The organism is Curtobacterium sp. ODYSSEY 48 V2 (genome assembly GCF_023712625.1).
In the GTDB taxonomy this organism is placed as follows: Bacteria; Actinomycetota; Actinomycetes; order Actinomycetales; family Microbacteriaceae; genus Curtobacterium.
Window position 1 is genome coordinate 1 of record NZ_JAMAXX010000008.1, and the last position, 113,221, is coordinate 113,221.

Consider the following 113,221-nt stretch of genomic DNA (forward strand, 5'->3'; position numbering starts at 1 on the left):
GGGGCCCCGGGGCGGGGGGGGGGGGGGCGGCCCGCCCCCGCGCCTCCCGTCCGTCAGGAGACCGCCATCAGTCCGCAGCGGCCGCCTGCACCTGCCGCTGCACCCGACCGAGCATGCCGACCATGCCCCGGATCCGCAGCGGGCTGACCGCCTCGGTGAGTCCGAGCGTCAGCGGGTAGTCCACCGGGACCGCCAGGACCTCGGGTACGGACAACCCGGACAGCCCCTGCGCCAGGATCGACGCGAAGCCACGGGTGGTCGGTGCCTCGCGCGGCGCCGTCGCGTGCATCCGGACCACGTCCGGCGCATCGCCCTCCGCACCCACCGTGACGGTGATGAAGACAGGGGACTGGCACTCCTCGACACGCTCGAGCTCGTCCTCGTGCCCCTGCAGCCGCTCGGGCAGCGCAGGCAGCTCGTCGGAGAACTCGAGGAGCAGCTGGAGGCGGTCCTGCTGCGAGAGTTCGAGGAAGTCGTCGCGGATCTCGGCGAGGGGGCGGGGGAGTTCGGTGCTCATCGGGTGGGAACGGTACCCGGCTCGGTGCCCGTGGCGATCGGGACGCGCACGGCGCTGCCCCACTCGGTCCACGAACCGTCGTAGTTGCGGACGTTGTCGTAGCCGAGCAGGTGCTGCAGCACGAACCAGGTGTGGCTCGAGCGCTCGCCGATGCGGCAGTAGGCGATGACCTCGTCGGCGCCCCCGATGCCGGCGCCGTCGCGGTAGACGGCGTCCAGTTCCTGCCGGCTCTTGAACGTGCCGTCGGGAGCGGCCGCGGTGGCCCAGGGGATGTTCACGGCGGTCGGGACGTGTCCGGCGCGCAGGGCGCCCTCCTCCGGGTAGTCCGGGGCCGTGGTGCGCTCGCCGGAGTACTCGGGGGCGCTGCGCACGTCGATGAGCGGCTTGCCGAGGTGCTCGAGCACGTCCTCCTTGAAGGCGCGGACCTGTTCGTCGCGGCGCTCCACGACGGGGTACTCGACCGGGGTGACCTCGGTACGGTCGGTCGTGACCGCGCGGTCCTCGGCGATCCACTTCGCCCGGCCACCGTCGAGCAGCCGGACGTCCTCGTGGCCGAACAGCGTGAACACCCAGAGGGCGTACGCGGCCCACCAGTTGTTCTTGTCGCCGTAGATCACGACGGTGGTGTCGCGGCCGATGCCCTTGCCGCCGACGAGCCGGGCGAAGGCCTCGCCGTCGATGTAGTCGCGCTGGACGGGGTCGTTGAGGTCGGTGTGCCAGTCGATCTTCACCGCGCCGGGGACGTGGCCCGTCTCGTAGAGCAGGACGTCCTCGTCGGACTCGACGACCACGAGGTCGGGGGACCCGGCACCGGCGTCGAGCTGCTCCTGGAGCCACTCGGTCGACACCAGGCGCTCGGGGTGGGCGTAGGCGGCGAACTTCTCGGACGGGTCGACCGGTGCGGTCATCGGGGGTACCTCCAGGCTGCGGGACGAGCGGGGCGGGCGAGGCATAGGATCGGTCCTCGGTGCCCGCGGGCAACGGTACGCGGACGTACCGACCGCCACCTGCAACGTGACACCGCACGACATGCTTCCCGGAGGGGCCACACTTGCCTGCACACCTCGTCGACCGTGATCCGCAGGTGACGCCGCAGCAGATGGCCGCCGCGCTCGTCCCGCCGCCGCAGTTCGCCGACGCGTCGTTCGCCAGCTACCGGCCGGACCCCGAGTACCCGTCGCAGGCGGCGGTGCGCGACGCGGTCGAGGCCTTCGTCGCGACGCGGCCGGAGCCAGCGCGGCGCGGACTGTTCGGCCGCCGCCGCGAGCCGGTCCAGCCGGCGCGCTCCGGCGTGTACCTCGACGGCGGGTTCGGTGTCGGCAAGACGCACCTGCTCGCCGCGGCCTACCACGCGGAGCCGTCGCGGAAGACGTTCGGTACGTTCATCGAGTACACCGCGCTCGTCGGCGCGCTCGGGTTCCAGGGCACGGTCGACCTGCTCCGTGGGACGTCCCTGGTGTGCATCGACGAGTTCGAGCTCGACGACCCGGGCGACACGATGGTGATGACCCGACTCATCAAGGAGCTGTCCGAGTCGGGCACGCGTTTCGCGGCGACGTCGAACACCCCGCCCGGTGCGCTGGGCGAGGGCCGGTTCGCCGCGCAGGACTTCCTGCGCGAGATCCAGGCGATGTCCGACCGGTTCGAGACGATGCGGATCGACGGGCTCGACTACCGCCGTCGGGCCGTGGACGAGTCGGCGCGGGTGGTCGGGGACGTCGTCGGTGCACTGCCCGGTGGTGCGACGACGCTCGACGACTTCCGGGCGGTCGTGGACCACCTGGCGACCGTGCACCCGTCGAAGTACGTCGCGCTGGTGGACGGGCTCGACGCCGTCGGGCTCACCGACGTGCAGGCGTTCACCGACCAGACCGACGCACTGCGCTGGGTGGCGCTCGTCGACCGCCTCTACGACGCGCAGGTGCGCATCGTCGCGTCCGGTACGCCGCTCGACCAGGTGTACCCGCAGGCGATGCTCGACGGCGGCTACCGCAAGAAGTACCTGCGGGCCGCGTCGCGCGTGGTCGCGCTGTCCCGCGCGGCCGACTGAGCCACCGTCGGACGGGAGGCCCGTGGCGACACCGCCACGGGCCTCCCGTCCGACGCGCGCGTCCGTCCGGCCCTCGCGGCGTCCCGTCAGCGGTGTCGGACCCGTCATCCGGTGTCCGGAAACACACCGTTCACACGGGAGCCCCACGCGTTACACCCGCGAAACACATCGTGCTCCCTCGCGAAACGTCGCCTCGCCAGACTCGTCAGCACCCGAGGGCGGTCCCGAGAGCCGCACTGCAATCGCGAGAGGTGAACAGATGCTTGATCAGGGCAACACGGCATTCGTGTTGATCATGGCGGCGCTGGTGTTGTTCATGACACCCGGCCTGGCCTTCTTCTACGGCGGCCTGGTGAAGGCCAAGTCCGTCATCAGCATGATGATGATGTCCTTCGGAGCGATCGCCCTGGTCGGCGTCCTCTGGGTGCTCTACGGCTACGCGATCGCCTTCGCGAACCACGGCGAGGGCACGAACGTCGCAGGCATCGTCGGGTTCTTCAGCATCGACTGGAACCAGATCGGCCTCGGCCAGGCGTTCGAGGAGGCCAAGGCCTCGACGATCAACGCCGCGTACCCGTCGATGGCGTTCGTGGGCTTCCAGGCCACCTTCGCGATCATCACCGTCGCCCTGATCTCCGGCGCGATCGCCGACCGCGCGAAGTTCGGCGCGTGGATGATCTTCGCCGGCGTCTGGGTCACCGTCGTCTACTTCCCAGTCGCCTCCTGGGTCTTCAACCTCACCTCGGGCATGTTCGCCACGTGGGGCGTCATCGACTTCGCCGGTGGCACCGCGGTGCACATCAACGCCGGCGCCGCAGGTCTCGCCCTGGCGCTCGTGCTCGGCAAGCGCGTCGGCTTCGCCAAGGGCGCGCACAAGCCGCACAACCCGCCCTTCGTGCTCCTCGGTGCGGCCATCCTCTGGTTCGGCTGGTTCGGCTTCAACGCCGGCTCGGAGGGCGCCGCTGACGGCATCGCCGCCCTCGCCTGGGTGAACACGCTCGCCGCTCCGGCCGCCGCGATCCTCGGGTGGCTCCTCATCGAGAAGCTCAAGGACGGCAAGGCCACCTCCGTCGGTGCTGCCTCGGGTGCCGTCGCCGGTCTCGTCGCGATCACCCCGGCCTGCGCCGCGCTCACCCCGGGCTGGGGCATCCTGCTCGGCTTCCTCGCCGGTGTGGTCTGCTGCTTCGCGATCGACCTCAAGTACAAGCTCGGCTTCGACGACTCGCTCGACGTCGTGGGCGTCCACCTCGTCGGCGGCATCTTCGGTACGCTCTACCTCGGCTTCTTCGCCGACGACACCGGTCTCATCTACTCGGGCTCCTTCGAGCAGCTCGGCAAGCAGGCCGTCGCCGCCGCAGCCGTCCTGGTCTACTCGTTCGTCCTGGCCTTCGTGATCGGCTTCGCCATCGAGAAGACGATCGGCTTCCGCGTGAAGACCGAGGACGAGGTCGCCGGCATCGACACCGCGGTCCACGGTGAAGAGGGCTACGTCCTCTACGAAGAGCGCGACGAGACCCCGGTCTCGGTCCGCTAGACACCGCACCACCCGCACGACGACGGGCCCCGCGCACACAGCAGGCGCGGGGCCCGTCGTCGTGTGCGGTGCCGGTCACAGTGGTCGCGACCACGGCGGGTGGTGCCTGCCACGGACGGGAGGCGCGGTGCGGGGCGGACCCACCGCGCCTCCCGTCCGGTGGTCGCGACCACGGCGCGTGGTGCGCCGCGCTGTCAGGTCACCAGGCGTAGTCCTCCGGCGAGGTGTCGTGGCCCGGGAAGATCTCGTCGAGCCGGTCGAGGGCGCGCTGTTCGAGTCGGATGTCGACGGCGCGCACCGCGGACTCCCACTGCTCCATCGTGCGCGGGCCGGTGATCGGCGCCGTCACACCGGGCTGGTGCAGCAGCCACGCCAGGGCCAGCTCGCCCGGGGTGTGACCGAGCTCCTTCGCGAGCGACTCGTACGCGGTGAGCTGGTCGCGGTGGCCCTCGACGTACTCCGCGCTGCGGCCGGACAGGCGTCGGGAGCCGTTCTCGGTCTTCTCGATGACCCCGCCGAGCAGTCCGCCCTGCAACGGCGACCACGGGATGACCCCGATGCCGTACTCACGGGCGGCGGGCAGGACCTCGCGCTCGACGTCGCGCACGACGAGGTTGTAGATCGACTGCTCGCTCACCAGGCCGAGGCTGCCCCGGCGTACGGCTGCCTCCTGCGCCTGCGCGATGTGCCACCCGGCGAAGTTCGACGATCCGACGTAGAGCACCTTGCCCTGCTGCACGGCGACGTCGATCGCCTGCCAGATCTCGTCCCACGGGGTCGCCCGGTCGACGTGGTGGAACTGGTACAGGTCGACGTGGTCGGTCTGCAGCCGACGGAGGCTCGCGTCGAGCGACTGCCGGATGTTCAGCGCGCTCAGCTTGCCGCCGTTCGGCCAGTCGGTCATCTCGCCGTAGACCTTCGTCGCGAGGACGGTCTTCTCGCGTCGACCGCCGCCCTTCGCGAACCAGCGGCCGATGATCTCCTCGGTGGCACCCTTGCCCACCGAGCCGCCGTAGCCGTTGGCGGTGTCGAAGAAGTTCACGCCGAGCTCGTGCGCCCGGTCCATGATCGCGTGCGAGTCGTCCTCGCTGGTCTCCGGTCCGAAGTTCATCGTGCCGAGCACCGCTCGTGACACCGACAGCCCTGTCCGTCCGAGGTGTGTGTAGTCCATGCCTCCGGTCTACGCGGGTGCGGGTGTGCGAACCAGGCCCTGCGGGTGCCGGTCATGCGCCCGGCGTAGAACGGGACGAGCCGTCCTCCACGGAGCGCGGCCGATGCACCCCACACGGAAGGACGCACCATGCCCGCGAAGGACGAGATCCCCAGCACCCTGCAGCGGTCGCCGGAGCACGCGCAGGACATCTTCGCCGAGACGCTCGACTCGGCGAACGAGACGTACGGTCCGGGAGAGCGCGCACACCGCACCGCCTACGCCGCCGTCAAGCACGAGTACGAGAAGGTCGGCGACCACTGGGAGGAGAAGGACTCCTCCGGCCCGTCGGACTCCGGCGCGGCGGGCACGCGCGGCTCCGGGGAGACCCAGGGCGGCGTCGACGCGAACGCCTCGAAGGCGCACCTGATGGAGGTCGCGAAGCGCCTCGACGTCAGCGGCCGCTCGACGATGGACAAGGACGAACTCGTCCAGGCGATCAAGCGGGCGAACGACCGAGCGACGGCAGCGGCGCGGCGGTGACCGGACCGGCGACGGTCGCGTGGGGGTGACCGCGCCGGCGACGGCCGCGGTTGCGCGGCGTCCGGACCGGCTGTCGACTCGTTCGTGCATGCTCCGCCCGGCATGCGCCGTGGACCGAGGGGAGTAGCGTGCCGCGGGTGAACACGCCAGCACTCCGTGGCAGCCGGATCCTCGGCTTCGGCCACCACCAACCCGACCGGGTCCTCACCAACGACGAACTGTCGACGATGGTCGACACGAACGACGAGTGGATCACCACCCGCACCGGCATCAGGACCCGCCGGATCGCGGGCCCCGACGACAGCGTCGTGTCGATGGCGATCGAGGCCGGCCGGATGGCCGTCGCCGACGCCGGTCTCGAGCCCTCCGACATCGGGCTCGTGATCGTCGCCTCGACCACGCACCGCGAGCGGTCGCCGTACACGGCCGGACGGGTCGCCGCGGCGCTCGGGATGGCGAACGGTCCGGCACCCATCGACATCAACACGGCGTGCAGCGGCTTCGAGTACGCGATGGCCCTCGCCGACCAGTCGATCCGCGTCGGCGCCTCGGACACCGCCCTCGTGATCGGCTCCGAGACCCTGTCCAGCATCGCCGACTGGACGGACCGCTCGACATGCGTGCTCGTCGGCGACGGTGCCGGAGCCGTGGTGATCGGTGCTGCCGACACCGCGGAGATCGGACCCGTGTCGTGGGGGAGCGTGCCGCACCTCAACGAGGCCGTGCTGGTCACGCGCGACCCCGAGTACTTCACGCAGCAGGGTCGGTCGATCTACCGCTGGGCGATCACGGAGGCCGAGGGACACGCCCGCGCGGTCGTCGACGCAGCCGGAGTGACGCTCGACGACATCGGCGTCCTCGCCTTCCACCAGGCGAACCTGCGCATCATCGAGCCCCTGGCCGAGGCACTCGGCGGCGGGGACAAGTACGTCGTGCGGGACGTGGTCGAGTCGGGGAACACCTCGGCCGCGAGCGTGCCGCTCGGGCTGTCGAAGGCGTGGCACCGCGGGGAGCTGCCGGAGGACACCCTGGCGCTGCTGTTCGGCTTCGGCGGGGGCTTCGCGCACGCCGGGCAGGTGGTGCGGACGCCGAAGCGGCGCTCGTGACCCGGTGACGCGCTGACCGAGGCGGCCCGTCGACGGGCGCCATCAGTCGACGGTCGCCGGACGTCGGGCATCGGCAGTTGTTGACGGAGCCTGTCGACGGCGCTGACCGTCGACGGACGCGGACCGCGCACGGACGGGAGGCGCGGTGCACGCTGGCACCGCGCCTCCCGTCCGTCAGCCGCGCGCCGTCAGCCGTGCGACGTCAGCCGCGCCCGTCGGGTACCTCGCGGTCGTGCTGGGGGTCACGGTGCGGCGTGTCCGCCCAGAGGTCCTCGTCGTCTCGCTCCTTCCGGCGCCACGGCAGCGCTCGACGTTCCTTCTCGTCCGTTCGTCCGTCGCCGGCCGCTCGGTCCTTCGCCCCACGGCCGCGCTCCTTCGTCAGCTTCGTCGGCTTCGTCTCGAGGACGACGGGGAAGTGCCGCGGTGGCAGTCCGAAGCCCTCGCGGGACGCCTGGACGACCTTCTTGCCGAGTGCGTGGTTGCCCAGGCCGCCGACGGCCGCGCCGATGCCGAACGGCAGCGCACGGCCGAGGACCGAGGCGCCCTGCCGCGCTGCGAAGCGCTTGATGAACTGGTCGCGGACCTTGCCACCGATGCCGCTCACCACCTGCTTCGGCAGGGAGGCGGTCACCATCTCGCCCCAGAACGCCGAGCGTGCCTGGCCCCCGGTGGCCTGACCGGCGAGCTGCTTGACGAGTTGCGTCCCCGGAGCGCCGAGGATGAGGGCCATCACGAGGGTGCGCGAGCGTTCCGGGTCCTCGAGGGCGATGCCGTGCACCTCGGTCACCGACTGCGCGAAGAGTGCCGTGGCCTCGAGGAAGCCGACCGTCTCGGCACCGCTGAGGCCGAGCGCCGCTGCCATGCCGACCCCGGGGATCACCGCACTCGCTCCCACGGCAGCACCACCCGTGGTCACCGCTGTGAGGTACTGCCGCTCGAGGATCTGGATGACCTCGGCGGGGCTCGCATCCGGGTGGCGACGCCGCACGGCGTTCACGTGCGCGACCACCACGGGACGCTGCACGGCGATGACGCGGTCGAGCATCTTGGTCCACCCCGTGGGGTTCTCGGGTGCGGGGGTGCGGTCGTCGCGGGTGTCGGACTGGACCGGGGCGGGCGGCATCGGCACGATCGCCCCGTCGTTGTGCTGTCGGGCCATGACGCAGAACGTACGCCGACGCGGTGGGAGCTCCGCACTCGCAGGACGCCGCGCGCGCCGGCTCGGTGGTCGTGCAGGTCGTCGTCACCGGCACGGCACACCCGCTCGGAGGAGCTTCGCGCGCAAGCGCTCGGGTTCCATCAGGTCGGCCCAGACGACCCGGACGACCGTGCGGACCTCGGGGAACGACCGGATGAAGTCCTCGCGCTGCTTCTCCTGCCAGTGTGCGGCGGCGGCGTCCGCACCGTCGCCGTACTTCGCCCGCCCGTCGACCTCGACGACGACGCCCTGGTCCGGGAACCAGAAGTCGACGACTGCCGTCCGGTCTCCCGCGCGGCTGAAGACGTGCTGCTGGACGGGCTCCGGCGTCCCGAGCAGTCGGAAGCGCACCCGGCACACCGACTCCGCCGGAGAGTCGGACAGCGCCGACCCCATCCCGAGCGCCGTCGCCGCCTTGTCACGTGCAACGGTGACCGTGTCGGCCGCCTCCGCCAGCATCTCCGGGAGCACACGGCGATCGTGCAACGCCGCGTCGACGGCCGGGAGCACTGCGCCGAGCGGTTCGGTCACGGCCATGTCCACCAGGACGTCGACGAGCGGTTCGACCGTGAGCCCTCCGAACCTGGAGGGGGTGTATGGCGGCGTCCCCTCCCATCGGCCGCGGGGCGCACGCGCGACGGTTGGCCGGACTCGCTGGTACGTCGTCGTCTCCACGCGAGAACGCCGCGGATCCCGCAGTTCCACGCGGTCCGGTGGGGCACCGACGAGGGGGAGCCCGTACGCGAGTGCAGCGCTGCGATGTGCCAGCAGTCTCGGGGGCTGGATGCGGTGTGCGGTGGCGCGCACCAGCAAGAGGTGGTGTTCCTCTGGCAGGAGGTCGGTGATCGCTGCTGGATCGACCAGGACACCGGGCCGGATAGGCCGGAGCTCGCCGCGCTGTGCTCGACGTTGCAGTGCGCGGCGCTCTGCGGAGGGGAAGCGACTCGTCCGGATCAGCGGGACGGCGAGGACTCGTTCGTGCATGTCCGTAAGCGTCGCGCCGTGGACCGGCGAGACCGGCGGGGGAGAGCTGAACTGGGGATGGTGAGCCGGACCTCCCGGCTGTGGAGGAGTGACGGTGGCGAGGAGTGCGACAACGTTGATGTCGTACGACAGCGGATCTGTCGTGTCAGCCGCGAGGGGCCGCGGTCTCGCGAGAAGTACGACGAATCCGTTGTCGTACGACAGCGGGTGAGTCGTACGACAGCGCCAGCCAGCGAGCCCCGCTCCCCGCGCCCGCAGCGTGCGCCAGGGCCGCCGCGCTACCGCCGCGCGAGCTGCGCACGCAGCGGCAGGTCCTGGTCCTCGAGGATGAACTGGGCGCCGACGGCCGTGCGCGCGTGCACGACGACCGGCGCGAGCAGGTTCACCGTCGTGCCGGACGCCCCCGGGTTGGCGACCACGAGCAGCATCGCGTCGGCGGGGTCGGTCAGGCCGATCAGGGCCGCCTGCTCGTCGGTGAGCTCGGGCGCGTAGTCGGGCAGGTGCACCGCGGCGTCGAGCAGGAACAGCCGGGCGTCGTCGCCGTGCAGGGCGAAGAGCCCCTCGACACCCTCGACGGGCTCCAGGGTGAACACGGGTGCCGGCGACAGCCCGAACGGGGGCGTGGGGAAGGTCAGGTCGATGTTCATCGGAGGTAGTCCATCAGGGTCGGCTGCAGGACCTTCGCGGTGACGGCGAGGGCTGCCTGGTAGGTGGTCTGCTGCACCTGCAGGTCGAGGACCGCACCGGCGAGGTCGAGGTCCTCGATGCCGGCGCGACGGGTCTCCAGCGCGACGGACGAGGTCTTCAGCGCGTCCTGCGCCCCCAGTGCCGCCGCGTGCCGCACACCCACGTCGGCCTGCGCCGCACGGAGGGTGCCGAACGCCGCGTCGACGTCGTTGAGCTTCGGGTTCACGTTCACACCGTTCTGCAGGTCGGCGACGATGCCGTCGATCACCGCGAAGGCCGACGTCGCGCCGGAGCCGAACGCCGCGGCCCCCGGGGTGTCGACCCGCACGGTCTGGGCGTCGCCGACGCGTCGGGACACCGCGGTGGTCGCAGCGGCGAAGCCGTCGGCGCTCGTGTAGGCGGTCGCCTCGGTCGAGGAGCCGGCGAAGACCGACCGCGTGCCGTAGGTCGTGTTGGCGGCGGACTCGAGGTCGGCCTTGAGCGCCCGGAACTGCGTGATGAACGCGTCGCGGGCGGTGTCGTCCATCACACCGGAGTTCGCGGCCTGCACGGTCAGGTCCCGCACCGTCGTCAGCACCGCGTGGGCGCCGGACAGGGCACTGTCGGTCGTCGCGAGCCAGCCCACCGCGTCGTTCGCGTTGCGCGTGTACTGCGCGGCGGCGGCCTGCTCCTTCCGCACCTGCATCGACGAGCCGGTGCCGACCGGGTCGTCCGACGGCTTCGCGATCGCCTGCAGCGTGGTGGCGCGCTGCGTGGCGTCGGCGACGCGGGCGGCGTTCGCCTGCAGCCGCTCCGTCGCGGCCGTGATCGACATCTGGGTGGTCACACGGGTGATCACGGTCAGCCCCTCCCGACGAGTCCGACGCGGTTGATGAGCGTGTCGAGCATCTCGTCGACCGCGGTGAGGACGCGCGCTGCGCCCTGGTAGGCGTGCTGGTAGCTGAGCAGGTTGACGTTCTCCTCGTCGAGGTCCACGCCGGCGCCGGACTGCTGCTGCGTGCGCGCGCTGGTGAGGGCGAGTCCGGTGAGCGTCGCCTCCGACGAGGCCGTCCGGGAGGCGCTGCCCACCCCCGCCACGAAGCTCGCCCAGGTGCGGTCCGCACCCCCGGCGACCGTACCGAGTCGCGAGAGCGTGTCGGCGAACGAGTCGTCGAGTTGCCCCGCCGCGTTCCGCGTCGCCAGCCCGTCGCCGTCGGTCGGGACGACCGAGAGGCCCTGCGCGGCCCGGGTGCCCGCGGCGAGGGCGAAGAACGGCGCTCCGGTGGCACCCGAGGGCGTGGTGCCCTTCGCGTGCTCGGTGTTCACGGTCTCGGCGAGTCGGGTCGCGACCCGGTCGTACGCGGCTGACGCCTCGGCGATGGCGCCGCCCGTGCCGCCGGCAGCGGGGGCGAGGAGTGCGAGCGCGCCACCGATCGAGCCGCCGTCGAGCGTCACCGAGCCGGCACTGCCCGAGGTCCAGCGGAGGGACACGGCAGCGCCGTCGCCCAGACGCGCGCCGCCCTCGAGCGCGACGGTGCGGACGGTGTCGCCCTGCACGAGCGGGTTGCCGCCGAGGAGGACGTCGACGGTGCCGTCGGAGTTCGTCCGGACCGTGCCACCGGCGAGTCCCGCGATCTGCTGCGTGAGCCGGTCGCGCTGGTCCTGCAGTTCGTTCGCGCTGCCACCGGCGGCGCGGGCCGACCGGATCTGCACGTTCAGCCCGGCGACCTGCTCCGCCGCGGCGTTGAGCTGGTCGACCTGGGTCGCGGCCGTCGAACGGACCGTCGCCCACTGCGTGTCGAGCGCCCTCGAGCCGGTGGCGAGGGCGGTCGCGACGGTGGTCGCGGCGGCGATCACGGACGAGGCGGCGCCCGCGTCGTCGGGGTGCGCGGCGAGGTCGCCCCACGCGGACCAGAAGACGTCGAGCTGTGCCGACAGACCGTTCTTCCCGGGCTCGTGCAGGCCGTCCTCGATCGCCGAGAGCCCGGTCGCGCGGGTCTGTGCCCAGGCCGACGAGCCGGTCGCCGCGCGGAGGCCGGCGTCGAGCGTCAGGGAGCCGAGGCGTGCGATGCCGTCGACGGAGACGCCCTGCCCGGCGAGGGCAGCGGTGCCGTGCACGAAACCGGTCTGCACGGCGGGGACCGACGACTGCGTGACGCGCTGGCGCGTGTACCCGGCGGTGCCGGCGTTGGCGATGTTCTGCCCGGTGACGTCGATGCCGGCGCGTGCCGCGGTGAGGCCGGAGTAGGCGGTCGCGAGGGATCCGAAGGTGCTCACCACGGTGCTACAGGGTCCCCTCGAACAGGCGTGCGCCGTCGGGACGGGAGCCGGAGCTGCCCGAGGCGTCGTAGGTGGACGCGTCGCCGACCGAGCCGGCGAGGGTCTCCTCGGTGGCCTGGGCAGCCGTCCGGAGGAAGCGGTCGTTCTCGTCGCGGAGCGCGCCGATGTGCGTCGTCAGCTCGACCATCGCGGCGAGGTGCGTCGCGAGGATCTCGCCCCAGGGTCCGTTCGGCGCGGCGGCGACCACGTCGCGCAGGGGAGCGTCGGGGTCGACACCCCACTCCTCGGCGACGGCGGCACTCGACGCGGCGCGCTCGAGCCCGGTGCTGCGGAGCCGTTCGAGGACCTGCTCGACCTCGCGGCTGGCGTGCGACACCCAGCGGGAGCGCCCGGCGGCGAGTAGGAGCTGCTCCTCCTCGAGCTTGAACGTGAGCAGTTCGAGCAGTTCGCGCTCGCGCCAGAGGACGGCGGACAGGTCGTTCACGCTCATGGCTCCTCCCGGTTCGGGATCGGTGTCGGCGACCAGCGGGTCGTGCCGGTCCGCCTTCCGGTGGACAGCGGGGACTATCGACGCCGAGCGGTCCGTCGTAAGCGGACCGCGGCGGTGGACGCGGGCACGAGACGGGCCGGCGCTGCTCGGCGGAGCGGTGCCGCGCCTCCCGGCCGTGCGCTCCCGGGGGACGCACCGTCACCCAGACCGGGGGACAGAACCGGCGGTTCGTGCCGGTTTGTCCGCCGAAGTGCGGACCGCTGGAACCCCGCGTCCCCCCGCACTGGGGACGTTCACAGCCTGCACCGGTGACTTCCCAGCCGATACATTCGAACCGCACCGCGGGGGACACTCCCGCACCGCGTCGCAGGGGCGCGGGTGCACCGCCCGGAGGGAACCGGGTGGTTCTTCGTCGACCGCACCGGCCTCCCGAGGGCCGGTGTCCGTCGCGCCCACGGACGGGTCAGTCAGCACGTCGACCAGGGGAAGCCAATGGACCGGAACGCACGCAACGCGATGATCGTGGAGCACCTGCCGCTCGTCGGCTACATCGTGTCGGACGTCCGTGCGCGGGCCACCCACCTCGACCGTGACGACCTGGCTGCCGTGGGCTCGCTCGCACTCGTCGCCGCCGCCGAGGCCTTCGACCCGGAGCTCGGCGTGCCCTTCGGCGCCTACGCCCGCACCCGGATCACCGGTGCGCTCGCGGACGACATGCGCTCGTCCGACTGGGCGTCGCGCGGCACCCGGAAGCGCATCCGCGAGACCCTCGCGACGCAGGAGGCCCTGTCCGCCCGACTCGGTCGCTCGGTCGGCGTGCAGGAGATCGCCGACGCGATGGGCGTCGACCGCCAGACCGCCGCCGACGCCATGTCCGACGCCGCACGGACGGTCGGCACGATCGACGAGACCGTGCACGACGTCATCGCGTCCGAGGACCCGCTGCCCGGTGAGGACCTGCTCGAGGCCGAGAAGCGCCGCTACCTGCGCGCCGCCGTCGCCGCGCTGCCCGACCGGATGCGCCACGTCGTCGAGAACGTCTACTTCGGCGACCGCTCGGTCACCGAGGTCGCGGCCGAGCTCGGGATCACGCACTCCGCGGTGTCGCAGCAGCGGTCCGAGGCGATGCGGCTCCTGCGCGACGGCCTCGCCGAGCACTACGGCGACGGCACCGCGGTCGAGCCGGTGTCGCGCACGACCGCCGCGCGGCGCAGTGCGTACCTGGCGCGGGTCGCCGCGAACGCCGCCGCCGGCGTCGCCCGGGCGGTGCAGGACGCGTCGGCGCCGACGGTCGTCGCAGCCAGCTGATCTTCGGCGAGGAGATTTCCTCGCCGACACCTAACGACCTCGGCGAACCTGCCGAGAGTCACGGATGTCAGCCCATGGACGGGCAGACACCACCACCCAAGGATTCACGGAGGAAACCACCATGGGTATGTCCATCAACACCAACCTCTCGGCACTCAACACGTACCGGAACCTCAACTCGACGCAGAACGACCTGTCGAAGTCCCTCGAGAAGCTCTCGACGGGTCTCCGCATCAACCGTGCTGCCGACGACGCTGCCGGTCTGACGATCTCCGAGGGACTCAAGTCGCAGGTCGGTGGCCTCACGGTCGCCGCCCGCAACGCGCTGGACGGCATCTCCGTCGTGCAGACCGCTGAAGGTGGCCTCACCGAGACCCACTCGATCCTCCAGCGCATGCGCGACCTCGCTGTCCAGGCGGGTAACGACTCGAACAACGAGACGTCGCGTACGGCGATCTCGACCGAGGTCGGCGAGCTCCAGAAGGAGCTCACCCGTATCTCGGAGTCGACCAACTTCAACGGCCTCAACCTGCTCGACGGTTCGAACGCCACCATGAAGTTCCAGGTCGGTGCGAACGGTGACGCCAGCAGCCAGATCACGGTCGACCTCTCCGGTGCGAACGTGGCGGACGTCGCGAAGTCACTGTCGGTCCTCAACGGCCAGGAGTTCACCCCGGCCGACGTTTCGACCCTGACTGGTGGCACTTTCACGTCCACCAAGGGTGACAGCGTGACGACGGTCACGACGGGCACCCTGACGCCGGCGAAGGCTGCCGACGGTAAGTACGCGGACACCACCGAGTACGCGGCAGCCCTGAACGCCGACGACAAGTTCGCGGCCTCCTTCACCGCGGTCGCTGACAAGGACGGCAAGAAGCTGACCGTCGTTGCGAAGGACGGTGGCACCGTTTCGGCGGGCGCCGCCACGACCCTCGGTGCCGGTACGGCGTCGAAGGCCGGTATCGCGTTCAGCTCCGCTGGCGAGGCGCAGCTCGCCATCAAGGCAATCGACACGCAGATCGCCGCTGTGTCGTCCGCTCGCTCGAGCCTCGGTGCGGTCCAGAACCGCTTCGACCACGCCATCAACGTGACGAACGTGGCCAAGGAGAACCTGACCGCTGCTGGTTCGCGCATCACCGACGTCGACATGGCGCAGGAGATGGTCAAGTACACCCGCGACAACATCCTGAGCCAGGCCGGCACCTCGATGCTCGCGCAGGCGAACCAGAGCACCCAGGGCGTGCTCTCGCTCCTCCGCTAGCACCACCGACGCCGTCGTCCGGAGGAGTTCGAGTCCTCCGGACGGCGGCGTCACCACACCCACGACCACCCCCGACGACAGGGAGCCCCGCGATGTCGACGTCGTCCGTCTCGGGCAACAGTCTCGCGATCGACGGTCTGGTCAGCGGTCTCAAGACCTCCGACCTGATCAACTCACTGATGACCATCGAGCAGGTCCCACAGACCCTGCTCAAGAACAAGCTCACCGACACCAACTCGTTCGTGTCGTCGCTGCAGACGATCAACTCGCTCGTGCAGACGCTCGCGACGAAGGCCGGCGACGCCGCCAAGGCCACGTCGCTCGACGTGTACGCCGCGAAGAGCTCGTCCACCGGGGTCACCGTCGCGACCGACGCCACGGCCTCGGCCGGCTCCGTCAGCTTCCAGGTCGGGTCGACCGCGGCGGCACACGTCGGCGTCACCGCCGCGATGTCGACCTGGGCGTCCGCAGCCGAGCCGCTCACGCTCGTCGGTGCCGACGGGAAGAAGACCACCGTCACACCGGCCTCGGGGTCGCTCGACGACGCGGTCACCGCGATCAACAAGGCCGGCGCCGGCGTGACCGCGACGAAGGTCGCGGCCGGGACCGACACCGACGGCACGAAGCTCTACCGCCTGCAGCTCAGCGCGACGAAGACCGGCGCAGCGGCCTCATTCGCGTTGTACCGCGGCTCGTCCGACGACGTGACGGCCGGTACCGCGACGAACGTCTTCACCCAGCCGGGGGCCGCCGTCGTCACCCAGGGCAAGGACGCCAGCGTGACCCTGTGGGCGGGGACCGCCGCCGCGCAGACGGTCACGAGCGCCACGAACACGTTCGACGACCTGCTGCCGGGGCTCGACGTCACGGTCACGCAGACCACCACCGACCCGGTGACCGTCACGGTCGCGCAGGACACCACGAAGGCCCAGGCCGTCGCGTCCGGACTCGTCGACGCACTCAACGCCATCACCTCGTACTACGCCACGAACACGGCGGTGACGAGCACCACGAGTCCGACCACCGGCACCACGTCGACGAAGGCCGGGGTCCTGACCGGGGACGGCACGACCCGCGACGCGGTACAGCGCCTCACCACGACGATGTCGACGCCGGTCAACGGGAAGTCGCCGTCGTCCATCGGCATCGTCATCCAGAAGGACGGCACCTTCAGCTTCGACGCCGCGGTCTTCCAGAAGGCCCTGGCGGACGACCCGCAGGGCACCCAGGCCATGCTGTCCGGCGTCGCGACGAACGTCGGCGCCGCGGCGACGGCCGCGTCGGACAAGTACACGGGGTCGATCACGACCTCGATCACCGGGCAGCAGTCGGTCGCGAAGGACCTGACGACGCAGATCGACAACTGGTCGGACCGGCTCACCGCACGACGGGCCACGCTGCAGGCGCAGTACTCCGCCCTCGAGACCAGCCTCAGCAAGCTCCAGTCCCAGTCGGCGTGGCTCTCCAGCCAGCTGGCATCGACGTCGAAGTGACGGGAACGACCATGAACGCCTTCGACCTGCAGTCCGCCGCCTTCCGTCAGGCCGCACAGCCCCGCACGGTGACCGACCAGCGCCGAGCGCAGTACACGAACGAGGCCGTGCTCTCGGCGACGCCAGCACAGCTCGTCACGATGCTCTACGACCGGCTGCTCCTCGACCTGCACCGCGCCGAGGCCGCGCAGACGACGTCCGACTGGGAGGCCGCGCGCGAGCAGCTGCTGCACGCCCAGGCCATCGTCGGCGAGCTGTCGTCCACGCTCCGTATCGACGTGTGGGACGGCGGCGAGGGGCTCCTCGCGATCTACAACTACGCGTCGACGTCGTTGATCACCGCGAACGTGCACCGCGACGTGCAGGCGACGCGCGACTGCATCCGGATCCTGGAGCCGCTGCGCCAGTCGTGGCACGAGGCCGCCGCGGCGCTGCCGACGACCCAGGCGCCGCAGGTCGGCACCGGGGGAGCGCTCGGTGTCGCCTGACCCGCACCCCACTCCCGCCGCGGAGACCGCCGACGGTGCGTGGGCCGCGGTGCTCGACGCCCTCGAGCACGAGCTGACCACGATCGACGCGACCACGGACGGCACCGCAGCGATCGTCCTCGACGCGACCCCGTGGGTCGTACCGACCACGCTCGGACCGGTGCCGCGCGCGCTGGTGGGTCGTGCCTCCCGGCTGCTGGCCGCGCAGCGCGACCGGATGTCGACGCTCGAGACCGAGCGACGGCAGACCCTGGAGCACCTCGGCGCGCTCCGTCAGGTCGCGGCGACGGACGAGCCGCGCGGCTCCGTGTACCTGGACGCCTCCGCCTGAGGCGCGCCTGCTCGAGCGAGCACGACGACAGATGCGTCGTCGCACGACAGCGGTTCCGTCGTGTCGGTCGTGGGCCGTCGCGCACCTCCGGCCGGGACGACAGATGCGTCGTCGGACGACAGCGGCTTCGTCGCACCACAGCGGAGCACGCGACGAGTGTTCAACGAGCCCCGCCGCCGCAGCCAGGCCCCGCCCCCCGTTCGGGGCGAGCCCTAACGTCCCCAGCGCCGCCGCCGACAGCGCCCTCCGAGCACGGATCGCTCACTCGTTCGGCCACGGATCGGCCACCGCCAATCGGCGACGTCGCACGACGCCGCACACCGAGGGGACGGGCCACCCGTGTTCGATTCCGTGACGAGCGTCGCGCTGCAGAGCGCGCTCGACGGGCTGTCGCTGCGACAGCGCACCATCGCGAACAACGTCGCGAACATCAACACGCCGAACTACCACGCCGAGAAGGTGCGCTTCGAGGACGCCCTCGCGCAGTCGATCGTGCACGGTGACGGGCACGCGACCGCGACCACCGCGCGCAGCCTCGAGCCGACGAACGAGATCGGCAACAACGTCAACCTCGACCAGGAGACCCTGTCGAACGTCGACACGGTCCTGCGCTACCAGTTCGCCACCCAGGCGGTCGGCGGCGAGGCGACGGCCCTCCGCGCCGCGATGCGGACGAACTCGTGACGACCTTCGACGCGATCGGCATCGCGAGCACCGGCATGACCGTGCACCGGAAGTGGCTCGACGCGATCTCGGACAACATCGCCAACGTCAACACGGTCCGCTCGATGGACGACTCCGCGTTCCAGGCCCGCTACGTCGAGGTCCAGGAGGGCGCCGGCACGTCGGGCGCCTACGTCAAGGGCGCAGCGTTCGGCAGCGCCGCCGGACGCGTGACCTACGACCCGGACAACCCGCTCGCGAACGCGGAGGGCTACGTCCGCATGCCGGACATCGACCTCGGCACGCAGATGGCGGACCTCATCATGGCCCAGCGCGGGTACCAGGCGAACGCCGCCGTGGTCGACCGTGCCAAGACCGCCTACGAGGCGGCACTGCAGATCGGGAAGAACTGATGCCCATCGACGCACTGAACGGTGTGACCACCAACGCGATGACCCGTGCGTTCGCCGGCGCCGCGGACGCTGCGACCGGTGCCGGAGCGCTCGGCGGTGCCGCGGGCGCCGGCGCGGTCCAGCCGGCCTCCGGCGGCGACGGCTTCGCCGCGAGCCTCGGCAACGCGGTCGACGGGCTCCAGCAGCTGCAGAGCGACTCGAAGACCCTGGCGCTCAAGGCCGTCACGGGCAACCTCGACGACATCCACGACGCCACCATCGCGTCCACCCGTGCCCAGGTCACCCTCGAGCTCGTCGCAGCCGTCCGCAACAAGGGCGTCGACGCGTTCAACGAGATCATGCGGATGCAGGCCTGATGCCCGCCGCGATGCAGAACACGTGGGGGCGGCTCGTCGCCTACGTGAAGGGCTTCTCCGCCGCGCAGCGCACCATCGCGCTGATCGGCGTCGCCGCACTCGTGCTCGGCGGGATCGCCCTCGCCAGCTGGCTCGGCAAGGCGTCCTACGCGCCGCTCTTCACCGGACTGGCCGCAGCCGACGCGAGCTCGATCACCGACCAGCTGACGACCGACGGCGTGCCGTACCAGCTGACCGACGGCGGCGCGACGATCCTCGTGCCGCAGGACAAGGTGTACTCGGAGCGGCTCAAGGCGGCGTCGAACAACCTGCCGTCGTCGAACGAGGGCGGATACTCGCTGCTCGACAAGATGGGCGTGACGAGCTCGGAGTTCCAGCAGGACGTCACCTACAAGCGGGCGATCGAGGGCGAGCTGGCGAAGACGATCTCGTCGATGGACGGCGTGAAGGCCGCCACCGTGCAGCTCGCCATCCCCGAGAAGACCGTCTTCGTGTCCGAGGAGAAGGACCCGACGGCGTCGGTGTTCGTCGCGACCGAGAACGGCGCGCAGCTCACCACGGACCAGGTGCAGTCGATCGTGCACCTGACGAGCGCCGCGGTCGAGGGGATGCAGCCCACCGACGTCTCCGTCGTGGACCAGAAGGGCCAGACCCTCTCCGCGGTCGGTACCGGAGCGACCGGCAGTGGCGCCGACCAGGCGGCCGACTACGACGCGGCCACCCGGAAGAAGATCCAGGACCTGCTCGACACCACGCTCGGACCGGGCAACGCGAGCGTCGTGGTCTCGGCGACGATGAACCAGCAGTCGGGCACCCGGACGTCGGAGAGCTTCGCCCAGCCGAAGGGCGGCGCGGTCGCCCTCAACGAGTCCAGCTCGACGGAGGAGTACGGCTCCGGGTCCGGTGCGGGCGCCGGTGCGACCGGCGTCCTCGGTCCGGACAACATCGCGGTGCCGAACGGGACCGCCGGCGGCACCACCACGAACGGCACGGCCGCCGGTGACGACGGCTACAAGAACGAGTCGGCGACGAAGAACAACGCCGTCGACAAGACCACCGAGACGACGCAGATCCCCGCCGGTGGTGTCGAGCGGCAGACCATCTCGGTCGCCCTGAACTCGCGCGCCGACTCGGTGCAGAACGCGAACCTGCAGAGCATCAACGACCTGGTGTCCGCCGCCGCCGGAGCCGACAACGCCCGGGGCGACCAGGTCCGCGTCGCGATGATGGACTTCGACGACTCCGCGGCGAAGGACGCCGCCAAGGCCCTCGAGGAGCAGCAGCAGGCCGAGCAGCAGCAGGCCATGTGGTCGGCCATCCGCACCGCCGGCATCGTCGTCGCCGTCCTCGCCGCCGCGATCGTGCTCGCGATCGTGCTGGCCCGCCGTGCCCGCCGTCAGTCGCGCGAGGCCGTCGACGTCGGTGAGCTCGACGCCTTCGCCGGTGAGACGTTCGAACTGCCCCTCGGTACCGACGACCTGGCGATCCCGGCCGTCGAGCCGCAGACGGTCGCGCTGCAGACGCTGCCCCACGACGACGCCCCGACCGAGGTGCTGACGACGGACGAGATCAGCGCCGAGCGTCGCCGGCAGGAGATCTCCGCGCTGGCCGAGCGCGACCCGAAGCGCACCGCCGACCTGCTCCGCGGGCTCCTCGACGACCGGTCGCCGGTGTGAGCGCGCTCGTCCCGGTCCCCGCCGGCGGGGGCACCACCGACCGCGCCCTGACCGGCGCGCAGAAGGTCGCGCTCATCCTCATGCAGATGGAGACCGAGCGCGCGGCCGAGGTGATGAAGCAGTTCACCGAGCTCGAGGCCGAGGAGATCAGCGCCGAGATCGTCCGGATGCGCCGCGTGGACGACTCCGTCGTGGACCGCACGATGAGCGAGTTCCACCGCATCACGCAGCGCGGCCGCGTGCAGAAGCGCGGCGGCAAGGACGCCGCGCTCGGGCTGCTCGAGGCGTCGTTCGGGTCCGAACGCGCCGCGGGCGTGATGGACCGGCTGGCCTCGAACCTCGCCGGGCAGTCGTTCGAGTTCCTCGACGACGCCGAACCCGGCCAGGTCGTCAGCCTGCTCGAGGGCGAGCTGCCCCAGACCATCGCCCTCGTGCTCGCGCACCTGCAGCCCGGGCAGGCGAGCGCGGTGCTCGCCGGGGTCGACGACCGTGTCCGCACCGACGTCGCCCAGGCCTTCGCGACGATGGGCACGGCGACCCCCGAGGCCGTCGGGATCGTCGCCGGCGTCCTCCGCCAGCGCGCCGGTGCCGTGGTCTCGCCGCGCGAGAGCGTCGAGGTCGTCGGCGGCATCGCGCCCCTGGTCGAGATCATCAACCGCTCGGACGTCGCCACCGAGAAGGCCGTGCTCGACGGCCTCGAGGCGCGCGACCCGGAGCTCGCGGAGGACATCCGCTCGCGGATGCTCACGTTCGAGGACATCGTCAAGCTCGAGTCGCGCGACATCCAGCAGGTGCTCCGCGGCATCGACTCGAAGCTCCTCGCGACCGCCATGAAGGGTGCGCCGACGCCGGTCGTCGAGACGATCCGCGCGAACGTGTCCGAGCGCAACCGCGAGCTGCTGGACGACGAGCTGCAGGCCATGGGCCCCGTGCGCGTCTCGCAGGTCGAGGAGGCGCGCGCCGAGGTGGTCCGCTCCGTCCGCGAGCTGGAGGCCGAGGGCACGATCACCGTCCACCGCGCCGAGGAGGACGAGCTCGTTGACTGACACCACCGTGCAGCGCGTCGCGTTCCCCGTGCTCGGGAGCGCGACGACCCGCGACCTCGCAGCGGCCGCCGACGTGCGCGGCCACGCCGCGGGCTACGCCGCGGGCCTCCGTGCCGCCCAGGCCGAGACCGCTGCGCTGCACGCCCGGCTCGAGGCCGAGCACGCAACGCGACTCGCGGCGCTCCAGGCCGAGACCGTCCGCCGTGTCCAGGTGCTCGACGCGGCCACGAACGCGATGCTCTCCCAGGTCGTGCCGGTGCTGGCCGACGCCGAGGAGTCCCTGGTCGACGCTGCGCTCGACCTGGCCGAGGCCGTCGTCGGACACGTGGTGCGTTCCGGGCGCCAGGACGACGCGACCGGCGAGGGCGACGGCCAGGAGGCACGCCCCACCACCGGTGCGGAGGCGACCGTCCGTCGGGCGCTCGCCTCGGTCGACGCCACCGTCGCGGTGGCCGTCCGGCTCAGCCCCGCCGACGCAGCCCGCGTCGCCGACCTCGCGCTGCCGGTCCCGGTCGTGCCGGACGTGGCGCTGCTCGACGGCGACGCCGTCGTGGACCTGCCGGACGGGCTGCTCGACCTCCGCATCGGCGCAGCGCTCGACCGTGCGCGCGCGGCGCTGGGCCGCTCCGCCGACCGGCCGGAGGCGTCCCGGTGACCGCGACCCTCCTCCGTCCCCGTGGGCTCGACGAGGCGATCGCCCTCGCCGCGCCGCAGCGCGTGGGCCTCGTCACGAGCGCGGTGGGCCTCGGGCTGACCGTCGCCGGGGTCGAGGCCCGGATCGGCGACGTCCTGACCGTCGGCACCGAGGGCAGTCCGCAGACCCCCGTCGAGGTCGTCGCCACCGATCCCACGGGTGTGCGCTGCATGCCGCTCGGACGCCTCGTCGCGGTGACCGCGGGCACCCCCGTCCGCCCGACCGGTCGTCCCGTGCTGGTGCCGACCGGTGCAGGGCTGTTCGGCCGGGTGCTCGACGGGCTCGGGCGGCCGATCGACGACCGTGGTCCGCTCGACACCGACGGCTGGGTGCCGCTCGACCACGCGACGCCGAACGCCATGGCGCGAACGCGGATCGACGCGCCGATGCAGCTCGGCGTCCGCGTGCTCGACACCCTGACGACCGTGGGTCGTGGACAGCGCATGGGCCTGTTCGCCGGCTCCGGCGTCGGCAAGTCCTCGCTGCTGTCGATGATCGCGCGCGGGAGCGACGCAGCCGTCAACGTCATCGCCCTGGTGGGGGAGCGCGGCCGCGAAGTTCGGGAGTTCCTCGAGGACGACCTCGGGCCCGAGGGCCTCGCCCGCTCGATCGTCGTGGTCTCGACGTCCGACGAGCCGGCCCTGATGCGCCTGCGCGCGGCGTTCGTCGCCACCCGGATCGCGGAGTCGTTCCGCGACGCCGGGCAGGACGTCGTGCTCATGATGGACTCGCTCACCCGCGTCGCGATGGCGCAGCGCGAGATCGGACTGTCCGTGGGCGAACCGCCCGCGACCCGGGGCTACCCGCCGTCGACCTTCTCGGTGCTCGCCGGGCTCCTCGAGCGCGCGGGCACCGACCGGGTCGGCAGCATCACCGGGCTCTACACCGTGCTCGTGGACGGCGACGACCACAACGAGCCGATCGCGGACAGCGCCAGGAGCATCCTCGACGGGCACGTCGTGCTCGACCGGAAGCTCGCCGTGACCGGGCACTTCCCCTCCGTCGACGCGCTCGGCTCGGTGTCCCGCGTCGCCTCGAAGGTCACCGAGCCGTGGCAGCGTGCTGCGGCCACCGCGCTCCGGAAGGTGATGGCGGCCCGCCGGAACGCGCAGGACCTGCTCGACGTCGGCGCCTACCAGCCCGGCACGAACCCGCTCGTCGACGCAGCGGTCACCCACCAGGACGCGATCGACGCGTTCCTCCGACAGGGGATGGACGACCGCGCCGACGCCGGGACGTCCTGGCGAGCCCTCGACGCCCTCGTCGCCCGACTGGGGGTGTCCGCCTGATGGCCCGACGCTTCCCCCTCGCCGGCCTGCTGCGTCTGCGGCACGCCGAGCAGGACCGCGCCGCCGCCGCCCTGGCCGCCGCGAACGACCGTGTCCGCGACGCCGCCGACGCCCGCATCGCCGCGCGGCGGAACCTGGCGGACCGCGAGCAGGAGCAGCTCGTTACGGACGCCGCGACGCTGAGCGCGCTCGCGGCCGCGCGGGCCTCGACCCGCGGGATGCTCGAGGAGCTCGACGCCGTCGCACGCACCCGTCGTGCCGATGCCGATGCCGCCCGGACCGCGTACTCCGCCGCCCGCCGTGCCGCGCTCGGCCTCGAGAAGCTCGAGGGCCACCACGACCACGAGCAGGCCGCCGCCGACCTGCGCGCCGAGCAGGACGCCCTCGACGAGATCGCGGCACGACGCCGCACGGAAGGTGGTGTCCGATGAGCGTCGACGCCGTGCTCTCCCGGATCGCCGAGATCCGCACCCAGATCGACGCCCTGCGCGGCGGTACCACCGCCTCCGCGGGCGGCTCCGCCTCGAACGAGGCCACGACCCGCGCGTTCGCCGACGCCCTGGCGACCGCGACCGGGACGTCGACGAGCGCCGGCGCCGCCGGCACCGCTGCTGCCGACGGGGCGTCCCGCACGCCGGCCACCTCGGTCGACGCGGGCCGCGGCACCCTGGCGACCGGCAGCGGCGCCACGGGGTCCGACGTGGTCGAGGACGCGAAGAAGTACCTCGGCGTGCCCTACGTGTTCGGCGGGACGACCCGGTCCGGCATGGACTGCTCCGGGCTCGTGCAGACGGTGTTCAAGGACCTCGGGGTGACCATGCCGCGCGTGGTGCCCGACCAGGCGGACATGGGGGTGCCCGTCGGGTCGCTCAAGGACGCGAAGCCGGGCGACCTCATCATCCCGAAGGGCGAGCAGCACATCGTGATCTACGTCGGTGACGGCAAGGTGCTGCACGCACCCCGACCCGGCAAGGACGTCCGGATCGTGGACAACTGGTACAAGGACTCCGACATCGCGACGATCCGCCGCATCGTGCCGAGCGAGGCCGCGGCTCCTGCGGCGACCCGCTCGGTCTCCGCAGCGGGTGCGGCGCAGTCGGTCACCGACCTGCAGACCGCGGCACTCCTGTCGGCGATGCGGGGGAGTGCTGCATGAGCACCGCGAGCACGACGACCCTCTCCCCGGCCCCCGCCGCACCGGGGAGCGCTGCGACCGCCGGGTCGACGACCTCGGCGCTGCCGTTCGGCGCCGCCCTCGCCGCGGTGCTCGCGCCGGCCGCGTCGAGCACGGCGTTCGGTGTGTCGGTGGGGACCGCGGGCGTCACCGGTGCGCCGTCCGGGACGGCCGCCGCCTCGGGTGCCCCCGCCACGGGCGCTCCGGCCTCGACCGCCGCTGCCCCGAACACCGCGGACACGACCACCGCGGACACGACGGCCGCTGTCCCCGCCACCGACCCGACGCTGCTCGGCATCGTGCCGGTGCCCACCGCCCTCGTCGCGGTCCCGTCGGCCAGCGCCGCCGCCGTGTCGGACGATGCGGTGTCGCCCCAGGTCGGGACCGCGGGGACGGACGGTGTCGCGCCCTCGGCCGGCAATGCACGACCGACCGGGGCCTCCGACCCGCTCGGAGTCACAGAAACGCGCGGGACCGCCGGTCCTGCCAGCACCGCGGACCGCGCAGCGACGGCCGGGATCGCTACGCCGGCACCGGTTGCCGGCTCCGGACCCGCCGTTGCGCGCTCCACCGGACCGCAGGTCGGCGTCGTGCCGTCCACGACCGCTCGACCTGCAGGAACGTCCGGCGCTCCCCGGCCCGGTGCGGCACAGCCCGCCGTGGTCCGTCCCGCTGCGGCGCCGCTCGAAGGCGACGTGTCCGACTCATCCGACGTGTCCGCGGGAACGACGCCCGTCCTCGCGACCACGCCGTCGACGACCGGTGCACCCGGCGCGCCCTCGACGACCGCCACCTCTGCGGCGACCGGCTCGACCGTCGCGTCCCCGTCGGTCCTCGGACCCGTCGCGGTGGACGGGGCGTCGAGCTCCGCCGCTCCCGGAGCCGCGACAGCCGTCGCCGTGACCGCGTCCGCGAGCACGACGACCGAGACCACCACTGCCGGGACCACCACGACCGGGACCACCACGACCGGGGCCACCGCGACCCTGACCGCCACGACCCTTCCCACCACGACGGCGAGCAGCCCGCTCGCGACGACGGACGCCGCGGCCGAGGCCGCCGGCCCCACGGCAGCGACCAGCGTGTCGTCGGCGCCGCAGGCCGGTCGCCCTGCCGACACCGGCACGGCGAGCACGGCGACCGCCGCCGCCCTGGTCGTGCAGACCGGACCGGCCACCGGGGCCCGGAGCGACCACGGGTCGGACCGGCGGACGGGCGGCCAGGGTGATCCGAGCCTCCAGGTCGTGACCGCCCCGCGCAGTGGCGAGACGCCGTTCGCGGTCCCCGCACCCGCGACGACCGCGCTCCCCACCGCGCCGGGCGCGGCGACGGCGAACGCCCCGGCGCCCCTCGCACAGCAGCTCGCGCGCCCGGTGTTCACGCTCGCGCAGGCCGGTCCCGGCGACCACGTCGTCACGGTGCAGGTCACGCCCGACGCGCTCGGTCCCGTCACGGTCCGCGCGCACGTGACCGCGCACGGGATGCACGTCGAGCTCTTCGCCGCGTCGGACGCCGGCCGCGACGCGGTCCGGCAGGTGCTGCCCGACCTCCGCCGTGACGCGGCCGGCAGCGGGACCACCACGACCCTCGACCTGTCCTCCCAGAACCACCCCGGCGCGCAGCCCGGTCGCGACGACCGTCCGACACCGACGGTGCTGCGCCCGGGAGTCGGCCTGGAGGCCCGCCCCACCCCGACCGCGCCGGTCACCACCCGGCCCACCACCGTCCGATCCGTCGGACTCGACGTCCTCGCCTGACGCGGACACGAGAAGGAGACCACACCATGCCCCTCGACGGCATCACCGGCTCGGTGGACGCTGCCACGCAGGCAGCGGCGATCGCCCAGACCGCCGGTGCGAAGAAGTCCCAGACGATGGACTCGGAGGTGTTCATGAAGCTGCTCGTCACGCAGCTCCGGAACCAGGACCCGTCCTCGCCGATGGACACCAACCAGATGATCAGCCAGCAGACGCAGCTCGCGACGATGGAGCAGATCACCAACCAGACCACGACGGCGAACGAGAACTTCTCGCTGCAGATGCGGATCGCCGCCGCGAACCTCGTCGGGAAGCAGGTCAGCTACACCGACGCGAGCACCGGGACCGCGGTCTCGGGCACCGCCACCGCCGTGTCGTACGCGAACAGCGTGCCGACCGTGACCGTGAACGGGAAGGAGGTCGACCTCGACGTGATCTCCGGTATCAAGGCCGCCTGACCCGCGGCCGCGCTCCTCGTCCCCCTCCTGTTCGTCCTCCCTCCACGAGTCTTCCCTCCACGAGTCTTCCTTCCACGAAAGGTCGCACCATGCTCCGCTCCCTCTACTCCGGCATCTCCGGTCTCCGTTCGCACCAGCAGATGCTCGACGTCACCGGCAACAACATCGCCAACGTCAACACCGTCGGCTTCAAGTCGTCGACCACCGTCTTCCAGGACACCCTGTCGCAGATGACCCAGGGTGCCGGAGGACCGCAGACCGGCCTCGGCGGCACGAACCCCGCGCAGATCGGCCTCGGCGTGCAGGTCGCCGGCGTCTCCACCAACTTCGCGCAGGGCTCCGCACAGGCCACCGGCAAGGCCACCGACCTGATGATCTCCGGCGACGGGTTCTTCGTCACCCGCCTCGGCAACGACACCGTCTACTCCCGCGCCGGCGCGTTCGACTTCGACGCCGACGGTCGCCTCGTCACCGCCGACGGCAAGATCGTGCAGGGCTACTCGGCCACGAACGGTGTGGTCAACGAGGGTGGCGGCCTGACCGACATCCGGCTGCCCATCGACGCCGCAGCACCCGCGGTGCGGACCACGACGGCCGGGGTCACGGGCAATCTGCCGTCCGAGACCGCCGTCGACGCCCAGAAGGTCCGCGAGGCCACCGTCTACGGCCCGGACGGCGAGAAGCGCTCCCTCACGCTGACCTACACGAAGACCTCGGCGACGCAGTGGAGCGTCCAGGGCCGCATCGACGGCGGGACGCTCGGCCCGGCGACGACGCTGACGTTCAACACCGACGGGTCGCTCGCCAGCGGTGGCCCCGTCACCGTCGGCGGGATCACCGTCGACGTCTCGAAGACGACCGGCTACGCGTCGCTCGACACCGCGTCGATCTCGGAGCAGAACGGCAGCGCGGCCGGCTCCCTGCAGGGGTACTCGATCTCGAAGGACGGCACCGTCGTCGGGTCGTTCTCCAACGGGTCCTCGCTGGCGATCGGCCGCATCGCCCTCGCCACCTTCGCGAACCCGGCCGGCCTCGAGAAGACCGGCGCATCCGGCTACCGCGCGACCGCGAACTCCGGCCAGGCCACCGTCGGCGCTCCCGGCGACCCGGGTGTGGGACAGCTCGCCTCGGGCACCCTCGAGATGTCGAACGTGGACCTGTCGCAGGAGTTCACGAACCTGATCGTGGCGCAGCGCGGCTTCCAGGCGAACGCGCGGATCATCACGACCTCGGACGAGGTGCTGCAGGAGCTGACGAACCTGAAGCGGTAGGGGAGCGGGGCGGTCGGTCGCGGCCGCTCCGTCCCTGCTCCTGCTCGGTGTGGCGCCGCCCCTCGAGCCGTGGCGAACCACGGCTCGAGGGGCGGTCCCGCAGGCGCTAGCGGGTCCCGGCGCCGGGCGTGTCCCAGTACGACGGCTGTTCGTACTGCTCCGACCACCCGCGACGCATCCGCGTCGCCGCACGGTCGAACGCGTCGACGAGGTCCGTGTCCGTGGTGAGCAGCGCCTGCAGGCGGAGCCCGTCGTACAGCGCCAGCAACTGCTGCGCGCCCCGGACCGGGTCCATGGTCGCCGGCTCCCGTCCGTCGCGGACGTCCGCTGCGAGTCCGTCACGGATCGACTGCCGGAACCGCCGGTAGGTGGATCGGTGGTAGTCGGCACCCTCCACCGTCGGGTCAGCGGCGGACGCGAGACTCGCCGCGAGGAGTTCCATCAGTGCCGGCTGCTCCGCATGTGCAGCGAGCAGGGCGTGCAGGAACGGGACGGTGCCCTTCTCCGCCATCAACGGCACGAGCGGCGCCGCGATCGTCTGCGTCCACCGTTCGACGGTCGCGGCCAGCAGCGCCCGTTCCGTCGGGAACGCCGCACGGACCTCGTCGGCGTCCATCCCCGCACGCTCGGCGACGACGTCGAGGGTGAACCGGGAGATGCCGCCGTCGTGGAGCGCGGCGATCGCCCCGCCGATCGCGCGTGTGCGTGGTACTTCGTCCGCTTCGGCCGTCCGGCTCGTCAACGGTGCCAGCGGGTGCTTCCGGAACCACTCCAACAGCCCTCGCGCCCGGGTCAGGCCGAACATGGGGTCTGCTGGCTGGCTGGGGCCGAACAGGTCACTGAAGCCCGGGACCTGCTGCATCAGCGGATCGAGCGGCTGGAACGCCATCGACCAGTCCGGGAACGACCGCTGGGCGACGGGCTCGTCCGCCAGGACCCGCACGTTCGTGTGCCGAGGGTCACGGCGGACCTGTTCGAAGCGGACAGCAACGGTCTCGTCGTCGCCCTCGATGATCCCGAGGCAGTTGTCACCCTTGTGCGCCAGGATGCCCGTCACCCCGAGGGCCGTGTTCTTCTCCCGCCCGACCGCGAGGATCTGCGCGAGCTCGGTGTCCGTGATCGGACGGGTCTGTGTGCTGGTGTACACGATCGAACGCATCGGTGCTGGTCTCCCTGCCGTAGTGGAACACGGTGCGCTCTCGAGTGAACTGCCCTGTCTACTGCTCCGCAACCCCCCGACCGGGCGCGGACAGTGGTCATCCCGTGAACGCCCCCGTGCAGGAGTTGCGGACCGGCCGGAGACGGGCGGGACACGGGACACGGGAAGCAGTGCCTGGCTGCAACCCGAATGCAGCCAGACACGACACCGTCCGGATCACGAGTCCGGTACGGGGACCATCGAACCAGGCCGTGAGGAGGCCCTCGAGACCCACAACGCGGGGAGAACGACCGTTCCCCGGCGTACCTCGCTCGTCGACCGATCGCCTCCCAGGTGCTCCGGCGTTCACCGCTCGCGGAGGATCCCGAGGAACTCGTCGGCCATGCCGAGGTGCTGTTCGAGCTTCGCGCGCCGCTGCTCGGTGTCGCGGATGTACTCGTCGAGCTGCCCGCGGAGACGCGCCTGCCCGGGTCCGTCACCGACGACCTCGAGGGCGTCGACGACGGCGAGCAGTTCGGCCATCTGTTCGAGGGAGAAGCCGAGCGGCTTCATGCGACGGATGATGAGCAGCCGGGCGAGGTCGGTGTCGGTGTAGAGCCGGAAGCCGCCCTCGGTCCGGCCGGACGGGTGCAGGAGACCGACCTCGTCGTAGTGGCGGATCGTCCGGTTCGACAGGCCCGTGCGGTCGGCGAGCTCGCCGATGTGCATCGTCGTCGGTGCGGCTCGCTCCGTCATCGGCTTCTCCTTCGTGGTCCTGCTGGGCTCTGGCGAGCGTAGCGCCGTCGTGTCCCCGGCCCCTGTACCAGGGATCGACAACCCTTCCGCGGCGGTAGGGTTCGGGAGTCCCCAGTGAAAGCGAGCGTGGCATCACGTCCTCCCCGAACACATCTGACATCACCCTGCCCACCCCGGGTGCCGTCCCACCGGCGGATCCGACAGCGACGCCGCCCGGCCGGACGGCGAGGGGTGTACGTGGCTGGTTGCCGTGGGTCGCGGTGATCGCTGCGGGCGGTGCCCTGTCGGTCATGAGTGCGCCGGGGCAGACGGCGGGCCTGTCGGTGTTCACGGACCCGCTGATCCGGGAGCCGGGCATCTCACGGACGGAGGTGTCGACGAGTTACCTCATCGGCACCCTGCTGGGTGCGTGCGTCCTGCCGTTGACGGGTCGAGCGTTGGACCGGTGGGGCGTCCGGCGGATGACGATCATCATCGGGGTCGCGTTCGCCGTGTTCCTCGCCGCGTTGAGCTTCGTCGCGGGGATCGTCGGCCTGACGGCTGGGTTCGTCGGTGTGCGCATGGCCGGGCAGGGCGCGCTCTCGCTCGCCGCGACGACGCTCGTCGCCCGCAGCATCGCCGACCGACGGGGCCTCGCGCTCGGGATCGCGTCAGGGATCGGCTCCGGGGGGATCTCCCTGGTGCCGGTGTTCGTCGAGACCCTGATCGCGGGCACCGACATCCACGTCGCGTGGCGGGTGGAGGCGGTCGTCGTCGCCGCGGTCGTGATCCCGATCGGATTGCTCCTTCCGCGACGTACCGCCACTGCCCAGGGCAGGAAGTCCGCGGAAACTGCCGGTGGCGGGCCGGTGTGGACGCTCCGGGAAGCGGCCGCCACCGGCATGTTCTGGACCATCGCTGCCGGGCTCGCGGTGTCCGGGATGCTCAGCACCGCGCTGGCCTTCCACCAGGTCGCCGTCCTCGGCGAGCAGGGCCTCACCCCGGGGGAAGCGGCCGCGAACTTCCTCCCGCAGACCGTCACCGGCATCGCCGCGACCCTGCTCACGGGCGCGCTGTCGGACCGCATCCCGCCGAAGTTCGGCGTCACCATCGCGATGACGACCCTCACCGGCGCACTCCTGCTGCTCCCGATCGTGCACACCGGGTGGACCGCTGTCCTCTACGGGCTCGTCCTCGGCGCCGCCGGCGGAGCCCTGCGTGGCATCGAAGCCGCCGCGTACGTCCGGTACTACGGAACGGCGAACATCGGCGTGATCCGCGGCGTCGCGACCGGGACGAACCTCGCCTCGACCGCGTTCGGACCGCTGCTGCTCGCGCTCGGCCACGACGTCGCCGGCGACTACACCACCCCGGTGCTGGTCGCCGCGATCCTGCCGGCAGTCGTCGCCGTCGTCTCCGTCTTCGCCCGCGCCCCACGTCACCCGGCACTGCACAGCTGATCGGCCAGCGGCACGCGAGTACCAGCGGCCGCCCGCGCGCGGGTCAGTGCGCGCGGAGTTCGTCGAGGAACTCGTCGACCATGTGCAGCTGCTCCTGGAGGCGCCCTCGTCGTGTCTCAGCGTCCCGGATGAACGCAGCGACCCGCGAACGGACCGCGGTCAGGTCGACGTCGGGCTGCGCTTCGTCGAGCATCTTCACCGCGTCCACCAGGATCCCGGCCTCCCCGAGGGAGAACCCGAGCGGTTTCATCCGCCGCACCATCAGGAGTCGGGCGACGTCGTCCTCGGAGTACAGGCGGAACCCGCCTTCGGTGCGGCCGGACGGGTGCAGCACCTCGGCGGCGTCGTAGTCGCGGATCGTCTTCACACTCAATCCGGTGCGCTCGGAGACCTCGCCGATGTGCATCAGGTACTCGTTCGACATCGTCACGTCGTCACCCTCCACTTGCGCAACAACCCTTCCGTTGCGTTAGAGTCGAACCATACCAACCTTCCCGCAACGGAAGGGTTGGGCCTGGCCGGACGCTCTGCCGCCGCCGGCCGTGCGCGATGACGCGCCCCACGACAGCTCTCGCGGGCGCAGCGCCCGCACCCCCATCCGAAGGAGACCCGTGACCACCGTCACGCAGTCGGTGCCCGTCCAGGTGCACCACAGCCCCACCGTCCTGTCCGCACTGCGGAACCCGAAGATCCTGCTCCGTGAGGTCCTGGCCGGCCTCGTCGTCGCCCTCGCCCTGATCCCCGAGGCGATCTCGTTCTCGATCATCGCCGGGGTCGACCCCCGCGTCGGCCTGTTCTCGGCGTTCGTGATGGCTGTCGTCATCTCCTTCGTCGGCGGCCGCGCCGCGATGATCACCGGCGCCACCGGAGCCATCGCCCTCGTCGTCGCCCCCGTCGTCGAGGAACACGGCCTCGACTACCTCATCGCCACCGTCCTCCTCGGCGGGATCTTCCAGCTCGTCCTCGGTGGGCTGGGCGCGGCGAAGCTCATGCGGTTCGTGCCCCGGTCCGTGATGGTCGGCTTCGTCAACGCGCTCGCGATCCTGATCTTCACCGCGCAGCTGCCGAACATCATCGGCGTCTCCTGGCTCGTCTGGCCGATCGCCGCCGCTGGCATCGCGATCATCGTCCTGCTGCCACGCCTCACGAAGGCGATCCCTGCACCCCTGGTCGCGATCGTCGTCCTGACCCTGGTGACCGTGTTCGCGTCGATCGCCGTCCCGACCGTCGGCGACGAGGGCAAGCTGCCCGACAGCCTCCCGACCCTGTTCATCCCGAACGTCCCGGTGAACCTCGAGACGCTCACGATCATCGCCCCGTACGCCCTCGCCATGGCGCTCGTCGGGCTGCTCGAGTCGCTGATGACCGCGAAGCTCGTCGACGAGGTCACCGACACCGGTTCCCGCAAGACCCGCGAAGCCCTCGGGCAGGGCGTCGCGAACATCGCCTCGGGCCTCTTCGGCGGCATGGGCGGCTGCGCGATGATCGGCCAGACGATGATCAACGTCAAGGCCTCCGGCGCTCGGACCCGCATCTCGACGTTCCTGTCCGGCGTGTTCCTGCTGGTCCTCGTCGTCGGGCTCGGCGACGTCGTCGCGATCATCCCGATGGCAGCCCTCGTCGCCGTCATGGTGATGGTGTCGGTCGGGACCTTCGACTGGCACAGCATCAAGCCCTCCACGCTCAAGCGGATGCCGGTCGGCGAGACGATCGTCATGGTCCTCACCGTCGTGATCGTCGTCGCCACCGACAACCTCGCCATCGGTGTGATCCTCGGTGTGATCGCCGCGATGGTCGTCTTCGCCCGCCGCGTCTCCCACTTCACCAACGTCTCGCGGAGCATCGAGACGCTCCCGACCGGTGAACAACACGCGCTGTACACCGTCGAGGGTGAGCTGTTCTTCGCCTCCTCCAACGACCTCACCACCCAGTTCGACTACTCGGACGACCCCGAGCTCGTGATCATCGACATGACCAGGTCGCACGTGTGGGACGCCTCCACCGTCGCCGCGCTCGACTCGATCGAGACGAAGTACCACCAGCACGGCAAGCGGGTCGAGATCCGCGGCATGAACGACGCCAGCCGGGCCTTCCACGGCCGCCTCGCCGGCAACCTCGGCGCCGGCCACTGAGGCCTCTCCGACCTCCGCCCGGCCCCGACCCGGGGCACCGAGTGAACGGGCGGAGCAGCGAGGCCGGTTCCTGATCCACCGGCTTCGCGGCGGGCACCGTCACGTCGTCCACGGACGGTGCCCGCACCTCACGTCCACGGGAGCCAGCTGTGCCGAAACCACCCACCATCCACGACGTCGCCGCCGCCGCGCACGTGTCACACCAGACCGTGTCCCGCGTCCTCAACGGCGCCACCAACGTCCGACCCACGACCCGCTCGCGCGTCGAACACGCGATCCAGGCGCTCGACTACACCCGCGATGACCAAGCCGCAGCACTCGCCCGCCGCCCGCGGCGACGGACGACCGACTGACGACGGTCCCCCCCCTGACGCCCACGGCCCCTCCGGCAACTCGCCGTCAGGGGCTGTTCGTGGCTCAGCACGGTGTCGTCCGGATCGACGCGTTGCTCGTTGACCGGCGAGACGTGCGGTGGGAGGCTCGCTCGATGCGAGGGAGTGAGCGAGCGCTGATGCTCCGGCCCACCACGCCTGACGACCTCCTCGAGGTGCGGGCACTGTTCCGCGATCCGGCGTTCGAGGGATGGGGCGGGCCTGGGTTCCGGTCCGACTCGCAGCTCCGGGAGAAGTACGTGGGCGCTCGTCTCCCGGACGTCGAGTGCTTCCTCGTCGAGGTCGACGACCGAGTGGTCGGCTTCACGCAGTTGTACGCGGATGGATCGGGCGCCGGTACGGACCTCATCCTGCTGCCCGCGGAGCGTGGTGCGGGTGTCGGTCGACAGGTGGTCGAGGCCCTGCTCGAGCGGGTCCGGGCGAGCGGCAGGACCCACTTCGTGGTCGACCCGTCACCCGAGGACCGCGGTGCGGTCGCGTTCTGGCGAGCTGTCGGCTTCCGAGGCCGAGGCACCATGGCGTACCCGCTCCAGGAGACGGACGAGCAGCAGAACGTGGTGAGGTGAGGTCGTGCGCATCCGATCAGTGGCAGTCGTCGTCCGTGACGAGCGGGTGCTCGTGATCGAGCGACGCAAGGACGGGCGGAGCTACTGCGTGCTCCCCGGTGGTGGCGTCGAAGCGGGCGAGGACCTCCGTGCGGCCTGCCGCCGTGAGCTGCTCGAGGAGACCGGGCTCGACGGTCACGTGGGCGACCTGCTCGACGTCCCCGTGGAGAGCGACACACCTGCCGTGTACTTCACGGTGCGGGTGAGCTCCGCGGAGCTGTCGCTCGGAGGCCCGGAGCTGCAGCGTGCCTCGGAGCGCAACGAGTACGCCCCGACCTGGATCGCCGCGACGTCGCTCGACGACGTGCACCTCGTGCCCGCTGAGGCGGTACAGGCGGTACGCCTCGTCCTGCGCGCCACCTCGCCATCGTCCGAGCCGCTTCGGTAGCCGACCGCCCAGCGGACGGTTCAGCCGTCGGGGCTGCGCCGGGCCAGGTCGTTGCGACGGGAGAAGTCCTCGAGGGCCGCACGGTCCGGCAGGAGGACCTTCGGTCGTCCGAACTCGTCGAAGGCGTGTCGGTACCGGAGCCGGTTCGTCCTGGCGGGTCCGAGTATGAACCGGATCATCTCCATGCGGAGACGGTCGCGAGTGCCCTCCAGGCTCCCGGCGCGGTCGGGTTCGAAGAGCGTCCGGCGGACGTACCGGACGACGCTCGCTGCCGGCGAGGCATCCAGGACCACCAGGCCCGTCGCCCGCCGGAGCCGCTCGGGGAGCCAGCGGGACTAGTTGCCGTCGATGACCCACCGATCGGTGCGCACCACCTCGTCGTGCATCAGCTCGAACTCGTCGTCCGGGCGCTCGACCCACTGTGTCCCGGGCAGGTGCCGGTACTGGTCCAGATGGATCACCGGAAGGGAACGGACTCGGCCGACGGCCGCCGCGAGGGTCGACTTGCCGCTGTTCGACGGCCCCAGGATGCAGATCCGCTGGCCGAGGTCGTCGAGGTCCATGTCGCGAGTCTTCCACGGGCACGTCGACGGTCCGGCTGCCCTGGATCGTCGGTGATCACCCGTCGGGCAGTCCCCGGTCGACCCTGCCCCGTACGGTGGACGGGTGTCATCGTCGCTCCGCAGCCCGGGGACCTCGCGTCCGAAGCTCCTCACCGTCACGTACGTCGTCGTGACCGGTGCCCGCAAGTGGCTCGCTCGCGGACTGACGCAGCTCGGCTGGCGCCCGGCCCTGCTGCCGTACTCCGGCTACGCCGACGCGCAGCAGGGCCGTGTCCTGGCCCGGGTGGTGCTCGCGCCGGCATCGGTCGACCCGGCCGCCCGACGTGGGATCGCCGCATGGCGTCGGCTGCTGACGGTGGAGCGCCCCGACGTCGAGGTCGAGGTCGAGCTCGGCGGCACGACCACGACGGCGATCAGCGACGAGCAAGGGCTCGTGGACGTGAGCGTGGCGCTCGAGCACTCGTCGGGGTCTGCTCCCGAGGACGCCGTCCTGCGGCTGCCGGGGCGAGCGCCGACCCGTGTGCCGATCCACGCCGTCGCAGGCGGGTCACACCGGGGCGTCGTCTGCGACATCGACGACACCGTGTGGGTCACGGGCATGTCGAACCCGCTCGCAGCCGCCCGACGGACGTTCTTCGGCAGGAGTGCGACGCGGAAGGCCGTCCCCGGCATGGCCGAGCTCGTGCAGGACGTCGTCCGTGGTCAAGGTCAGCCGACGGTCGTCTACGTCAGCAACGGTCCGTGGAACTTCGCGGGGATCGCCTCGCGGTTCCTGCAGCGCAACGGGTTCCCGGCCGGCACGCTGCTCATGACGGACTGGGGGATCACGCCGACGCACTGGTTCCGGGACGGGAAGGAACACAAGCGGTCCTCCCTCCTCCGGCTGCGCGAGGACCTGCCCGACGTCTCCTGGGTGCTCATCGGCGACGACGGCGAACACGACCCCGAGCTCTACTCGGCCTTCGCCCGCGACCACCACGACGCGGTCGCAGCGATCGCCATCCGTGAGGTGCAGGAGTCCACGTCGGGGCGTGAGCAGGTGACGCTGGTGCACGGCGTGCCCGTCGTCCGGGGCCGCGACGGGAACGCGCTGCTGCCGTTGCTGCGCCGAGCGCTCGAGCAGTGACCGGCAGGACGGCGACGTGGACGACTCCACCCGGCTCCTGCGACTCCTGACCCCCGAGCAGTCGTGGACCGCGGTCGTCGACCTCCTCGGACACCTGGGCTGGGTGCGCTGCGGCACGGGGGACTGGGCACAGGCGTTCCGATCGCCGTCCGGCCGACTCGCTGCCCGGATCAGCCCATTCGACCCCGCCGGGCCGTACTCCGCGATGCTCTACCGACTGGCCGCACACACCCGCCAGGTGCCCGCGCTGGTCCACCACCGCGTGCTCGACGGCGGAGCCGACCTCACCGTCATGGAGTACCTGGAACCGGTCTCCGTCGCGATCGGCGCACGCTTCCACCAGGCGCTCGCCGGTCGGGAGCCGTCCGTCGCCGTGCTGGCGGACGTGATCGACAAGGTGCACGCGCGCGGTGCCGCCGAGCAGCCGTGGTGGGGGCCGCTCGACGACAACCCCGCCAACGTCATGCGGGGCTCGGACGGGAGACTCGTCGTCGCCGATCTCTTCTACGCCGACGGACCGGTGCTCTACGCCGCCGCGCGGACGGACCCGGACCGGATCGCGCGCGACTACCCCGAGCACCGTCGGCGGCACATGACCGAGCTGCCGCTGGCGAGCTCGGGCGGCTGGCCGCCCGGGGACGCCGAGGAGATCCGGGCGCTGCTCGCCGACGTGGACGCGCGTGCAGCGGCGCCCCGGTGAGGAACGACGCGCGGTGCGGAGCACGTTGCTCCTGCCGTTGCGTCATGTGGTCTGCTCGGAGCACGTCCCGTCCCGTCGCACCCTGGAAGGTCCGCCGTGCACTCGTTCCCTGTCCCGCCCCGCCACGTCCTGATCGGTGACGCCGCAGCGTTCGTCGGCACCACACCGCGGGCGATCCGGCACCACCACCAACTCGGCCTGCTCCCCGAGCCCGATCGGGGGAGCGACGGTCGGCGTCGGTACGGATCGGCAGACCTCACCCGACTCCTCTGGATCCGGCGGATGGCCGACGCAGGCCTCGCGCTCGAGGACATCCGGGATGCGTTCGACGGCGCCGCCCCGAGCACCCTGGACGACGACGGAGCGGTCACGAGCGTCCTCGGCCGCCTCGAGGACAACCTCGCCGAGCAGGAGGCCGCCCTGCAGCGGAAGCGCGCCGCGGTGCGTCGGATGCGCGCGCTCGGCAGTCGCCTCGGCCTGCTCCACGACGTCGTCGCACGCCGGCTCGAGGAGGCGCCGGCGGGGGCACTCCGGACCGACGACCTCGACACGCTGCTCGTCACCGAGCGCATCTTCGGCCCGCTCGGAGCGGTCGCGCAGGCCGGCCGGTTCCTCGCCCTCGCACGGGACCCGGCCCTGCGCGCCGAGTCGGACCGCGTCGACGCTGCCGAGGCGGCGCTCGACGACACCGTGGCGGTCGATGACCCGCGCGTCGCGCAGGTCGCCACCGAGCGGCACGCCTTCGAGACCACCCTGATGCGGGTCATCGAGGAGTCCGGGCAACCGGAGGAGGACGACGCGCTCTTCGACGCCTGGGACGAGGGCCACCGAGCGGAGGACGACGGGACCGCAGCGGCCGCCGGAGGTCGAGCCACGAAGGCAGCGGCGGTGATCGCGCGCATGCCCTACGACCTCTCGCCGGCACGACTCCGGGCGATGGAGCTCGCCCTGCAGCTCGGGATCGCCCCGGACGAGCCTGAACAGGACTCGACGGACCGCCCGTAGGGTCGTGCGCATGCTCGACCTGCAGGTCGCTCCGAACGGGGACGTCGATCACCCCGCGATGCCGCGGACCCCCGAGCAGATCGCCGCCGATGCCGCCGCCTGCGTCCGCGCCGGAGCGACGCTGCTGCACCTCCACGTCTTCGACGACGACGGGCAGGAGACCCTCGGAGGCGTCCACGTCGCCCGGGTGCTCCGTGCGGTGCGCGCCGTGTGCCCCGGGACGCCGATCAACCTCACCACCTTCGCGGCCGTCGTCCCCGATCCCGCAGAGCGCCTCCGGCTCGTCGAGTCGTGGACCGACCTCCCCGACCTGGTGGCGGCGAACCAGGGAGAGACCGGGATCGACGAGGTCAGCGCCGTCCTCGCCGCCCGCGGAGTCGCCGTCGAGGCGTGCGTGCTCAGCGTGGACGACGTCCGGGTCTTCCTGCGCCGCGGTGGGTGGGCGCACTTCGCCAGGCTCGTGGTCGAGCCACTGGAACCCGTGCTCGCCGACGCCCTGTCCCTGTCGGAGGAGATGGAGGCCTTGCTGTCGACCGAGGACGTCCGGCTCCCGCAGCTGCACCACGGCGTCGGTGCGGCCTCGTGGGGCATCATGCGTCGAGCCGTCGCGAACGGGCACGCCATCCGCACGGGGTTCGAGGACACGGTGCACCTCGAGGACGGGTCACGGGTGGAGTCGAACACCGAACTCGTGCGCGCCGCCGCGGCCCTCAGGTCCGCCGGCGAGCCACGTGCCAGCGCGACCGGCTAGCGCCTCGGGCCGTCGCGGAGCTGCGCCCGGTACGTGCCCGGTGCCGTCCCGCAGGCCCGGGTGAAGTGCGCGTAGAAGCTCGACTGCGACCCGAAGCCCGCCGCGTGCGCGATCTCCGAGATCGTCAACGAGGTGGTCGCGAGCAACCGCTGCGACTCGGCGACCCGGCAGCGCGTCAGGTACTCGAGGATCGTCGCGCCGACGTCCTGACGGAACACCGTCATCGCGTAGTGCGGGTGCAGGTGCGCCGCGGCAGCGACGTCGGCGACGTCGATCGGGTCCCGGAACCGGTCGACGACGAACCGCACCATGTCGATCACCCGGTGCATCGCGTCCGCTGTGCCGTGTCCGTCCTCGGCGCGCAGGGCGAGGGCGTCACGGTGGTGGCGGAGGAGCCGCCGGACGAGCGCCTGGGCCTCGAGGTTCGCGATCACCTCGGCGCCGTCGTCCGCGAAGTCCCGCTGCCACGACCCCAGCATCGACTCGACGTCCCGACCGGCGGCAGCCGTGGGCACGACGACGGGCCGGTTGAGGAGCATGGCGCCCAGGTCGTGGTCGGGCAGCCCCCACGCCAGGACCTCGCCGAGCGGGATGTGCACCCAGCGGAACTGCCCGGTCCCGGTCGCGTCGCCGACGAGCTGGTGGGGTGTCCACCCCCAGAAGAGTGCGATCTCCCCGGCGTGGACGCTCACGGGCGCACCGCCGAACCGGTAGTCCAGCCGCCCCTCGAGGACGAGGTTGATCTCGAGGTCGTCGTGCCGGTGCGACGACGCCATGAGCGGCGCCGGGCCGCGATGGCTCCAGTACGCCGCTTCCACCGTCTCCACGTCGAGCACACCGCGAGCCTACGACAGCGCACCGCCCGACCGGCAGGGCCGGCACCGCCCGCTCGGCCGGGCGGGCACCCGTCGGGGAGCAGCCCGTCCGAGGATCCTGGAACCCTCCCGTCCGAAGCCGGAGGACCCGGGGGAGCCTCGCTTCCTAGCGTGACGACATGACCAAGATCACCATCATCGGCGCCGGCGGCTTCGTCTTCCCCTTCCGCCTCATCGGCGACCTCGTGAGCTTCCCCGCACTGCAGGACGCGACCCTGCACCTCATGGACCTCGACGCGGGCAGGGTCGCCCGCACCGCGACGGCCGCACGCGAACTCGTGGCCCACCACGGGCTCGGGGTCGAGGTCCTCGAGACCACCGACCGGCGCGAAGCCCTCGACGGCGCCGACGTCGTCATCATCACGTTCCAGGTCGGCGGGGTCGAGTCGTACCGGTGGGACGTCGAGATCCCGCGGAGGTACGGCATCGACCAGGCGGTCGGCGACACCGTCGGCCCCGGCGGCGTCTTCCGGTTCCTCCGGTCCGTCCGCGCCTACGAGGACATCGCCCGTGACGCCCTCGAGCTCTGCCCGGACGCCCAGTTCATCAACTACGCCAACCCGATGGCGATGGCGACGGCGTTCCTCAACGCGAAGGGCCTGCGCACCGTCGGGCTGTGCCACAGCGTGCAGGGGACGACGCGGATGCTCGCCCGGACCCTCGACGTGCCGTACGACGAGGTCGAGTTCGTCAGCGCCGGCATCAACCACCAGGCCTGGATCCTCGAGTTCCGACGCCGGGGCGGCGAGGACCTGTACCCGCGCCTCCGCGAGGTCATGTCCGCGAAGCACCGGCGGGGGACCGCGGCGTCCGACCTGCACGACGACGACGGTGACCACAGCGAGGCCGCCGTCGCCGCGAGCAACTACGAGGGTGGGAACGAACAGGTCCGCACCGAGCTGATGCGGTCCTTCGGGTACTTCGAGACCGAGTCCAGCCACCACGCGAGCGAGTACGTCCCGTACTTCCGGAAGGACCCGGAGACCGTGCTCGAGTACATCCCGGAGCGCTGGGACTACTACGAGATCTGCCTCGCGCACGACGAACAGGGCGACGTGGACGCCCAGCTCGAGAAGCTCAAGGCCGACCTGTCGCCGAGCGTGGAGTACGGCGCGTCCATCGTCAACGCGATCGTCACCGGCGTCCCCGCGGTCGTGTACGGCAACGTGCCGAACAGCACGGGCGTCATCCAGAACCTGCCGTCCGACGCCTGCGTCGAGGTCGCGTGCCTGGTCGACGGCAAGGGCGTGCAGCCGACGTCGTTCGGCGAACTCCCGCCCCAGCTCGCCGCGCTCAACCGCACGAACACCAACGTGCAGACGCTCGCCGTGCGCGCCGCACTCACGGGGGACGTGGCACACGTGCACCACGCGGTCGCGCTCGACCCGTTGACCGCAGCGCACCTGACCCTCGACCGGATCGCCGCGATGACCGACGAACTCCTGCACGCGCACGCCGCGCTGCTGCCCGAGTCCCTGCGTCCGGCGTCGGCGGTCACCCCCGGTGCGCCCGCGGGAGCCGACCGGGAGGCTCGTCCCGCGCTCGTCTGACCCCGCACGCCCGGCGCGGGGCCACCGTCCCCGCGCCGGCGCGGCCACCCGTCGGGTCGCGACCGCCGCACCGGTCGCGACCCCTCCACGCGGGGCGCGACGACGCGCCCGCGCAGGCCGCGCCTCCCGTCCGAACGCACACGGCACCACGACCTCGAAGGAGAGGACCATGCCGACCCGACCATCCCCCCAGCTGGCCAGACGGGGGTTCCTCGCGCTCGCCGGCATCTCCATGGCCGGCGCACTCGCGGCCTGCGCGGGGCAGGGGACCGCCGCGCACGGCGGCACCAAGCACATCCGCCTGTCGACCTGGAACATCCCGACCGACATCACCAGCTACCAGGCGATCGCCGACGAGTTCGTCGCCACGCACCCCGGCACGAGCGTCGCCGTCGAGGTCACGACGGGCCAGTTCCACCAGTGGTTCATCACCCGCCTCGCCGCCGACCTCGCCCCGGACATCATCCGGATCACCCCGCAGCAGATCGGTCGGTACGCCGCCAACGGCAGCCTGGTCGACATCAGCGGGCAGGTTCCCGCCGACTACCGGGCCGACTACACGGACCCGTTCTGGGCGATCGGCGCTCGGAACGACGGCGTCTACGGGGTGTTCCAGCACACCGACAACTTCATCACCTACTACAACCGCACCGTCATGGAACGCATCGGCGTCACGCCGCCGACCGCCGTCGCGGACGCCTGGACGTGGGACGAGTTCCTCGACGTCGCCCGCGAGGTCAAGCAGGTCACCGGGAAGTACGCCTTCGGCTACGGCTGGAGCGGACCGGAGACCGCGTACCGGTGGCTGCCCTTCGTGTACCAGAACAGCGGCGCCTTCCTCGGCGAGGACGGAGCGACCCCGTCGATGGACACCCCCGAGGCGATCGGTGCCCTCGAGTTCGGACGGAAGTGGTACGCCGAGGGCCTCGCCACCACGGGCAACCTCAGCAAGACCGGCGGCGGCGACGTCGCCCGGAACCTCTTCATGACGGGGCAGATCGGGATGATGCTCAACAACCCCGAGCCGATGGCACAGCTCGACGAGGAGATGCCCGACGACTGGGGCACCGCGCCGATGGTGCGCAACACCGGCGAGGCGAGCGACCTGGGCGGGAACGCCCTGGCGGTCACCAAGTCGAGCCGGTACCCGGAGCTCGCAGCGGAACTCGTCGTGATGATCACGAGCCGGGCGAACGTCGAACGCTTCTGCCACGACGGCAACTGGCTGCCGGCTCGGAAGTCCCTCGACGCCGCCGACATCGGGTACGCGACCCACTCCGACACCATGCAGCAGTTCATCGACCAGGGCGCGACGATCCCCCTGTCGATGGTGAAGGCCGAGAGCGGGCAGTACTTCGCATCGCTCAACGCGGTCTTCGCCGACTACCTCGACCTGTGTCTCCTCGGGCAGCTCAGCCCGGAGGACGCAGCAGACCAGATGATGGGGGCGATGCGCAGTGTCACTGCGAACTGAGACCGCGCCGGTGCACCCGGCGACGACCAGGCCGCCGACCGGCGGGCTCCGCGCCGGACGGCCCACCCGGTCGCGACGGGGCCGCTTCGTCCCGTACGTCTTCGTCGGTCCCGCGGGACTGCTCTTCCTGGCGTTCTCGCTCGTCCCGATCGTCATCGCGGTCCTGCTGAGCCTGCGCGACAGCAGCACCTCGATCGGCGACGGGGAGTGGATCGGGGGCGGCAACTTCGTCTCCATGGGCTCGGACCCGTTGATCGTGACCGCGCTGCGGAACACGCTCGTGTTCACGATCGGGACCGTCCCGACGTCGATGGCGATCGGACTCGCGCTCGCCGTGGCGCTCAACCGACCGCTGCCGGGTCGCGGGGTCTTCCGTGCGCTGTTCTTCGTCCCGATGGTCGCCGCGGGCGTGGTCGTCGGCGTCGTCATGTCGTGGATCTTCAACGGCGACTACGGCGTGGTGAACAACCTGCTCGAAGCCCTCGGGCTGGGACGGTCGCCGTGGTTGACCGCTCCCGGATGGGCGATGGCCACGCTGGTGATCGTCGTGGTGTGGACCCGCATCGGGTTCTGCATGGTGATCTACCTCGGTGCGCTGCAGTCCGTCCCCGCCGAGCTCAAGGAGGCCGCGGCGATCGACGGGGCGTCCCGCTGGGCCCGGTTCCGGACGATCACGTGGCCGCTCCTCCGACCGACCACGTCGATCCTCACGATCCTCAACGTGGTGTTCTCGCTGCAGGCGTTCGACGTCATCTACGTGATGACCGGCGGCGGTCCGGGCTTCTCCACCACCGTGCTCATCCAGTACGTGTTCCGGTCGGCGTTCATCGACGCCCGGATGGGCTACGCGGCAGCCCTCGGACTGGTGCTGGTCGCGATCCTGCTCGTGTTCACGCTGCTGCGGCAGCGGGCCGACCGCAAGGCGGAGGAGGTGCTCTGATGGCCGTCCTGGAGACCCGTGGTCGTTCGGCCGCACCGCGCGCCCGGAGACGTCACCGCCCGCGTCGGTGGTTGCTCGTCGCCGTCCTCACCGCACTGGCGGTCGTGATGGTGTTCCCGCTGTACTGGATGGTGGTGTCTGCGCTCACGCCCGGAGGGCAGTCGCAGAGCGGCTCGTTCTACCTGTTCCCCGCAGAGCCCTCGTTCGACAACTACGCCCAGGTGTTCAGCACCCAGCCGGTGTGGCGGTGGCTCGGCAACTCGGCGCTCATCACGAGCCTCGGCACCGCGCTGAGCGTCGTCGTGTCGCTCATGGCCGGGTACGCGCTCGCGAAGTTCCGGTTCCTCGGCCGCGGTCTGCTCTACGCCGCGTTCCTCGTCACGATCATGATCCCGATCCAGGTGACGATCGTGCCGAGCTTCCTCGTCGTCGCGAAGATGGGGCTCGTCGACTCCCCGTGGGCGGTGATCCTGCCGACGCTGTTCGACGTCGTCGGGATCTTCATCGCCCGGCAATTCATGCTCGGCGTCCCGGACGCGCTGATGGAGGCTGCTCGACTCGACGGTGCGGGGGAGTTCCAGACGTTCTTCCGCGTGGTGCTGCCGTCGTGCGGGCCGCTGGTCGGTGTCCTCGTCATCCTCGGCTTCATGACCCGGTGGAACGACTTCCTCTGGCCGCTCGTCGTGCTGCAGGGCAACGAGAACCTCACCGTGCCGGTGGCGCTCTCGACCCTGACGAACAACCCGGCGTTCAGCTCCCCGTGGGGGGCCGTGATGGCGATCGCGACGGTGACCGTGCTCCCGTTGCTGGTGGTGTTCCTGGCCTTCCAGCGGCAGTTCGTGCAGGGCATCGCGTCGACCGGCATCAAGTAGGACCGGTGTCGGTGCCGCCCCCGCAGCGTGGCACCGACACCGTCCCGCCGCCCGGTCGGCCAGTCGTCAGGACCCCGCTGTCTCGAGCATCGCGAGCACGTGCGGCGCGCTCCACCGGAACAGCGCGTCCGACGGCGGCGACGCGAGGTCCTCGCCCCAGATCGCGACCGCCGCGCCCGACATCGGTGCGGCGAGCCGCGACCCGGAGTCACCGTCCCACGTCCGCAACGACCAGTGGGCCCGGAGGTCGGCCGCCGTGTACGCACTGTCGGCGGGGTCGAGGTCGGTCGGCACCTCGTACAGGTAGTAGGAGTCGTAGTTCAGCAGGTCGGTCCCCACCGCCGCCAGGTCGTCCGCGCCGGCTCGGTGGGCTCGGCGGTCGCGGCGCTCCGCCGGGTCCTCGGTGTCGCCGTCGAAGCTCCAGTACGTGACGTGGATGCGCGGGTCCAGCCGTCCGACGACGGCCCGGTCGATGCCGTCGTTCCAGGCCCAGACCTCCCGGTCACCGACGGCGGCGGCCATCGTGTTCAACCACCCGACCCGCTGGGCCGCCGTGGCGTCGTCGCCCCACTCGTCGCCGCCGATGTGCACGGTGCGGCTGGCCGGGAAGGTCCGGGTCACCTCGCGCAGCAGGTCTGCGGCGAGGCGGGCACTCGCCGGCGCCGTCACGTCGAGTTCGCTCTCGTCGGCTCGGATCCGGTCGACCCAGCGCGCACCGTGCCGGGCCTCGAGCAGGGCGAACGCAGCCGCCATGTGCCCCGGTGTGTCGATCTCGGGCACGATCGTGATGCCGCGCCGTGCCGCGTGGTCGGCGATCTCGCGCGCCTGCGCGGCGCTGAGGAAGGGACGGCCCGTGACCCGGCTGGTCCACACGCCGTCCTCGAGGTCGGCGTTCGCCGTGGTCTGCCCGAGCACCGCACTCTCGATGCCGACGTTCTGGTCGTCGGTCAGGTGCAGGTGCAGGAAGAGCCCACCGTCGTCCGCGAGCAGGTCGACGTACTGCTCGATGAGCGGGACCGGGTAGTACGCGCGAGCGACGTCGAGCATCACCCCGGTGGTCGGTCGTGCGGGTGCGGACCGGCCGGTCCTGACCGAGGCGGCCGACGCCCGGCACCCGGCCGCCGCGTACGCACCGGTGCAGGCGCGGACGGCGTACGTCCCGGCCGGTGCGCGTGCCGGTGCCCGGTGCGACACCCGGACGGTCGTGCTCGCCCCGGCAGCGAGCGACGGGATCCCGACGTGCCCGAGCGTGTACTGCCGGCTGCCGGCGGTCAGCGAGAGCCAGGCGTCGCGGGCCGGCTTGCGGGTCGTCGAGTGGTTCGTGAAGCGCAGCGTCGTCCGGACGGTCGTCCGGGTCGCCGTGACGCTGCTGGTCGCGGTGAGCTTCGTCGCGGTGACGCTGGGGGCGCGCCCCGCGGTGCCGGCTCCGGCAGGGTCGCCGCTCGGCACGAGCGTGTCGACACCCACCAGGACCGCCGCGCACGTGACGATCGTCAGGGCGAGCGCAGCGGCGCGAGCTGCGCGGCGGCGACGCGGGGGTCCGCTCTCCGCGGGTGCCCGCGACCCCTGGCCTTCCTCGTCGGATCCTGCACGCGCCACGACGTCCCACCCCTCGGTCACCGCGCCGTGCACGGGGGTCGTGCTGTGCGGTCCTGCTCCGACCCGGGTCGAGCAGACAGGCCCGACTGTAGCGGAGCGCGGACGCGCTGCGGGCGCTGCAGCCCGCCGAGGGGACGCCGCCCGGTCCCCGCGCGGGGAGACGACCTGCCGGTGACGGACGGGAGGCGCGCGGCGGGACCGCCGCGTTCCTCCCGTCCGGTGCGGTGCGGCACCCCACCGGACCGCACCGCAACGGCGGAGCACCCCGCTACGGAATCCCGCAAGACCGCAATGCGGTTCCCCTGTGCTTGTGGAGCGACACACCCGAGAGTACGTTCAGCCCAACGCTCAGCGTCGGAGTGGGACCACGGTCCCCGATCCGGGCTGGCGACCTGCAGCGACGGGGGGATCCGGCGCTGTCCCGACCCTCTCCGCACCGCTGACCCAGGCGGCTCCCGCGTCACCCTGCGCGGCGTGCCGTCGTGCGGTGCTGCCGAGTGTCGTGTTCCGTACCCGAAACCGAACACCGCACGAAGGACCCGACCTCATGCACCCGCTCGTCCTCTTCGCGTCGCAGACCTCGACCCAGGTCGTGCTCGACAACATCGCCGCCTTCGGTCACGAAGCGCTCAAGTACTTCCCGATCGGCATCGCCGGCATCATCGTCTGGGCACTGTGGCTCTACCGCGTCGTGCTCTCGGCGCGCGCTCGTCCGGTCGAGAACGGCTTCCGCACGACGACCTCGGTCGTGGTGCCGTCCTTCCACGAGGACCCGGACATCCTGCTCCGCTGCCTCGACTCCTGGCGGGAGCAGCACCCGGACGAGATCATCATCGTCCTCGACGTGGCGGACACCGAGGCGTACCGCCGGATCGTGGCGGTGGGCGACCCCACCGTCAAGCCGGTGCTGTTCCACCACGTCGGCAAGCGGAGCGCGCTCGGCGAGGGCATCCGTCGGGCGAAGTACGACGTCCTGGTCCTGGTGGACTCGGACACCTCGTGGGAGCCCGGTCTCCTCGAAGCCGTGCAGATGCCCTTCGTCGACGAGCGCGTCGGCGGTGTCGGCACGCAGCAGAACGTCTACCAGCGGAACTCGAGCATCTGGCGCATCATCGCCGACTGGCTGGTCAACCTGCGGTACTTCAACTACGTCCCGGCGATGGGCGCGGCGGGTGCGGTCCCGATCCTGTCCGGTCGGACCGCGGCCTACCGGCGCTCCGCCGTGCTGCCGGTGCTCGACAACCTCGAGAACGAGTTCTTCCTCGGCCGCCGGTGCATCGCCGGGGACGACGGCCGTCTGACGTGGCTCGTCATCGCGTCGGGCTACAAGACCGTGCACCAGTCGTCGGCGAAGGCGCTGTCGATGTTCCCGGCGAGCGGCAAGGCGTTCTTCAAGCAGCGCATCCGCTGGAGCCGCAACTCCTACCGCACGTACCTGACGGCGATCGCCAAGGGGTGGGTCTGGCGGGTGCCCTTCGTGACGAAGATCACGGTGCTGCAGATCATCCTGACCCCGGTGACGATGGGCATCACGATGTGGTACCTGCTGTTCAGCCGCCTGGAGCTCAGCACCGTCGGCGTCCTGTTCACCATCGGCTGGCTGCTCTTCGGCCGTGCGGTGCGCGGGGTCTCGAACCTCAAGCGGCACCCGCTCGACCTGCTCGTGCTGCCGATGCTCGCCCTCGTCGTGATCGCGGTCGCCCTGCCGATCAAGGTGTACTCGTTCGTCACCATGAACAAGCAGGGGTGGCTCACCCGGCACGCCGACCAGGTCGGGGGTGACGGGCAGCAGGCTCGGACCCTCCAGCCGGAGACGACGACCGGTCGCCGGGTGGCCTCACCCGGTGTCGTCCTGCCGCAGGGTGCCGTCGCGGCGACCTCCGACGACCAGGCGGTCGCGGCATGAGCGCGCTGACGAAGACGACGCCGCGGCTCGCCGCGGGGCTGCTCGTCGGTGCCGGGCTCCTGCTCACGGGTGTCCTCGGCGTGCCCACCGCCGCCGTCGCGGCGACGACGTCCGCGGCCGCGGCCCCGGTGACGGGACGACCCTACGGGGGCGACCCGGACAAGGAGGCCCGGCTGGTGACGGCCGAGAACGACCGCATCTACAACGTCCGTGCACTGGCCTCGGCGGCGCGGTGGAGCGGCCTCGCGGTCTCGCAGCCGTACCGGCTCGCCACGGGCTCGTCGTACACACTCGTCCTCGTCGCCCGTGGTGCGGCGTACACCGTCGACGACCTCGCACGGCTCGCACCGTCCACGTTCGTCAAGCAGCCGGACGGCTCCTGGTTGCTCAGCGAGAACATCGTCGTCGAGAACGGCGCGACCCTGCGACTCGCGAGCCCCGACGGCCTGCGCATCCACCTCGCGAGCAACCACGAGGGCTTCGTGTCGATCGTCACCCAGGCCGGCAGCCTGCAGGTCGTCGGTTCGGCGAAGGCTCCGGTCACGATCGACGCCTGGGACCCGCAGGCAGGGCGGGTCGACCAGCAGACCTCGGACGGACGGGCGTACGTCCGGGTGCAGGGCGGGACCGCGACCCTGCAGTACGCGGCGTTCTCGCACCTGGGGTTCTGGAGCGGAACGACCGGCGGGGTCTCCCTGACCGGGACGAACCTCTCCACCCTGGACCAGGCCTCCGGCGACCAGCAGGGCAAGACCGAACGGACCACGAAGGACGTCTTCGGCAACGCCATCCTGCCGACCGGCGAGCTGCCGAAGAGCGGCAGCGCCACGGCGAGCGCCGGCGGCTACAGCTACGTGTCCGCCCTCGTGCAGCACGTCACCTTCGCCGGGAACGCCTACGGCCTCTTCCTGACGAGCGCGGACGGCGTGACGATGTCGGACGCCACGGTGGAGCACTCGCTCATCGACGGCCTCGTGCTGCACCGCTACGTCACGAACTCGACGTTCACATCGGTCCGGTCGACGGACAACGCGGTGGACGGGGTGAAGATGACGCGGGCGTCGACCGGCATCGTCCTCAGCCAGGTGACCGCCTCGGACAACGGTCGCAACGGGATCACGCTGAACGGCAGCGGGCTCGCGGCGGGGCCGAACGCGGCCGGCATGCCGACGACGACCTACGGCAACAACGCGCTCTCGGACAGCAACAGCTCCGGCAACGGGCGCTACGGCATCGAGGTGATCGGCGGGAAGAACGTCCGGATCAGCGGGTCGACGGTCGCACGCAACGAGATGGGCATCGTCGTCCGGCACGACGCCGACGACGTGGTCGTCCGCAACAACGTGGTCAAGGACTCGTCGCAGAACGGCATCGCCGTCCTCGACGGGCCCAGTCGCACCGAGGTCTCCGAGAACTCGGTCGACGGCGCGGACATCGGCGTGTACGTCCGGGACAGCGCGACCTCGTCGGTGACGAACAACGCGATCGACGATGCCCGCGTGCACGGGGTCACGATGGTCGGGGCGGTGGGTGGCACGGCCGTCGAGAACAACACGGTGGACGGTCGCGGGCCGAGCGCGATCGACCTCGCCCGGTCCGACGGAGCCGCCCAGCAGGGCAACACGACCGTCGAGTGGCAGTCGACGAAACCGTTCCTCGTCACCCTGCGCGCGGTGTTCCAACCGTTGACGGTGCTGTGGCTCCTGCTACTGACGGTGGTGCTGGTCGCGGCGATCGGCGGGACACGACGTCGACGTCGGGGACAGCGCGAGCTGCCGTACGCGAAGCAGGCACCGCTGTCCAGCTACACCCGCGGCGCGGTGGACCCGGCCTCGCTCGGTCTCCCGCCCGTGGCGGGCCGCGGCACGCACGCTGCCGAGCCGGGTGCGGTCGCACCCTCGGGGAGCTGACCGGTGACGCGACGACCCCGTCGCCTGCGGTCACACCTCGTCGTCGGCGCAGCGGGCCTGGCGGTCGGAGCGCTGGTGGTCGGCGGTGTGTGGGCCGCCACGAGCGGTGCGGACCGGGGGGACGAGCAGGCCGCTCGCCCCCGGCCGACGCCGAGCGTCGAGCAGACCCCGGCCGCGACGCCGAACGGTGTCCCGGACACCCGTGCGACGCCCGACGCGACCGCGACTGGATCGCCCGACGCCGGGACGGGACAGGCCTCCCCGGTCGACACGGCCCGGTGCGACGCCGCCGCGACGACGACGGTCAGCACGGCGAAGGCCCTGGAGAAGGCACTCGACGACGCTCGAGCAGGGGCCGTGATCCGGCTCGCGTCCGGCACGTACACCGGCCGGTTCGAGGCCTCCGCGGCCGGGACGTCGGACGCACCCGTGACGCTGTGCGGCCCGCGTGACGCCGTGCTCGACGGCGGCGACGTGGAGGGCGGGTACGTCCTGCACCTCGACGGCGCGTCCTACTGGCGGCTCGAGGGGTTCACGGTCCGCAACGGGCAGAAGGGCGTCATGTTCGACGACGTCCAGCACTCGACGGTCGACGGCCTCACGGTCACCGACATCGGTGACGAGGGGATCCACCTGCGCGCCGACAGCAGCGACAACACCGTCCGCGGCAACAGCGTCAGCAGGACCGGTCTCCGGAAGCCGCAGTTCGGCGAGGGCATCTACATCGGCTCCTCGAAGAGCAACTGGTGCAAGGTCTCGGACTGCCGTGAGGACCGCAGCGACCGAAACGTCGTCACGGGCAACACCATCGCCGACACCGCTGCCGAGAACGTCGACATCAAGGAGGGGACGACCGGAGGCACCCTCTCCGACAACTCCTTCGACGGTGTCGGGATGCAGGGCGAGAACCACGCCGACTCGTGGGTGGACGTCAAGGGGAACGGGTGGACCGTCACCGGGAACCGGGGCGTCCGCTCACCGCTCGACGGCTTCCAGACCCACGAACTGCTGTCCGGCTGGGGGACCGACAACACCTTCACCGACAACCGCGTCGACCTCGGCAACACCGACGGCGTCGCGTTCGCCCTCCGACCCGTCGAGGGCAACACCGTCTCCTGCGACAACACCGTGGTCGGCTCGAACGAGTTCAGCACCACGGCCTGCACCGACTGACACCCGACGGCCACCGCGGTCCGTCACCACCCACCCTTCGCGACCCGAGAGCGAGCCCTTCCCATGTCTGCTTCCGTCACACCCATCCCCGACACCGCGATGCCGCCGGTCGCCCACCAGCCCCGCCTGACCGTCATCGGCACGGGGTACCTCGGCGCCACCCACGCCGTCTCGATGGCCGTCCTCGGGTACGAGGTCCTCGGCGTCGACGTCGACCCCGCCAAGGTCGAGGCGCTGATGTCCGGCCGGGTGCCCTTCCACGAGCCCGGCCTGCCCGAGCAGCTCGCGCAGGCCCTGGCGTCCGGTCGGCTGCGGTTCACCTCGTCACTGCGCGAGGCCGCCGAGTTCGGCGACGTCCACTTCGTCTGCGTGGGCACGCCCCAGCAGCGGGGGTCGCACGCCGCCGACATGACGTACGTCGACTCCGCCTTCCGCGAGCTCGCGATGCACATCGACCGCCGCGCGCTCGTCGTCGGGAAGTCGACCGTGCCGGTCGGGACCGCCGAACGGCTCGCCGCGCTCGTCGCGGAGGTCGCCCCCGCCGGGACCGAGGTCGAGGTCGCCTGGAACCCGGAGTTCCTCCGCGAGGGCTACGCCGTGCAGGACACGCTGCACCCCGACCGGCTCGTCTTCGGCGTGCAGACGGCGTGGGCCGAGGCGCAGCTGCGTGCAGCCTTCCGCCCGGTCCTCGACGAGGGGACGCCGCTGGTCGTGGCCGACCTGCCGACGGCGGAACTCGTCAAGGTGGCCGCCAACTCGTTCCTCGCGACGAAGATCTCCTTCATCAACGCGATGGCGGAGGTCTGCGAGGCGGCCGGTGCGGACGTCAGCGTCCTGGCGAGCGCCCTGTCCCACGACACCCGCATCGGCGGCCGCTTCCTCAAGCCCGGCCTCGGCTTCGGTGGCGGGTGCCTGCCGAAGGACATCCGCGCGTTCTCGGCCCGGGCGCAGGAGCTCGGTGTCGGCCAGGCGGTCCGCTTCCTCGACGAGGTCGACGCGATCAACCTGCGCCGCCGCCAGCGGACCGTCGACCTGGTCACGGAGATGGCGGAGGGGGACCTGGCGGGCAAGCGGATCGCGGCGCTCGGCGCGGCGTTCAAGCCGAACTCCGACGACATCCGCGATGCGCCGGCGCTCGACGTCGCACGGATGCTCGACGAGGCGGGTGCCGTCGTCACCGTGTACGACCCCGAGGCGATGGAGAACGCCGCGCGCGCCTACCCGACCCTGCGGTACGCGCCGTCGCTCACCGCGGCGGTGATCGATGCGGACGTGGTCGTGCTGCTGACCGAGTGGGAGCAGTTCCGCACGGTGGACCCGCACGACCTCGGCGCGCTCGTCCACCACCGACGCATCGTCGACGGCCGGCACGCGCTCGACGCGGACGCGTACCGCGCGGCCGGCTGGGAGCACCGTGCGCTCGGCCGACCGTCCGCGTCCGGCACGGTGGAGATCGCGGTCGACGAGCAGGACCGCCTGCAGGCCACGGCCTGACGGCCGGACGTCTCGGTGGGGGTACCACCGAGGACGCGCCCGGTTCACGACGACGTGCACCGGGCGGTGCGGAGGAGGCGGCTTCGGGCAGTGCCGCCCCTCCGCGCAGGGTGCTGCTCAGGCGCCGAGCAGCTCGGCGGCCTCGCGCACCGCGGTCGGGGCTCCGGCGAGGTGCCAGTCGTGCCCGTGGGCCCGGACGACGGTGGCCGCGCCACCGGCGCCCTCGACGAGCGCCCGCCCCGGGAGCCAGTCCCAGTCGGCGCAGTCGGTCTGCACCCAGAGGCCGATGCGGCCCGCTGCGACGTCCACCAGGTCGCAGGACCCCGACCCGCTGATCCGGACCGTTGCCGCCGCTGCCAGGAGCGCCGTCATGGGCGCCGCCTCGGCGGCGCGCAGGTGCGAGCTGTTGAGGAAGGTCGCCACGCTCGTCGCGGCGAGGGTCACGTCCTGCACCGGCGGCACGGCCTCGCCGTCACGGGTCGTCACCCCGTCCGACGCCACCCACGTCTCGTCGGCGAGCGGACGACGGACCGCACCGACCCGGAGCACGCCGTCGACCTCGAGCGACACCGCGCTGCACCACGCGGGCAGGCCGGCGACGTAGTTGAACGTCCCGTCGATCGGGTCGACGGTCCACCGGCGTCCGTGGGTCGCCTCGGACCGGGTGCCCTCCTCGCCGAGCACCCCGTCGTCCGGGCGGTGCTCGAGCAGCATCCGACGGACGAGGTCCTCGGCGGCGCGGTCGGCGGCGGTGACGAGGTCGGCGGCCGAGGTCTTCCGCTCCGCGTCGGTCCCGTCCCGACGCATGTCGGCCGCGAGCCGGGCGGCGTCGGTCACGAGGGCAGCGGCGAGGGCGTGGTCGTCCATCCGGCAACGGTAGCGGGCGGAGGACGGACGACGCAGGCCCGACGTCGCAGCGTCAGGACGTCGTACGGGATCCGGTCCGAGCCGTCAGGACGCCGTCAGGACCGGCTCGGCCCCGAACAGTCCGCCACAGGCTGGTCGTCGTGGACACGAACCGAGACCGACGACCGCTCCCGACACGGCGCACCGGGTGGCACCCGTGGGGCCGGTGCACCGTGCAGCCCGTCTCCCGCGCACTGTGGAGCGGGCGCACGCTCGAGGTGCACGCCCCGGGGACCACCGCGGGCGAGCTCCTGCTGCTCCGAGCGCTCCAGGTCTGGGGTGCGGCCGGCGCACTCGTAGCGGTCGCACTCGTCGTGGCGCTGCACCGCGTGCCGGCGGTCGGCCTCGTCGTCGCCGTCCTGCTCTACGCCGCCGGTCCCGTCCTGCTCGTCCGGGCGACACGGCGGTTGCGTCCCGGGGTCAGACGCTTGACGATCACGGTGTTCCACGGCAACGGTCAGCCGGAGGTGCACGGCGACGTCCGGCTCCTCGAGGCCTCGCTCGACCTGCTCTGCCTGGTCGAGGACGCCGTCCGTCGCGGGCAGGTGTCCCGCGTCGAGTACGAGCAGGTCTGGGGACAGGTGTGGCGGGCGATGCCCGAGCCCGCGGCGCGGGCCGCAGGCCGACCGCGGTCCGGCGAGGTCGCCCAGCGGCGTGGGACCCACCGGTGAACGGCGTGCCCGAGCCGACGGCGTCGGCGCCGCCGGATGCCGAGGTCGACGATCCGTCGGTCGTGCTCGGCGACGACTGAGCACGCGGTCGGCCCACGGGCCGGTCCGCACGACCGGGCACGCTCATGCCGCGGGGACCACCAGACGGGAGGCCCGTGGCGGCCCCGCCCTGCGCCTCCCGTCCGTCGTCCGCTACAGGACCGCCTTCGGCACCCGGTGCAGGGTCACCGCCCCGACCGCTGCGAACGGGTGCAGCGGGTCCGGGTCGCCGGAACCGGTCGGCCCGCCGAGCTTCGAGTCGCCGACCGCGCTGAGCACCGCGTAGGCGTCCTCGGCCGTCCACCCGTGGTCCTCGACGAGGAACGCGAACGCGTCCTCGTAGCCGCGTCGGACACTCTCCTGCACGGGGTCGCCGAGCCCGACGAAGAGCCACTCGTCGGCGGTCTCGATGCGCGGCGCACGGATCGGCCGACCGCCCTGTACGAGGTCGACGGAGACGATCGCGGTGCCCTGCGCCTCGATCGCGACGAAGGACGACTCGCCCTCGGCCATGATCGCGTGGATGTCCCCGATCGACAGCAGGGCACCGGGCACCCGGACCGGCAGGTACACGGTCGAGCCGGGACGCGCCTCGGTGACGTCCATGTTCCCGCCCTCGGCGTACGCCGGCATGATCGTCGAGTTCGTCCCCGATGCCGGTGCGACGCCGATGCAGCCGATCATCGGTCGGACCGGGAAGGCGTGCCGGTCGGTGACGTGCACCACGCCGTCCTCGATCGGGCAGCGGCGGGCGAAGACGCCCTCGGGCATGACGTGCTGGAGCGCGCCCGATCCCGGGAGCGACACCGACCACCCGTGGGTCGTGAGCTGGATGTCGTGGATGTGCACCGCGAGCACGTCACCGGGCTCGGCACCCTCGACCCAGACGGGGCCGGTGACCGGGTTGATCGGTGCCTGCAGCTGCGCCAGGTCGTGGTGCTCGTCGAGTTCGGCGTAGACGGCGTCCGTGGTCTCGAAGCCGATCGTCTCGCCGGTGCCCGGGGTGATCCGGAGCACGGGCTCCCGGTCGGCGGCGAACCCGGGCCGCCCCAGGGTGCTCGGCAGGAAGTGGTCGGGGGTGGTCATCGCTGGCCCTTCTCCGTGGTGGTGGTGTCGAGGCCGCCGACGGACCCCTCGCCCAGTGTGCCGGGCTCCTCCGACCCGACCTCGGTCGAGCGGCCGGTCCGCCGGTAGTAGAGGAACACCGCGGCGCCGACGACGAGCCAGACGATGCCGCCCACCTTCGCCTCGACGGCGGCGTTGAGCAGGACGTACCCGATGATCAGGAAGCCGACGAGCGGCACGACGAGGTGCAGCAGCCAGTTGCGGGACCTCCCCTTCACGACGTGGTGCACGAAGACCGACACGTGCAGGAGCATGAAGCCGAACAGCGCGCCGAAGTTCACGAGCGACGAGATGGTGTCGATCTGCCCGACGAAGAACAGCACGAGGATCGCGGAGAGCACCGAGACGACGATGATCGCGTTCTGCGGGACCAGCCGGCCGTTGAGCTTGTGCAGGAACGCGGGCAGCTGTCGGTCGCGGCTCATCGAGAAGAGCAGGCGGCTCGTCGCGGCCTGGGCGGCCATGGCGTTCGCGATGCCGACGGCGAGCACGTTGACGGCGAAGAACGCGGTCGCCCACCCGCTCGAGGAGGCCTGCTCGACGATGGTGAAGAACGCGTTCCCGGCCTCGCCCTCCGGGAACGAGTCACGACCACCCGCCAGCGCCGACGCGAGCCACGTCTGCAGCACGAACAGGAACGCGACGATGACGAGTGCGAGCACCATCGCGAGTCCGGCGCCACCGCGGCGACCGGTGGACTCCTCGGACAGCGTCGAGATGCCGTCGAAGCCGAGGAAGCTCAGCACGGCGATCGACAGGGCGCTCGCGATGAGCGGTGCGGACACCTTCGACGGGTCCCACACCTGGTCGGTGCTGAACGAGGCGCCGGGCACGGTCCCGCCGGTCAACGCGACGATCGCGATGACGACGAAGATCGCCACGAAGACGAGTTCGATGAGCAGGAAGATGCGGTTCGCGAGCTTGAGGGACGAGACACCGAGCAGGTTGATCACGGTGTTGATCGCGACGAACACGAGTGCCCAGAGCCAGCGGGGCGTGCCGGGGAAGATGCCGACCATGCTCTCGGCCGCGAACACGTAGAGCAGCGTCGGGACGAGCAGGTAGTCGAGCAGGATCGCCCAGCCCGCGAAGAACCCGGCGGTGGGGTGGATGCCGCGACCGACGTACGAGAACACGCTGCCCGCGAGGGGGATCGACTTCGCCATCTGCGCGTACGCGAGCGCGGTGAAGATCATCGCGACGAGGCCGACCAGGTAGACGAGCGGCACCATGCCGCTCGAGGCGTTGTAGACGGTGCCGAAGATCGCCCACGGGGCGATCGGCACCATGAAGACGAGCCCGTAGACGAGCAGGTCGGTGGTGGAGACGGAGCGCTTGAGCTCCTGCTTGTAGCCGTAGGCCTCGAGCTGCTGCTGTGCAGAGAGCTCGCTGTGCTGCTGCGACATCGTGGTTCCGTTCGGGGAGACGGTGCGTGGGAGGGGGGATGACGGACGCCGGGCGTGTGGCTGGGTGGGCACGCCGGTCGGGTCCGGTGGGGTGTCGGCCGGGAGGCGCGTGGCGGGGTGAGGTGCGCGCCTCCCGGCCGGCTGGCTGGTCGCCTCAGCCGGTGGGCTGGTCGTCGTGCTCGGCGAGGAACGCCGCGACCACGCGGCGGAACTCCTCGGGCTGCTCCAGGTGCGAGCAGTGGCTCGCACCGGGGAAGACGTGCTGGCGGACGTCGGCGATGCGCTCGACGAAGGGCTGCCACGTGGCGGGCGTCGCCTCGTCGTGCTCGCCCGCGACGACGAGGGTCGGGACCGCCACGCGGTCGAGCCGGTCGACGACGGTCCAGTCGCGCATCGTGCCGACGACGTGGAACTCGTTCGGCCCGTTCATGGTGTGGTACACCGTCGGCTCCTGCTCCATCTGGGTCTCGGAGTCGACGAAGTCCTGTGGCATGGGGACGACGCGGCACACGTGGCGCTCGTAGAACACCTGCGTGGCAGCGAGGTACTCGGGGTCGTCGACGGTGCCGGCCTGCTCGTGCCGCGTGAGGGCGTCCTGCACGTCCTCGGGCAGCTGCGCGCGGAGCTCGGCGGCGCCCTCGACCCAGAGCTGCATCGACGCGGGGGAGTTGCAGATCGCCAGGGAGCGGAGGCCCTCCGGCTGCCGGACCGCGATCTCGGAGCCGAGCATGCCGCCCCACGACTGGCCGAGCACGTGGTGGTCGCCGAGACCGAGGTGGTCCACGAGGGCCGCGTACTCGTCCACGAAGAGCTGCGGGGTCCAGTACTCCGTCGGGGCGTCGGGTCGGTGGGAGCTGCGGCCGCAGCCGAACTGGTCGTGGTGCACGACGGTGCGACCGGTCTCGTCGGCCAGTGCCGCGAGGTTCCGGAGGTAGTCGTGCGCCATGCCGGGGCCGCCGTGCAGGACCACGAGCGGGAGCGCACCGGGGGTCGGGGCGTCGGGTTCGGTGACGCGGTACCAGGTCTCGCCGTCCTGGAACGGCATCGTGCCTTCGGTGATGCGGGACATGACGCACAGCATGGACCGGGCAAAGGTTCTCTGCAATACCTTTTCTCGTCCTTTAACGTGGACGAAACGCAAGGAGGGGGCCGAGTGCCAGATCGCGCGACGGAGACCCGTGTCGACGAGGTCGAGGACCGGCTCGTCACCGCCGTGGCCGTCGGGGAGTACCTGCCCGCCTCTCGGCTGCCGCCCGAGCGTGAGCTCGCCGTGCTCCTCGGTGTCGGACGTGTGACCGTGCGCGCGGCCCTCGCGCGACTGGTCGACCGCGGCCTGCTCGAGACACGTCGAGGACGGGGCGGCGGGACCTTCGTCCGTTCGCAGTGGCCGGACTCGTCCTCCGACGCCGTCGCCCGGACGCTGCTTGCACGCTGGGCCGGCATCCGCGACACCACCGACGCGATCGCCCTGCTGCACGGCGCACTCGCCACCGCAGCGGCCGAGCGGATCACCGACGACGGCCGGACGACGCTGCGCACCCGGCTCGAGGACTTCCGCGCCGCCGCGTCCGGGCTCGAGAAGCAGCAGGCGGACGCGGTGCTGCACCGAGCGATCATCGACGCCGCCGGCAACGCCGTGCTCGCAGCGGCGCTCGCCGACCTCGAGTCGCAGGTGTCGATCGCGGCGCCCGCACACCTCTGGGGCACCGCCGAGGGCATGGCCGAGATGGAGCACCGTGCCCTGCTCGAGCACGAGGGGCTCGTCGACGCCGTCTGCGCCGGGCGGTCGGTCGACGCGGGGGTGCTCGCACGTCGGCACGTCGGCATCGACCTCGAACTGCTCGAGCGCGCGATGCTCCGGGCAGGGCAGGTCCCGACCTCCTGACGGCGTCCGTCGTGCATGATCGTCGCAACGGAGGTGCACGTGGCGGAGATCCTGGTGGTCGAGGACGACCCGGCGATGGGCGCGCTCGTCGAGCGTGGACTGGTCGGCGAGGGGCACGCGGTCACGGTGGTCACCGACGGCGTCGCCGCGCTCGTGGCTGCGGCCGCGCGGTCGTTCGACGCGGCGGCGATCGACGTCATGCTCCCCGAGATGACCGGGTTCGAGGTGTGTCGTCGGTTGCGCGAGACGGGCCAGGACTTCCCGGTGATCCTCGTCACCGCGCGGGATGCCGTCGACGACCGGGTCTTCGGGCTCGACGCCGGCGCGGACGACTACCTCACGAAGCCCTTCGCGATCGCCGAGCTCAACGCCCGGATCCGGGCGCAGCTCCGCCGCAGGTCCGCCGGTGCCGTGACCGTCGTGCAGGCCGGCGCCGTCCGACTCGACACCGTGACCGTCCGGGCGACCGTGGCGGGCCGGGACCTGCCCCTCAGCGTGAAGGAGTTCTCGCTGTTGCGGTACCTGGTGCAGGGGGCGCCGGAGACCCGGTCCCGGGCGGAGGTGCTGCGTGAGGTGTGGGGGAGCGCCGAGCACTTCGACCCCACGATCGTCGACCAGTACGTCAGCTACGTGCGGAAGAAGCTGCACGCCTCGGGCGCCGACGTGGCCATCCGGACCGTGCGGGGCGTCGGCTACGCGCTCGACGTCGTGTCCCGTCCGTGAGGCTCATGCGGCGGCTGTCCGTCCGCGCGCGCATCACGATCGGGAGCGTGCTCGTCGGCGCGGTCGTGCTCTCCCTGGTCGCGCTCGTGCTGCACGCCGAGGTGCGGCAGGCCACGCTGGAGACCGACCGGTCCCTCGCCGTCGGCGACGCGGCGCCGTTCGTCGCCGACCTCCGGGACAACCCGGGTGAGGCGCCCGACCGACCGGCCGACGGCGTCCTCGTGGGGATCCGCTCCTCGACCGGCGAGTGGATCGTCGACACGCTGCCGGACGACCTCCGCCGGTCGCTCCCGGACGGCGTCCCACGATCGACCACGACGCTCCGGCTCGGCGACGGGCACCGCAGCGCGACGCTCGTCGGCACACCGGTCGCGAGCGCCGACGGACGGTTCGTCGTGTGGGCTGCGCAGGACGGCCGTGCCGGGCACGAGACGGTCGAACGCGTCGACCGCTCGCTCGTCGTGGGGACCCTGCTCGCGCTCGTCGCATCGGGCCTCGCCGCCTGGCTGCTCTCGACCGTCGCGCTCCGACCCGTCGCGCGGATGCGTCGGACCGCCGAGGCGCTCAGCGGCGGGGACGCGACCGGGCACCTGCCCGTCGGCCCGTCGGAGGACGAGCTCGCCGACCTCGCGAGGACCCTCAACGCCTTCATCGACCGGCAACGCGAGAACGCGGTCCGCGAACGACGGATGGTGTCCGACGCCAGCCACGAACTCCGGACGCCGCTCGCGGCACTGACGGCACGACTCGAGCTCGCGCACCGGTCGTCCGGTGACGCCGCCGCGCTCGAGCGGGAGCTGGCGGCCGCCGAGTCCGACGCCGCGCGTCTCACCGCACTCGCCGACACCATGCTCGAGCTGAGCCGGCTCGACGAGACGCAGGCCACGCCGTCGACCACCGCAGCGGAGCTCGTGACGGAGCTGATGGGCAGTGTCGACCGGGCTCGGGCGCTCGGGGGGACCAGCGGGGTCGACTTCACCGTGGACGTGCCCGACGGTGCCGAACGGTACGGCATCACCCCCGCGGCGTTCGGACGGGTCGTCGACAACCTCGTCGCGAACGCGATCGCCGCGGGCGCTCCGGACGTCGAGGTCGGCATCACGTTGGTCCGGCAGGAGGACCGCGCACTGCAGCTGGTCGTCCGTGACGACGGTCCCGGTGTGCCGGAGGACTTCCTCCCGCGTGCGTTCGACCGCTTCACCCGTGCCGACGACGCACGGCGGGCCGTCCTCGGTGGCAGCGGACTGGGCCTGGCGCTCGTCCGAGGGCTCGCCGAGCGGGCGGGCGGGGAGGCCACGCTTGCGAACGCACCCGGCGGCGGCGCCGTCGCGGTGGTGCGACTGCCCGCGCGCTGAGGCCCGGGGACGGCCCTGCTTCGTTCGAGGTCTCGAACGAAGCAGGGCCGTCGTTCCGGGCTGCTTCATGGGACCGGTGTCGATGCTGAACGTCACCCGATCACCTGCTGGAGAGGAACGAGACGATGATCGACACCGCTCGCCCCACCCGACGTGCCGCGGCGGCTCCGCCGCGGCACTTCCCGGCACCGCCCGCGGAGCCCCTCGAGGTCGCCGCCCGGCGCCGTCGCCGATCCGGTCGCGGCCGTGCTGCGGTCACCGACCTGCTCGGTGTCCTCGCGTGGGCGTCCGCCGCCGTCGCCGTCGCGCTCTGGCTGGCCTCGCCGGGATCGCACTCGGTCTCGGGCGTCGGCGGCGTGCTCACCGACACCGGGATCGTCGCCGGTCTGGTCGCGACCGACCTGGTGCTCGTGATGCTCGTGCTCGCCGCGCGCGTGCCGCTGATCGACCGCGTGTTCGGCCAGGACAAGGCGATCGCGGTGCACCGGTCGCTCGGCGAGCCCGTGCTGTACCTGCTGCTGGCACACGGCGTGCTGCTGACGCTGGGCTACGGCGCGTCGTCGGGTACCGGCCCGATCGCCGAGACCGTCTCGCTCTTCTCCACGCCGGACATGCCGCTCGCGTACCTCGCCCTGGGGCTGTTCGTCGCGGTCGTGGTGTCGTCCCTCGTCGCGGTCCGGCGTCGACTGCCGTACGAGGCGTGGCACGTCGTCCACCTGCTCAGCTACGCCGCCGTCCTCGTCGCGTTGCCGCACATGCTCAGCGTCGGCAGCGTGCTCGGGCAGGGCACCTGGCAGCGGGTGTACTGGATCGCCGCGTACGCCGTCGCGCTCGGTCTCGTCGTCGTCCACCGCTTCGTCCGACCGGTGGTCGTGAGCCTGCGGCACCGCATCCGGGTGGTGGCGGTGGAGCCGATCGCTCCCGGAGTCGTGTCGATCCACCTGGCCGGTCGCGACCTCGACCGGCTGGGTGCCCGCGGCGGCCAGTACGGCGTCTGGCGGTTCTGGTCCGCGCGGACCTGGTGGCACGCCCACCCGGTGTCGTTCTCGGCCGTGCCCGGACGAGAGCGTGCCCGGATCACCGTGCGCGACCTCGGAGCGGGGTCCGCGCGCCTCGGGCGGATCCGGCCGGGTACCGCGGTGTCCCTCGAGGGCCCCTACGGCCTGTTCACGACCCGGGCCCGCACGGCCCCGTACCTCGCCCTCGTCGCATCGGGCATCGGGATCACGCCGGTCCGCGCGCTGCTCGAGGACACCGACCTGCGTCCCGGCGAGGCCACGGTGCTCCTGCGGGGGACCGACGCCGAGCAGCAGTACCTGTGGCAGGAGACCGCGGAGCTCGCTGCGGCGACCGGGAGCACCCTCTTCGCCGTGGTCGGGCACCGCGCGAGGTCGCAGGAGAGCTGGATGACGGAGGACGACCTCCGTCGTGGGGTCAGCCTGCGGTCGGTGTTCCCGCGGTTGCTCGAGTCCGACCTCTACGTCTGCGGGCCGCAGGCGTGGTCCGACCTGGTGGTGCGGGAGGCCCGGCTCGCCGGCGTCCCGGAGCACCAGATCCACCAGGAACGGTTCGGGTCGTGAGGGCCCGGGTGGTCGCCGGCGGCGTCCTGTCCTCGGTGGCGGTGCTCGCCATCGGGTGGCAGCTCGGCGGACAGCCGGCCGTGACGACACCGGCGCAGGGCACGACGTCGGGGATCGGGTCGTCCGGCAGCGCCGGCTCGGGCGGGACCTCCGGCTCGTCGGCATCCGGCTCGTCTGCATCCGGCTCGTCCGGCGCGTCCGACTCCGGGACCTTCACCGGTGCCGCGGCGCAGACGCAGTACGGCGAGGTCCAGGTGCAGATCACCGTCGCCGACGGGAAGATCACCGACGTGACCCCCCTGCACCTGACCGACCGGGACGGCCGCTCCGTCGCGATCAGCCAGCAGGCCGCCCCGATCCTCCGGCAGGAGGCCCTGCAGACCCAGTCGGCGCAGATCCAGGCGGTGAGCGGCGCGACGTTCACGAGCGGGGGCTACACCACGTCGTTGCAGTCCGCGATCGACCAGGCCGGCCTGTGAGCGTCCTGACGTTCGAGACGATGGGGACCGTCGTGAGCCTCCGCGGTGCCACTCCGGAGGCCGCGTCCGCGGTCCGCGCCGTGTTCGCCGGGTACGACCACCGCTACAGCCTCTGGGACCCCGCTTCGGTGCTGAGCCGCATCGCCGCCGGGTCGCTCCGGCTGTCCGATGCGCCGACCGCGGTCCGGGACGTCTACGCGCTCGCCCTGTCGTGGCGGGACCGGACCGGTGGTGCCTTCACGCCCCACCGTCCGGACGGGGTGATCGACCTGTCCGGCGTCGTCAAGGCACTCGCGATCCGTGACGCCGGGGAGGTCCTCGACACCGGCACGGACGCCTGGATGCTCAGCGCCGGCGGCGACGTACTCGTCCGCGGCACCCACCGACCCGACGAGCCGTGGTCGGTCGGTGTCGTCGATCCCGGACGTCGGGACACCGTCGTCGGGGTCGTGCGGCTCGGCCGCAGCCGACGTGCGGTCGCGACCTCGGGGACCGCGGAGCGCGGGGAGCACATCTGGCGACGGAGCGCGCCCGTGTTCGTGCAGGCGACCGTCGTCGCCGACGACGTCCTGACGGCGGACGTCCTCGCGACGGCCGTCGTCGCCGGGGACGAGGACGACCTCCGGCGACTGACCGCCGACGGGGACGTCGACGTGCTCGCCTTCACTGCCGACGGCATCGTCTGGGCGACGCCCGGTGCGGCTCCCTGGGTGTCGTCAGCGCTCGGGCCGGGCGCTGTGCCCGTGGCGGGGCCGCTCGAGCAACCGCCCACGGGGCGGGCTCAGGTCGGCGTCGATCCCTCGAGCCGCGCCTCCTCGGCGTCGTAGCCCGCGCGCACCTGCCGGAGCACCAGGTCGTCGATCTCGTCGTCGTCCCGCAGCCGCAGCAGGGTGGCGGCCTTGTGCCGGACCAGGGCGAGCTCGAGCGCGACCGTCGCGTCGTGCCTCTGCAGCGTCGGGTGGTCCTCGTCGTCCTCCTCCCGAGCCTGGATCACGTCGAGGTGGGCCTCCAGGTCGCGTCGGACGCGGTCGATCGTCGCCCGGTCGGCACCTGCCCTGCGCGCCAGGCGGGGGAGCGCGTCGAGCGCTTCCTCGACCGCCGTGCGCTCGGCGTAGCGGCGTTCCTCGCCGACGGACTCGTCCTCGGGGAGCGCCGCGCGCCGCAGGACGGCGGGGAGCACGAGTGCCTGGCCGACGATGGTCACGACGACGACGCCGGCGGTGACGAACACGATGAGGTCGCGGTCGGGGAAGGCGCCCCCGGACTCGAGCGTGCGCGGCACCGCCACCGCCATCGCCAGGGAGACCGCACCGCGGAACCCGGCGAAGCCGCTCACCAGTCGGTCGCGTCGACCCTCCCGCGGCTCGCCGCCGAACCGCCGGGTGACGAGCCAGACGGTTCCTCCGATCGTGCCCTCGAAGGCGAACCGCACGAGCACGAGCACGACGGAGACCGCGAGCACGAGACCGACGCCGCTCCACAGCTCACGGGCGGCGAGGGCACGGGCAGCGACCATCGCCTCGATGCCGACGAGCACGAACAGCGCACCGTTGAGCAGGTACGTGAGGAACGACCAGAAGGCGCGGACCTGCTGGCGGGTCTCCGCCCGGTCGAGCTTCGGAGCGACCTGGCTCACGACGATGCCCGCGGCGACGACGGCGAGCACCCCGGACGCGCCGACGGCCTCGGCGCCGAGGAACGCCGCGAACGGCACGAGCAGCGTGACGAGGTTCTCGAGCACGACCGTGTCGACCCGTCGGAGCACGAGCGAGCCGAGCCACGCGGCGAGGAGTCCGGCCGCGACCCCGCCGACGTACGACAGGACGAGCATGCCGGAGACGTTCCAGAACGTGAGCTCCTGCGTCCCGACGGTCACGGCGACCGCGATGCCGTACACGACCAGGGTGGTGCCGTCGTTCACCAGGCTCTCCGCGCGGAGGACCGTGACGTTCCGGCGGGGCAGCATCTTCGTGAGCACACCCACGGCCGTGGCGTCGGTCGGGGCAACCGCTGCGCCGAGCACCCAGGCCGGCCCCCAGGGCATGCCCAGCAGGTGCAGGAGCGTCGCCACGACGCCGGCGGTCACGACGACGAGCAGCGTGCCCATCAACACGATGCCGCGCAGGTTCTTGCGGATCTCCCGGAGCGACGTGGTGAGGCTCTCCCAGTAGAGCAGTGCGGGGAGGAACAGCAGCAGCACGGCCTCGGCGGGCAGTTCGACCCGACCGAAGGTGGGGACGAAGGCGAGCAGCGCGCCGATGACGAGCAGGAGCACGGGCGGCGCGATCCTGATGCGGTCCGCGACGGCAGCCGTCACGGCGATGGCGAGCCCGAGGGCCACCACCAGTTCTGGACCGAGCACGTGTCTCCTCAGGATTCGTTGCGACGCGTCAGTCAACGCCGAACGTGCTGCACGTCCTTCCCGATCGGTCCGGCACGGATGGTGGAGGGCGGCTATGCTCCACCTGTATGGGGGTACAGTTCGACGACGGCGCCGCGCAGGGACTCGTGACGGCAGCATCACACGCAGACCGGGTCCTCGCTGAGCAGGGGGCAGGGAGACGCAGCTCGGCAGAGTCGGCGTCGCAGGAGTTCCGGGGCGCGTACGCACGCCTCTTCCAACAGGCGTGCGCGACCGAGGCCCAGGATCGAGCCCGCTTGGCGTCGGTGCTCGACGACCTGGCGCGGCAGGTCCGGCTCGCCACGCAGCTGGCCGCCGAGGAGCGCGCTCGGCTCGCCGACGTCGCGGCCTGGGACGCGCGTGAGGCGGACCGCGCTGAACGACGGGACGACGACGCGGTGCAGTGGATCGCCTCGGGGGTGGAGGGGCTCTTCGACCCGCGGCCGACCGCGCCGCCCGTGCAGCCCCCGACGGTCGCCGTCGCGTTCTCGCCCACGCAGCGCATCAGGACCTCGACCGGCTCCGGATCCGCGACGAGCAGCGCCGACCCGACCGACCTCCGGAGCTTCGTGACGCACGCCCGAGCGGCCGACACCGCGCTCCGCGCCGAGGTGGACCGGGTCGGGACCGCGTGGTCGCGCTTCGTTGCCTCGTGTTCGTGGGTGCCGACCGGCGGCCCGGGGTTCGTCGACGGCGCTCGGCGCCTCGTGGACGAGAACGACGCGGACGCAGGATGGATCGAGCACGTCGCTGGCGCCTTCGAGCAGGCGGGCAACGGCACCCTCACCGACCGGGTCCTCGACCTCGTCGTCGCCGCCGCCCTCTCCGCCGAGGGTGTCGACCCCCTCGAGGTCCTGTCGCACATGGATCCGGAGGTCGGAGCGGCATGGCTGGCGGCGAACCCGGACGTCCTCGACCGGCTCGTCGCGGATCCACCCGCGTGGGGGACGTCGTCGACGGTGCTGTCGGCGATCGTCGGAGCGGCCCGCGCCGCCGACCTGCCGCCGACCCGGTACGCCGACGTGCTGCAACGCATGTACGTGACCCGTGCGGCCGAGAAGGTCGGCATCGACATGGCGACGTGGCAGCTGGACCGTGGAGCTCCGGCACTGATGCCGCAGGTCGCCGGCTCGTACGAGTACTACGCGAGCCTGTACGTCGACGATCCCGCCTTCACGTGGGCCGGCATGGCGAACATGGTCGGCCCGGACTTCGCGGCGGGCTTCCTCGACCTGCACTCGTTCCGCGACCACATCCAGACGGCACGTCCGCTGGCGCCTCCGTCGATCCGACCGCTCATCGACCAGCTGGCCGGGATGGGCGACGACGAGATCGCCTTCTACGAACGCACGTTCCTCGGCATGCAGAAGGACATCTTCCTGGACGCTTCGACGATGCACGAGGCCTACCTCGACGGCGGCATGACGAGCATCGACGAGCTCCGTGCGGCGGGGCTCCTCCGCGGTGCGAACGACGACCCGGTCGACGCCGCGCTGTCGGAGCGGCAGACGTACTCCGCCTGGCAGGACATCGACGCCGGCAGGCGCACGGGGGACCAGGACCGCATCGCACAGGGCAACGAGACCCTGCTGCTCCGCGAGCAGCGCGACACCATCCAGGGCGCCTACCAGCAGATGCACGACCGAGAGCCGACCGGTGAGGCCCTCACGACGATGTTGGGGATCGTCGGCGACGCGTCCATCCCCGGAACCAAGACGCTCGGCCAGTTCGAGGGCGGCATCGACGTACCGGTCGACGTGAACCCCTTCAGCCCCGGCACACAGGGCTGGGTGGACCACTGGTACATCCCCCAGGGGAACATCTCGGAGTTCGATACCCGGTGGGACTACATCGAGGGAGACACGCTGCCCGCGTGGCAGCAGCTCGTCCAGGACGACCCCGACCGTGCCCGCGAACTCGTGGGTGGGTCGGTCCCCGATCGGATCCAGCAACGTCGGCTCGACAACCGCATCCCGGAACTCCTCGACAACCTCCACGACTCGGAGCTCGCATGGCACTGAACGCTCGTCGCCCAGGGATCGCGGCAGCGGTCGTCGCCACTGCGGTCGTCGCCCTGCTGTCGGGCTGCGCCGGCCCGCCACCGGGGGCCCAGTCCGACCCCTCCACCCGTCCCGACCGAAGCGAGACCGACGTGCAGCACAACGGCCCCACCCCGACCGCCATGCGCCTCGAGGACGGCGTGGAGGTCTGGGACCTCACCGGCACGCCGAGCGTCGAGGCGTTCGGCGTCGACACCGACGGCGAGTCGCCGGTCCGGAACGCGGTCGCCGCCTACAGCTCCACCGATGATCGACCGGCACGCTTCGTCCTCCCGGGCGACCGGGTCGTCGACCTGCCGGTCGGCGAGGTGATCGTCACCGTCGACGACTACCCGGACGGGCTCACCGACTCCTCCGGCGAGGTCATCACCCCGGCAGGTCGGTCGTTCGTCCTGCAGGTCGAGGGACCGACGACCTCCGGTGCGGCCGCAGGGGTCGCGGCCTACCGGGACGCGCTCGAGTCGGCCGACCTCCCGACGAACGGAGCGGACGAGCTGCAGGAGAAGGTCGAGTCGGTCCCCTCGATCGACGGGACGGAGACGAGCGGGCGGCTGGGCGCGAGCACCGACGTGCCCGTGCCGGACGGGATGTCCGCGGCGCTCAGCTCGCGGTTCCGTCCGTCGGACACGACGCCGACGTTCCGGATGCAGCTCTTCGTCTCCTGGGAGCCGGTGCCGATCCCCTGAACGGCGAGGGGCGGCACGGACCGCGATCGCGTCAGCCCGCCAGGGTCCGCCGCCGGAACCGTCGCGCCCATGCCCGCCACGGCAGCGAGCTGGCCAGCGCGAGACCGATGACGACGGTGCCGAACCAGGCGACGACCACCCCGGGGACCGGCACGAGCAGGCTCGTCCAGAGCAGCACCGCGAGGACCCCGAGGACGTACGCGGCCCCGGCCTTCAGGTACCGGAGGCGCTTGAGCGTCGCCGCCTGGTCCAGGCGCGACGTCGTCCGGGCGAGGAACACCGCGCCGACGGCGATGGCTGCGACCGCGAGTGCGGCCTGCTCGAGCGCACCGAGTCCGTCCACGCCGAGCACGCCCGACCCCGACAGGCTGTACACGCCGTCGAGGATCTCGAACAGCATGAAGACGACGAGCCCGCGTTCGAAGACCACCGTCGAGGCGTAGGCGTGGACCCGCCACGCGCCGCTCGTCCCGACCGCTCCGGTGTCCGTGCCGTCCACGCCCCGCAGCGCCCACCGGGCGATCCGCTTCGACACGAGGTACGCGCCGACGCCGGCCGCGCCGCAGACGGCGACCGGCAGCACCGTGTCAGGGGCCCACGCGTCGTGGCGTCCGACCAGGACGGTCGTGACGAGCACGCCGGCCGCAGCGGTGACCACGGACCAGACGCGCGGCCGCGCGACCCGGGCGAGCCGTGCCTCCAGACCGCCCAGCCAGGACCGCCGTGACAGGCGGTCGGTGTTGAACAGGTACTCGGCGAAGACCAACCAGATGAAGGCCGCGCCGAAGGCAGCCAGTGCGGGACGGACCTCGGCGAGGTGCGCCGAGAAGGACCCGGGGGCGAAGACGGCTTCGTCGACGGCGGACGCGGGGTCCGCCCCTCCGCCGACGGCGACGGCCGCGGGTGGCAGGAGCAGGCGCATCGCGAGCACTCCGGCGACGATGCCGAGCGACAGGAAGAGCCGTCGTGCGGGGGAGTGCAGCCGACCGGCGATGCCCGCCATCGGGACCGACGAGTCCGCGGCCATCGCGATCTCGAGCAGGGCGAGTGCGGCGAAGGCCAGGGCGGCTGCCGGGCCGAGGGTGACCCACGCGGCGGCGGCGGCCGCCACGGTGAGGACGAGGGGGACGGTCAGGAGCGATCTCGTGGCCATGTCCCCATGCAGCACCTGTCGGCTGGATCGCGCATCCGTCCCGTCTGGCAGACGCGTCGGAGGCACCGGTGCGTTCTCCGGAACGGGTGACGGCCCGTCCCCACTTGCGGGGACGGGCCGTCGGGTGCGGTGACCGGAGAGGTCGCCCGGGCGGTGCTGAGGGTCAGTCGTGGAACGTCTCGATGGACGCGCCGAGCGAGTTGAGGCGCTCCTGCAGCTGCTCGTAGCCGCGGGCGATGATGCCGACGTTGCGCAGGACGCTCTCGCCCTTCGCGGCGAGCATCGCCAGCAGGATGACGACCGCGGGCCGCAGGGCGGGCGGGCAGCTGACCTCGGCGCCGGAGAAGTGCGTCGGGCCGGTCACGTCGAGGCGGTGCGGGTCGCGCAGGGTGACGCTCGCGCCGAGGCGGGTGAGGTCGAGCAGGTGGATCGCCCGGCCCTCGTACACCCAGTCGTGCACGAGCGTGGTGCCCTCGGCCATCGCCGCGATGACGACGAAGAACGGCAGGTTGTCGATGTTGAGGCCCGGGAACGGCATCGCGTGGATCTTGTCGATCGGGGCGTGCAGCTCGGACGGGTGCACCGTGATGTCGACCAGGCGCGTGCGACCGTTGGCGGCGGCGTACTCCTCGCTGACGTCGAACCGCAGCCCCATCTCGGCGAGGGTCGCGAGCTCGATCTCGAGGAACTCGATCGGCGCTCGGGTCACCGTGAGGGTGGACGCGGTGACGATCCCCGCGGTCAGGAGGCTCATCGCCTCGACCGGGTCCTCGCTCGGCCAGTAGTCCACGACCTCGTCGATCCGGCTCTTCCCGGTGATGCGGAGCGTCGTCGAACCGATGCCCTCGACCTGCACGCCGAGCAGTTCGAGGAAGAAGCAGAGGTCCTGCACCATGTAGTTGGGGCTGGCGTTGCGGATCGTGGTGACGCCGTCGCGGGCGGCCGCGGCGAGGATCGCGTTCTCCGTGACGGTGTCACCGCGCTCGGTCAGCACGACCGACTTCGTCGGCACCTCGGTGTTCGCCACGTCGACCTCGTACCAGCCGGAGGTCGCCTCGACGTCGACGCCGAACGGCCGCAGGGCGATGAGGTGCGGCTCGACCGTGCGGGTGCCGAGGTCGCAGCCGCCGGCGTAGGGCAGACGGAACGAGCCGTAGCGACCGCTGAGCGGGCCGAGGAACATGAGCACGCTCCGGGTGCGCCGGGCGGCGTCGGCGTCGATCGCGTCCAGTCGCAGGTCCGACGGGGCGACGATCTCGAGGACCTCGCCGTCCTCCGACCACGTGACGGTGGCCCCGAGGCTGCGGAGCACGTCGATGATGCGGTCGACCTCGACGATGCGGGCCACCTTGTGCAGCCGGGTGACCCCGCGGTTGAGCAGCGACGCGCAGAGCAGTGCGACGGCGGCGTTCTTGCTCGAGTTCACGGCGATGGAGCCGCTGAGCTTCCGACCGCCCTGCACCCGGAGGTGGGCGCGCTGCGGGGCGCCGCCGATCGAGACGATCTGCTGGTCGAGCGCGTCGCTGATGCGTGTGAGCATCTCGAGCGACAGGTTCTGTCCGCCCTGCTCGATGCGGTTGATCGCGCTCTGGCTCGTGCCGACGCGTTCGGCGAGCTGGGTCTGGGTCATGCTGCGGCCCTTGCGGGCGCCCCGGATGAGGGCGCCGACCTCGCGCAGCGGAGCGGCGGGCGCGGTGCCGGTCGGCTCGGCGGGCGTGACGACGGTGGTGGTGTCGGACATGGTCGCCACGGTAACACGCTCATGAGATAAAACAGGGGACATCGCCCGGCGATCATCCAGGATCGGATCGGGAATAACTCGTCCATGAGAGTTCAGGCCGGCAACCAGCCGCGGTCTTCGCCGCTCCACCGCCACATCGTCGAGGGGCCGAGCGCGGGTCGGGGGTCGCGCAGCCAGACCGTCGTGTCGGGGGTCCACCCGGCGATGACGCTCGCCGGGGTGCCGTCAGCCGAGTGCAGGACGCCCTCTGCCGAGCCCAGGGTGCCGTCGGCCGAGTCCGCGGTGCCGTCGGCCGAGTCCGCGTCGACCGGGATCGCGGTACCGGAGGCGCGAAGCCATCCCCGCAGGGTCAGGTGCACTGCGTCGTACCGCTCGGCGATCGCGGCCCAGTCCGGCACGACCCAGGCGCCGTCGCGACCGGTCGCCCGGTACCAGTCGTGGCGACGGGTCGTGGCCGTGACGTCGATCGGTGCCGCACGGCAGAGCGCGGCCCAGTCCTCGGCGTCGTCGACCACCACGATGCGCGCTGATGGATCGACCGCAACGGGGGCGACCGCAGCGCGCTCCCACCCGGTGTGGTCCTCGACCGCCCACAACCCGAGTGGCCCGCGGCCGTCGCGTTCGGTGGTGGTGTCGAGGAGCCCGCCGGGAGGGGTCGTCCACCACGTCCCGCTGATCGGCGCGGTGACCGGGTCGCCCAGGCCGTGGGAGCGTTCGTCCAGCAGCTCGCGCCGCCACTCGGCGAGCACCGCTGCGGCACGGCGAACGGCGCCGCCGTACCCGGACGTGTCCGGGGTGACGGTCCACTGTCGCGGAGCCGGAGCCGGAGCCGCAGCCGGGGCCGTGGCGAACAGCGCCTGCACGCCTGGGGCAGCCGCCACCGCCGTGGCGATCCGCTCGTGCAGCGACCGCGGGACGACGGTCCCGAGCAGGACGTCCTCGGCGTCCGGCTCCTGCCACCACATCGCCGACTCCGCTACGCGACCGAGGGCCGCGAGCACCTGGTCGAGCGTGGCCGACGCGGGGTCGGCAGCGTCGAACAGGGCCTCGACGGCGGTGACCACGTCGTCGTCCGACGGAGCCGGACGCGGCTCGGACGCTCCGGGTCCGAACAGCGAGACGCCGTCACCGCGGTGGACGGAGGTCCAGTAGGACGCCCAGAAGAGCGTGTCGTCGTCCGGCTGGTCGCCGACGGTACCGAGCACGACCTCCCAGCAGAGGCGCCGCCCCCGCGGCCCGGCGAGCAGGTCCTCGACGATGGTCACCACGCCAGGCTAACGGGGGTGCGACCGTCGCCGATAACGACCGGTGCACACCCACGGACGGGTCTGCATCCCGCCCCACGGACGGCGGCGGGACGATCGAGAACCAGGACGGGCCATGATCGTCGTCACACGACTCAACGGCAGCGCATTCGCTGTCAACCCCGACCTCGTGGAGCGCATCCAGGAGACGCCGGACACGACGCTCATCATGGTCGACGGCGCCAAGTACATCGTGCGCGAGTCCATGGCCGACGTCATCGGCCTCGTCGCCGCCTACCGCGCGCGGATCGTCGGCATGGCCTACGGCACCGACACCGCGGTGGACGCGACCGGACCGCAGCCGGTCCTCGCGCCCGTCGCGCCGCTCGTCATCAACGGACGACGCGACGCCGTCCGGAGCCAGGACGGGGGGCGCTGACCGTGGACATCGCAACGATCGTCGGCATCCTGCTCGCCTTCGGCGCCCTGTTCGGGATGGCGCAGATGGAGCACGTCGAGATGGCGGGACTCTTCCTGCCCGCGCCGATGCTCCTCGTCTTCGTCGCCACCATCGGCTGCGGCGTCGCGAGCACCACCATGAAGGACGCCCTCGCCGCGTTCAAGACCGTCCCGAAGGCGTTCACCGGCAAGGTCACCCCACCGCAGACGGTCATCGACGACGTGGTCGGGTTGGCCGAGACGGCCCGCGCCAACGGCCTGCTCGCGCTCGAGCAGGAGGCCGACAAGCACGACGACCCGTTCATGAAGAAGGCCCTGCAGAACATCGCGGACGGCACCGACGGCGACGAGCTCCGGATCCTGCTCGAGGACGAGATCGAGTCGAACGCCGCACCGATGCGGAGCGCCAGTGCGTTCTTCATGGGCCTGGGCGGCTTCGCCCCGACCGTCGGCATCATCGGCACCGTGGTGTCCCTGACCCACGTGCTGGCGAACCTCGGCAAGCCCGACGAGCTCGGCCCGCTCATCGCGAGCGCGTTCGTCGCGACGCTCTGGGGCCTGCTCACCGCGAACTTCCTCTGGCTGCCCTTCGGCGGCAAGCTCCGGAAGCTCGCGCAGCTCGAGGCCGACCGGCAGACCCTGCTGATGGAGGGCCTGCTCGCCGTGCAGGCCGGCAGCCAACCCCGACTGCTCGGTGAGCGCCTCACCGCGATGGTCCCGCCCGCAGCGCGCGGTGCCGGCGGCAAGGACGGGAAGACCGCGAAGGCCACCGCCGACGACCAGCAGCTGGCGGCCTGACCGTGAGCGCGAACCCCCGCGGGCGCGGGCGCGGCCGGAAGAAGGGCGGCCACGACGAGGCCGAGCACCCGGACGAGCGCTGGATGGCGTCGTACATGGACATGATCACGGTGCTCATGTGCATGTTCCTCGTGCTCTTCGCCATGTCGTCGGTCGACCAGGAGAAGTACATCGCGCTGAAGAACTCGCTCGCGACGGGGTTCGGCGAGGTGAAGTCCGGCAAGGTCGACACCGCCTCGGGCACGATCGTGTCGAAGTCCCAGGTGACGAAGGACGGCAAGGGGTACGCGACGGACAAGTCCGACGCCGACCACTCGACCGCCGCGTCCGGCGCCGACGACACGAACGTCGACCCGGCGTCGACGGCGGTGCCGCCGGTCGCGTCGAAGGCCGACCTGGCGGCGGCCCAGCGGGAGCTCGACGACCTCAAGGCGATCGAGGCGGCCATCCAGGGCAACCTCGAGCAGGCGGGGGAGTCGTCGAAGGTGCAGTTCGCCGTCGACGACCGCGGCCTGACGGTCCGGCTCGTCGGGAGCGAGACCTACTTCGCGACGAACAGCGCCGACCTGTCCGACCAGGCCCGCCGCATCATGGACGCGATCGCGCCGGTCCTGAAGACCAGCGGACACGACGTCAGCGTCGAGGGCCACGCCGACCAGCGGAACTCGACCGCCCCGTACGCGACGAACTGGGAGCTCAGCGCCGCACGTGCGACCGGGGTGCTCCGCGACCTGGTCGAACGGGGCGGGATGCCGGCGGACCACGTGCAGAGCGTCGGCTTCGGGTCGAGCCGCCCGCTCGCGAAGGGCGCCAGCGACGCGGACAACACCCTCAACCGCCGGGTCGACATCGTCGTGCTGTCGAACCAGGACCAGGACGTCAGCGAGCTGATGCCCGCCCTCGCCACGGCGCAGGACGGAGCACGACAGGGGTAGACCCCGGCGGGCAGGGCCCGCACCACAGCGCGGAACGGACCGCAGGACGCGCGCCGACGAGCGGCCACGGATCGGCCCGACGCCGGGTCCGCCGCCGCCCCAGAACGGGGCACAGCGCTGACGCCTGCCCGTCGCCGGTCGACAGACGCACCCGTGACCGAGACCCTGCCCGCGCCCGAGGTGTACGACTTCGCGCGCCCGTCGACGCTCGCCCGCGAGCACGCACGGGTGCTCGAGCTCGCCTTCGAGACGTTCGCGCGGCAGTGGGGCACGCAGCTCACCGCGAAGGTGCGTGCCGTCAGCCAGGTGACCTGCGAGCAGGTCTCGATGACGACGTACGACGAGTACGCCGCGTCCCTGCCCGCCCTCACCGGCATGGTGCTGCTGCCGATCGCCGACACCGCGCCGAAGGGCGTGCTGCAGGTCCCGCTCGACGCGGCCCTGACGTGGGTGTCGCACGCCCTCGGCGCGTCGAAGCCGCTGCCGACACCGGAGCGCACCTTCACGCCGATCGAGCAGGCCCTGGTGCGGAAGATCGTCGAGGACGCCCTCGACGACCTCCGCTACTCGTTCGGCGGGCTCCTCGCGCACGAGGTCACCACCGGCGGCTTCCAGTTCAACAGCCAGTTCGCCCAGGCCGCGCAGAAGGGCGACCTGATGATCGTCGCCGCGTTCTCGATCCGGGTCGGCGACCGCGTCGCACCCGGCACGCTCGCCCTGCCGGCGGAGGCCGTGCTGCCGCAGCTCGGCGAGGACACCACGAGCGTCTCGGCCGCCGACGCCCGCGCCCTGCTCGACGCGCAGCTCGCGAACGTCCCGGTCGGCGTCAGCCTGCACTTCGCGCCCGCCGCCGTGCTGCCCACGCAGGTGCTCCGGCTGGCCGTCGGCGACGTCCTGCCGCTGCCGCACCCGCAGCACCGCCCCCTGACCATCGCGGTCGACGGCGAACCCGTCGGTACCGCCGCCGTCGGCGCCAACGGCTCGCGCCTGGCCGGCATCGTCGTCACCACCACCGATCCGGAGCAGCACGCATGAGCGCCACCACCACCCTCCACGCCACCGCGGCCGAGTCGCTCGCGGCGCAGCTCCCGACGGCGGCACCCCTGACCGCCGTGCCGCTGCCGGGAGGCGCGACCCCGGTCGTCCTCGAGGCCGCCGTCGACGGTGTGGTCGCGTCCTTCGTCGGCGGACTCTCCGCGGACCTCGCGCTGGTCCTCACCGACCTCGGCGCGGTCGTCGCCGCGGGCGGCGCCGACGCCGGCCTGGTCGACGTCACCGACGTGCTCCGCCCGTCGCTCGAGGCCGCTGCCTCCGTGCTCGGCGTCGGTGTGCTCGGGGACGCCCGTCGCGAGTCGGCGGCCTCGCTGTTCGCCGACCCGGAGACGGTCGTCTTCGAGCTCACCGCGGGCGGGGTCCCCGGCGGCTGGTTCGCGCTGCGCGTCCGTGAGAACGGCACGGTCTCGGCACCGCTCGCCGCCGGCGCCGTCCCCGCCGGGAACCTCGGTCGCATCAACAACGTCGAGATGACGCTGACCGTCGAGATCGGTCGGACCCGGATGTCGGTGCGCGACGTGCTCGGCATGGAACCCGGCGCCGTGGTCGAGCTCGACCGCAGCGCCGGTGCCCCCGCTGACGTGCTGCTCAACGGCCGGTTGATCGCCCACGGCGAGGTCGTCGTCGTCGACCAGGACTACGCCGTCCGCATCACCAGGATCCTCGACGTCGCCGAAGCGGTCTGATCCGTGGACACCCTCTGGATGGCGCTCCGGGTCGCCGTGTCGCTCGGCGTCGTGCTCGCGCTGATGTGGGTGCTGCACCGCCGTGCGACGAAGGGCGGTCTCGGAGCCGCGGTGAAGGCCCGGGGACGCCGGTCCGCCGCGGTCGAGGTCGTCGGTCGACAGGGCATCGGCGGCAAGGCGAGCGTCGTCGTCGTCGACGTCGAGGGGGAGCGTCTCGTGCTCGGCGTGTCCGAGCAGAGCGTCTCGCTGCTCCGGAGTGGTCCGACCCCCGCGCCGGAGCTCACCGTCGTCGCCGGGCCGGTCGCACTGCCGACCGCCCCGCGCGCCGTCGCGTCGGCACCCGAGCCCGCCGAGCCGACCTCCGCCGGGCCGACCACGGTGGCGGCCCCGTCCGCCGACGCGTTCCGTGCGGAACTCGAGCGACAGGACCACGCCGCCACGGGCCTCCCGGCCGACGCCGCGCCCGTGCTCCCGATGCGTCCCCGCGGTCCCGCGCGTCGTCCGGCCCGGACCGTCGTGCCGACCGCGCAGCAGCTCCAGGGCTCCGTGCTCTCCGCGGACACGTGGCGGCAGGCCGCCGCCGCGCTCCGAGGCCGGCGGGCCGGGTGACGGCCGCGCTCCGGACCGGCCGCACCGCCACCCTCGTCGTCCTGGGACTGGCGACGGTCGCCGGTCTCGTCCTCCTGACCACCACCGGCGCGCACGCCGTCGGCGTCACCGAGCCGACCGCGCCGGCGGCTCCGACGGCACCCGCGAGCGGTGACTTCAGCGTCAGCGTGAACGGGCCCGACGGTGCGCCGTCCTCGGCGATCGTCACGCTCCTCGGCATCACGCTGCTCAGCGTCGCGCCGGCCCTGCTGCTCATGATGACGTCGTTCACGAAGATCTTCGTGGTGCTCGCCATGACCCGGAACGCCCTCGGGCTGCAGGGGATCCCGCCGAACCAGGTCATCGCCGGGCTCGCGCTCTTCCTGTCCCTGTTCGTGATGGCCCCGGTGCTCGGGCACATCAACGACGACGCCCTGCAGCCCTACCTCGCCGGCCACATCGACTTCGCGAAGGCGGTCGAGGTGGGCACGAAGCCACTGCGGACGTTCATGCTGCACCAGACGCGCGAGGAGGACGTCGCGCTCATCACGCGCGCCGCCGGTCAGGCGAACCCGACGGACCTCGACGCCGTGCCCATGACGACCGTGATCCCGGCGTTCGTCATCTCGGAGCTGCGGAGCGCCTTCATCATCGGCTTCGTCATCTTCATCCCGTTCCTGGTCATCGACCTCGTCGTCTCCGCCGCGCTCATGTCGATGGGCATGATGATGCTGCCGCCGGTGATGATCTCGCTGCCCTTCAAGATCCTGCTGTTCGTCCTCGTCGACGGCTGGGGGCTCATCATCACGTCCCTCATCGAGAGCTACCAGGTGGTGCGCTGATGAACCAGCAGGCGGTCATCGACCTGACCCTCCAGGCACTCCTGGTGGCCGGCAAGCTCGCGGCCCCCGTGCTCGTGACCTCGCTCGTGGTCGGCTTCGCGATCTCGCTCTTCCAGTCGGTGACGCAGATCCAGGAGGTCACGCTCTCGTTCGTGCCGAAGGCGGTCGCCGTCGCGATCGCGCTCGTCGTCTGCGGCAACTGGATGATCGCCGAGATGGTCGCGTTCACCCACGTCGCGTTCGACATGATCCCGAAGCTCCTCGGGACGTAGCCGTGGACCTCGCCATCGACGCCGACCGGCTCGAAGCCACCATGCTCGCCGGGGTCCGGCTCGTCGCCTTCCTCGTGATCGCGCCGCCGTTCGCCTACAAGGCGTTCCCCGGCACGGTGAAGGTGATCCTCGGGCTCGGTCTGGCGATCGGTGTCGCACCGCGGGTCGGCCTCGGGTACACCGCGCTCGACACGGGTGGGTTCCTGCTCGCCCTGCTCACCCAGCTGGTCGTCGGGCTGGGCCTCGGCTTCCTCGTCTACCTCGTGTTCGCCGCGGTGCAGTCCGCCGGCGGGCTCATCGACCTGTTCGGCGGCTTCACCCTCGCCCAGGCGTACGACCCGCAGTCCCAGGTCAACGGCGCGCAGTTCACCCGGCTGTTCCAGATGGCGTCGCTCGCGCTGCTCTTCGCCAGCGGCGGGTACCAGCTCATCGTCGCGGGGCTCGTGCGGTCGTTCGACGCGGTGCCGCTCGTCACGGCCGACGGTTCGCCGGGCACCTTCGCCGTCGGCGGCTTCGCCTCGGTGCTCGTCGCGGCGGCCGGGCAGATGTTCCTCGCCGCACTGCAGATCGCGGGGCCGCTCGTCGTCGTCCTGTTCCTGGCCGACGTCGGCCTCGGGCTGCTCACGCGCGTCGCCCCGGCGCTCAACGCGTTCCAGATGGGCTTCCCGATCAAGATCGGGCTGACCGTCGTGTTCGCCGGTGCGCTCTTCATGGCGCTGCCGGCCGTCGTGTCGTCCCTGACCGGCGACGCCGTCGCCGCGATCACCGGGCGGGGGTGAGGCGACGTGTCCGACGGAGGGAGCGGCGAACGCTCCGAGAAGGCCACCCAGAAGCGGATGCAGGAGGTGCACCGCAAGGGGCAGCTCGGCCGCTCGCAGGACCTCGGCGCCTGGGTCGGCATCGCGACGGCCGCGCTGGTCATGCCCGCCGCGATCGGGAACGCCGCGGGTGCGGGGGAGCAGCAGCTCCACGCCGTGCAGCGCGTCATCGCGGACCCGACCGTCCCCGCGGTCCGGCAGGCACTGTCCGAGGCGCTCGGCTCCGTGGCCGGCACCGTCGGCCCGATGCTCGCCGTCGTCGCGGTCGCCGTCGCGGCGGTCTCCGTCGCGCAGGGCGGCGTGCACTTCCGGCGGATGGCCCCGCAGCCGGACCACTTCGACCCGGTCGCCGGGTTCAAGCGGGTCTTCGGCGTCCAGGCGCTCTGGAACGGCGTGAAGGCACTGCTGAAGACCGCCGTCGTCGGGCTCGTCCTGTGGTTCGCCGTGCAGTCGCTCGTCCCCGTCCTCATGACGAGCGGTTCGCTGCCGCTGTCGTCCGTGCTCGACGCGGCGGAGGAGGGCACCGGGACCCTGCTCCGTGCCGCCGTCGCCGCGGGTCTGGTGCTCGCCGCGGTCGACGTGCTCGTCGTCGTGCGCCGCAACCGCAAGCGCACGATGATGACCAAGCAGGAGGTCAAGGACGAGTCGAAGCGCACCGACGGCGACCCGCTCGTGAAGGGCCAGCGCCGGTCCCGACAGCTCGCGATGAGCCGGAACCGGATGATCGCCGCGGTCGGGGACGCCGACGTCGTCATGACCAACCCCACGCACTACGCGGTCGCGCTCCGCTACGAGCCCGGGAAGTCCGCACCCCGTGTCGTCGCGAAGGGTGCCGGGCCGGTCGCCGACGTCATCCGGTCGACCGCCGAGGAGTCGCGCGTGCCGATCGTCCGCGACGTCCCGCTCACCCGGGCGCTGCACGCGGCGTGCGAGCTCGGGCAGGAGGTCCCGGTCGACCTCTACACGCCGGTCGCCCGGGTGCTCTCGTTCGTCATGGCGCTCAAGGCCCGCGGCGCCGCCGCCGGGACGCACGCCGCGCCGACGCCGACCACGGCCGACGAGGTCGCGACCGTCCTCGACCCCACCACGCTCACCGGCGACGCCCGACCACGGCGCCTCCGCACTCGTCCGTCCACCACCGAAGGGGCACCCGCATGAACCGCAAGGACCTGCCCAAGCTCGCCGTCCCGGTCTTCATCGTCGGCATCGTCCTGCTGCTGATCCTGCCGGTGCCGTCGTTCCTGCTCGACGTGCTCATCATCCTGAACATCCTGCTGGCGCTGGTGATCCTGCTCACGACGCTGTTCGTGAAGAAGCCGCTCGACTTCTCGGTGTTCCCGTCGCTGCTCCTCGTCGCGACGCTGTTCCGCCTCGGCCTCAACGTCGCCTCGACGCGACTGGTGCTCGGCGAGGGCTTCGCGGGCGACGTCATCCAGGCCTTCGGGCACGTCGCGGTGTCCGGCTCGATCATCATCGGCGCCGTCGTCTTCCTCATCCTCGTCGTCATCCAGTTCGTCGTCGTGACGAAGGGTGCCGAGCGCGTCGCCGAGGTCGGCGCCCGCTTCACCCTCGACGCGATGCCCGGCAAGCAGATGGCGATCGACGCCGACCTGAACGCCGGACTCATCACCGATGCCGAGGCGAAGGAACGCCGTGCGGCGGTCTCCGCCGAGGCCGACTTCTACGGGGCGATGGACGGCGCGTCGAAGTTCGTCAAGGGCGACGCGATCGCCGGCATCCTGATCCTCGTCATCAACATGCTCGGTGGCGTCGCGATCGGCATGCTGCAGAACGGGCTCTCCGTCACCGACGCGCTGTCGAAGTACGGCATCCTGACCATCGGCGACGGCCTGGTCTCGCAGATCCCCGCACTGCTCATGGCCGTGTCGACCGGCATGATCGTGACCCGGTCGGGTGCGGAGACCGAGATCGGCGCGTCGGCGACGACGCAGCTGACGCAGTCGCGGAACGCGCTGGTGATCGCCGGGGTCGCTGCGATCGCGATGGGGTTCATCCCCGGCATGCCCATCGTGCCGTTCCTGCTCATCGGCGCCGGGCTGCTGTTCGCCGGCTGGCGGCTCTCGCGGCAGGCGGCGCAGCAGGCGGCAGCGGCCGAGCAGCAGCAGGCACTCGAGGCCGCGGCCCCCTCGGCGGACAGCCCCGAGGACCTGCTCGAGCAGATGCGTGTCCACGCCCTCGAGATCCTGCTCGCACCGGACCTGGTCGACATGGTGTCCGGGTCGTCCGACGACCTGCTCGGTCGCGTGCGCGCGCTCCGTCGGAAGATCGCCGTCGACATGGGCATCGTCGTGCCGCCCGTCCGCACCCGGGACAGCATCGAGCTGCCCCCGTCGACCTACGCGATCCGCATCGCCGGGGTCGAGGCCGGTCGCGGGACCGCCCCGTCCCGCAGCGTGCTCGCACTCGGCGACCAGCTCGACGGGCTCCCGGGCACCACGACGGTCGAGCCGGTGTTCGGTCTGGCCGGCAAGTGGGTCCCCGCCGAGCTCCGGCACGCGGCCGAGATGACCGGCGCGACCGTCATCGACCGGGTCTCCGTGCTCGTCACGCACCTGCAGGCCGTGATCGGCGACAACGCGGCCCGGCTGCTCACCCGCGAGGACGTCAAGGTGCTCACCGAGGGTGTCAAGCAGGTGAACCCCGCGGCGGTCGAGGAGCTCGTGCCCGGCATGCTGTCCCTGGCCGAGGTGCAGCGCGTGCTCCAGGGCCTGCTCGCCGAGCGCGTGCCGATAAACGACCTCGGCCGCATCTGCGAGGCGCTGACGCTCCGCGCGAAGGTGTCGACCGACCCCGAGGGCCTGGTCGAGGCCGCCCGCGCAGCCCTCGGCCCAGCCCTGCCCGCCCGCCACGCCGAGGCCGGCACGCTCCGCGTCATCATGATCGACCCGCTGCTCGAGCAGTCGATGCTCGAGGGGCTCCGCCCGTCCGAGCAGGGCACCCAGATCGTGCTCGACGCCCACCGCATCGAGCAGGTCCTCGGGTCCCTGCGCGACGCCGTGCGCAGCGTCGAGGAGCAGGGCCTGTCCGCCGTGCTCGTCTGCGCCCCGCAGCTCCGACCGGCCGTGCACCGCATGGTGTCCGCGCAGGCGAACGGCCTGCCCGTGCTGTCCTACCAGGAGGCCACCGCCGCGGGCTCCACCATCGAGACCGTGGGAGTGGTCCGTGCCGCCGACCCGATCGCTGCGTAGCGGCCCGACGCTCGAGGCGGTCCGCGACGCCCTCCGCACCGAGTTCGGTGCGGGAGCCCGGATCGTCTCGGCCGAACGCGTGTCCACGCCCGGCATCGGTGGGCTCTTCCGCCGCACCCACGTCGAGGCCGTCGTCGAGGTGCCGGACCCGCTCGACCCGCCGACCGCCCGGGTGGCGATCGCCGACGGCCCGGCCACCCGCATCGGGATCGCCGCGCTCCTCGCCGACGCCGAGGCTGCCGAGGCCCGCATCGCCGCAGGCGACGGCACCGCGTCGACACGGGCGGACGCGTTCGCCTCGGTGCTCGACGGCTTCGCGGCCGACGGGATCGCCGCGGCCGCCCCGCGTCCCGGCCGCCCCGGGACGGACGTGGGTCGGGTCGACCCGGCCGCGCCGCGCCTCCAGGACGGCCCGTCGCCGGCCGTGCCGGGCACGGACGAGGACCACGGTCGCCCGGGAGGCCCGCTGCCGGTCGCGGGACCGGCTCCCGTCGTCCCGCCGGTCACCGCGGTGTCCGCCCCGGCGTCCGTCGGTCCGGTGCTGCCGGTGCCGGCCGTGCGGTCGGCCGACGGCGACCTCGTGCTGCTCGTCGGACGTGCCACCGACGTCGATGCGGCGGCGGGCGTGTTCGCCGGACGGTACGCACTGCGCCCGACCGACGCGGCCGACCGTCGGGCGGGGATCCTCGCGCGCGCCGAGGGCGTGCGGAACGGCCACGCGCTGCTGGGCGTCTCCGCGTGGGACGACGCGGCGACGATCGAGGGACTCGCCGCCGACCAGGTGTGGGTCGTGGTCGACGTCGGTCGGAAGACCGAGGACGCCCGGGCCGTCGTGGCCGCGGTCGCCGGGCGGGTACCCGTCGCGGGTGTGGTGGCCATCGGTGCGGGGGAGACCGCCACGCCGGAGTCCGTCCACCAGCTGGGCCTGCCGGTGGTGTCGCTAGGCTGACGGGGTGCTGGTACTCACGCGGAAGGTCGGCGAGCGGATCCTCGTCGGTGACGACGTCGTCATCACGGTCCTCGACAGCCGCGGCGACGGCGTCCGGATCGGCATCGACGCACCGCGCGGGGTCAAGATCCAGCGCGAGGAGGTCGTGCGCGCCGTGATCGAGGCGAACGCGGAGGCGGCTGCGGCGGCCGCTGCGTCCGGTGCCGAGGGCGCCGACGACGCCGAGGCGCGACTGCGCGCTGCGCTCGGCGACCGGGGACGGGCGTCGGACCAGGGCTGAGTGCCGCGGTGGCGTCCGGGCGGGCGGTGTCCGCCGGCTCGTGCGCACGCTCGTGCGGCTCTGTGGCTGTGCGTCTGTGCGGCGGTGCGTCTGTGCGGCCGTGTGGCTGTGCGGTCAGCCCGGCAGGCCGATCGCGGTCCAGGCGGCGAGTCCGGCCCAGCACGTACTCGTGAGCGTCCCGACGATGAACCGCTCTCGCGCCTCGGCGGAGTCGAGCTCCGAGAAGCGACCGAGGCCCTTCACCGCGACGACCGCCGCGATGATCTCGAGCCGGCCCACCAGCACCGCGCCGATCACCGCGAACCGTTCGAGGAACCCGATCGCCGCCCCGCCCCGGAGCACCTCCGGGCGTCGACGCTCGACGGCGGGTTCGTCGGCGCGCGAGACCAGGATGCCGCCGTGCCGACCCCGCTCGACGCCGTCGCGCATGGCGAAGCCGAGCACGGTCCCCGTGACGGCACTCCCGGCGAGGACGCCGACGGCGACGACCGCGGTGGTGCCGAGCACGCGGAGCGCGGTCGTCGGTGCGGCGGGTGCCAGGTCGAGGAGCTCGGCGGCGAGGACGACCGCGACGACCACGACCGCCGGCACCGCGCGGGCGAGTGGCGGGACGCGGTGCACGGCGCTGAGCGCGGCCACCGCGAGCAGCACGACCGCACCGACCAGCCAGACCGTCATGCCGGGGTGTCCGCTTCGGTGAGGAGCCGCGCGAGTGCCGCGTGCACGGCGTCGTCGGAGCGCAGGTCGGCCGCCAGCCAGCGCTTCGCCACCGCCTGCGGGGTCACGCCGAGCACCTCGGCGGCCTCGGTGCGCGAGTGGCCGGCGCGGAGGAGGTCCGCGAGCTCCCAGCCCTCCCGCGACCGGCGGCGACGGGCCCGGACGGTCTGGGCGACGAGGGGCTCGACGTCCGCGGTACCGAGCCGGCGACCCGGGGCGACCTCGAGGGCGAGGTGCTCGGGGACGTCCTTCGCGCGGTCGACCGCGGCGCGTGCCTGCACGAAGGCGTCGCCGCGCGCGGCCCGGGTCGAGCTCGGCACCGGTTCCTCGACGTCACCGATGCCGATGCCGATGCTCCAGCCGTCCGTCCGGGCGAGGGCGAACACCACGTCGAGCAGGGTCTCCGCGTCGTCGAGCAGGAACTGGAACTCGTCGCCGGCGGTCCGCTCCGGCGGGAGCACCACGTGCCCCTCGGACGCGGTCCGGACGACGTCGATGGCCTGCTCGACCCGGTCGTCGTCCGAACGACTGCCCACCTGGTCCACCGTCACCGCGTACATCGCACCTCCGCCGTCAACCCTACAAGGTTGATTCTTCCGATATCAACCCTGCAGGGTTGATCACGGACGCGGCTTCTTCTCCTGCTCCGGCAGCCGTCCCGCAGCGGCCTCGGCGGCGAACCACGCTGCCGCCTCCTCCTGCCGCGCGCGCTCCTCGCCCAGGGCGATCGGCGCGCGGACGAGCTCGGGGTCGTAGCCGAACGACTCGACGAGCTGCGGCACGACCGGGCGGAGCCGGGCCACGAGCCGGTCGACGTACGCCGACACCGCCCGGGCACGCTGCGCCGACAGGCGTCCGTGCACCAGGTGCCAGTCGAGGTGCTGCTCGACGAGCCCGAGGGCGAAGAGGTCGCGGAGCCAGACGAGCACGCGGCGGGTGTCACCGGGCGCCACGGCCTCGATGGCATCGGTGAACGCATCCCACTGCATGAGCTCGGCGTGCGCCTTCGCGGCCTCGATGAGCTCGTGCTGCGAGCGGTTGAGGAGCTTCGCGGCCCGTGCCCGGTCCTTGCCGGCCGAGGCGAGGCGCACCCCGATCTCGGACACCATCGTGTCGACACGACCGGCCAGCAGCGCGCGCTGGGTGCGCGGGTCCTGCAGGTCCGTGACGCTCGCCGCGAGCGATCCCCGGTCGACGACCGTCTGCCCGAGTCGACGGATGCCGGACGCGTCGGCCAGCTTCGACGCTGCCTGCGCAGCGACGAACCGGGCGGTCGAGGCGGCGTCGCGCGGCGCCTTCGCGCGGAAGTCGGTGAGCAGGCGCTTGCCCACGAGCTGCAGCAGGATCGTGTTGTCACCCTCGAAGGTGACGTAGACGTCGAGGTCCGCGCGGAGGCTCGTCAGCCGGTTCTCGGCGAGGAACCCGGCGCCGCCGCAGGCCTCGCGGCACTCCTGCAGCGTGTCGAGCGCCGACCAGGTGGACATCGCCTTGAAGGCCGCCGCCTGCGTCTCGAGGTCCTCGCGGCGCTGCGGGGTGTCCTCGCGCCCGCTGAAGACGTCGTCGAAGGTCTGCAGCAGCTTCTCGTGTGCGAACGACTGGGCGAAGACGGTCGCGAGCCGGGGGATCAGTCGGCGCTGGTGACGGCCGTAGTCGAGCAGCACGCCCTCGTCGCCGCCGCCCGTCGGGAACTGCCGGCGTTCGGCGGCGTAGGTCAGCGCGATCTGCAGGCCGACCTTCTGCGCGACCACGGCGGCGCCGTCGAGCGAGACCCGACCCTGCACGAGGGTGCCGAGCATGGTGAAGAACCGTCGACCCGGCGACGCGATGGGGGAGGTGTACGTGCCGTCCTCGGCCACGTCGCCGTACCGGTTGAGCAGGTTCGTGCGGGGCACCCGGACGTGGTCGAACCAGAGCCGCCCGTTGTCGATGCCGTTCAGCCCGCCCTTGACGCCGTCGTCCTCGCCACCAACGCCGGGCAGGAACGCACCGTCGCCGTCGCGCAGCGGTACGTAGAACGCGTGCACACCGTGGTCGACGCCCTGCGTCACGAGCTTCGCGAACACGACGGCCGCCCGCCCGTGCAGCGCCGCGTTCCCGATGTAGTCCTTCCAGGCGCCCCGGAACGGCGTGTGCACGACGAACTCCTGCGTGTCCGGGTCGTAGGTCGCCGTCGTCGCGATGCTCTGCACGTCCGAGCCGTGCCCGGTCTCGGTCATCGCGAAGCAGCCGGGCACGTCGAAGCGGATGATCCCCGGCAGGAACTCGCGGTGGTTGCGCTCCGTGCCGAGGTGGTGCACCGCGGACCCGAACAGGCCCCACTGCACGCCGGCCTTGATCTGCAGGGACGGGTCCGCCGTCGTGAGCTCCTCGAACGCCGCGAGGTTCCCGCCGTGGTTCTCCTGGCCGCCGAACTCGGTCGGGTACGGACGCTGGATCGCACCGGCGTCGACGAGCACCCGGAGCTGCTCGAGGACGCGGGCCCGGTGCTCCGCGATCGGCTGCCCCTCGATCTTGTGCAGCCCGGGGTCGCGGGACAGGCGCCGTGAGATGCGCCGGTCCTCGGCCCAGCGGCCGAGCAGGAGCTCCCCGAGCAACGTGGTGTCGATGCGGACGTCGGTGTCCGTCCCGCCCGTCGGCGTGCCGGCCGCCGGGTCGCCCGTGGCGTCGGCGTTCGGGGCCTCGGTCGTCGAGGTGGGGCGTGCGGGGGCGGTGTCGACCATGGGGGAGCCTTCCTGAACTGCTCTGTCCGTGTTGCACTCCACACGTTAGGCACCTCGGCCGAGTGTTGCTCGAACGCCGTGCGGGCGCACAACGGCAGACCGCGGGGCCGGACACGGGTGGTGGGAATCCTCCAAGGCCCGCCCGCGGAAGTTTGTACGCGCCCCGCTCCGATTCGGACGAGCGGGGTGCCCGGGGGCACAGTGGACGGATGTCTCGCACCACCCCACCCAGCGCTCCGGCGCAGCAACGCACCTTCTTCGGGCAGCCCTTCGAGCTGTCCACGCCCTTCGCGGTGGAGCTCTGGGAGCGGTTCTCGTTCTACGGCATGCAGGGCATCGTCCTGATCTACATGTACTACACCGTCACGCGCGGCGGCCTCGGCATCGACGAGGGCATCGCCAACGGGATCATGGGCGCGTACGGCGGCGCCGTGTACCTGTTCACGATCATCGGCGCCTGGGTGGCGGACCGGCTCATCGGCGCCGACCGCACCCTCTTCACCAGCGCGGTCGTCGTCATGCTCGGCCACATCGGGCTCGCGCTGATCCCGGGGGTCGCGGGCGTCGGGGTCGGCCTCGTGCTCATCGCCCTCGGCTCCGGCGGGCTCAAGGCCACCGCCACGACGATCGTCGGCGGGCTGTACGGCCGCGACGACCCTCGTCGCGACGCCGGGTTCTCGCTCTACTACCTCGGGGTGAACCTCGGGGCGTTCTTCGGTCCGCTGTTGACCGGGCTGCTGCAGTCCTCGCTCGGGTTCCACTACGGCTTCGGGCTCGCCGCGGTCGGCATGGCGGCCGGGCTCGTGCAGTACGGCATCCGCCGTCGGAAGCTCCCCGACTCGGTCCGGCACGTCACCAACCCGGTCGAGCGTCGCCGCCTGCCGCTCGTCGCCGTGCTCGTCGTCGTCGCGCTCGCGGTCGTCGTGGTCTCGGTGCTCACCGGACTGCTCACGGTGACGAACCTGCCGACGGTCGTCGTCGTGATCGTCATCGTGGCCACCATCGCGTACTTCGTGGTGATCCTGACCAGCGGGATCACCGCCGAGGAGCGTTCCCGGGTGTTCGCCTTCATCCCGCTCTTCATCGCGAGCGCCGTCTTCTGGTCGCTCTACCAGCAGCAGTTCACGGTCGTGACCCAGTACTCGGACCAGCGCCTGGACCGATCGCTCGGCGACTGGGTGATGCCCGTGTCGTGGGTCCAGTCGATCAACCCCGTGTTCATCATCGTGCTGTCCGGTGTCGCCGCCGCGATCTGGACGAAGCTCGGTGACCGCCAGCCCTCCACCCCGACGAAGTTCGCGCTCGGCACCGGGATCATGGGCATCGCGTTCCTGCTCTTCCTGCCGTTCTCGGGCACGGGCGAGAACGGCACGCCCCTGATCGCGCTCGTGGGCATCCTGCTCGTCTTCACGATCGCCGAGCTCCTGCTCTCCCCGGTCGGGCAGTCCGTCGCGACGAAGCTCGCGCCGCCGAAGTTCCAGACCCAGATGGTCGCGCTCTTCTTCCTCTCGGTGTCCCTCGGCACGGCGGCCACCGGGGTGCTCTCGCAGTACTACTCGCCGACGAACGAGGTCCCGTACTTCACCGTCCTCGGCCTGGTCGCCGTGGCGGTCGGGGTCGTGCTGCTCGTCTGCGCGAAGCCCGTCCTGCGCCTCATGCGCGGCATCCGCTAGCCCCGAGCCGCATCCGGTAGCCTGGACACGGCCACGACGGCCACCGCCACACCGGCCCCGCAACCCAAGGAGTCACCAATGCTCGAACTCATCGCAGGCGTCATCATCGGCATCGGCGTGCTCGGTGGCGTGGGCATGTGCATGGCCGTCGCCGCCATGCTGAAGAGCGGCAACGAGGAGTACTAGACCCCGTCCGCGGTGTCCGGCGTGACCGGCACCAACTGACGACCCAGGACGGTCGCGCGCTCGAACGGGCCGCGGCCGTCCTTCGTGTACGCGGGCTCGTCGAACGCGATGGTCCAGGTGCGCTGCGTCCCACCGAGCTGCACCCCTCCCGGAGCGACGATCACCCCGATCGGCTCGCCCTCCCACTCCTCGCCCCCGCGCTCGAGGTCGATCACCTGCACGAGGGCTCCGATGCCCAGGCCGCCGGGGTCGCCCGGGCGCGCTCCGTCGTCGGGGCGGGGGCTGCGAGCGCGACGTCCGAACATCCGCCCACCGTACCGCGCCCCGCACGGCGATCGGCGGACGCCGGTCCCGCACTCCGCCCCCCCTGCCTTCTGCCCTCCGCCCTCCGCCCTCCGCCCTCCGCTCGAGCGGGCAGGACACGCCGCCCGCAGGCCGCCGAGCGGGCGGTACCTGTCGGCCGGCGGCCCAGACCGTGACAGATCTCGCCCGCTCGCGCCCGCTCGCACAGGCCGGCGGCGGGCCGGTGGCGGGCAGACGGCGGTGCGGCGGCGGTGCGGCGGGGTCGGCGCCGGCGGCGTCGGACGGGAGGCGCGTGGCGGCGCCGCGCCGCGCCTCCCGTCCGACGAGTGGGCAGGACACGCCGCGTGCAGGCCGCCGAGCGGGCTTGATCCGTCGTCCGCCGGATTCGACTGTGACAGATCTCGCCCGCTCGCGGATGGAGCCCTGGTCACCGCCCCGACCCGCACCCGTCGCCGGCGCCCACCGCGGTCGCACGACGTGCCGTCCGCTCCCGCTCCGGTGGCAGGACCTGCCGTCGCGTCGGGAGGTGAGCGGCAGGTCGTGCGACCAGGACCTGCCTCCGAGTACCCGCCTGCCGCGCCGGCCGACCGGCCGCCGACCGGCCGCAGCGCCGCAGCGCCGCAGCGCCGCGGCGCCTACGCCCGGGCGATCTCCGTGACGGACGAGTGGCCCGTGTCAGGGTGCTTCCGCATCGACAGCAGGCGCTCCATCGACGGCTCGAGTGCGGTGACCTTGTCGAGCGGAGCGCTCACCACGAGCTGGAACCCGAGCCGGAGCCACGCCGTCACGGCACGCCCGGCGAACTCCGAGTCCGCCTTGATGAACGCCTCGTCGAGGAACACCGGCGCGAACCGGGGCCGCGGCCGGGTCTCGTCGCCGAGCTGGTAGCGCAGCGCCGCACCGACGATGAACGCCACGAGCTCCTGCGTCTCGCCACCCGACTTGTCCCCGAGCGAGGAGTACACGCCGAGGTCGTTGCCCTCGGGGTCGTACCGCACGGCCGTGATCTCCATGTGACGGCGGACGTCGAGCACGGCGTCGCGCTGGGTCGTCCGTCCACGTGCTGCGGCCGGGTCGGGGCGGATGACCGCCATGAACCGACGCAGGCGTCGGAAGCGGGTCTCGAGCACGTCGTCGGTCAGCTCGGTGTCGACCGACGCCGACAGCGCGCGGAGCTCCCGTCGGAAGGCGGTGACGTCCTCGCGGGTGACCCGGCGGATCTGGATCTTCAGGCGGTCCCGGTTCGCACCGAACGGCAGCTCGCGCAGGATCTCGTTGACCGGTTCGAGCCGTTCCTCGATCTCGACGACCGCGCGGTCGAAGGCACCGGCGAGCGGGACGAGGTCCTCGCCGCTCCACTGCGACAGCCGCCGACGCCACTCGCTGCGGCGCGCGTGCAACCCGGTCGCGAGGATCTGGTCGAGGATCGCAAGGTAGTCCGGGTACGACGCGACACCGGTGCCGAGGTTCGGGTCGGGCCAGGCGTCCTGGTACCGCTGGAACGTCAGCGTGAGCGCGGTCGAGGCGGCGGCGGCGCCGTCGAGCGCCTGGGCGAGCCGTTCCTCGAGCCGGCGTCGCAGTCGGCGCGCGGCGTCGTCGAACCCGTCGATGCCGTCCGGGGCGCCGACCTCCTCGAACGTCTCGGCGAGCAGCCGGGACTGCTCGTCGTCCGGCAGCGACTCCGGGGTGTCCTCGAAGCGGGCGAGGATCTCGGCCGCGGCGTCCTGGCCGTCGACGAGCACCGCGTGGCGTTCCTCGAGCCGCGTGACGGAGAGCCGTGCACCGGCTCGACGGTCGGCGGCTTCGTCCAGGGCGCGACGGAGCCGGGCCACCGACTCGCGCAGGGTCCGGAGTCCGTCGTCGGCGGCGAGCAGCGCCTGCCGCTCGGCGTCGAGCCGCGCCAGGGACTCGTCGAGCCCGGCGACGTCGATGCCGTCCCAGGTGGTGTCGACGACCTGCTGGTGTGCGGCGCGCAGGGCGTCGAGGGTCGCGATGTCCTGCGCGACGTCGGTGCGTCGGGCCTCGAGCGTCGCGAGGTCCTGCGCGATCGCGGCGAGCTCCCGCTCGACGGAGGCCATCCGGGCCTCGTTCGTGAAGCCGATGACGTTCGACTGGCGTCGGTCGCCGTGCGCGCCGCGACGGCCGTCCCGGAGCTGACCGGACGGGGTCACGCGGCGGCCGCCACCACCGAGCTCGGCGGCGGAGTCGACGCACCGTGCGTCGATGCGGTCGGACTCGATGCGTTCGCGGACCCAGGTGCTGAACGGGGAGTCCTTGATGGTCAGCTTGCCGGAGACCATCGCCGGGTCGCCGTCGAGGTCGAGGTGCGGGCCGGTGGGCACGCCCTCGAACTGCACGCGGACCGGGAGCTGGAGCGCGTCGATCGCCTCGCTGAAGGACGACAGCTGGTCCTCGTCGACGAGCAGCGTGCGCGCGACGGGTGCCAGCACGGACTCGATGGCCGTCCGCCAGTGCTCCTCGGCCGGGAGCACGTCGAGCAGCTCGGCGACGAACGGCAGCGCGTCGGGGGAGATGCCGGCGGCCCGGGCCATCGCCAACCGCGCCTCGTGCATCGGCAGCGGCATCGCGCCCTGCCGGTGCTCGAGGGAGCGGCGCTCCTGGCGCAGGGTCCGCTCGCGGTCGAGGAGCGGGTACTCCTCGCGCGTCAGGGCGTCCCGACGGTCGTCGAGCTCGGCGCGTGCCGTCGCGTACGACCCGAGGAACGCGTGCGACGCCGCCTGCGCCTCGGTGAACGTGCGCTCGGAGGTGAGCGTCAGCCCGAGCGCGGTGGTGCGCTCGTCGAAGGTCGCGCGCGCCCGGGCGACCGCGTCGCGCTCCCGGGTCCGGCGGTCGATGCGGTCCTCGAGCTGCGCGAGGGCGTTGCCGCCCTGGTCACGGAGGCGTCCCTCCGCCTCGCGGAGCTCGACCTCGACGGCGGCGTGCCGGGCCTCGGTCGCAGCGACGTCGGCCCGGGCTGCGGTGCGCTCGCGTGCGTTGCGTTCGACCTCGGCGTCGAGCAGGGCACGCTTCCGCGATGCCGTCCAGTGCGCGAACGGCGAGACCTCGGCGCCGGTGGCGATGCCGTCCAGGGCGTCCGCCGCGGCTCTCGACCGGGCGATCTCGTCGTGCAGCTCGACGATGGGGGAGAGGATGCGGACCTTGCGCTCCTCGGTGTCCATCGCCTCGTACGCCTCGTCGAGCGCGGAGAAGTGCGCGAGGGCGCGGTCGGCCGCCTCGTACGTCCCCGGGGTCTCGAGCACGAGCGACTTGTAGAGCGCGTCGACCGTGGGCAGGTGCTGCCCGGCCTGGATCCGCGCGAGCAGGCGCATGGCCCGGTTGCCACCACCGGAGTCGCCGATCCCGAGCCGGGTCTGGAGCGTGTACGCGAGCTCCTGGTAGGTGTCCCGCACGACGAGCCCCGGCACACGTCCGGTCAGCTCGAGGTGGTGGAAGCGCGACGGCACGAAGTCCTCGAGCCGGCGGAGGTCGAACGTGTCGTCGACCGTCGCCATGGTCATCTGGATGTCGCCGACGCCCCGCGCCCGCTTCGGCACGAGGTACGCCCGCAGCACCGTGAAGCGCCGCTCGTCGTCGTTCCGGAAGGTCACGGCGACGGCGCCCCAGGTGGTCTGGTCGTCGCCGCGCAGGTTCACGTCGCGCAGGGCGCCCGTCTCCGGGTCGCGGCGGGTGTCCACCTTGCCGCGCAGGTACGTGAGCAGGTTCCGCTGGTCGGCGCTCCGCGCACGCCCGGTGGTCGCGTCGTTCGAGGCGCCGTTGAACGGCACGTCGGACGGCATCATGACGGCCAGGTAGGCGTCCATCAGGGTCGACTTGCCGGTGCCGGAGGCGCCCGAGATCAGCGTCGCGGTCCCGGACAGCTCGACCTGACGGTGGCCGTGGAAGCCGCCCCAGTTGACGACCTGCATCGACTCCGCCCGCCACTGCGCGACGGTGTCGAAGAGCGCCGGCAGGGCGCCGGTGTCGATCGCGGTGTCGGTCATGCGTCCGTCTCGCCTTCGTCGTCGGGGTCGGTCGGCTCGGCCGGGAGGCCCGTCACGGCTCCGTCCGTCGGCGCACCGCCGTCGGTGGTCGCGTCGCGGAGCCACCGGTCCAGTTCGCGGAGCTGCTCCAGGGGGAGCAGGACCTCGACGACACTGGCCACGCGGAAGCGGTCGGGGTCGGTCGTGCGGATGAGGATGCGTGCGGTCACGAGTCGCTCGACGGCCTTCGCGACGCGGGACTCGTCGCGGGTGCGGTCGGTGGTCGCCGGCAGGAAGCCGGACACGTGCCCGATGATCTCGGACCGGTCGACCACGACCTGGTCGAGGCCCGGCCGGGCGTCCGCGCGGAGGCGCATGCGCAGGTAGACGAGGACGATCGTCTCCTCACGCGTCCACGGCACGTCACGCAGCAGCGTCGGGAAGGCCCGGCGCTGGCTCTCGGACCGTGCCTGGCGCTTCCAGGCGACCTCGCGGTCGCGGTCGACGTGCAGTTCGAGGAAGAGGTCGTTCAGCCGCGACCGGAGCTGGTGCTCACCGTCGGTGATCGCGCGCCACTCGTCGGCGTGCGTCCGCGCGCTCACGTAGGTGTGGCGGAGCAGCGCGACCAGGGCGCGGCGCTGCGGCTCGTCGAGCCGGCCCTCGTCGCCCTCGAAGAGGGCGAAGCTCGACTCGTCGCGTTCCTCGTCCTCGTCGTGACGCTCGTCGAGGACGAGGTCGGAGCCCTCGGGGTCCGTCTCGTCGACGGGAGCCGTCGTGGTGTCGCTCACCGTGCCTCCAGGCCGTTGTCGTCGTCGTGCTGGTCGTCCGCCCCTGCGCCGGTCAGGGACGCCGAGGGCATGCGGAAGGTGACCGTCTCGCCGTCCGGTCGCACCGTGCGGTGCGGGACCAGGTGGGTGGCGGTCTCGAAGTCGTCGTTGCCGGTGAGCAGGTGCGCGAGGCCGAAGAGCTCGACCGGACGGCGCTGCTCGGGCGGCAGCGCGTGGAAGGCCGAGACGCTGTCCGGGGCGCTGCGGAGCGCGGCGCGGAGCTCGGCGAGCAGCGGTCCGCCGTGGCGGCGCAGCGACTCCACGTCGAGCTCCTCGAAGACGTCGTCGTCGGGCTCCTCGATGGGCGGTGGCACCGCCTCGTTGTCGGGGTCGTAGAAGCGCTCGCGCAGGGTGCCGACCTCGGCGGTCGCGGGGAGCAGTCCGAGCGGGACGCGGTCGCGGGCGGACCCCGAGTCGATCCACGCGGCGAGCCCGCGGTTCACCGAGCGGAGCACCGCGTCGAGCTCACGGTCGCGGACGACGTCGTGGGCGACGATCTGGTCGCGGAGCGTCGCGGTGAGCTGGCGTCGCTGGGCGAGCACGTCCTCGATGCCCTGGCGCAGGATGCTCACCGTGTTGCGGAACGCCCGGCGCTCGCCCGCCCCGAGGGACTCGGCGAAGGGGTGCGCGAGGATCGTCGCGATGTCGTCCCGGAGCCGCAGCAGCAGGGCGTCGTCGCGCAGCAGCTCGAACGCGCCCTCGAACGCCCGACCCTCGGGAGTCGCCTGCATGAGGTCGTCCGTCCGGGCCAGGTAGTCGTCGAGGATCTCGCCGATCGGACGGACCTCCTGCCGGAAGTCCTCGACGATCGAGCGGTGCATCGTCGCGACCGCCTCCTCGACGCGCTTGAAGTCGCTGGGCAGCTGCCGGATGAGGTCGGCCACGTTCGTGTAGCCGTCGTGCATCCGGGCGTCGTCGACCTCGGTGACCTCGCCGCGGGCGATCCGCTCGCGTTCGGCCTGCAGCTCCGCGATCTGGGCGTCGATGCGACGGACCTGCACGTCCGGGTCCGGCTCCGCGCTGGCCGCCCAGCGGTGCACGGCCTCGACGATCATCGCCAGGCGGCTCTCGCTGATGAGCGCCCGGTCGGCGCTCAGGGCGTCGACGAGGTTCAGTGCCTCGAGGGCGTGGCTCGTCAGCGAGTACTGCTCGTCGCCGTCGGGGGAGTTCGAGCGGACCAGCCACTGCGCCGCCACCCAGTCGCGACAGAGCGCGCGGCCGTTCGGGCGGGCGTCGTTGTCAGTCTCCCCGTGTTCGCTCGCGGGGACGCGGGCACCGGTGGACTGCAGACGGGCGACGTGCTCCTCGACCTGCAGGTGCATGCGGTCGGCCGGGACGTACTGGACGTCGCGGTCGAACACCGTGCGGAACACCGCGATGACGGCGGCGCTCGTCGGGCGGGACATCAGCCGGAGGGTCGGGCGGTCGAGCACCGCGCGCACGCGGGAGAACTCGAGGTCGACGTCGGTCATGGGTCCTTGCTCGCTGGTGTGTCGTGACGGTCCGGGCCGAGGAACGAGAAGAGCCCGACGCGTGTGCGCCGGGCTCTGCTCGGGTGTTCTTCAGGCCCTGAATGGGCACGTGGGCGATACCAGACTCGAACTGATGACCTCTTCGGTGTGAACGAAGCGCGCTACCAACTGCGCCAATCGCCCCCTGCACTTGCGTGCCAGTCGATAGTAGCGGACGTTCGGGCCTGCACCGAACACGGCGCGTCACCCGGGTGTGGCGCGGGTGCCCTCGGTGCCTGGTGCCTGGTGCGTCGTGCTCGTGCGTGGTGCGAGTGTGTGGTGCTCGTGCTGATGCGTGCTGGCGCCGGGTGAGAACGGGCGTACCTGATGGGAACGGGCGTACCTGGTGCTCCGCGACGACCAGGTACGCCCGTTTCCACAGTGCACTGCGGCCGTCATGGGAAAGAACGGGCACTCGAAAAGCCCCGCGATCCGCATGAACGCGGGGGACACGCCCGGTGAACGAGGAGGATTTTGGCGGAAGGCGTCCGGTTCGTATAGAGTTCTTCTCGTCGCCGCGACAGCGGAGAGACAGGAGCGGCCCTCGGGTCGCCGAAATGCGGATGTGGCGCAGTGGTAGCGCATCACCTTGCCAAGGTGAGGGTCGCGAGTTCGAATCTCGTCATCCGCTCGAGTGTGGGAGTCCCCGGACGACCACGACTCACCAGAGGGTATCCCACCGTTCGGGTACTCACGGAGACGTGAACCTCGATGGTGGGGTGGCCGAGAGGCTAGGCAGCGGCCTGCAAAGCCGTCCACGCGGGTTCGAATCCCGTCCCCACCTCCAGCAACACCCTCCAAGATCCTGCACGACCCTGGTCAGCAGATCTCTGGGCGATTGGCGCAGCGGTAGCGCGCTTCCCTGACACGGAAGAGGTCACTGGTTCGATCCCAGTATCGCCCACCATCTGAGAACCCCCGCTTCGGCGGGGGTTTTCTCGTTCCGGCGGTCGGATCACGGGATCCCGACGACGGCCGTCCGTCGCCCGTGGCGATCGTCCACGTGGTGGCCGTCGCCGACCGGTAGCTGCGCGGCGACGGTGTTCGACTGTCCGTCCGTGGACCGCCGGACCGCCGGAGCGCGGCGAGTGCCTGACGGTCCTGCCTGCTCACTCCGAACCGACCTGCGTACAGTGGGCGCACGAGGGGGAGCACATGGGGGAGATCCGGCGCGACGAAGCGGCGGCCGGCACGACGACGAGAGACGGGTCGAGGACACAGCGCACCGCCTTGCTCGGTCCGACCACGGCACTCGTCCTGCTCGTGCTCACCGGCTGCGTGAGCACGGCACCGCGCGGCTCCGAGGTGGACGCGGCGACCGCGAAGCGGTCGATCATCGATCTCGTCGAGCGGTCGACGTCCGCGGTCGGTGGCGACTGGACGGTCTACCGTGGCCCGGCGGTCGAGCCGTGCGGACAGGACGTCGGGGATCGCGTCCGGTACGTCTACATCGCGGAACGAGCCGGCTCCACCACCGGGCGGCAGCGTGACGTCGAAGCCGTGCGTGCGGTGTGGGAGGACGCGGGCACGGACGTGGTCGACACGGACACGGGTGGCGCAGGCACGCGGGTCGGCATCCGCGGGACCAGCGGTCCGGTGACCTCCATCGGTCTCGATGCGGGGCCGGATCGGTACAGCATGTCCGGGGTCAGCGTGTGCGCGCCCGGGAACGCCTCGGAGCTGCGGGACGACGAGTTCGGGGACGAACGGTGAGTCGCGGGACGAGCTGGATCGCCGTGCTCGTCGTGACCGCAGCGGTCCTCACGGCGTGCAGCGCCGACCCCGGCGGATCCGGGACGGATGCGTCCCACGCGAAGCGGTCGATCGTCGACGTGGTCGAGCACACCACGGAGTCGATCGGCGGGGACTGGAGCGTGTACAGCGGCCCGGCGGCGGAGCACTGCGAACGTGCCGGCGCTGCGCCCGGAGCTCGCTGGAGCTACGTCGTCGAGCGGACGGCTCCGGACGGAGTGGACCCGGCCGCTGACGTCGAACGGGTCGAGCAGGAGTGGAACGAACTCGAGATCACCACCGAGCGCTTCGCGAGCGGATCGGCGGACCCCCTGCTCGGCGTCCGCGGTGCCGGAGGGCCCGTGACGTCGATCGGGTTCGACGCCTTCCCCCAGCGCTACAGCGTGACCGCGGAGTCGACCTGCTTCGACGGGAGCGTCGCGGAACTCCGGGGAGCGGGGAGATCGTGACCGATGACCGGCGGACCTACCGGATCGTCTCCCGCATCGGCTTCACCGCTGCTCCGGCGATGTTCTTCCTGCCGCTCCTCGTCCCGATGTTCTCCGGCGGCTACCGGTCGTGGCCGATCGTCTGCATGACGGCGGCGTTCGCGGTGCTCGTCTCCGCGTCCTCGTTCGCCGCCATGGCGAGCACGCCACCTGACGGGAACCCCGGGGCGCACCAGCTGTGGGCGATCCCGGTCGCCGTCGTCGCCCTGCTGCCCGGGGCGGTCCTCTCCTCCGGGCTGTACCTGACGGTGGTCGCCCTGCTGAGCCAGACGGCTGCGACAGCGCCGGGCTGACGGAAGACGCCCGCCTGACAGGACACGCCAGCCCGACGACGGGCGCGGACGGTGCTCGTCAGACCGGACGGTAGATCGCGATCGGGGGAGCGGACGGGTCGCCGTCGTCGTGCGCGTCGCCCGTGGCGAGCCAGGTGCGACCCTCGTGCTCGATGGTCGTCGGCAGGTTGCCGTGCACGAGGATGCGGACGGCCGGCGAGTCGCCGTCGATCAGGTCCACACCGTGTGCCTCGGTGCCACCGGGGTTGTCGTGCACGTAGCTCATGCCCCGAGTGAACCCGGTCGGCCTGGGAGTCCGGGACCGTCCGGCCGCTCGCAGGGTTCGGGTCGCCGCGATCGGCCGGACGAGGGGTGGGTGGCCCCCGGCGCCCTGCCCGGACGGACTCGGGGCACCGAGGAAGCATCCGGAGCCGACGGCGGCTCGGATCGGTCGGCGTCCGAGGCTTGCGGTTTCCCGCAATCCCGCACCCGACGGCGATCGACGGTGCGTGCGACGCGCCCGGCTGCGCCGTGGATCTCGGTCGCGGGAACGGTTCGGGGTAGAGTGTGTGTGTACGCGGATGTGGCGCAGTGGTAGCGCATCACCTTGCCAAGGTGAGGGTCGCGAGTTCGAATCTCGTCATCCGCTCGGAACACGAAGGCCCTGGTCACCGACCAGGGCCTTCGTCGTCTCAGGCCCGGTCTCCTCGGAGAACCGGGACGACCAGGACTGTCACGCGCCGCCGAAGCGCTCTGCTCGGACGTCGGACAGGTCGTGGCCGAGCTCGCCGAGCCACCGCAGCACCTGCTCGACGAACGGGGTCGACCCGCAGACGTAGACGAGCGCTCCGGACCCGGGCGGCAGGACGGCCCGATCGAGTCGCTCCTGTGTGAGACGCCCCACGGGTTCGTCGGACCCCTCCGGAGCGCGTCGGCTGTACACGTGCGTGACCTCGAGCGGCGCGGCCGCGCGCAGGGCGTCCGCGAGCTCCTCGCGGAAGAACACGTCCTCCGGCGTGCGGGTGGCGTACAGCAGCCGGAACGGCGTCCGGTCGGCGGCCTCGGCGTGCGCGGTGACCATCGGGAGCAGCGGGACGATGCCCGACCCGCCGGCGATCAGCTGCACGGGCCTCGTCGACGCACCGGGCCGCCACACGAACCACCCGCCGAGGGGCCCGTGCACGTCGAGGGCGTCGCCGACCTCGATCGCGTCGACCAGGAACGGGGAGACCTCGCCGCCCTCGACCCGGTCGACCGCGAGCGTCACCCGGGTGCCCGCACCGGACGAGGCGATCGAGTAGGAGCGCGACGCCTGGTAGCCGTCCTCGGCGGTGAGGCGCAGGTCGAGGTGCTGCCCCGGGTCGTTGCCCGGCCAGGTCGGGACGTCGAGGACGATGCGGCGCGCGACCGGGGTCTCCGGTGCGACGGAGGCGACCGTGGCGGCGTGCCAGGCCGGCCGTCTGCGGGCGGGGGCCGACGCGCTCGGGGCGGTCCGCGCCTCCAGGCCGTCGACGGGGGAGGGACCGCTCACCAGTACCGCTCCTCCTTCCAGGGGTCGCCGTGCATGTTGTAGCCGGCGTTCTCCCAGAAGCCCGGCTCGTCCTCGGCCTGCATGACGATGCCGCGCACCCACTTCGCGCTCTTCCAGAAGTACAGGTGGGGCACGAGCAGGCGGGCCGGGCCACCGTGCTCGGGGGTGAGGGGCGCGCCGTCGGCCTCGAAGGCGATCCACGACCGTCCACCGAGCAGCTCGGCGCGTGGCACGTTCGTCGTGTAGCCCCCGAAGCTGTGCACCGTGCAGAAGTCGAGCGAGGTCTCGACGTCCGCGAACAGGCGGTCGAGGGAGACGCCACGCCAGGGCATGTCGAGCTTCGTCCAGTGGGTGACGCAGTGGATGTCGACGGTGACGTCCTCGACGCCGAGGGCGTGCACCTCGTCCCAGGTCCAGGTGCGGAGCCCCGTCTCGGTGCGGATGGAGAAGCTCCAGTCGGCCGGCTCGATGTCGGGGGTGGCCCCGGCGGAGAGTACCGGCCAGTCGCGCACGAGGGTCTGTCCGGGCGGGATGCGCGGGTCGTCGCGGTCGTCGCGGCGGCCGCCGAAGCCCCGGGTGAACGTCGCCATGGAAGCTCCTCGTCTCGGTGCGGCGGCTTCCCGCCTTCCCGCTCGGTCCGGCGCTCCCGCGGACCCGCCGTGTAACGGATCGGTAAACACTGGAGCGCGTCGTCACCAGCGTACCGATGCCCTCGGATCGGTGCGCCCACGGGCATCGAGGGGGCGCCGAGCGGCCGTCGGGCCGAGGAGCGGGGCTCGCGCTCCGAGCCGGCTCCCTCTATCGTTCACCGGAACGATTACCAGGAGGGGTCACCCCGAATGCAACCCATCGTCCACGACGACCGCGACGTCCGCGGTCCCAGCCGGCGCACACTGCTGACCGGTGCCGCCGGGCTGGCCGGGCTCGGCCTGCTCACGCTCACCGGGTGCAGCTCCGGCGCGGCAGCCGGCACCGCGGCGCTGCCCGAGGCCGCCGCGACCGGCGCGACCCGAGCGGGGGGACGGCTCCGGGTGGCACGCCCCGCTGCCTCCGCCGCGGAGACACTCGACTCGGCCAGCTCGCTGTCCGCCTACGAGTACCTCGGCGCCCTGTACAACCGGCTGGTCAGGCTCGACGAGCAGGGGACGACCGTGCCCGACCTGGCCGAGGAGTGGTCCGCGAACGCCGACGGCACCGAGTGGACGTTCCGTCTCCGGCGTGGCGTGCGCTTCCACGACGGCGCACGGTTCACCGCGGACGACGCGATCGCGAGCATCCGGCACATCCTCGACGAGGCGACCGCGTCGCCGCAGGCCGGGGTCCTCGGTGAGGTCATGGACACCTCGTCGATGACCGCGGTCGACCCGTACACGCTCCGGTTCGCGCTCACGAAGCCGAACGCCGAGTTCCCGTCGCTGCTCACCGCCTACCAGTGCTACATCGTGCCGGCGGGCGCCGTCGCGGACATCGGCCGGACGGGCATCGGCACCGGTCCCTTCCGCCTCTCGTCCTTCACGCCCGCCGGTGCCGGGAGCGTCGAGGCGTTCGAGGACCACTTCGCGGGCCGCCCGACGCTCGACGGCATCGACTTCTTCTCCGTCCAGGACACCACCGCGCGCGTCAACGCCCTGCTCGCGGGCCAGGTCGACCTCATCTCGCAGACGAACCTCGACTTCGCCACCGCCCGGGTCGTCGCGGCCTCGGACCGCGCGACGATCGCCCGCTCCACGAACGCGCAGTGGTACACGATCCCGATGCTCGCGACGAGCGACGAGTTCGCCGACCCGAGGGTCCGACAGGCGATGAAGCTCGCGTACGATCCGCGGACGATCGTCGACACGGCCCTGCAGGGCACGGGGGCGCCCGGCTGGGACAACCCGGTGCCGCCGCAGCTCGCCGCCTTCGTCGACGAGCACCGCGAACACGACCCGGACAAGGCGCGCGCACTGCTCCGGGCCGCCGGTGCCGAGGGACTCCGCACGTCCATCTACACGTCGTCCTACGAGTCGGTCTTCACCCCGATGGCGGTGGCCTACCGCGACGCGGTCGCCGACGCCGGCATCCGGCTGACGATCCGGAACGCGAGCGCCGACTCCTACTACACCCAGATCTGGATACAGAAGCCGCTCATGGTGAGCTACTGGTTCACCGGGCGACCGATCGACCAGCTGCTCAACCAGATCTTCCGCACCGGATCCTCCTACAACGAGAGCGCCTGGTCGAACCCGACCTTCGACACGCTCCTCGACGACGCCCGCGCCGAGATGGACGACGCGAAGCGCCGGACGCTCTACCAGGACGCCCAGCGGCTCGTCGTCGAGGACGGCGCCGACATGACCCCGATGTTCGGGGACCGCCTGGTCGGGCTGTCCCGCGACGTCGTCAACTACTCGGAGTACGGCTTCGAGTTCGACTGGCTCCGGATCGGACTGCGCCGATGAACGTCCTCGTCCCCGCCCTCCGTCGACTCGGCATCGCCGTGCTGACGGTGGTCCTCGCGTCACTGTTCGTGTTCCTCGCGGTGCAGGCGCTGCCCGGCGACGTCGCGCAGCAGCTGCTCGGGCAGAACGCGACGCCCGAGGCGGTCCAGCAGCTCCGGGCGACCCTCGGGCTCGACGAGAACGTCTGGCTCCGGTACCTGCAGTGGCTCGCCGGCGCCGCACACGGCGACTTCGGTACGTCGCTCGTCAGCGGCGAGCCGGTGGCGCCGACGCTCCTCACGGCGTTCCGGAACAGCATGCTCATCGCCCTCCCGGCGATGCTGGTCGGCGTGACGCTGTCGCTCGCGCTCGGCGTGCTCGCGGGTGTCCGCCGCGGTCGTGCGACCGACCGGGTCGTCTCGACCGTCAGCCTCCTCGTGATGAGCGTCCCCGAGTTCATGGTCGCGACCGTCCTCGTGCTGCTGTTCGCGATCGGCCTGCCGGTGTTCCCGGCCGTCGTGCTCCGCGGGAGCGACGCCACCGTCGCGGAACTCCTGCCGACCGTCTGGCTGCCGATCGTCGTGCTGACGCTCGCGATGGCGGCCTACATCCTCCGCACCGCGCGCTCGTCGACCATCGACGTGATGGCGTCCGAGTTCGTGACCACCGCCGAGCTCAAGGGCCTGACGATGCGCAGGGTGGTGTGGAAGCACGCACTGCCGAGCGCGCTGCTGCCCACGCTCAACGTCATCGCGCTCAACGTCGCCTGGCTGCTCGGCGGGGTGGTGGTCGTGGAGAACGTCTTCAACTACCCGGGCATGGGCAAGCTCATGCTCGAGTCGGTCTCGAACCGCGACCTGCCGACCATCGAGGCGATCGCGCTGCTGAGCGCCCTCGTCTACGTCGTCTGCAACCTCGCGGCCGACCTCGTCGCCCTCGCACTCGACCCGAAGCTCCGCACGCGGCAACGCCGCACCCGGACCCGCCCGGTCCGGAGCACACGGAAGGCCCACGCATGACCGCCGTCGCCCCACGCTCGCGGAGCGTCCTCGGTGCGGCCGTCGCACCGTTCCGCAGCTCGACGGCACTCGGCGTCGGCCTCGCGTTCATCGCCCTGCACCTCGTGCTGGCGGTGCTCGCGCCCGTCATCGCCGGACACGACCCCGTCGCGACGGACGCCACGGACGTGCTCGCCGGCCCGAGTTGGGCCCACTGGCTCGGCACGGACCAGTACGGACGCGACCTGCTGTCGCGCACGCTCAACGGCGGCCGGTACGCGCTCCTCGTGACCTTCCTCGCCACCACCATCGCCGTCGCCGTCGGTACCGTGGTCGGCTGCGTCACGGCGTACGCGGACAACTGGTTCGACGAGGTCGTCATGCGCGTGGTCGACGCGCTGCTCAGCGTGCCCTCGATCCTCGCGCTCCTCGTCGTCGTGACCGTCTTCGACGCCGGACTCTGGGTCATCGTGCTCGCGGTGACCGTCGTCTACGCACCCGCCGTCACCCGCGTCGTCCGTGGTGCCGCGCGGACGGTGATCACGCAGGACTACGTCACCGCGGCCCGCGCCCGCGGCGAGCGCGCCGTGTCGATCGTGTTCCGTGAGATCCTGCCGAACGTGCTCGACGTCGTCCTCGTCGAGTTCGCCATGCGGGCGTCCTGGATCGTCCTGCTCGTCGCGTCGCTGTCCTTCCTCGGCTTCGGGGCGAACCCACCGACGCCCGACTGGGGGCTCATGGTGCAGGAGAACCGGACGGCGCTGACCGTGGTGCCGCTCGGCACCCTCGCGCCGATCGTGGCGCTGGCGACGCTCGTCGTCGGCCTCAACCTCGCCGCCGACGGGCTGGCCAAGTCGCTCGGCGTCGACCGCGCACAGCAGGGAGCGGGCGCATGACCGACCAGCAGACCGTCCACCGCCCGCAGGCGGGGGAGCCCGAGCAGCGGCCGCTCGTGCGCGTCGAGGACCTCGCCGTGTCCTACGCCGCCGGGCGTCGCACGGTGCCCGTCGTACGCGGCGTGTCCTTCAGCGTCGCCGCTGGTCGCACGCTCGGCCTCGTCGGTGAGTCGGGCAGCGGCAAGTCCACCGTGGCCCGCACCCTGCTCGCACACCTGCGCGCCGGGTCGCGCATCACCGACGGCCGCGTCCTCGTCGACGGTCAGGACGTCTTCGCCCTCTCGGCCGCGGGGCGTCGGGCGCTGCGGGGCGGGACGGCCTCGGTGGTGGCGCAGAACGCCGGGCAGGCGCTCACCCCGTCGATGCGCGTCGGGGAACAGGTCCGCGAGGCCCTGCGCGCACACGGCGAGCCCGACGGGCCCGACCGCGTCGTGGAGCTCCTGCGGCTCGTCCGGCTCCCCGACCCCGACACCATCGTCCGGCGCTTCCCGCACCAGCTCTCCGGTGGGCAGCAGCAGCGCGTCGCCATCGCCATGGCGGTCGCCGCGCGCCCGCGCGTCCTGGTGCTCGACGAACCGACGACCGCGCTGGACGTGGTCACGCAGGCGGCCGTCCTCGACCTCGTCGCCGATCTGGGCCGCGAGCTCGGCATGGCCGTGCTGCTCGTGAGCCACGACCTCGGGGTGGTGTCCGCGATGGCGGACGAGATCGCCGTCATGCGCGCCGGTGAGGTCGTCGAGCACGCCGCGACGGCGGCGCTCTTCGCCGCGCCGCAGCACGAGTACACCCGCGCGTTGCTCGCCGCGGTACCGGACGGCCGACGGCCGGAGCAGCGACGGCCGGAGCAGCGACGGCCGGAGCAGCGCCGGACGGGAGGCGCGGACCGCCCCCGGCGCGACGCGCGCGTCCCCGGGACGGTCGCCGACACCGCGACCGGCAGCGCGCCTCCCGGGTCGCCGGTCGAGCCGGCGGTCGAGCGCCCCGTCGTCGACGCCCAGGACCTGGTGGTCCGGTACCGACGCGGCCTGCCGGCCGCCGTCGACGGTGTCTCGTTCGCCATCGCGCCGCGCGAGACCCTCGCGGTCGTGGGGGAGTCGGGCAGCGGGAAGTCCACGCTCGCGACGACCCTCGCCGGCCTCGTGCCCGCCGAGTCGGGCTCGTTCACCTACGACGACGGCACGGTGCGCGGTGACCTCCGCGAACCGGTCGCGGCGCGGTCGCAGGAGCTCCGACGTGCCGTGCAGCTCGTGTTCCAGAACGCCGACACCTCGCTCAACCCCCGTCGCACCGTCGGTGCCGCCGTCGGTCGGCCGCTCCGGCTGTTCACCGGGAGCTCCTCGCGGGCGCGCGTCGGCGAACTCCTCACGCAGGTCGGACTCGGCCCGGAGTACGCCGACCGGCTGCCGGCGCAGCTGTCCGGCGGACAACGGCAGCGCGTGGGCATCGCCCGCGCTCTGGCAGCCGAGCCCCGGCTCGTGATCGCCGACGAGATCACCACGGCGCTGGACGTGCAGGTCCAGGCCGGCATCCTCGCGCTGCTCGACGACCTCCGCCGCGAGCGCGGGCTGAGCTGCCTGTTCATCAGCCACGACCTCGCCGTCGTGCGGGGCGTCGCCGACCGGGTGGCGGTGATGACCGGCGGGCGCATCGTCGAGGTCGGTCCGACCGAGCGCGTCTTCACCGGGACGAACCACCCGTACACGCGCACCCTGCTGCGGGCGACGCTCGAACCGGGGCAGACCGAGCTCCCCGACGTCGGCGACGGCGTGCAGCGCTGGCGGGACGCCCCGGGCTGGACGGACCACGGCGACGGACACCGCACGAGGAACTGGGAGGACGCATGAGCACCCCGCACCTGACCGCGATCGGTCCCGACCCGCGGCTGCCCGAGGGCGTCACGGTCCGGGACGAGTGGATCCCGATGCCCGACGGCGTCCGGCTGCACGCGCGCACCTGGGCTCCCGCCGACCCCGACGGACCGCTGCCGGTGCTCCTGGAGTACCTGCCGTACCGGCTCGACGACTGGACCGCCCCCCGCGACTCCGAACGGCACCCCTGGTACGCGCAGCACGGGTACGCGTCGGTCCGGGTCGACATCCGCGGCACGGGGTCGTCGGACGGCTTCTTCGACGACGAGTACAGCGAGCAGGAGCTCCGTGACGGCGAGGCGGTCATAGCGTGGCTCGCCGCGCAGCCGTGGTCCTCGGGTGCGGTCGGGATGTTCGGCATCTCGTGGGGTGGCTTCAACGCGCTGCAGCTCGCCGCACGGGCCCCGGCGGCCCTGCGGGCGATCGTCACGGTGTGCTCGACCGACGACCGGTACGACAACGACGTGCACTACGTCGGCGGTGCGGTCCTCGGCATCGACATGACGGCCTGGGGCGCCACCATGTTCGCCTTCAACTCGCGACCGCCGCGTCCCGAGGTCGTCGGGCCGGACTGGGTCGACCGGTGGCGGGCACGGCTGGACCGGAACCGGCCGATGACCCCCGTGTGGCTGTCGCACCAGGAGCGCGACGACTACTGGCGGCACGGCAGCGCGGGTGAGGACCACTCGGCGATCCGGGCAGCGGTGCTCGCGGTCGGCGGGTGGGCGGACCCCTACCGGGACGCCGTGCTCCGCCTGGTGGAGCACGTCGACGCACCGGTGAAGGGCATCGTCGGTCCGTGGTCGCACCAGTACCCGGACCGCGGTCTCGCGCCGGGGCCGTCCATCGGGTTCCTGCAGGAGACGCTCCGGTGGTGGGACCGGTGGCTGAAGGACGTCGACACCGGGGTCGAGGGCGACCCGGCCCTCCGCGCCTGGATCAACGAGGGCGAGGCCCCCGCCACCCACTACGCCGAGCGCCGGGGCCGGTGGGTCGCCGCCGAGGCCTGGCCGTCGACCGCCTCCGCCGACCGCACGGTCCCCCTCGACCTGCTGCGCGGTGGTGGGGACGGCCCGGTGGTCGTGCGGTCGCCGCAGCACACCGGTGTCGACGCCGGTCGGTTCTTCCCGTTCGGCAACGCCACCGACCTGCCGCCGGACCAGCGCGCCGAGGACGGCCGCTCGGTGTGCTTCGACCTGCCCGTCGACGAGGCGTTCGACGTCCTCGGCAACGTCACGGTGCGCCTCACCGTGACGAGCGACCTCCCGCGGGCGACGCTCACGGTCCGGCTGTGCGACGTCGCGCCGGACGGGTCCTCCACACTCGTGACCCGCGGCGTGTGCAACGCCGCGAAGCGGGCCGGAGCCGACCGTGCCGACCCGCTCGAGCCCGGCGTGCCGACCGAGCTGGACGTCCGGCTCGTCTCGACCGGACACCGCTTCGCCGCGGGCCACCGGGTGCGGCTCGCGGTGTCCTCGTCGTACTGGCCCTGGGTCTGGCCGCACGGTGCCGCGGCGACCGTGACGCTCGACCCGGCGGCGTCGTCCGTCACCCTGCCCACGTGGGCGAGGGCGACGGACGACGGTGTGCGGTTCGAGGAGCCGGTCCGGTCGACCCCGCTCGCGATCGAGCGGACCTCGCCCGTCGACCCGCTGCCGCAGCGGACCGTCACGCACGACGTGGAGACGGGGGAGTGGACCCTCGACGTCGACCCGGGGTACGGCGGCGGCCGCGTCTACCCGGACGGGCTCGTCTTCACCGAGGACGCGCGCGAGACGTACCGGATCCGACAGGACGACCCGACGAGCGCTCGTGCCACCTCGCGCTGGGCGATCGGTCTCGAACAGCCGGAGTGGGCAGCACGGGTCGAGACGACGTCGGACGTGACCGCGACGGCCGACGCCTTCCACCTGGTGAACACCGTGCGCGCCTGGGCCCGCGACGGCGCGACCGGAGCGCCCGAGGTGCTCGTCGCCGAGCACACCTTCACCGACGAGGTCCCGAGGACGTCGGCGTGACCGGGGCCTCCCGCGTCCGGCAGCGTCCGGAGGTGCGCCGGGCGATGATCGTCGACGCGGCGCGCGCGGTCATCGTGCAGCGCGGCGTCGGCGCGACGGGCCTCCGCGACATCGCGGCGGCGGCGGACGTGTCGGTCGGCACGGTGACCTACCACTTCGGCAGCGTCGCGGAGATCCTCAACGAGGTCGTCGTGCTCGAGACGGAGCGCTTCTACGGTGCGATCGTCGCCGCGGTGGACGCCGAGCCGGACCCCGTGGTCGGACTCCGGATGCTCGTCGGACCACTGTTCGGCGACACCGAGCAGGTCCGGCAGCACTGGCGCATCTGGTCGGACTACTGGACCGCCGTCGCCCGACGGCCGGAGGTCGCAGCGGAGTACGCCGAACGGATCCGCGTGTGGGAGGCGTGCCTCGTCCGTGTGGTCGAGCGTGGGCTCGCCGACGGCGTGTTCCACACCGAGGACGGCCCGGAGGTCGTGGCGCTGCGACTCGCGGCCTACAGCGACGGTGTCGCGACGCAGATCGCGCAGGGCGTCCCGACCCTCACCAACGCGGTCGCGCTCGCGTGGATGTGGCGGTTCCTGTCCCAGGAGCTGGGGATCGACGCGGCGACGATCGCGGGCGCGGGGCAGGGGACCCCCGACGAGGGCTGACGTGCCCCGGTCCTGCTCCGCCGGAGCGGGTCAGCGCCGGAGCAGGTCAGCGCCGGTGCGTGCTCGTCTCGTGGTCGTCGAACAGGACGTCGGGAGCGTCGACCCGGCGATCGGTCACGGTGGTCGGGCTCTCGAGGTGCACGGCGCCGGACGGCAGGATGCCCGCGCCGCCGAAGCGCTCCATCACCCGCCACTGCGCGACGACGTCCTCGCCGGAGTGCTGCGGGGGCAGGGCGTCCCAGAACCGGAAGCCCCCCACCTGTTCGAGGGCGTCACGGTCGTACACGACGCACGCGCCGACCCAGGCGACCCGGTAGGGCACCCACCCTCCGGTCTCGACGTCGAGCTCCGCTGCGACGTGTGCCGGGTTCGCGGCGTTGTGCAGCGACAGTCGGTCGAAGCCGGGCGTCCCGCGGCGCACGACCTCGGGCACGACCGGGCCGTCCCACGGTTCGAACACGGCGGTCTCGTGCGGTCGACGGTCCTCCAGGTACGACAGGCCCTGGACGGCGCTGCCGACGAAGCCGCACCCCAGGTCGCGGAGCGCGTCGAGCATCCGGCGGACGGTGCCCGGTTCGAGCCAGACGTCGTCGTCGAGGTAGAGCACCGCGGGAGCGGTCGCGTGGTCGAGGAGGTGCTGGCGGTGTTCCGCCAGACCACGCCGTTCCGGGTGGGCGAGGAGCGTGACGGGACGGCCCTGTGCCTCCAGGACGCGGAGCATCGCGGCCACCGCCGGTTCGGAGGCGGCGTCCTGGCCCGCTGACTGGTCGCTGAGGACCAGGCGCAGGTCGACGTCGGTCTGTGCCGCGAGCCCGGCGAGCGTCGTCGCGAGCTCGGCCGGCCGCCCGACGGTCGGCACCAGGACGTCGACCTCGGCCGGACCGCGGTCGTCCGTCCGGGGGCGTGCCCAGGCACCGGACCAGCGGGCGGCGGTCACGGTGCCGGGTCGGGCTCGACGGCGGGTGCCGTGGAGTCCGCGGTGTCGGTCGCCGGAGCCGTGCCGGCGGCTGCGGCCGCGGCGGCGGTGGCCTCGCGGATGCGCCGCACGACCGCGGTCGTCGAGTGCTCCGGCACGTAGTCGACCATCACGACCTCACCGCCGTACGCCCGGACGACCCCCGTCTCCTCGAGCATCTCGGGGGAGTAGTCGCCGCCCTTGACGTAGACCTCGGGGCGCAGGCGCTCGATGAGCGGGATCGGGGTGTCCGTCGCGAAGACGGTCACGAGGTCGACGCAGGCGAGGGCGGCGAGCACGCCCGCCCGGTCCTCGGCGGTGTTGATCGGACGCTCCGGACCCTTCAGCCGGCGGACCGAGTCGTCGTCGTTGAGGGCGACCACGAGCAGGTCGCCGAGCTCGCGGGCCTGCCGGAGGTAGGTGGTGTGCCCGCGGTGCACGACGTCGAAGCAGCCGTTCGTGAAGACCACGCGACGGCCGGCGGCACGGGCGGCGTCGACGGCCAGGGCGAGGTCGTCGTGGTCGACCACGGTCGCGGCGGGGGCCGTCACGGAGTCGATCAGGGCCGCGGCGGTGCAGACCGAGGTGCCCGCCTCGCGGACCACGACGTCGGCGGCGGCCTGCGCCACCGCGATCGCGTCACGGAGCGGAGCACGCACGGCCAGGGCGACCGTGGCGGCGGCACAGAACGTGTCGCCCGCGCCGGATGCCTGCTGCTCGGACGCCGGCGTCGCGCGGGTTCGGAAGGCCTGGTCCGCGCCGGGCTCGAGCAGGACGGTGCCGTCGCGGTCGAGGGTGACGACCGCCGCACGGGCGCCGCTGCGGGCGAGGACCTCCTGCCGGGCGTCCACGACGACCGGCACCCGGGCCGAGCCGGCTCCGAGGTCGCGACCGAGCAGGCCGGCGGTCTCGCCGGCGTTCGGGGTGACCAGGTCGGGGTGCAGGTCGGCCCACCGCGTCAGGTCGTGGGCATCGACGACGACGGCACCGGGGCGGTCGCGGTCGAGGACGGGCACGACGTCCTCGGGTTGCACGCCGAGGCCGTAGTCGCACACCACGGCGGCGTCGGCGCCCCGGACGGCGCGGGCGACGGCCTCGCCGAGGCGGCTACCGGCGTGCGCGTCCGGCGTCGCCGCGATCTCGTCGACGCGGACGACCACGCGGTCGCCGCCGACCACCCGCGACTTCGTGGTGGTGCGGGCACCGGCGACCTCGACCAGGTGGGTCGTGTCGACGCCGGCGGTCTCGAGCCGGTCGCGGAGGACGCGTCCGGACTCGTCGTCACCGATGAGTCCGACCATGCGGACACGGGCGCCGAGGGCGCGGGCGTTCACCGCCGTGTTCGCGGCGCCGCCCGGGACGGCGACCGTCTCGGTCACACGGACCACGGGCGCCGGGGCCTCGCGGGAGACGCGCTCGGCCTCCCCGACGGTCCAGCGGTCGAGGATGCAGTCGCCGATGACGACGACGAGCGGTTCGCGGTCGTCGACCGAGGCGACCAGGTCGCGGACGAGACGGACGTCGGCGGTCATCGGGTTCCTCCGGTGGTGCGTGCGGGGGCGGACTCGAGGTGCACGACGGTGGTGGTCGTCATCTCGTCGAGCAGGCGCGGGCCGTAGCCGAAGCCGGCGCCCGAGGCCCCGCGCGGCTGGGCGCTGCCGCCCGGTGCGCCGCCGAACACCGCGTTCACCTTGACGGTGCCGACGGGGAGCTCGGCTGCGGCGCGGAGGGCGTGACCGGTGTCGCCGGTGAGCACCGTCGCGGCGAGGCCGTACCGGTCGGCCGCGGCGAGGCGCAGGCCCTCGTCGAACGACTCGACGACGCGGACCGGTGCGAGGGGACCGAAGGTCTCCTCGGTCATCACGACCATGTCGTCGGTGCAGTCGGTCAGGACGGTGGCCGGGTAGAACGTGCCGACACCGCCGGGCGTCGTCCCGCCAGTGCGCACGGTGGCGCCGCGCTGCACGGCGTCGTCGACGTGCGCCTGCACCGTGCCGCGGAGCCGGTCGTCGACGAGCGGACCGAACTCGGCGGCGGGCGATGCCGTCCGTCGCTCCGCCTCGGCGACGAGCGCCGCGGTGAACTCCTCGGCGACATCGCGGTGCACGTAGACGCGCTCGACGCTCGTGCAGATCTGACCCGTGTTCGCGAAGGCGCCGAGCGCGACCTGTGCGGCGGCCCACGCGGGGTCCACGTCGGCGTCCACGACGACCGCGTCGTTGCCGCCGTTCTCGCGGATGACGTGCGCGCGCGTGCTCGCGGCGACCTCGGAGAGGCGGTCGCCGGTGGCGGTGGAGCCGACGTGGGCGTACACGTCGATGCCGTCCTGCTCGAGCAGCGCCTCGCCGGTCGAGGCGTCACCGTCGACGCCCACCAGGACGCCCTCCGGCAGGACCTCGGCCAGCAGCGTGTTCAGCCGGGCGATCGTGCCGGGGCACCGCTCGCTGCCCTTGTGCACCACGGTGTTCCCGGTGACGAGCGCGGCACCGAGGATCCCGAGCGCCACGGCCACCGGGTCGTTCCACGGCGTCAGGGCGAGCACCACGCCGCGGGGGTGGGGGACCGACCAGTCGGCCGCACCGAACTGCCCGCGGAGCGCCTCGCCGCGGTGGACCGGGCCGAGCTCGGCGTACTGCACGAGCGTCCCGATGCCGGCCTGCACGCCGCCCATCGCGTCGCCGGGCACCTTCCCGGTCTCGCGGGTGTTCAGGTCGGCGAGCTCCTGGGCGTGGTCACGGAGGTGCGCTGCTGCTGCGTGCAGCAGGGCTCCGCGCTCCGCCGGTGCGGTGCGCGCCCACGCGGGTGCGGCCGCCCGTGCGCGCGCGACAGCGTTCGCGACGTCCTCGCTCGTGGAGCGCGGGGTCGTCGTGGCGATCGACCCGTCGACGGGGTCGGTGACGACCATGTGGTCGGTGTCGGTCGCGGTCGCTGACGGGGTGGCGAGGGTCATGGTGTCCTTCCGGAGACGGGCGTACGGTTCCACGCTGCTCCCGGGGACCTGTGCGGGGTGCCGGTTTCGGGTGCTCGGTCCGGAGAGCGCACCGGACGGGTCCGGGACGGCGTCGGCCCGGCAGCGCTCTCGGCTCGGTTCCGGTAGACGGGTGTGGTGCAACTGATCGGCAACGGTGGAGAACGCTTCGACGACGTCCGGGAGATCGCGGTGCTCCGCGGCGGTGGCCTGGGGGACCTGCTCTTCGCGGTCCCCGCGATCGAGGCGCTGCACGCCACGTACCCCGACGCCCGCATCACGCTGCTCGGGAGCCCGCTGGCCCCGGCGGTCCTGCGCGGACGGACCGACGCGGTGCACGCGTTCGAGGAACTCCCGGTGTCGCCCGGGGTGCGCGACGCCGGGAAGGGTGCGCCGGCGCTGCACGACTTCGAGTCGCGGCTCCGCGGCCGGTTCGACCTCGCCGTCCAGCTGCACGGCGGCGGTCGGAACTCGAACCCGTTCCTGCTGCGCCTCGCCGCACCGCACACCGTCGGCACCGCGACCGAGGACGCCGAGGTCCTGGAGCGGTGGGTCCGCTACGTCTACTACCAGCACGAGGTGCTCCGCGGGCTCGAGGTCGTCTCGCTCGCCGGTGCCGCCCCGGTCACCCTGGACCCGCGCGTGCACGTGGGCGCCGAGGAGCGCCGTGCCGTGCGCGACCGCCTCGGCGTCGCCGGCCACCTGGTGGCCGTGCACCCCGGCGCGACGGACCCGCGGCGCCGGTGGAGCCCCGAGCGGTTCGCAGCCGTGGTGTCCGCGCGGCTCGACGCCGGCGACGACGTCGTGCTCGTCGGCGACGCGACGGACGTGCCGGCGGCGCAGGCCATCCGCGGTGCCGTGCCGGTGGCCCTGCACGACCGTCTCCACGACCTGACCGACGCCCTGCCGCTCGCGGAGCTCCCCGCGGTGCTCGCGGCCGCTGACGTCATGGTCGGTGACGACTCCGGCCCGCGGCACCTCGCCGTCGCGGTCGGGACCCCCACGGTCGGCGTGTTCTGGTTCGGCAACGTGGTGAACGCGGGCCCGATCGACCGCGGACGGCACCGGGTGCACATGTCCTTCGTCACGCGCTGCCCGGTGTGCGGCATCGACGTGACCCAGGTCGGGTGGACCGCTGAGCGCTGCGAGCACGACCCG

Annotated in this window: 108 protein-coding genes and 5 tRNA genes (1 of these 113 cut by a window edge); 75 read left to right on the forward strand and 38 right to left on the reverse strand. The window is 72.4% G+C overall.

Annotation, left to right across the window (positions count from 1 at the left end; translation table 11 throughout):
- Positions 1–67: 67 nt before the first annotated feature.
- Both M3666_RS12740 and M3666_RS12745 read right to left on the reverse strand, forming a co-directional pair.
- Positions 68–517, reverse strand: coding sequence for a SufE family protein (locus M3666_RS12740; RefSeq protein ID WP_251155417.1), 450 nt, complete (start codon positions 515–517; stop codon positions 68–70).
- The gene (locus M3666_RS12745) at positions 514–1,425 is read right to left on the reverse strand and encodes a sulfurtransferase (RefSeq protein ID WP_066654084.1); all 912 of its coding nucleotides are present in this window, start codon (positions 1,423–1,425) and stop codon (positions 514–516) included. Before M3666_RS12745 ends, M3666_RS12740 begins: the two co-directional genes overlap by 4 nt.
- A 191-nt stretch (positions 1,426–1,616) precedes the next feature.
- Between M3666_RS12745 and zapE the strand changes: the two genes are divergently transcribed.
- Together zapE and M3666_RS12755 are read left to right on the forward strand one after the other, a co-directional pair.
- Positions 1,617–2,567: a cell division protein ZapE gene (gene zapE / locus M3666_RS12750; protein ID WP_081985283.1), complete on the forward strand. Its 951-nt coding sequence runs from the start codon at positions 1,617–1,619 to the stop codon at positions 2,565–2,567.
- Between the two features lie 259 nt (positions 2,568–2,826).
- Positions 2,827–4,101 (forward strand): ammonium transporter, encoded by a 1,275-nt coding sequence (locus tag M3666_RS12755; RefSeq protein ID WP_251155418.1) that lies wholly within the window; start codon positions 2,827–2,829, stop codon positions 4,099–4,101.
- Between the two features lie 199 nt (positions 4,102–4,300).
- On the opposite strand, the gene M3666_RS12760 is transcribed toward M3666_RS12755, so the two are convergent.
- On the reverse strand, positions 4,301–5,272 hold the full coding sequence (locus M3666_RS12760; protein ID WP_251155419.1) for an aldo/keto reductase: 972 nt from the start codon (positions 5,270–5,272) through the stop codon (positions 4,301–4,303).
- Positions 5,273–5,401: 129 nt separating this feature from the next.
- Here M3666_RS12760 and M3666_RS12765 point away from each other — a divergent pair, with 129 nt between their 5' ends.
- Both M3666_RS12765 and M3666_RS12770 read left to right on the forward strand, forming a co-directional pair.
- Positions 5,402–5,794, forward strand: coding sequence for a ChaB family protein (locus M3666_RS12765; RefSeq protein ID WP_251155420.1), 393 nt, complete (start codon positions 5,402–5,404; stop codon positions 5,792–5,794).
- 137 nt (positions 5,795–5,931) lie between these two features.
- Positions 5,932–6,900 (forward strand): beta-ketoacyl-ACP synthase 3, encoded by a 969-nt coding sequence (locus tag M3666_RS12770; RefSeq protein WP_209682805.1) that lies wholly within the window; start codon positions 5,932–5,934, stop codon positions 6,898–6,900.
- A gap of 202 nt (positions 6,901–7,102) precedes the next feature.
- Here M3666_RS12770 and M3666_RS12775 read toward each other — a convergent pair whose 3' ends face one another.
- The 6 genes from M3666_RS12775 to M3666_RS12800 all read right to left on the reverse strand — a co-directional run bounded on the left by M3666_RS12775 (position 7,103) and on the right by M3666_RS12800 (position 12,518).
- A complete protein-coding gene (locus tag M3666_RS12775; protein WP_251155421.1) occupies positions 7,103–8,059 on the reverse strand; it encodes a hypothetical protein in 957 nt (318 codons plus the stop codon).
- 84 nt (positions 8,060–8,143) lie between these two features.
- Positions 8,144–8,629, reverse strand: a complete 486-nt coding sequence (locus M3666_RS12780; protein ID WP_251155422.1) for a hypothetical protein — start codon at positions 8,627–8,629, stop codon at positions 8,144–8,146.
- Positions 8,630–9,360: 731 nt separating this feature from the next.
- Complete coding sequence (gene fliW / locus M3666_RS12785) at positions 9,361–9,729, reverse strand: flagellar assembly protein FliW (protein WP_251155423.1); 369 nt, start codon at positions 9,727–9,729, stop codon at positions 9,361–9,363.
- Complete coding sequence (locus M3666_RS12790) at positions 9,726–10,607, reverse strand: flagellin (protein WP_066654097.1); 882 nt, start codon at positions 10,605–10,607, stop codon at positions 9,726–9,728. Before M3666_RS12790 ends, fliW begins: the two co-directional genes overlap by 4 nt.
- A 2-nt stretch (positions 10,608–10,609) precedes the next feature.
- Positions 10,610–12,025 carry a flagellar hook-associated protein FlgK gene (gene flgK, locus M3666_RS12795; RefSeq protein ID WP_251155424.1) on the reverse strand — a complete coding sequence of 472 codons (1,416 nt, stop codon included), beginning with the start codon at positions 12,023–12,025 and terminating at the stop codon, positions 10,610–10,612.
- Positions 12,026–12,032: 7 nt separating this feature from the next.
- Positions 12,033–12,518: a flagellar protein FlgN gene (locus M3666_RS12800; protein ID WP_066654099.1), complete on the reverse strand. Its 486-nt coding sequence runs from the start codon at positions 12,516–12,518 to the stop codon at positions 12,033–12,035.
- A gap of 492 nt (positions 12,519–13,010) precedes the next feature.
- Between M3666_RS12800 and M3666_RS12805 the strand changes: the two genes are divergently transcribed.
- From M3666_RS12805 to M3666_RS12885, 17 genes are all read left to right on the forward strand, one after another.
- On the forward strand, positions 13,011–13,826 hold the full coding sequence (locus M3666_RS12805) for a sigma-70 family RNA polymerase sigma factor (RefSeq protein ID WP_251155425.1): 816 nt from the start codon (positions 13,011–13,013) through the stop codon (positions 13,824–13,826).
- 121 nt (positions 13,827–13,947) lie between these two features.
- The gene (locus tag M3666_RS12810) at positions 13,948–15,087 is read left to right on the forward strand and encodes a flagellin (RefSeq protein ID WP_251155426.1); all 1,140 of its coding nucleotides are present in this window, start codon (positions 13,948–13,950) and stop codon (positions 15,085–15,087) included.
- A 92-nt stretch (positions 15,088–15,179) separates the two neighbouring features.
- A complete protein-coding gene (fliD, locus tag M3666_RS12815) occupies positions 15,180–16,580 on the forward strand; it encodes a flagellar filament capping protein FliD (RefSeq protein ID WP_251155427.1) in 1,401 nt (466 codons plus the stop codon).
- A gap of 11 nt (positions 16,581–16,591) precedes the next feature.
- Complete coding sequence (fliS, locus tag M3666_RS12820; protein WP_235426581.1) at positions 16,592–17,068, forward strand: flagellar export chaperone FliS; 477 nt, start codon at positions 16,592–16,594, stop codon at positions 17,066–17,068.
- Positions 17,058–17,399, forward strand: coding sequence for a hypothetical protein (locus tag M3666_RS12825; RefSeq protein WP_066654105.1), 342 nt, complete (start codon positions 17,058–17,060; stop codon positions 17,397–17,399). The genes fliS and M3666_RS12825 overlap by 11 nt, the downstream gene beginning before the upstream one ends.
- A 339-nt stretch (positions 17,400–17,738) precedes the next feature.
- A complete protein-coding gene (locus tag M3666_RS12830; RefSeq protein WP_066654107.1) occupies positions 17,739–18,083 on the forward strand; it encodes a flagellar basal body protein in 345 nt (114 codons plus the stop codon).
- Positions 18,080–18,475, forward strand: coding sequence for a flagellar basal body rod protein FlgC (locus tag M3666_RS12835; RefSeq protein WP_224442989.1), 396 nt, complete (start codon positions 18,080–18,082; stop codon positions 18,473–18,475). The genes M3666_RS12830 and M3666_RS12835 overlap by 4 nt, the downstream gene beginning before the upstream one ends.
- A complete protein-coding gene (gene fliE / locus M3666_RS12840; RefSeq protein WP_251155428.1) occupies positions 18,475–18,831 on the forward strand; it encodes a flagellar hook-basal body complex protein FliE in 357 nt (118 codons plus the stop codon). Before M3666_RS12835 ends, fliE begins: the two co-directional genes overlap by 1 nt.
- Positions 18,831–20,507, forward strand: a complete 1,677-nt coding sequence (gene fliF, locus M3666_RS12845; protein ID WP_066654109.1) for a flagellar basal-body MS-ring/collar protein FliF — start codon at positions 18,831–18,833, stop codon at positions 20,505–20,507. The genes fliE and fliF overlap by 1 nt, the downstream gene beginning before the upstream one ends.
- Positions 20,504–21,553 carry a flagellar motor switch protein FliG gene (gene fliG / locus M3666_RS12850; protein WP_081984829.1) on the forward strand — a complete coding sequence of 350 codons (1,050 nt, stop codon included), beginning with the start codon at positions 20,504–20,506 and terminating at the stop codon, positions 21,551–21,553. Before fliF ends, fliG begins: the two co-directional genes overlap by 4 nt.
- On the forward strand, positions 21,546–22,208 hold the full coding sequence (locus tag M3666_RS12855; RefSeq protein ID WP_144411291.1) for a hypothetical protein: 663 nt from the start codon (positions 21,546–21,548) through the stop codon (positions 22,206–22,208). Before fliG ends, M3666_RS12855 begins: the two co-directional genes overlap by 8 nt.
- Complete coding sequence (locus M3666_RS12860) at positions 22,205–23,536, forward strand: FliI/YscN family ATPase (RefSeq protein WP_066654112.1); 1,332 nt, start codon at positions 22,205–22,207, stop codon at positions 23,534–23,536. The genes M3666_RS12855 and M3666_RS12860 overlap by 4 nt, the downstream gene beginning before the upstream one ends.
- On the forward strand, positions 23,536–23,967 hold the full coding sequence (locus M3666_RS12865) for a hypothetical protein (RefSeq protein ID WP_066654114.1): 432 nt from the start codon (positions 23,536–23,538) through the stop codon (positions 23,965–23,967). The genes M3666_RS12860 and M3666_RS12865 overlap by 1 nt, the downstream gene beginning before the upstream one ends.
- A complete protein-coding gene (locus M3666_RS12870) occupies positions 23,964–24,692 on the forward strand; it encodes a C40 family peptidase (RefSeq protein ID WP_066654116.1) in 729 nt (242 codons plus the stop codon). The genes M3666_RS12865 and M3666_RS12870 overlap by 4 nt, the downstream gene beginning before the upstream one ends.
- Positions 24,689–26,467 carry a flagellar hook-length control protein FliK gene (locus tag M3666_RS12875; RefSeq protein WP_251155429.1) on the forward strand — a complete coding sequence of 593 codons (1,779 nt, stop codon included), beginning with the start codon at positions 24,689–24,691 and terminating at the stop codon, positions 26,465–26,467. The genes M3666_RS12870 and M3666_RS12875 overlap by 4 nt, the downstream gene beginning before the upstream one ends.
- Before the next feature lie 26 nt (positions 26,468–26,493).
- On the forward strand, positions 26,494–26,925 hold the full coding sequence (locus tag M3666_RS12880) for a flagellar hook assembly protein FlgD (RefSeq protein WP_251155430.1): 432 nt from the start codon (positions 26,494–26,496) through the stop codon (positions 26,923–26,925).
- An 89-nt stretch (positions 26,926–27,014) separates the two neighbouring features.
- On the forward strand, positions 27,015–28,196 hold the full coding sequence (locus M3666_RS12885) for a flagellar hook protein FlgE (protein ID WP_251155431.1): 1,182 nt from the start codon (positions 27,015–27,017) through the stop codon (positions 28,194–28,196).
- 106 nt (positions 28,197–28,302) lie between these two features.
- On the opposite strand, the gene M3666_RS12890 is transcribed toward M3666_RS12885, so the two are convergent.
- Both M3666_RS12890 and M3666_RS12895 read right to left on the reverse strand, forming a co-directional pair.
- A complete protein-coding gene (locus tag M3666_RS12890; RefSeq protein ID WP_251155432.1) occupies positions 28,303–29,355 on the reverse strand; it encodes a BLUF domain-containing protein in 1,053 nt (350 codons plus the stop codon).
- Positions 29,356–29,700: 345 nt separating this feature from the next.
- Positions 29,701–30,090 carry a MerR family transcriptional regulator gene (locus M3666_RS12895; RefSeq protein ID WP_251155433.1) on the reverse strand — a complete coding sequence of 130 codons (390 nt, stop codon included), beginning with the start codon at positions 30,088–30,090 and terminating at the stop codon, positions 29,701–29,703.
- Positions 30,091–30,380: 290 nt separating this feature from the next.
- On the opposite strand from M3666_RS12895, the gene M3666_RS12900 reads away from it, so the two are divergent.
- Positions 30,381–31,529 carry an MFS transporter gene (locus M3666_RS12900; protein WP_251155434.1) on the forward strand — a complete coding sequence of 383 codons (1,149 nt, stop codon included), beginning with the start codon at positions 30,381–30,383 and terminating at the stop codon, positions 31,527–31,529.
- A 43-nt stretch (positions 31,530–31,572) separates the two neighbouring features.
- Here M3666_RS12900 and M3666_RS12905 read toward each other — a convergent pair whose 3' ends face one another.
- Positions 31,573–31,953 (reverse strand): MerR family transcriptional regulator, encoded by a 381-nt coding sequence (locus M3666_RS12905; protein ID WP_251155512.1) that lies wholly within the window; start codon positions 31,951–31,953, stop codon positions 31,573–31,575.
- Positions 31,954–32,140: 187 nt separating this feature from the next.
- On the opposite strand from M3666_RS12905, the gene M3666_RS12910 reads away from it, so the two are divergent.
- The 4 genes from M3666_RS12910 (at position 32,141) to M3666_RS12925 (ending at position 35,046) form a co-directional block, all read left to right on the forward strand.
- Positions 32,141–33,661, forward strand: coding sequence for a SulP family inorganic anion transporter (locus tag M3666_RS12910; protein WP_251155435.1), 1,521 nt, complete (start codon positions 32,141–32,143; stop codon positions 33,659–33,661).
- Between the two features lie 149 nt (positions 33,662–33,810).
- Positions 33,811–34,014, forward strand: coding sequence for a LacI family DNA-binding transcriptional regulator (locus M3666_RS12915; RefSeq protein ID WP_066654131.1), 204 nt, complete (start codon positions 33,811–33,813; stop codon positions 34,012–34,014).
- Between the two features lie 158 nt (positions 34,015–34,172).
- Positions 34,173–34,619 carry a GNAT family N-acetyltransferase gene (locus tag M3666_RS12920; RefSeq protein WP_209682755.1) on the forward strand — a complete coding sequence of 149 codons (447 nt, stop codon included), beginning with the start codon at positions 34,173–34,175 and terminating at the stop codon, positions 34,617–34,619.
- Between the two features lie 4 nt (positions 34,620–34,623).
- Positions 34,624–35,046 (forward strand): NUDIX domain-containing protein, encoded by a 423-nt coding sequence (locus M3666_RS12925; protein ID WP_209682752.1) that lies wholly within the window; start codon positions 34,624–34,626, stop codon positions 35,044–35,046.
- Positions 35,047–35,066: 20 nt separating this feature from the next.
- Here the strand turns inward: M3666_RS12925 and M3666_RS12930 are convergent, their stop codons facing one another.
- Together M3666_RS12930 and M3666_RS12935 are read right to left on the reverse strand one after the other, a co-directional pair.
- Positions 35,067–35,231, reverse strand: a complete 165-nt coding sequence (locus M3666_RS12930; RefSeq protein WP_251155436.1) for a hypothetical protein — start codon at positions 35,229–35,231, stop codon at positions 35,067–35,069.
- Between the two features lie 150 nt (positions 35,232–35,381).
- Entirely contained in the window at positions 35,382–35,609 is a 228-nt protein-coding gene (locus M3666_RS12935; RefSeq protein ID WP_251155437.1) for a hypothetical protein, read from the reverse strand.
- Positions 35,610–35,712: 103 nt separating this feature from the next.
- Between M3666_RS12935 and M3666_RS17150 the strand changes: the two genes are divergently transcribed.
- The 4 genes from M3666_RS17150 (at position 35,713) to M3666_RS12955 (ending at position 39,191) form a co-directional block, all read left to right on the forward strand.
- Complete coding sequence (locus tag M3666_RS17150; RefSeq protein WP_209682747.1) at positions 35,713–36,735, forward strand: App1 family protein; 1,023 nt, start codon at positions 35,713–35,715, stop codon at positions 36,733–36,735.
- A 16-nt stretch (positions 36,736–36,751) separates the two neighbouring features.
- Positions 36,752–37,435 (forward strand): hypothetical protein, encoded by a 684-nt coding sequence (locus tag M3666_RS12945; RefSeq protein ID WP_251155438.1) that lies wholly within the window; start codon positions 36,752–36,754, stop codon positions 37,433–37,435.
- Positions 37,436–37,531: 96 nt separating this feature from the next.
- Positions 37,532–38,440, forward strand: coding sequence for a MerR family transcriptional regulator (locus M3666_RS12950; protein WP_251155439.1), 909 nt, complete (start codon positions 37,532–37,534; stop codon positions 38,438–38,440).
- Positions 38,441–38,450: 10 nt separating this feature from the next.
- Positions 38,451–39,191, forward strand: a complete 741-nt coding sequence (locus M3666_RS12955; RefSeq protein WP_251155440.1) for a 3-keto-5-aminohexanoate cleavage protein — start codon at positions 38,451–38,453, stop codon at positions 39,189–39,191.
- Here the strand turns inward: M3666_RS12955 and M3666_RS12960 are convergent.
- Entirely contained in the window at positions 39,188–40,027 is an 840-nt protein-coding gene (locus M3666_RS12960) for a helix-turn-helix domain-containing protein (RefSeq protein ID WP_251155441.1), read from the reverse strand. The two genes, M3666_RS12955 and M3666_RS12960, sit on opposite strands and share 4 nt — an antisense overlap.
- 158 nt (positions 40,028–40,185) lie before the next feature.
- On the opposite strand from M3666_RS12960, the gene melA reads away from it, so the two are divergent.
- The 4 genes from melA to M3666_RS12980 all read left to right on the forward strand — a co-directional run bounded on the left by melA (position 40,186) and on the right by M3666_RS12980 (position 44,902).
- A complete protein-coding gene (gene melA / locus M3666_RS12965) occupies positions 40,186–41,616 on the forward strand; it encodes an alpha-galactosidase (protein ID WP_066654137.1) in 1,431 nt (476 codons plus the stop codon).
- Between the two features lie 169 nt (positions 41,617–41,785).
- Positions 41,786–43,090, forward strand: a complete 1,305-nt coding sequence (locus M3666_RS12970; protein WP_235426583.1) for an ABC transporter substrate-binding protein — start codon at positions 41,786–41,788, stop codon at positions 43,088–43,090.
- On the forward strand, positions 43,074–44,030 hold the full coding sequence (locus M3666_RS12975; protein ID WP_209682743.1) for a carbohydrate ABC transporter permease: 957 nt from the start codon (positions 43,074–43,076) through the stop codon (positions 44,028–44,030). Before M3666_RS12970 ends, M3666_RS12975 begins: the two co-directional genes overlap by 17 nt.
- Positions 44,030–44,902, forward strand: coding sequence for a carbohydrate ABC transporter permease (locus tag M3666_RS12980; protein WP_245171085.1), 873 nt, complete (start codon positions 44,030–44,032; stop codon positions 44,900–44,902). Before M3666_RS12975 ends, M3666_RS12980 begins: the two co-directional genes overlap by 1 nt.
- 66 nt (positions 44,903–44,968) lie before the next feature.
- Here M3666_RS12980 and M3666_RS17155 read toward each other — a convergent pair whose 3' ends face one another.
- Entirely contained in the window at positions 44,969–46,501 is a 1,533-nt protein-coding gene (locus tag M3666_RS17155; protein ID WP_251155442.1) for a family 20 glycosylhydrolase, read from the reverse strand.
- A gap of 547 nt (positions 46,502–47,048) precedes the next feature.
- Here M3666_RS17155 and M3666_RS12990 point away from each other — a divergent pair.
- The 4 genes from M3666_RS12990 to M3666_RS13005 all read left to right on the forward strand — a co-directional run bounded on the left by M3666_RS12990 (position 47,049) and on the right by M3666_RS13005 (position 52,984).
- Positions 47,049–48,407 carry a glycosyltransferase gene (locus tag M3666_RS12990; protein ID WP_209682738.1) on the forward strand — a complete coding sequence of 453 codons (1,359 nt, stop codon included), beginning with the start codon at positions 47,049–47,051 and terminating at the stop codon, positions 48,405–48,407.
- On the forward strand, positions 48,404–50,317 hold the full coding sequence (locus M3666_RS12995) for a right-handed parallel beta-helix repeat-containing protein (RefSeq protein ID WP_066654144.1): 1,914 nt from the start codon (positions 48,404–48,406) through the stop codon (positions 50,315–50,317). Before M3666_RS12990 ends, M3666_RS12995 begins: the two co-directional genes overlap by 4 nt.
- 3 nt (positions 50,318–50,320) lie before the next feature.
- Complete coding sequence (locus M3666_RS17160) at positions 50,321–51,490, forward strand: right-handed parallel beta-helix repeat-containing protein (protein WP_066654146.1); 1,170 nt, start codon at positions 50,321–50,323, stop codon at positions 51,488–51,490.
- A gap of 63 nt (positions 51,491–51,553) precedes the next feature.
- Positions 51,554–52,984, forward strand: coding sequence for a UDP-glucose/GDP-mannose dehydrogenase family protein (locus M3666_RS13005; protein ID WP_200884143.1), 1,431 nt, complete (start codon positions 51,554–51,556; stop codon positions 52,982–52,984).
- Positions 52,985–53,101: 117 nt separating this feature from the next.
- On the opposite strand, the gene M3666_RS13010 is transcribed toward M3666_RS13005, so the two are convergent.
- Entirely contained in the window at positions 53,102–53,851 is a 750-nt protein-coding gene (locus M3666_RS13010) for an inositol monophosphatase family protein (RefSeq protein ID WP_066654151.1), read from the reverse strand.
- Between the two features lie 140 nt (positions 53,852–53,991).
- Here M3666_RS13010 and M3666_RS13015 point away from each other — a divergent pair, with 140 nt between their 5' ends.
- A complete protein-coding gene (locus M3666_RS13015; RefSeq protein WP_066654152.1) occupies positions 53,992–54,561 on the forward strand; it encodes a DUF6611 family protein in 570 nt (189 codons plus the stop codon).
- Between the two features lie 192 nt (positions 54,562–54,753).
- On the opposite strand, the gene M3666_RS13020 is transcribed toward M3666_RS13015, so the two are convergent.
- The 3 genes from M3666_RS13020 to M3666_RS13030 all read right to left on the reverse strand — a co-directional run bounded on the left by M3666_RS13020 (position 54,754) and on the right by M3666_RS13030 (position 58,200).
- Positions 54,754–55,686, reverse strand: coding sequence for an acetamidase/formamidase family protein (locus M3666_RS13020; protein WP_251155443.1), 933 nt, complete (start codon positions 55,684–55,686; stop codon positions 54,754–54,756).
- Entirely contained in the window at positions 55,683–57,131 is a 1,449-nt protein-coding gene (locus M3666_RS13025; RefSeq protein ID WP_251155444.1) for an APC family permease, read from the reverse strand. Before M3666_RS13025 ends, M3666_RS13020 begins: the two co-directional genes overlap by 4 nt.
- 154 nt (positions 57,132–57,285) lie before the next feature.
- Entirely contained in the window at positions 57,286–58,200 is a 915-nt protein-coding gene (locus tag M3666_RS13030) for a proline iminopeptidase-family hydrolase (RefSeq protein ID WP_251155445.1), read from the reverse strand.
- Between the two features lie 84 nt (positions 58,201–58,284).
- On the opposite strand from M3666_RS13030, the gene M3666_RS13035 reads away from it, so the two are divergent.
- The 6 genes from M3666_RS13035 to M3666_RS13060 all read left to right on the forward strand — a co-directional run bounded on the left by M3666_RS13035 (position 58,285) and on the right by M3666_RS13060 (position 63,980).
- Positions 58,285–59,016 carry a FadR/GntR family transcriptional regulator gene (locus M3666_RS13035; RefSeq protein ID WP_251155446.1) on the forward strand — a complete coding sequence of 244 codons (732 nt, stop codon included), beginning with the start codon at positions 58,285–58,287 and terminating at the stop codon, positions 59,014–59,016.
- Between the two features lie 15 nt (positions 59,017–59,031).
- A complete protein-coding gene (locus M3666_RS13040; protein ID WP_066654164.1) occupies positions 59,032–59,739 on the forward strand; it encodes a response regulator transcription factor in 708 nt (235 codons plus the stop codon).
- Positions 59,740–59,744: 5 nt separating this feature from the next.
- Entirely contained in the window at positions 59,745–61,094 is a 1,350-nt protein-coding gene (locus M3666_RS13045; RefSeq protein WP_245171351.1) for a HAMP domain-containing sensor histidine kinase, read from the forward strand.
- Positions 61,095–61,219: 125 nt separating this feature from the next.
- The gene (locus tag M3666_RS13050) at positions 61,220–62,674 is read left to right on the forward strand and encodes a ferric reductase-like transmembrane domain-containing protein (RefSeq protein WP_209682719.1); all 1,455 of its coding nucleotides are present in this window, start codon (positions 61,220–61,222) and stop codon (positions 62,672–62,674) included.
- Entirely contained in the window at positions 62,671–63,153 is a 483-nt protein-coding gene (locus tag M3666_RS13055) for an FMN-binding protein (protein WP_251155447.1), read from the forward strand. The genes M3666_RS13050 and M3666_RS13055 overlap by 4 nt, the downstream gene beginning before the upstream one ends.
- Complete coding sequence (locus M3666_RS13060; RefSeq protein WP_066654172.1) at positions 63,150–63,980, forward strand: FAD:protein FMN transferase; 831 nt, start codon at positions 63,150–63,152, stop codon at positions 63,978–63,980. The genes M3666_RS13055 and M3666_RS13060 overlap by 4 nt, the downstream gene beginning before the upstream one ends.
- Here the strand turns inward: M3666_RS13060 and M3666_RS13065 are convergent.
- Positions 63,935–65,515 carry a Na+/H+ antiporter gene (locus M3666_RS13065; protein WP_251155448.1) on the reverse strand — a complete coding sequence of 527 codons (1,581 nt, stop codon included), beginning with the start codon at positions 65,513–65,515 and terminating at the stop codon, positions 63,935–63,937. The two genes, M3666_RS13060 and M3666_RS13065, sit on opposite strands and share 46 nt — an antisense overlap.
- A 107-nt stretch (positions 65,516–65,622) precedes the next feature.
- Between M3666_RS13065 and M3666_RS13070 the strand changes: the two genes are divergently transcribed.
- On the forward strand, positions 65,623–67,575 hold the full coding sequence (locus M3666_RS13070; protein WP_251155449.1) for a hypothetical protein: 1,953 nt from the start codon (positions 65,623–65,625) through the stop codon (positions 67,573–67,575).
- Positions 67,566–68,300: a hypothetical protein gene (locus M3666_RS13075; protein ID WP_066654178.1), complete on the forward strand. Its 735-nt coding sequence runs from the start codon at positions 67,566–67,568 to the stop codon at positions 68,298–68,300. The genes M3666_RS13070 and M3666_RS13075 overlap by 10 nt, the downstream gene beginning before the upstream one ends.
- Positions 68,301–68,331: 31 nt before the next feature.
- Here the strand turns inward: M3666_RS13075 and M3666_RS13080 are convergent, their stop codons facing one another.
- The 3 genes from M3666_RS13080 to M3666_RS13090 all read right to left on the reverse strand — a co-directional run bounded on the left by M3666_RS13080 (position 68,332) and on the right by M3666_RS13090 (position 72,459).
- Entirely contained in the window at positions 68,332–69,453 is a 1,122-nt protein-coding gene (locus tag M3666_RS13080) for a DUF475 domain-containing protein (protein WP_251155450.1), read from the reverse strand.
- A 163-nt stretch (positions 69,454–69,616) separates the two neighbouring features.
- Positions 69,617–71,194, reverse strand: coding sequence for a UDP-N-acetylglucosamine 1-carboxyvinyltransferase (locus M3666_RS13085; RefSeq protein ID WP_235426588.1), 1,578 nt, complete (start codon positions 71,192–71,194; stop codon positions 69,617–69,619).
- 92 nt (positions 71,195–71,286) lie between these two features.
- Positions 71,287–72,459, reverse strand: a complete 1,173-nt coding sequence (locus M3666_RS13090) for a hypothetical protein (RefSeq protein WP_251155451.1) — start codon at positions 72,457–72,459, stop codon at positions 71,287–71,289.
- Positions 72,460–72,574: 115 nt separating this feature from the next.
- On the opposite strand from M3666_RS13090, the gene M3666_RS13095 reads away from it, so the two are divergent.
- From M3666_RS13095 to csrA, 13 genes are all read left to right on the forward strand, one after another.
- Positions 72,575–72,877 carry a flagellar FlbD family protein gene (locus M3666_RS13095; RefSeq protein ID WP_251155452.1) on the forward strand — a complete coding sequence of 101 codons (303 nt, stop codon included), beginning with the start codon at positions 72,575–72,577 and terminating at the stop codon, positions 72,875–72,877.
- Positions 72,878–72,879: 2 nt separating this feature from the next.
- Positions 72,880–73,695 carry a motility protein A gene (locus tag M3666_RS13100; protein WP_066654185.1) on the forward strand — a complete coding sequence of 272 codons (816 nt, stop codon included), beginning with the start codon at positions 72,880–72,882 and terminating at the stop codon, positions 73,693–73,695.
- A gap of 2 nt (positions 73,696–73,697) precedes the next feature.
- A complete protein-coding gene (locus tag M3666_RS13105; protein ID WP_066654186.1) occupies positions 73,698–74,630 on the forward strand; it encodes a flagellar motor protein MotB in 933 nt (310 codons plus the stop codon).
- Between the two features lie 153 nt (positions 74,631–74,783).
- Entirely contained in the window at positions 74,784–75,665 is an 882-nt protein-coding gene (locus tag M3666_RS13110; RefSeq protein ID WP_251155453.1) for a flagellar motor switch protein FliM, read from the forward strand.
- A complete protein-coding gene (fliN, locus tag M3666_RS13115) occupies positions 75,662–76,369 on the forward strand; it encodes a flagellar motor switch protein FliN (RefSeq protein ID WP_066654190.1) in 708 nt (235 codons plus the stop codon). Before M3666_RS13110 ends, fliN begins: the two co-directional genes overlap by 4 nt.
- Before the next feature lie 3 nt (positions 76,370–76,372).
- Complete coding sequence (locus M3666_RS13120) at positions 76,373–76,978, forward strand: FliO/MopB family protein (protein WP_209682710.1); 606 nt, start codon at positions 76,373–76,375, stop codon at positions 76,976–76,978.
- A complete protein-coding gene (fliP, locus tag M3666_RS13125; protein WP_066658197.1) occupies positions 76,975–77,799 on the forward strand; it encodes a flagellar type III secretion system pore protein FliP in 825 nt (274 codons plus the stop codon). Before M3666_RS13120 ends, fliP begins: the two co-directional genes overlap by 4 nt.
- Positions 77,799–78,071 carry a flagellar biosynthetic protein FliQ gene (locus M3666_RS13130; protein ID WP_066654192.1) on the forward strand — a complete coding sequence of 91 codons (273 nt, stop codon included), beginning with the start codon at positions 77,799–77,801 and terminating at the stop codon, positions 78,069–78,071. The genes fliP and M3666_RS13130 overlap by 1 nt, the downstream gene beginning before the upstream one ends.
- Positions 78,072–78,073: 2 nt before the next feature.
- Positions 78,074–78,850, forward strand: a complete 777-nt coding sequence (locus tag M3666_RS13135) for a flagellar biosynthetic protein FliR (protein ID WP_251155454.1) — start codon at positions 78,074–78,076, stop codon at positions 78,848–78,850.
- 6 nt (positions 78,851–78,856) lie between these two features.
- Positions 78,857–80,047: a flagellar biosynthesis protein FlhB gene (locus M3666_RS13140; RefSeq protein ID WP_066654196.1), complete on the forward strand. Its 1,191-nt coding sequence runs from the start codon at positions 78,857–78,859 to the stop codon at positions 80,045–80,047.
- The gene (locus tag M3666_RS13145) at positions 80,044–82,098 is read left to right on the forward strand and encodes a flagellar biosynthesis protein FlhA (RefSeq protein WP_066654198.1); all 2,055 of its coding nucleotides are present in this window, start codon (positions 80,044–80,046) and stop codon (positions 82,096–82,098) included. The genes M3666_RS13140 and M3666_RS13145 overlap by 4 nt, the downstream gene beginning before the upstream one ends.
- The gene (locus M3666_RS13150) at positions 82,073–83,047 is read left to right on the forward strand and encodes a hypothetical protein (RefSeq protein ID WP_066654200.1); all 975 of its coding nucleotides are present in this window, start codon (positions 82,073–82,075) and stop codon (positions 83,045–83,047) included. The genes M3666_RS13145 and M3666_RS13150 overlap by 26 nt, the downstream gene beginning before the upstream one ends.
- Positions 83,048–83,051: 4 nt before the next feature.
- Positions 83,052–83,327 carry a carbon storage regulator CsrA gene (csrA, locus tag M3666_RS13155; RefSeq protein WP_066654202.1) on the forward strand — a complete coding sequence of 92 codons (276 nt, stop codon included), beginning with the start codon at positions 83,052–83,054 and terminating at the stop codon, positions 83,325–83,327.
- Positions 83,328–83,441: 114 nt separating this feature from the next.
- Here the strand turns inward: csrA and M3666_RS13160 are convergent, their stop codons facing one another.
- The 3 genes from M3666_RS13160 to M3666_RS13170 form a co-directional block, all read right to left on the reverse strand.
- On the reverse strand, positions 83,442–84,005 hold the full coding sequence (locus M3666_RS13160) for a hypothetical protein (RefSeq protein WP_251155455.1): 564 nt from the start codon (positions 84,003–84,005) through the stop codon (positions 83,442–83,444).
- Positions 84,002–84,580 carry a DNA-binding protein gene (locus M3666_RS13165; RefSeq protein WP_144411299.1) on the reverse strand — a complete coding sequence of 193 codons (579 nt, stop codon included), beginning with the start codon at positions 84,578–84,580 and terminating at the stop codon, positions 84,002–84,004. Before M3666_RS13165 ends, M3666_RS13160 begins: the two co-directional genes overlap by 4 nt.
- 84 nt (positions 84,581–84,664) lie before the next feature.
- Positions 84,665–86,764 carry an acyl-CoA dehydrogenase gene (locus M3666_RS13170; protein ID WP_209682695.1) on the reverse strand — a complete coding sequence of 700 codons (2,100 nt, stop codon included), beginning with the start codon at positions 86,762–86,764 and terminating at the stop codon, positions 84,665–84,667.
- Positions 86,765–86,973: 209 nt separating this feature from the next.
- Between M3666_RS13170 and M3666_RS13175 the strand changes: the two genes are divergently transcribed.
- Positions 86,974–88,437: a peptide MFS transporter gene (locus M3666_RS13175; protein WP_251155456.1), complete on the forward strand. Its 1,464-nt coding sequence runs from the start codon at positions 86,974–86,976 to the stop codon at positions 88,435–88,437.
- Positions 88,438–88,619: 182 nt separating this feature from the next.
- Here M3666_RS13175 and M3666_RS13180 read toward each other — a convergent pair whose 3' ends face one another.
- From M3666_RS13180 to M3666_RS13200, 5 genes are all read right to left on the reverse strand, one after another.
- Positions 88,620–88,928 (reverse strand): hypothetical protein, encoded by a 309-nt coding sequence (locus M3666_RS13180; RefSeq protein ID WP_251155457.1) that lies wholly within the window; start codon positions 88,926–88,928, stop codon positions 88,620–88,622.
- A gap of 633 nt (positions 88,929–89,561) precedes the next feature.
- Positions 89,562–92,927: an ATP-binding protein gene (locus tag M3666_RS13185; protein ID WP_251155458.1), complete on the reverse strand. Its 3,366-nt coding sequence runs from the start codon at positions 92,925–92,927 to the stop codon at positions 89,562–89,564.
- The gene (locus M3666_RS13190; protein WP_251155459.1) at positions 92,924–93,694 is read right to left on the reverse strand and encodes a DUF4194 domain-containing protein; all 771 of its coding nucleotides are present in this window, start codon (positions 93,692–93,694) and stop codon (positions 92,924–92,926) included. The genes M3666_RS13185 and M3666_RS13190 overlap by 4 nt, the downstream gene beginning before the upstream one ends.
- The gene (locus tag M3666_RS13195; protein WP_251155460.1) at positions 93,691–95,205 is read right to left on the reverse strand and encodes a DUF3375 family protein; all 1,515 of its coding nucleotides are present in this window, start codon (positions 95,203–95,205) and stop codon (positions 93,691–93,693) included. Before M3666_RS13195 ends, M3666_RS13190 begins: the two co-directional genes overlap by 4 nt.
- Before the next feature lie 110 nt (positions 95,206–95,315).
- Positions 95,316–95,388, reverse strand: a tRNA-Val gene (locus M3666_RS13200).
- A 415-nt stretch (positions 95,389–95,803) separates the two neighbouring features.
- Here M3666_RS13200 and M3666_RS13205 point away from each other — a divergent pair.
- From M3666_RS13205 to M3666_RS13230, 6 genes are all read left to right on the forward strand, one after another.
- A tRNA-Gly gene (locus tag M3666_RS13205) sits at positions 95,804–95,875 on the forward strand.
- 82 nt (positions 95,876–95,957) lie between these two features.
- Positions 95,958–96,031: transfer RNA gene (locus M3666_RS13210), tRNA-Cys, on the forward strand.
- Between the two features lie 45 nt (positions 96,032–96,076).
- Positions 96,077–96,151: transfer RNA gene (locus M3666_RS13215), tRNA-Val, on the forward strand.
- 248 nt (positions 96,152–96,399) lie between these two features.
- Positions 96,400–96,957, forward strand: a complete 558-nt coding sequence (locus M3666_RS13220; protein ID WP_251155461.1) for a hypothetical protein — start codon at positions 96,400–96,402, stop codon at positions 96,955–96,957.
- A complete protein-coding gene (locus tag M3666_RS13225; protein ID WP_066654219.1) occupies positions 96,954–97,445 on the forward strand; it encodes a hypothetical protein in 492 nt (163 codons plus the stop codon). The genes M3666_RS13220 and M3666_RS13225 overlap by 4 nt, the downstream gene beginning before the upstream one ends.
- On the forward strand, positions 97,442–97,777 hold the full coding sequence (locus tag M3666_RS13230; RefSeq protein ID WP_251155462.1) for a hypothetical protein: 336 nt from the start codon (positions 97,442–97,444) through the stop codon (positions 97,775–97,777). The genes M3666_RS13225 and M3666_RS13230 overlap by 4 nt, the downstream gene beginning before the upstream one ends.
- A gap of 58 nt (positions 97,778–97,835) precedes the next feature.
- Here the strand turns inward: M3666_RS13230 and M3666_RS13235 are convergent, their stop codons facing one another.
- Positions 97,836–98,042 (reverse strand): hypothetical protein, encoded by a 207-nt coding sequence (locus M3666_RS13235; protein ID WP_066654223.1) that lies wholly within the window; start codon positions 98,040–98,042, stop codon positions 97,836–97,838.
- 291 nt (positions 98,043–98,333) lie between these two features.
- On the opposite strand from M3666_RS13235, the gene M3666_RS13240 reads away from it, so the two are divergent.
- Positions 98,334–98,405, forward strand: a tRNA-Gly gene (locus M3666_RS13240).
- A gap of 84 nt (positions 98,406–98,489) precedes the next feature.
- Here the strand turns inward: M3666_RS13240 and M3666_RS13245 are convergent.
- Positions 98,490–99,287: an FAD-binding oxidoreductase gene (locus M3666_RS13245; protein ID WP_235426589.1), complete on the reverse strand. Its 798-nt coding sequence runs from the start codon at positions 99,285–99,287 to the stop codon at positions 98,490–98,492.
- Entirely contained in the window at positions 99,284–99,877 is a 594-nt protein-coding gene (locus tag M3666_RS13250; protein ID WP_066654225.1) for a molybdopterin-dependent oxidoreductase, read from the reverse strand. Before M3666_RS13250 ends, M3666_RS13245 begins: the two co-directional genes overlap by 4 nt.
- A 249-nt stretch (positions 99,878–100,126) precedes the next feature.
- On the opposite strand from M3666_RS13250, the gene M3666_RS13255 reads away from it, so the two are divergent.
- Genes M3666_RS13255 through M3666_RS13280 form a run of 6 tightly spaced genes read left to right on the forward strand, consistent with a single transcriptional unit; the run spans position 100,127 to position 108,140 of the window.
- Positions 100,127–101,728 carry an ABC transporter substrate-binding protein gene (locus M3666_RS13255; RefSeq protein ID WP_251155463.1) on the forward strand — a complete coding sequence of 534 codons (1,602 nt, stop codon included), beginning with the start codon at positions 100,127–100,129 and terminating at the stop codon, positions 101,726–101,728.
- A complete protein-coding gene (locus M3666_RS13260) occupies positions 101,725–102,726 on the forward strand; it encodes an ABC transporter permease (protein WP_209682659.1) in 1,002 nt (333 codons plus the stop codon). The genes M3666_RS13255 and M3666_RS13260 overlap by 4 nt, the downstream gene beginning before the upstream one ends.
- A complete protein-coding gene (locus tag M3666_RS13265; protein WP_251155464.1) occupies positions 102,723–103,601 on the forward strand; it encodes an ABC transporter permease in 879 nt (292 codons plus the stop codon). Before M3666_RS13260 ends, M3666_RS13265 begins: the two co-directional genes overlap by 4 nt.
- Positions 103,598–105,445 (forward strand): ABC transporter ATP-binding protein, encoded by a 1,848-nt coding sequence (locus tag M3666_RS13270; RefSeq protein ID WP_251155465.1) that lies wholly within the window; start codon positions 103,598–103,600, stop codon positions 105,443–105,445. The genes M3666_RS13265 and M3666_RS13270 overlap by 4 nt, the downstream gene beginning before the upstream one ends.
- Positions 105,442–107,487 carry a CocE/NonD family hydrolase gene (locus M3666_RS13275; protein ID WP_251155466.1) on the forward strand — a complete coding sequence of 682 codons (2,046 nt, stop codon included), beginning with the start codon at positions 105,442–105,444 and terminating at the stop codon, positions 107,485–107,487. The genes M3666_RS13270 and M3666_RS13275 overlap by 4 nt, the downstream gene beginning before the upstream one ends.
- Positions 107,484–108,140, forward strand: a complete 657-nt coding sequence (locus M3666_RS13280; RefSeq protein WP_066654237.1) for a TetR/AcrR family transcriptional regulator — start codon at positions 107,484–107,486, stop codon at positions 108,138–108,140. Before M3666_RS13275 ends, M3666_RS13280 begins: the two co-directional genes overlap by 4 nt.
- A gap of 46 nt (positions 108,141–108,186) precedes the next feature.
- Here the strand turns inward: M3666_RS13280 and M3666_RS13285 are convergent, their stop codons facing one another.
- From M3666_RS13285 to M3666_RS13295, 3 genes are read right to left on the reverse strand one after another with little or no spacing between them, the layout of a single operon-like run.
- Complete coding sequence (locus tag M3666_RS13285) at positions 108,187–109,077, reverse strand: glycosyltransferase family 2 protein (RefSeq protein WP_251155467.1); 891 nt, start codon at positions 109,075–109,077, stop codon at positions 108,187–108,189.
- Positions 109,074–110,627 carry a D-glycero-beta-D-manno-heptose 1-phosphate adenylyltransferase gene (gene rfaE2 / locus M3666_RS13290; protein ID WP_251155468.1) on the reverse strand — a complete coding sequence of 518 codons (1,554 nt, stop codon included), beginning with the start codon at positions 110,625–110,627 and terminating at the stop codon, positions 109,074–109,076. The genes M3666_RS13285 and rfaE2 overlap by 4 nt, the downstream gene beginning before the upstream one ends.
- Positions 110,624–112,045 carry an aldehyde dehydrogenase gene (locus M3666_RS13295; protein WP_251155469.1) on the reverse strand — a complete coding sequence of 474 codons (1,422 nt, stop codon included), beginning with the start codon at positions 112,043–112,045 and terminating at the stop codon, positions 110,624–110,626. The genes rfaE2 and M3666_RS13295 overlap by 4 nt, the downstream gene beginning before the upstream one ends.
- 156 nt (positions 112,046–112,201) lie before the next feature.
- Here M3666_RS13295 and M3666_RS13300 point away from each other — a divergent pair, with 156 nt between their 5' ends.
- Positions 112,202–113,221 carry the 5' portion of a glycosyltransferase family 9 protein gene (locus M3666_RS13300; protein ID WP_251155470.1) on the forward strand. 102 nt of this gene lie beyond the right edge of the window, so 1,020 of the gene's 1,122 nt are visible here — the first part of the coding sequence; its start codon is at positions 112,202–112,204; the stop codon falls past the right edge of the window.

Excerpts from the sequence above, each read along its gene's own strand:
- M3666_RS13220 (WP_251155461.1), top strand. The coding sequence starts at position 96,400 with ATGGGGGAGATCCGGCGCGACGAAGCGGCGGCCGGCACGACGACGAGA.
- M3666_RS13070 (WP_251155449.1), top strand. The coding sequence starts at position 65,623 with ATGGGGGTACAGTTCGACGACGGCGCCGCGCAGGGACTCGTGACGGCA.
- M3666_RS13180 (WP_251155457.1), bottom strand. The coding sequence starts at position 88,928 with ATGTTCGGACGTCGCGCTCGCAGCCCCCGCCCCGACGACGGAGCGCGC.
- M3666_RS13235 (WP_066654223.1), bottom strand. The coding sequence starts at position 98,042 with ATGAGCTACGTGCACGACAACCCCGGTGGCACCGAGGCACACGGTGTG.
- M3666_RS12875 (WP_251155429.1), top strand. The coding sequence starts at position 24,689 with ATGAGCACCGCGAGCACGACGACCCTCTCCCCGGCCCCCGCCGCACCG.
- M3666_RS12805 (WP_251155425.1), top strand. The coding sequence starts at position 13,011 with ATGGACCGGAACGCACGCAACGCGATGATCGTGGAGCACCTGCCGCTC.
- M3666_RS12900 (WP_251155434.1), top strand. The coding sequence starts at position 30,381 with ATGAGTGCGCCGGGGCAGACGGCGGGCCTGTCGGTGTTCACGGACCCG.
- M3666_RS12745 (WP_066654084.1), bottom strand. The coding sequence starts at position 1,425 with ATGACCGCACCGGTCGACCCGTCCGAGAAGTTCGCCGCCTACGCCCAC.
- zapE (WP_081985283.1), top strand. The coding sequence starts at position 1,617 with ATGGCCGCCGCGCTCGTCCCGCCGCCGCAGTTCGCCGACGCGTCGTTC.
- M3666_RS13095 (WP_251155452.1), top strand. The coding sequence starts at position 72,575 with ATGATCGTCGTCACACGACTCAACGGCAGCGCATTCGCTGTCAACCCC.
- M3666_RS12740 (WP_251155417.1), bottom strand. The coding sequence starts at position 517 with ATGAGCACCGAACTCCCCCGCCCCCTCGCCGAGATCCGCGACGACTTC.
- M3666_RS13255 (WP_251155463.1), top strand. The coding sequence starts at position 100,127 with ATGCAACCCATCGTCCACGACGACCGCGACGTCCGCGGTCCCAGCCGG.
- M3666_RS12930 (WP_251155436.1), bottom strand. The coding sequence starts at position 35,231 with ATGGAGATGATCCGGTTCATACTCGGACCCGCCAGGACGAACCGGCTC.
- M3666_RS13185 (WP_251155458.1), bottom strand. The coding sequence starts at position 92,927 with ATGACCGACACCGCGATCGACACCGGCGCCCTGCCGGCGCTCTTCGAC.
- M3666_RS13020 (WP_251155443.1), bottom strand. The coding sequence starts at position 55,686 with ATGACCACCCCCGACCACTTCCTGCCGAGCACCCTGGGGCGGCCCGGG.
- M3666_RS13080 (WP_251155450.1), bottom strand. The coding sequence starts at position 69,453 with ATGGCCACGAGATCGCTCCTGACCGTCCCCCTCGTCCTCACCGTGGCG.
- M3666_RS12905 (WP_251155512.1), bottom strand. The coding sequence starts at position 31,953 with ATGTCGAACGAGTACCTGATGCACATCGGCGAGGTCTCCGAGCGCACC.
- fliW (WP_251155423.1), bottom strand. The coding sequence starts at position 9,729 with ATGAACATCGACCTGACCTTCCCCACGCCCCCGTTCGGGCTGTCGCCG.
- M3666_RS12935 (WP_251155437.1), bottom strand. The coding sequence starts at position 35,609 with ATGGACCTCGACGACCTCGGCCAGCGGATCTGCATCCTGGGGCCGTCG.
- M3666_RS13050 (WP_209682719.1), top strand. The coding sequence starts at position 61,220 with ATGATCGACACCGCTCGCCCCACCCGACGTGCCGCGGCGGCTCCGCCG.
- M3666_RS12755 (WP_251155418.1), top strand. The coding sequence starts at position 2,827 with ATGCTTGATCAGGGCAACACGGCATTCGTGTTGATCATGGCGGCGCTG.
- M3666_RS13085 (WP_235426588.1), bottom strand. The coding sequence starts at position 71,194 with ATGTCCGACACCACCACCGTCGTCACGCCCGCCGAGCCGACCGGCACC.
- M3666_RS13130 (WP_066654192.1), top strand. The coding sequence starts at position 77,799 with ATGAACCAGCAGGCGGTCATCGACCTGACCCTCCAGGCACTCCTGGTG.
- M3666_RS13075 (WP_066654178.1), top strand. The coding sequence starts at position 67,566 with ATGGCACTGAACGCTCGTCGCCCAGGGATCGCGGCAGCGGTCGTCGCC.
- M3666_RS13145 (WP_066654198.1), top strand. The coding sequence starts at position 80,044 with ATGAACCGCAAGGACCTGCCCAAGCTCGCCGTCCCGGTCTTCATCGTC.
- M3666_RS12920 (WP_209682755.1), top strand. The coding sequence starts at position 34,173 with ATGCTCCGGCCCACCACGCCTGACGACCTCCTCGAGGTGCGGGCACTG.
- M3666_RS13010 (WP_066654151.1), bottom strand. The coding sequence starts at position 53,851 with ATGGACGACCACGCCCTCGCCGCTGCCCTCGTGACCGACGCCGCCCGG.
- fliD (WP_251155427.1), top strand. The coding sequence starts at position 15,180 with ATGTCGACGTCGTCCGTCTCGGGCAACAGTCTCGCGATCGACGGTCTG.
- M3666_RS12955 (WP_251155440.1), top strand. The coding sequence starts at position 38,451 with ATGCTCGACCTGCAGGTCGCTCCGAACGGGGACGTCGATCACCCCGCG.
- M3666_RS12800 (WP_066654099.1), bottom strand. The coding sequence starts at position 12,518 with ATGAGCGTGAACGACCTGTCCGCCGTCCTCTGGCGCGAGCGCGAACTG.
- fliN (WP_066654190.1), top strand. The coding sequence starts at position 75,662 with ATGAGCGCCACCACCACCCTCCACGCCACCGCGGCCGAGTCGCTCGCG.
- fliE (WP_251155428.1), top strand. The coding sequence starts at position 18,475 with ATGCCCATCGACGCACTGAACGGTGTGACCACCAACGCGATGACCCGT.
- M3666_RS12870 (WP_066654116.1), top strand. The coding sequence starts at position 23,964 with ATGAGCGTCGACGCCGTGCTCTCCCGGATCGCCGAGATCCGCACCCAG.
- M3666_RS12895 (WP_251155433.1), bottom strand. The coding sequence starts at position 30,090 with ATGACGGAGCGAGCCGCACCGACGACGATGCACATCGGCGAGCTCGCC.
- M3666_RS13275 (WP_251155466.1), top strand. The coding sequence starts at position 105,442 with ATGAGCACCCCGCACCTGACCGCGATCGGTCCCGACCCGCGGCTGCCC.
- M3666_RS13250 (WP_066654225.1), bottom strand. The coding sequence starts at position 99,877 with ATGGCGACGTTCACCCGGGGCTTCGGCGGCCGCCGCGACGACCGCGAC.
- rfaE2 (WP_251155468.1), bottom strand. The coding sequence starts at position 110,627 with ATGACCGCCGACGTCCGTCTCGTCCGCGACCTGGTCGCCTCGGTCGAC.
- M3666_RS13175 (WP_251155456.1), top strand. The coding sequence starts at position 86,974 with ATGTCTCGCACCACCCCACCCAGCGCTCCGGCGCAGCAACGCACCTTC.
- M3666_RS12880 (WP_251155430.1), top strand. The coding sequence starts at position 26,494 with ATGCCCCTCGACGGCATCACCGGCTCGGTGGACGCTGCCACGCAGGCA.
- M3666_RS13170 (WP_209682695.1), bottom strand. The coding sequence starts at position 86,764 with ATGGTCGACACCGCCCCCGCACGCCCCACCTCGACGACCGAGGCCCCG.
- M3666_RS13040 (WP_066654164.1), top strand. The coding sequence starts at position 59,032 with ATGATCGTCGCAACGGAGGTGCACGTGGCGGAGATCCTGGTGGTCGAG.
- M3666_RS12765 (WP_251155420.1), top strand. The coding sequence starts at position 5,402 with ATGCCCGCGAAGGACGAGATCCCCAGCACCCTGCAGCGGTCGCCGGAG.
- fliF (WP_066654109.1), top strand. The coding sequence starts at position 18,831 with ATGCCCGCCGCGATGCAGAACACGTGGGGGCGGCTCGTCGCCTACGTG.
- fliS (WP_235426581.1), top strand. The coding sequence starts at position 16,592 with ATGAACGCCTTCGACCTGCAGTCCGCCGCCTTCCGTCAGGCCGCACAG.
- M3666_RS12980 (WP_245171085.1), top strand. The coding sequence starts at position 44,030 with ATGGCCGTCCTGGAGACCCGTGGTCGTTCGGCCGCACCGCGCGCCCGG.
- M3666_RS12865 (WP_066654114.1), top strand. The coding sequence starts at position 23,536 with ATGGCCCGACGCTTCCCCCTCGCCGGCCTGCTGCGTCTGCGGCACGCC.
- M3666_RS12995 (WP_066654144.1), top strand. The coding sequence starts at position 48,404 with ATGAGCGCGCTGACGAAGACGACGCCGCGGCTCGCCGCGGGGCTGCTC.
- M3666_RS13265 (WP_251155464.1), top strand. The coding sequence starts at position 102,723 with ATGACCGCCGTCGCCCCACGCTCGCGGAGCGTCCTCGGTGCGGCCGTC.
- M3666_RS12885 (WP_251155431.1), top strand. The coding sequence starts at position 27,015 with ATGCTCCGCTCCCTCTACTCCGGCATCTCCGGTCTCCGTTCGCACCAG.
- M3666_RS13045 (WP_245171351.1), top strand. The coding sequence starts at position 59,745 with ATGCGGCGGCTGTCCGTCCGCGCGCGCATCACGATCGGGAGCGTGCTC.
- M3666_RS12775 (WP_251155421.1), bottom strand. The coding sequence starts at position 8,059 with ATGGCCCGACAGCACAACGACGGGGCGATCGTGCCGATGCCGCCCGCC.
- M3666_RS12990 (WP_209682738.1), top strand. The coding sequence starts at position 47,049 with ATGCACCCGCTCGTCCTCTTCGCGTCGCAGACCTCGACCCAGGTCGTG.
- M3666_RS12970 (WP_235426583.1), top strand. The coding sequence starts at position 41,786 with ATGCCGACCCGACCATCCCCCCAGCTGGCCAGACGGGGGTTCCTCGCG.
- melA (WP_066654137.1), top strand. The coding sequence starts at position 40,186 with ATGACCAAGATCACCATCATCGGCGCCGGCGGCTTCGTCTTCCCCTTC.
- M3666_RS13260 (WP_209682659.1), top strand. The coding sequence starts at position 101,725 with ATGAACGTCCTCGTCCCCGCCCTCCGTCGACTCGGCATCGCCGTGCTG.
- M3666_RS12890 (WP_251155432.1), bottom strand. The coding sequence starts at position 29,355 with ATGCGTTCGATCGTGTACACCAGCACACAGACCCGTCCGATCACGGAC.
- M3666_RS13195 (WP_251155460.1), bottom strand. The coding sequence starts at position 95,205 with ATGACCGACGTCGACCTCGAGTTCTCCCGCGTGCGCGCGGTGCTCGAC.
- M3666_RS13005 (WP_200884143.1), top strand. The coding sequence starts at position 51,554 with ATGTCTGCTTCCGTCACACCCATCCCCGACACCGCGATGCCGCCGGTC.
- M3666_RS13025 (WP_251155444.1), bottom strand. The coding sequence starts at position 57,131 with ATGTCGCAGCAGCACAGCGAGCTCTCTGCACAGCAGCAGCTCGAGGCC.
- M3666_RS12760 (WP_251155419.1), bottom strand. The coding sequence starts at position 5,272 with ATGGACTACACACACCTCGGACGGACAGGGCTGTCGGTGTCACGAGCG.
- M3666_RS12810 (WP_251155426.1), top strand. The coding sequence starts at position 13,948 with ATGGGTATGTCCATCAACACCAACCTCTCGGCACTCAACACGTACCGG.
- M3666_RS13160 (WP_251155455.1), bottom strand. The coding sequence starts at position 84,005 with ATGACGGTCTGGCTGGTCGGTGCGGTCGTGCTGCTCGCGGTGGCCGCG.
- M3666_RS13030 (WP_251155445.1), bottom strand. The coding sequence starts at position 58,200 with ATGTCCCGCATCACCGAAGGCACGATGCCGTTCCAGGACGGCGAGACC.
- M3666_RS13270 (WP_251155465.1), top strand. The coding sequence starts at position 103,598 with ATGACCGACCAGCAGACCGTCCACCGCCCGCAGGCGGGGGAGCCCGAG.
- M3666_RS13295 (WP_251155469.1), bottom strand. The coding sequence starts at position 112,045 with ATGACCCTCGCCACCCCGTCAGCGACCGCGACCGACACCGACCACATG.